The organism is Acinetobacter sp. WA-87 (genome assembly GCF_039938935.1).
Classification (GTDB): Bacteria; Pseudomonadota; Gammaproteobacteria; order Pseudomonadales; family Moraxellaceae; genus Acinetobacter; species Acinetobacter seifertii.
The window spans coordinates 1,382,222-1,493,688 of sequence record NZ_JBDUVF010000001.1; the positions used below are offsets into that span (position 1 = coordinate 1,382,222).

Sequence of the window (111,467 nt, forward strand, 5' to 3'; positions counted from 1 at the left end):
GCCAACATCGTGTTGATAGAGGAATTCTTGTTCACGTGCATTTGGCGCAAGGTTTTCTAAAATAATTCGGTCTTGTTCCAATACGTCCCAATGCAACTGCTCTAAATGATTGCGATACAAGAAGCGCCATACATTACGTTGCCAGCCACTCACCTTACGGCAGCGCCAGAAAAATACGCGGGTATTGTTAGCATCAATTGGCGTTGCATAGCCCACGATCCAGAACTCACCACCTGGGCCAAATTGTTTGCGGTATGGAATTGACAGACGTAACCAGCTCGCACCTGTTGAACCATATTCAACCCAATCGAAGTTCACACCTAATTGACCTTCTTTTTCAAAAATAAAACCATTATCGGTCGTGCGATGTTTCATCTCTGCGGTACGATCACCATCTGCCATCGAGTGCGATGTCGCATGTAAATAACTACCATGCATTGGGTCCATCACGTTATCAATCGCGTATTGATGGTTCACTTTCCAGTCTGCTTGGCAAAGGAAGGCACTCCACTCTTCACTGGCAAGTTGTTCTGGGAACTCAAGCGGCGCTGGTTGTTCATTTGCATCAATACCAAACCAGATAAAGATTGCACCATGCTGCTCAATTACTGGATAGTTCTTTAAGCATTTAGTTCCAGTCATTGGACATTCATGAACTGCTGGCACATCGGCAACCACACCATCAGCACGAACTTCAACACCGTGATACCAACAAGCAACTCGGTCACCCAAGTTCCAACCAAGGGAAAGACGAGCGCCGCGATGCGGACAGCGATCTTCAAGTGCATGAACCTGCCCTTCGGCATCACGCCAAACCACAATGTTTTCGCCTAAACGGGTAATTCCGACAGGATTAGCAGCGACTTCCCAACTTGCCAAAACCGGATGCCATTGGTCACGTAAACCAAGTTCTAAATATTCTTCAGCACTTTGTGAAGTTGATACGATTGCGTTCATTTTATTCTTCCCTGAATCAATAACCTAAACGTTGCATTTCTTCTGTAAAGCTTGCAGAAGTCCATTCATCACCAGATTCGCAGCGGAAACCCTGTTGATTAAGTGCAGAAACAACATCATCTAGCGCTGTTGCACCCGCAGAAAATGCTTGAATCAAGTTCTTTACAAAATCTTGCTCGTAGAGAGTCGGTTCTTTATAACGTGTCTGCCAAACCAACAATTCAGATTGACCAGGAATTTGAATATTGTTGATACCTGCTTCGGTTGCTGGCGTTGCATGAATCCAGCTTGCTAACTTTTCATTAAATGTCTTCATTGTTCTGCTTCCTTGTACATGTGAGGACTAGAGTTGAATTTGAATATCCTGTCCTTCAACACGAACTGGGTACGTACATAGGTTTCTACACCCGGGCCCACTTTTTAGCTCACCTGTCTGAATGTCAAAAATTGCTTCGTGCAATGGACATTCAACAGTTTGATCTTCGATAAATCCTTCCGTTAATAAGGCATACGCATGAGGGCAAACATTTTCGATAGCGAAGTAATTTTCATCGACAAAAAATACGCCAATTTTTTTTCCTTCAACTTCGATAGCCTTCGGCTCATCTTCGCTAACGTCACCCTGCTGACAAACTGAGATCCAACTCATACTTTGCGTCCTCATTTTGTTTTATATACAAAACTTAATTTCATTTTCAAAACACAAGCAAAGAATAATACTCTTGGTTAATTTTTGTCAAAGTAAAAATAATGATAAAAATCATTCTATTAATTAATTTTAAATAATTTGTTACGTTTCAAAAAGAAAACTTTGTTTTAAATATAAAAAATGTTTTATGTGATCTTTATAATTACAATAGTTCTAAAATAAAGCATAATGCCCCAATTCGAACCCTTTTTTATTTATAGGAAAACAACATAAATGAGCCTAGAGATTGAAGAAGATTTGCAAGAATCAGAAACGACAAAAAATGATGATCGATATTTAGTACCAGGGCTTGTGCGTGGTTTAGCCATCTTGCAAGCATTTAATCAACAAGCACAAGAAATGACGATTACAGAAATTGCCGAAATTTTGGAAGTGAACCGTTCTAGTGCATTTCGTCTTATTTATACACTCGAAGCTTGTGGCTATTTAAGGAAAGCATCCCAAAAAACTTATGCGCTTGACTCAAAAGTTATGGAGCTTGGTTTTAACAGTTTATCGAAGCTTTCATTACTCGATTTATCCACTCCTTTAATGAAAGAACTACGTGATCAGACCAAACTGGCAGTACATCTGACTGTTTTGGAAGGTACACATATTGTTTTTGTAAATAACGTTCAATCAATGGGTACTTTTACCAGCAATATTAGTTTGGGTACTCGCTGGCCAGCTCATGCTACCGTTATTGGTCAAATGTTATTGTCGGATTTACCAGAGGCAGAAGTACGACAACGCTATCGTAATTTCAATGAGTGGGATAGTTTCTCAGAACTTACCCCAACTAACTTGAAAGCACTCTTACAAAAACTAAATTATGTAAAAACCCAAAAATCGATGGTGAGCTGGGGTCATTACAATCATGATATGGCTGCTTGTGGTGCTCCTATTTTCAAACAATCTAATGGAAAAATGGTGGCGGTCCTTTCGGTGAGCTGTCCAATTACCACTTATGATGAAAAAACCTTTAAAGAAGATATCGCCGCTCTGGTCATCGCAACGGCAGATAAAATTTCAAAATTTATCTATTAAAAAAAGCGACGTTAAGTCGCTTTTTTGTACTTTTATTTCATCAATTAAAAATTACGCTTAAAAATTTCACCATTCATATCCTGAAAACACAGTGTTGAATAATTTTCTTTAATATCAAATTTTAAATACTGCTGTTTAAACTGCACCACTGCATAAAACTCTTCGGCTCCATCATCTAAACCTGTCGCAGAGACCCGAGTGCCTTGTGGAAAATCTTTGAGCCATGCAGCCTTATAGAAATCTGACACTGAATTAAAATCTATATATTTTGTGTGTTCAGCCATAATTTTTTGGGCCACTGCATCAAACTGTTGTTGCTTATATATGACTAAATTCAGGATCATGGTTATTCTTAAAAGTTAATTACTAGCAGTCATCAATAGAGTGCCTATAGTAGTGCAATTTTCCATTACGGAAGTGAAAGTCTAGACTATCATTACTACCTTCCCAAGGTTGTAAAGAATAAACATGTTTTTTAGTCATATAGATCTGTTCACCAAAAAACTTTTTAAACTCATTCTCAGAAGTTAAATGATTAAATAATCGAGAACCATACTTTAGACCATTTTGCTGGCTTACATATACCTTATCTAAAGAACCTGTAGAGAGTACCACTCCATCGTCATATACCCATTGATCTGGGAAATAACCACCATTGCACTCATCAGCCTCACCTTTAATAACCTGCTTTGGCTTTTTCAAATTATTTAAAGGAATATCAAAACTGTTCAATACTTTACCATGCCATAAAGGTTTAATATTTACTTGCGCATAAGAGGTCGTTGCTACTAAAAAGCCAATACAAAATAAAAATATATGAGTTAAATTTTTCATAAAAGTCCAAAAATTAATGATTTAAAAGTTTTGTGCCTTAGTCTTATTAATAATCAAACCTTTTTGTTTGTCTTTCATAATGATTAAGGGAGATCCAACTTTTGCAGTTTTGGTATTATTCAAATATTTTTTCTTCTGTAAATAAATCTGTCTGTCTTTAATAAAGCTATCTATGGAAGTTTCATCATCCGTATAATAAGAAATATCTTGTGTATAAATATTTGACCAGTCCGCTACCCAAAAAATAATGAAATTTCCGCCACGCTCTTGATAGTTGTCTATTGCAAAGGTTTCAGAATCAATTTTATGTATAGTCTGACCAGCTATTGAGGATATATCCTGAGTTTTCGATTTAAAATAATAGGTTTTATTTTTATCTAAATGAATAGCAAATACATTATAGCCTAGCGCATCAGCTATATCAGGGTTAAAGCAAGAATAGCTTTGTATTTTTATCTGTGCCGTCTGTATAGCTAATTTATTATTTTCAGTAGCTTCATCTTTCTGACATGAATCCGGTAATTTACTAAGCTGCTTTAAAGGAACAGCGTTAATCTGAGCATTTGCATAACCAGAACAAAGAAATAAACAAAATAAAAGTTTTTTTAAAGTATGAGTCATCAAATAGTTTCCAAACAGGATTATTGTTTTAATATTTTCTCATACATTAAATAGTTTTTTTAAGATCTATATGATCAACCTGCTTTCTTTTAACCTTTTCCCATTGATACCAACCATAAGCTGCCATTAATACAAAGGCTGCATATAAGGCTGAAGTTAAAAATAGATCTTTATAAATAAACATACCCACATAAATAATGTCGACAAATACCCAAAGTATCCAAGTCGCAATATGTTTTCGACTCGTCCAATAAGTTGCAAGCAAACTAAATGCTGCAAGCTGTGAGTCGAGCATAGGCACTGCTGCATCGGTAAAGTTTTTAAGTATCAAACCAAATAGTAAGCCACCTATCGCAGCAATGATCATTTGGATAATCGCGGTTTGAACTGCGATAGGTTCAATTCGAATGTCGTGATCTTGCTGCTTTCCTTTGAGCCAATAGTAAAAACCATAAAAATTTACAGCCATAAAAAAGAACTGCAAAATCGTTTCACCATAAAGTTTAAATTCGTAAAACAAATAGGCGTATAGAACAAAGGCAAAGAAATTAAACAGCCAGCACCACATATTGCGAATTACAGTTAATCCGACTCCAATTAGACTAATTAAGACCGCAAAGATTTCTAGAGGTGACATAAGAGCAGCTGCTTATTGAGATCAATTTGACGAGGTATTATGAGAAAAATATGGGCCTAAGCAAACAACTAATTTAACGTATTCAACAAAATCTATATCCCACGCTTGAATCTAATTTGCACTTTTCTATTTATATGTTATAAAAATATCATCTATATTTTTAATATACTTATCATGTTTTTATCTAAATCCCATTATTGTCTAGCGCGTCAATTCCACGCCTCAGAGATGATGCTCTGTGTGGTCAATTGCCGACGTCCTTATTTCGGACAATTTGGCGCTTTGAATAAAAACATCAAGAAGTTACTTACATAATATTTTCTCTGATTTTTCTTAAAAAGCCGCCATAAAAAGCGGCTTTTTTTATGTCCGTTCCTCCTACAAAACATTACTTTATGGAGCTTTATATGAAGCCTTTATTTGAACAACAGAGTACGTCCAGCCCGCAGATTCAGCCGGCTGTAGCATTACCTTCATCTCCGACTCGACTCGCTACAGCCGGCCAATTTATTGCGGTCATTGTTATTTGGTCGCTTACACCACTTGCCGCCGTATGGACAGTACAAGAACTTCACTGGGCATGGGGATTATTCCTTCGCTTTAGCATCGCTATTCCGATTGCTTTACTATGTCTAAAGTTTTTCCGTTTAAAACTGATCTTTAGTAAAAAAGCGGTTTTAAGCTACTGTGCAGGAGCCATTGGTTTATTTGGTTCCATGGCTTTTTGCTACATGGGTGCAGATAAAGTTCCATCAGCCATTATTTCAATTATTTACGGCACCTCTCCGTTAGTATCTGGGCTTGTCAGTTCTTTTGTATTAGGGCGTGAGCGTTTTTCATCATGGCAGTGGCTTGGTCTCGGTATTGCGCTTGTCGGGATGAGTTTTACATTAGGGCTATCTTCATCAGGTTTTCAGCTCAACAGTATTGGTATTATGCTAGAGCTAATCGCTATGCTGTTTTATGTATTGTCGACTTTTGCCGTAAAATCTGTCGGAGCGCATATTCACCCCATTATACAAATGACGGGTTCTAGCCTTGTCTCGTGGGTAGGTTACGCATGCTTATTGCCTTTCTTCTGGTCACATCTTCCAACTGAACTTCCAAGTCTGAAAATTTCACTAGCGGTCTTCTATAGTGCTGTCTTTTCTTCTGTACTTGCCATGATTTTTTATTATCAACTCATTAAGGTACTCCAACCGACGACGGTACTACTTATTACAATTATCACCCCTGTTTTAGCCACCTTTTGGGGAACATGGTTCAACCATGAACAACTTAGCTCACATCTTGTTTTAGGTTTAATCCTGTTATGTCTAGGGCTATTAATGTATTCAAGGCGCTCTGCATAATCTTGCTCAACCTGATACATCTATACGTCAGGTTGACTTTTGACGAGTATTGACAGCATGCTTTTATTTTCACTTACCAAGTCATCAACAAATTGTATTTGATCGTTTTTAAATGATTGTTTAAAAGATAATGAAACACAAATAAAGAGCGCGACAATATGTCAAATCAAGAAGGAAAAGTCAGCCGTGAAACTCGAGGACATATTTTTTTAATTGGTTTAGATCGGGCAGCAAAACGCAATGCCTTTGATAGCCACCTCATTAAAGATTTATCTCTAGCGCTTACAGAATATGAAAATAATGATGCTCTGCGCTGTGCGATTATTTTTGCTCATGGCGACCATTTTACGGCGGGTTTAGATTTGGTTGAGTTACAACCTAAGCTTGCTACAGGCGTGTTCGATTTTAATGATGAAGAAATTAACCCATGGGGTACAGTTGGCCGAAAACTGAGTAAACCATTAATTGTAGCTGTACAGGGCTACTGTTATACCGCGGGTATCGAACTATTTCTTAATGCAGATCTTGCAATTGCAAGTGAAAATACTCAATTTGCGCAAATTGAAGTCCAACGTGGCATCTTACCTTTTGGCGGCGCGACTGCTCGCTTTACTCAAGCTGCTGGCTGGGCCAAAGCGATGCGATATTTACTAACAGGTGACCCTTTTGATGCAAAAGCAGCATTTGATATGAATCTGATTACAGAAATATGCCCTGAAGGGACGGAGCTTAACCGTGCGATAGAACTTGCGGAACATATTTCCCAAGCTGCGCCACTTGCTGTAAAAGCCACTCTTGCCTCTGCACGCGAAGCAATTAATGAAGGCTATGAGGTTGCTTTTAATCAATTGCAAACTCATTTACAGCCTTTGCTGACCACAGAAGATGTGCAAGAAGGTGTCTTTGCCATGCTACAAAAGCGTCCACCTGTTTTCAAAGGTAAATAAAGCCTACTTAGACATAGCTTTCAAGATTTAAAACTTATTACTCTCTAAAAACATATATGTAAAAAGAAAGCCCACATGATGTGGGCTTTCTTGAATTAATTTGGCTTATTCAACTCTAACAATTTTACCAAATTCATCGTGGTGAACTATCGTAATTTTTTGGCTACGTCCCTGCTCAATTTCTTGCTCAGGTAAATCAAAGTAGCGTGCATAATCATCTGTCTGCTTCATGTCAAGTTCATCACCACCCACACGGCGTTCAGGCAAAATATGACTCCATAGCAACAAACCAATTGCACAAGCAATGAGTGCTGTAAAGCCATGCTCAATTCCCACACCAAAGGCACTAAATAAACGGTGTACCAAATGTGTTTTTTGTAGTTCAACCAATAGCCATACAAACACGAACGGACGCCACAACAACAACCAACCGCCCCACATCATGGCTGTGCTTGTTGTAGAAACATAGCGCTTGTGCCACGGTAATTGACGACGTAAATCAATAATCAACGAATTTGTCTTCATTTCTCTTTTACCTAACGAAGTGCTGCGGTTTTCCCCAGACATCAATACAGCACGATCTTTAAAATCTCATGACTCTTGCATTTCATCTAACGAATGCCCCGATCCGGGCTCACCCAACGTGCTCGTTTCTCATCTCCACGTCGTAAGACTTTTGGAAATGCCACAATGGTTGCCGAAATGGTGATTAGCCAAAAGACCAATGGATACCAAATCATCCAGAAATAGTTTTTTCCTAGATTCGGTTCATAACGACTATCCATCCATTTGCTTAAAGCAAACTGAATTAGACAGGTTGCCCCCAATAAAATACCTGTACCATACGGTAAAAATGGGGAACTCACAACGGCTAATGCAGGGACTGGGAAAATAAAATGTACCAACCACAATAAAGCCATTGCCAGCATTAAATATGACCAGACTAAAGTTAAGCAAAGCTCAAACATTAAAGGCCATAAAAAATTCAATTTTGGTTTGGTGAACACATCAATATTTTTAATTAATACCTGTGCCCCACCCATTGCCCAACGTAAACGCTGTTTCCACAATCCGTTTAATGTTTCAGGCATTAAAATCCAGACCAAGGCATTCGGTTCAAAACGAATGTCCCAGCCTGCACGTTGCAATTTCCAAGTAATATCGATGTCTTCGGTCAACATATTTGGTGACCAATAATCGACTTGGTGAACAGCACTTTTACGGAAAGCCGTAATTACACCAGACACCGTAAACAAACGACCAAATGTACGCTGCGCACGTTTAATCATTCCCACAATCGAAGAAAACTCACCGACTTGAATACGTCCTAACAAAGTTGAACGCGTACGAATACGTGGGTTTCCAGTTACGGCTGCAACTGTTGGATTCTGAAGAAAATGACGAATCATCCATTTTGCTGCATGCGGGTCAAGCAAAGCATCCCCATCGATACCAATTAAAAACTCGGCATCGGTCATGAGGCTACCAGCCTGTAGGCCCATTGCTTTACCTTGGTTTTGTGCAAGGTGAACAACACGAAGTTTTTCGTATTGTTCAGCTAAACGATCTAGGACTTCACCCGTATTATCCGAACTACCATCATTAATCGCAATGACTTCAAAATTAGGATAATCCAGTTTTAAAGCGTGACTAATGGTTTCCTCTGCATTATCGCCTTCGTTAAAGCAAGGAATAAGTACAGCAACTTTCGGATAGCTTTCTAATGGAGCCGGTTGATCGTAAGGTGGAGCCTTACGTTCTTTCCAATAGAAAATGATCGCACCAATCATCCATAGATATGACATAAACAATGGATAATAAAAAACGAACTTTAGAGTCTGCGACCATATTGCAGCAAAGATTGTCATGTTTCAGCCTCGTCTACGGCACAAGACGAGATGACTTTTCAGCAAATGCTTTATGCATCACGTTCACGTCCGGATGATCTTTAATTGGGTCATCTGGGTAATATGCAACATGCATTGCACCTTGTTCATAGAGAGAGTGAATTGTCGCAGCCATTTCAGTTGAAGGTACCTTTTCGTTATTACGCCAGTTCGTTGCTTGTAGCTCAAAAACTGTTTTCTTAATGCCATTTGGATACTGTTTTACACGATCAACCATATCTTTATAGAATTGATCTTGGTTATTCACTTGCTCCATATAAGGCATCGCCATAATAGCAGTAAAATCATAACGGTTTAATGACTCTTCAAGTGACTGAGAGTACCAATTTTCCGCATATGGTTTTAAAGCCACTTGTGCATATAAATTACGTGCTGTAAGCAGGAATGGCTCATACTGACGAACCTCACCAACAAGCTCCATCGCAAAATCATCTAAATATCTTGTTTTATATGCAGTCCACTTCTGCAAATCTTCGTCATTTGCACGAATTTTTGCCAAGTCTGTTGGTAAACCTTGTTTCGCATAAGCTTTTAAGGCATCTGGGCTTGCATCTTCATAATCAGACAGAGTCACATCGTCATGGAATAAAATTCCATTGAAAGACGATGACTTCGCTAAATCTTCATATATTTCACGGATAGTTTGACGCGCTTCAGGTGAAAAAGGGCTTAAACGAATGTATCCCATATTGAGATGCTCACTCGTTTTATCCTGCTGGGTTACAACCAAATCTTTTGATACAGGATCAGTTTTTGGTAGTTCCCATGCCAATAAAGGCATCCACGCATAAATACGGCTTACAGGCGTACGTGTTTGAATTTGCCATGCAACACGGTTGAATAAATCAGCACGCATAGGAATATGTCGATTTGGGAAGTATACCATATCGGCAGAACCATTAGCATCTGCATCAGAGAAAGCTTGTAAATAAACCGTGTTTACGCCCATCGCATTAATACGGTCGAGTAGATTACCTAAATTACGCTCTTGTTGTTTCGGATCTGGATCATAAATATAGTCGAGATCAACATGCATAATTTTTTGCGGGCGATTATTATCCGTTAAGTTTAATTCACGGTTTTTAATCTCTTGAGCCAAATCATTGGTACTCATTCCGCCTTCTACCAAAATACGGCTCATATTCTGTAGAGATTGTTTAGCATGATCTGCCCCATCATCAAGTGTGATGGTAATTGGCATACCAAGCTTTTTAGCAATCTGGACCGTTTGCATATTGTAGCGACCGTATGGCCAAACCATAATACGTGGCGAACGTATACCATGTTGTTTGAGCAACTGATTATTCTTTTTTAAATCATTATAGATTCGAGCCTGATACTGGCTGTCGTTTTCATATGTTTTAGTTTTATCATCATAAAAACGTGTGGTTGCCGCAGGTTCAGAGTTTCCTTGTGGATTACCATTAATACCACGGTGTAAGTGATAGCTATGGCTTGCAATTTCAACAAAACCGCTATCTTGCATTTCTTTAAGTTCAGGCCAGCTTAAGATTTTATCACGTGGAATTTCTTCACCAGAAAAATCTACCTTCTGATTTTCTTTTGGCTCCAACCATGAACCAACAACAGCAAGTACTACTGGTATTTTCTTAGCCTTAATCACTGGATAAGCATTTTGATAAAAAGTCTGATAACCATCATCTACAGTCAATAAAACCGGTTTGCTTGGCAGTGCAACTTTACCCTGATGAGCGCGAATTAACTGATCTACAGTAATAAAATGGAAACCGTTTTTTTGCAGCCAATCGATATGCTCACTAAATTGTTTCGTAGTCACCGCATATTGAGGAATTAAGGCATTCTTAGTATCGGTAATTTCATGATAGCCAATAACAGTAAGTTCTGAAGCATCTATTTTAGGAGGAGCAGCTAATGCCATACCTGACAAGCCTGCTAAAGCCAAGCCAAGCGTTAGATTCAACAAAGGAGATGCAAAGCGGGTAATCATGAAATAGCGTCTCAATAGCAATATAGATTATTTATGTGAAATTTAAACTTAAGAACTAAAACCGACGTTTGTTTAGCCCTTAAGTTTAAACTGCCCAAAATGAACAGTTTTTCAGTTCACCTTTATAATCAAATAAACTGAAAATAATCTTAAATATTCAAAAAGCTAAAATATAAATAACGAATATATTCATATTTAAAGCTTATATAAAAAATCAAACGGTAAAATTTTGATTTCATTCATCGCGAGTTTTTACGTCAAATAACTCAATTTCAAAAATCAAATTTGAGTTCGCCGGAATAACTTTGCCCATTTTGCGTTCCCCATAAGCCAAATGCGCAGGAACAATAAGTTTACGTTTTCCGCCCACTTTCATTCCCATGATGCCTTGGTCCCAACCTTTAATCACACGGCCTGTACCAATGACACATTCGAAATAATTTCCGCGGTCAATTGAAGAGTCGAATTTGGTACCGTCCTCTAACCAACCTGTATAGTGAGTGGTAATTAAGGCACCTTTAACCGCTTCCTTACCTTCGCCTACTTTTAAATCGATAATTTCTAATTCAGTGATCATAACATTTCCGTTTCATTTAAATTCACAGCCCAGACTCAATCTTTAGTCTAGCAACTAGTTTTGTAAATTTTGTTGCGCTTTCCAATTTTACTGTAATTGAGTCCACACTACATTTGCTTGGCCATTTTCGCCTAGTAAAGTCCACTCAGAGTCCATAACGTTTAACTGTAACTGCATCGTACGTTCACAAAGCTGTTCTAACTCTGCTGTACTTTCAGGTGCAATTTGCCAAACTTGGACATTACTTAATGTTTTAATTTTACTGTTTCTCTTCCACCAGTCTTCGACCTGTGAACCATACGCAACAATTGCTACAGCTTTACAACGAGCACTGGCTTTTTTCACTTTATCTTCAGAAGGTAAACCGACCTCAATCCAATTTTCTAACTGACCTGTTAAGTCTTTTTGCCAAAGTGCAGGCTCATCGGTTTCAAAAAGGTCTTTAGTAAATTCAAGACTGTCACTTGCAAAACGTGCAAATGCCATAACTCGAACCATTAACCGTTCTAAAGTTTCTGAAGGATGCAATGCAAGCGTCAATTGATAATCGCCATAGATATGGTCATCCATATTGGCAATATTCAAGTCTGCCTTATAAATTGTTGCTTTAAGCGCCATGGTTAATATGTCCAAAAATTTGGCGCTAAGAATACTCGATTTCAATTAAAAAATTATAGAAAAAACGCAGTAACACAAAACTTCTTTCACTCTAAATTTGCATCTTCTTCCAAAACAACCAAGCGCTTTCCAAGTTGGCGGGCTTTTTGCTTTGAAGGGTTTGTATTCCTCTCTTTTGATTTGATGACTTATGTGGCAAAAACTTAAACGTAGTTTATTCCTACAAGTTCTCTGCGCTCTCTTCCTCGGTATTGCAGTAGGACTTGCTTTTCATGACTTCTCTCTAGCTTTAAAACCCCTTGGTGATGGTTTTATTTCACTGATTAAAATGTTGATTGCACCAATTGTATTTTGTGTCGTAGTACTGGGAATTTATGGTGCAAATGATATTAAAAAAATGGGCAAAGTCGGTGCAAAAACGATTCTCTATTTTGAAGTAGTCACAAGTATTGCTTTAATTTTGGGAATTATTGTTGCTTATGTCTTTAAACCGGGCGTCGGTATGAATATTGATATTAGCCATTTAGATGCTAAAGATTTAAGTACCTATACCGAACGTGCTCACGACATGCATACAGGTTCAGATTTTCTTCTTAATATTATTCCAAAAACATTTACTAGCGCTTTTGCCAACGGCGATATTTTACAAGTTTTACTCATCGCGATTTTATTTGGCGTATCGCTACTTTTAATTCCTAAACATTTAGCAGAGCTAGTACGTCAGGCACTTGAAGCTTTCTCTGAAGTCTTCTTTAGAATTATGGGGCTAATCATTCGCTTAGCTCCAATTGGAGTATTCGGTTCAGTTGCCTATACCACTGCAAAATTTGGATCAGACTCACTCCTGCAACTCGGTTATTTAGTTTTACTCTTTTATGCAACCTGCATTTTATTTGTTGTCATTGTTCTAGGTTTAATTCTAAAGCTTGCTGGCCTCAACATTTTCAAATTTGTAGGCTATTTTAAAGATGAACTTGCGATTGTTTTAGGTACTGCCTCTTCCGACTCGGTTCTTCCTCAAGTCATGAAGAAGCTTAAGAACCTAGGCATAAAAGACTCAACAGTCGGTCTAGTCATTCCAACCGGTTATTCTTTTAACTTAGATGGCTTTTCCATTTATTTAACATTAGGAGTGATTTTTATTGCGCAGGCCTGCAATATCGATCTCTCTATGCATGACTTATTAGCTATTTTACTGGTTTCACTGATTACCTCTAAAGGTGCGCATGGTATTCCGGGGTCAGCTTTAGTTATTCTTGCAGCTACACTTTCAGTTATTCCAAGCTTACCTGCAATTGGCCTAGTACTTTTACTGTCTGTAGATTGGTTTATTGGGATTATTCGTGCCTGTACCAACTTAATTGGTAACTGTGTTGCGACCGTAGTGATTGCCCATTGGGAAAAAGATATTGATCATGCCCAAGCCAAAGCTGTACTCGACATTAAAAAATAGATGAAGATTTTTGAGAACATTGAGCTATCTTTTCAATGTTCTCTATTCGTCAATTCTGCAAGTTAATAACTCAGTTTCAAATGCCAGCCAGTCATGTTCATGTTGGCTAATGATTTCAATACGGTTATCAATACCCTCTTCACCAGACTTATAATTAAACTGTTCAGGATTAAAGTTAAAGGTCTTCCACCCCTGATCTGTATGAAAAATTCCCTTAATACGCAGCCAGTCTTGCTGTGCGCAGAGTAAATCGAGCAAAGCATAAAATTCGAATTTCCAACGCTTAGGTAATTTCCAGCCTGCAACAGTATATCCCTGCGCTGACTCAACATAGTGATAAGGCAATTGACGAATTTCTTTTGCTACTTCAGCTTCACTCATCTGCTTTTGAAGCTTAAGTAAAGGTTGTATAGAGCGTGCGGTTAAACGAGCAGCGACATCAATTTGTGCTAGTTCGAGTTGACCATGCTCTGTCGTTAACCATTGTTGTTGATAAGGTTGATACTCTTCTTTCAATTGGTCTAGTGCTTGTTCATCTTCAAAAGACATCGTATCAGCATGAGAAACTACAACAATCTGGGCAGCTTTTAACTGATCTTCATAAAGATTTTGCTTAACCCAATTGGTGTCATGCAAATGGCTACCATCGACAACCGTGACTAATGCACGCATAGCCAAGCTGTTTTGCCAATGAGGTTCAGTTAACTGATCAAACAGTTGTGAAGGATGTCCAAGCCCTGTAGGTTCAATAAAGAGTCGGTCTGGTTTTTGTTCACTTAGCAAACGAGCCAAAGCAATATGCATGGGGAGTTGGCTACTACAACATAAACACCCACCTAATAATTCTTTTACGGCATAGCCTTGTTCTTGCGGTAAAAGTTGTTGATCTACCCCAATTTGACCAAACTCATTCATTAAGACCGCCCACACTTCATCTTTGGGTTTCTGACTTAATAAATGCTGTAATAATGTGGTTTTCCCTGCCCCTAAAAATCCTGAAATAATATGGGTAGGAACAGTTTTTTGGGGAATCAGTTTCACAAGCAACTCAAATCAACAAGGTTCAAAAAAACTAGGAAAGGTATATCACTGTTTAAGTGGCATGAAAATGATTTTTCTTTTGGCGTCATCTTTTTAAAAAGTGGGTAAAAATATTAAATATGAGAATAAAGTCTCATTACTTATCTAAATTTACTTTAAATTATTTATTGTCAAACGGAATATTCTATTTTAAGGAATTCATAATTCATACCAGAGTGTTTTGTTTACGTAACCAACCTGACTTTTTTTTATTCAACATGAAATATTTTTTCACATTTTAAACGTTCAACCAGCGTGGTAATTTTACAGTAGACGCACATAAACGGCCCGTATATTTCATATTGTTAAGATAGGCGTAATAGATTGTTAAGTTAATTGATGCAATCCAAAGCTCGGCTTAGCATGTGTCCTAGCTTAATCATTCAACCATACAGGTTTCATGTTGGTAAGAACGATTAGGTTTAATTTATTGTTTAATGAATTTTAAGGATGCCATAAAATGAAATTAGCTAAAACTTTACTTGCTACTACTCTAGCTTTAACTGCTGCTTCAACTTTCGCTGCTTCTAAACATGATAAGGTTCATGCTCCAGAAGACAAAGTTGTAGTTTCAACTCAAGAACAAGCCAACACTGCAAATGCTGCATCTGACGCTGTAGGTTCAGCTTCTGAAGCCGCTCCTGCTGCTCAATAATTATTATCTCTGTACTCTCCTCCAAGCTCAGAGATAATTTTGCTGAAATGAAACAGGACGTTAAATTTCAGTGATGAAAAAAAAGATCGAACCATGCTGCGGTTCGATCTTTTTTTAATTCGATCTGATTAAGACGTTTTCTTATACATGCTACAAGAAGGATTATGATTTTCTTGTAGGCGCAACACCTTACGATGCTCTGCCGCTTCAAATCGACAGCGTTTCCACTCGGTATCTAGCTTCAATTGAGGAACTTCGCGTGGTTTACCATGCTCATCAACAGAAACCATTGTGAAATAACAGCTATTGGTATGGCGAACGGTGCGCTTTTGAATATTTTGCGCTTCAACACGAATACCAACTTCCATTGAAGTACGGCCTACATGGTTCACACTTGCCAAGAAGGTAACTAACTCACCTACATAAATCGGTTCTTTAAAATTCACTTTATCTACAGACAAAGTCACCACATAGCTGCCCGAATAACGGCTTGCACAAGCATAGGCGACTTGGTCTAACAGCTTAAGAATTGTTCCACCATGAACATTACCTGAAAAATTTGCCATATCAGGAGTCATTAAAACTGACATGGTTAATTCTGACTGATCATCAGTTACGGTTGTCATTTCATCTAATGTAGGCATGACTCAACTCTGTCTCAAACAAGCTCAGAAACATTATGGTTGATAATTCACAAAAAAAACATGCTTAAATCCACCACATAGCATCGTATTTTTTAATATTGTTTATTCTTTTTTTGAACGAAGCTTTTTTAATCTATTATTTTTAATTATTTTTTAATTTTTCTTAAATAAAAATTGATTGAGAAATTAAAAATAATAAAAAAGTGCTATGCCATTTTTCAATATTAAATGGCATAGCACGATGTTGACCGATACTTGCTAAACTTTATTAATTACACCTGTCACACCATTGATAATCATATCAATAGCGATCGTACCGATTAATAACGCTGATAAACGCCCGACAATATCAAAATAGCGGTCGATATGTTTGGCATGTTTATAGCGTAAATGATCATGTGAAAATTTCATCAAAATCAAAATACTACAGGTTAAAAATAACGTAAAGGCAATCACTAGGGCTGCTTCACCAATTGACATTTCTATGCCTGTAACTACAGCGGCACTAATAGTACCTGGCCCAATCATAAATGGCATAGCGATGGTTCCAGCTAAATGCTCAGGAGCACCGCGCATTTCACCAATGGTATCGGCACCCTGAAACACATAACGATAGCCAATCACCAAAAAGATCAGGCCGCCAAAAATCTGAAAGGCTTCAAAACGTACATTCAGATATTTACTAAAAATTGTTTCACCGCCCCATGCAAACAGCATGAACACAATAAAAGCAATCAAACTTCCCTGAATCAGTGCTTTATTAAACACCTTAGCTTCTGAATGGCGGATTAGGCCAATCATATAAATGCTCATTAAAAATGGATTGAGCAATGAGAAAAATAAAGCAAAAGAATGTAGATAAGGAGAAGCCATGCATTTTCCTCTTAAGCTTGTGGATCTGGGAACAATGGTCGGTTTCCAGGGCTAATACGATTGATATGCAAGAAGGTCATATGTCTTTCATATTTATCTAAAATGTCATTAATGACCTGTTCTTTACTGTAACCAACAAGGTCGTTGTCTTGAGAACCTTCATAAAGATAAGTTTCGAGACGGTAATAGAACTGTTTGCCTCGTTTTACACGCTGACTAAAGTTAGGCGCGCTATAACGGACAGGCCAAATTTGATAAACAAAGTTTTGCTCTTCTTCCAAATGAATGGTGATATCGAGGTGATATAACGCCTCTTCGTCTTCAAGTGGTGTCTGCTGTACATCTACATTCACGCCTTGCTTAATAAGCTCATCGGCAACAGCTTGAACAGCAGGCTGACAAACTGTGTCGAGCATACGTCTGGTTTCAGTTGTTCCCGGATGGTGCATCACTCGGGTCAACCGCTTTTTCCAGTTAAGGATGTCGACGTTACCTACCACGGGTGCTGCATTCATACTTCGACTAGCATGCCTGTAGTCCTCAAGTCTGAGTGACTTATAAAGCCCTGCCATCACAAGGAACATTACGAAACTAAACGGTAGTCCCATAATAATGGTGGCATTTTGCAAAGCAGTAATCCCGTTGGTCATCAGCATAGCGAGCGTTAATAACCCAATGGCAATTGCCCAGAACACGCTTAACCAACGTGGTGCATCATTATCAATATGGGTGAGCTTGGTCGTGAAATTACCCAAAACCAATGCCCCTGAATCGGCAGAAGTCACATAAAATAAAAGACCAGTCACCGTCGCGATTGAAGCAATAAAAGTAAAACCCGGATACTGTGCTAACAGGTCATAGAAACCATGTGCCGGATTTGATAATACCGTTGCAGCCAAAGTCTGGTTGCCTTCAAAAATCACGCTGTGCAATGCGCTGTTACCAAAAATGGATAACCATGTTAAGGTAAATAACAAAGGAATAATTAAAGTCCCGCACACGAACTCACGGATAGTACGTCCTCTTGAGATACGTGCCAAAAAGAGTCCTACAAATGGAGACCAAGCAATCCACCATGCCCAGAAGAACAAGGTCCAACTGCTCATCCAATCTTTAGGCTGCTCAAAAGCAAAACTTTGAAGTGCCAAGGTCGGGAATCGAGTTAAATAGTCGCCAATATTTTGTACCAAAGCATTGAGTAAAAACTCGGTATTGCCCAAGAACAAAATAAATAGCAAAAGACCAATTGATACATAAATATTGATTTCAGACAAAATCCGAAGGCCTTTATTCACCCCAGATGTCACTGAAATAATACTAATACCGACTGCAATGGCAATCAGCGCAAACTGCATCCAGATATTCTCTGGCAGTCCTAATAAAACATGTAAACCATAGTTCAGCTGTACCACGCCAATCCCGCAGGTGGTCGCAATACCAAAAATTGTCCCGATGACTGCGGCAGTATCCACACTATGGCCAATTGCCCCATTAATTCTGTTCCCGAAAATTGGGTAAAGTGCAGAACGAATGGTCAGCGGTAAGTTATAGCGATAACTGAAATAACCGAGTGCCATACCAATCAAGGCATACATACACCATCCGGTCAAACCATAGTGAAACAGCGTCCACACCATACTTTGGCGTGCCGCTTCATAGGTCTGGCCTACGCCAACAGGTGGCTGCATATAATGAGATAATGGCTCGGCCACCGAGAAGAACATTAAATCGATACCAATACCTGCTGAAAACAGCATGGCAGACCAACTCAGTAGACTAAACTCAGGCTTTGAGTGTTTAGGGCCAAGTTTAATTTCACCATATCTGGAACAGGCAATGAAAATAACAAACACCATATACAGTGTTGCAGCCAGTAAGTAATACCAGCCGAAAGTTGACGTTACCCACGCAAGTACGGTGTTAATTGTTCGATTTGCAAAATCGTTAAACAAAAAAGTAACGAGAGAAAAGATTAAAATAATTAGAGCTGAAATATAAAAAACCACACGATTAAGCGGGTCTTTTTTAGATTTAGATAATGTTAAATCATCAACTGCTCTTGGATTATCTGTTGCCATACAATCCTCAAGGAATAGAAGAAAATAAAATATTCAATTTAGTCTTTTCACTATTTAACCATAATGAAAAGACTGCTTTGAACGCAAAAAATATAAATAAATGTGATGAACCAAGATTATGAAACCTCGGTTACTTTGTTCTGGTCACAATTCGATGGAATAGAAATGTCTTTTGAAATAGCTAACTGCTTTTTCACAACATTCGGGTCAAACTCATCTTGCTTTAAGGCTTTGGCTAAACCAAACATATAAAGCAAAATAATTACAGAAAATGGTAAACCACATAACACCACTGCACTTTGCATGGAGTTGAAACTACCGGCTAAGAGTAAACCGATACTGACAATGGTGATGACCACAGACCAAAAGATGCGTAACCAGATCGGTGAATCACTATCACTGGTGCCCCCTTTCGAGGACAAATTGGCGATCATTAGTGTACCAGAGCCAACAGGGGTCAAAAATAAAACGAAACAAATTACAACAACAATCCCCGCAATGTACGGATTAAACGGGAGATATTCGAGTAATTTAAATAATGACAACGCTGGATCACTTAAAACCATATCTCCTAAAACTTTATGTTTTTGATTGAGAATTAAGTAAATTGCAGTGTTTCCAAAAACTGAAATCCAAGCCAGTGTAAAGCCGAGTGGAATCAGACATACACCCAACACTACTTCACGAATGGTTCGACCTTTGGAAATTCGGGCAATAAACATTCCTACAAAAGGTGCCCAAGCAATCCACCATGCCCAATAAAACACAGTCCATGAACCCAACCAACCACTGGCTTTTTGATTGTATAAATACATATCAAAGCTTTTACCCATAAAATTATTAAGGTAATCGCCCGTATTTTGCACAAGGCCATTTAACAAATGGTTAGTCGGTCCTGTTAAAAATACAAATAAAAGTAAAGCATAGAGCAAACGTAAATTAATACGCGATAACCATGCCAAGCCTTTTTCAATGCCGACCACTGTTGTAATGGTCGCAACACTCATCATGATTAAAACTGCAGTAATTAAAGTTGCAGAGCTATGCGGTATTTCAGGAATTAAATAACAAATGCCTGAAACTAATACTAAAGCGCCTATACCTAAATTAGTCACGAGCGAAATGACGGTTGCTAAAATACCAAAGCCATCGACAAAATCACCCACCAAGCCATGAACTCGTTCTCCGAAAATTGGATAGAGTGCCGAGCGTAGCGCGAGTGGTAAATTTTGTCTAAAAGCAAAGTAACCTAATGTCACGCCGAGCAAGGCATAAAGCACCCAACCATGAATACCCCAGTGCAAAAAGCTATAGGTCATGGCATTTCGAGCAGCTTGAATTGTTCCTGCCTCACCTTCTGGTGGTCTTAGAAAATGGTCAACAGGTTCAGCAACACCATAATAAAGTAGCGCGATACCAATACCTGCCGAAAACAGCATTGAGGTCCAAGCCAAATAGCCAAACTCAGGTTTGTCGTGGTCTTTTCCTAAAGGAATCTGCCCTACTTTTGAAAAGGCAAGCCATGCCACAAAGCCTAAACACAGCACAATCACCAACATGTAATACCACCCGAAAAAGTGGTTTACTTGCTCTTGTACATAGGTCAGCCAAAACTGACTTTTTTGCGGAAACAGTACAAATAACAGGCCAAAAATACCGATACTGACTGCCGAACTCCAAAATACGAAACGATTTAACCGAATATGGTCTGAAGAATATTTATCACTTTTCAACACCATCTTATTGCTCCTTGCAATCGGTGTATTTTTCTAAAATAACGTGATAAGTACTGGACTTATGCGCATCATCCTATCCCTAAGAACTTTCGATTCTATCTCTTCTTCCCCGAAGTCAGATTCAAAAATTCATTGATTTTTACACATCATACTTGTTATTGATTGAACGTTCAATCAATAACAAGTATGATAAAAAAAGTGCTATGATGCTCTGCAAGTTAACATGCTGAATTTAAAGCACCCATAAAAGTGCTGATGTGGAAAATCATGACAAAACGCAGAGTAAAACCAGAGCATGTGCGCCGTGAAGAGATTATGAACGCTGCACTCGACGTAATTTATGAAGTGGGGTTATCCAATACCACCATTGCACAAATTGCAAAAAAAGCCGAGCTGTCGACCGGCATTGTTAGCCACTATTTTGGCGACAAACAAGGGTTAATAAATACTTGTATGCAAGAAATGCTAAATGTTTTGCGTCGGAAAACCGAACAATACAGAGCAGAAGCAGATTCGCATCCGGAAAGCCAAATTAAGGCAATTATTGACTCTAACTTTGACATTAGTCAGGTAAATGAAAAAGCAATGCGGGTCTGGTTAGACTTTTGGTCTGCAAGTATGCATGTACCAGACCTGAGCCGTTTGCAAAAGATTAATGATCAACGCCTGTACTCTAACTTGAAGTTTTATTTCCTCAAGTTAATAGATGAACAACAGGCCAGTGTTGCCGCAAGAGGGTTGGCAGCATTGATTGATGGATTATGGCTACGCGGCAGTTTAAGCCGTCATAACGAATTTGACAGCGAACTGGCCCGTTCTATTGCTTACGATTATGTAAAAACGCAATTGCAATTTGCGAACAAGCCTTTGCAGGAGAGACAAAATGAGTGATGTACAAGCTTATCAACTGTATATCCATGGACGCTACGTTGAAGCAACCAGTGGTAAAACATTTAATAGTATTAACCCTGCCAACGGCGAGACAATCGCGACTCTTCAACAGGCATCTGAACAAGATATTGAAGCTGCTGTAAAAAGTGCCCAACAAGGACAAAAAATCTGGGCTGCCATGACTGCCATGGAGCGTTCACGTATTTTACGTCGTGCTGTCGACATTCTCCGTGAACGTAATGATGAGCTTGCCCGTCTTGAAACACTCGACACAGGTAAAGCCTATAGCGAAACATCTACCGTCGATATTGTGACTGGTGCCGATGTACTCGAATATTACGCAGGACTTGCAACAGCCATTCAGGGTGAACAAGTTCCGCTTCGCGAATCAAGTTTCTTTTATACACGCCGTGAACCTTTAGGCGTGGTTGCCGGTATTGGTGCCTGGAACTATCCAATTCAAATTGCTTTATGGAAATCTGCCCCTGCTCTTGCTGCGGGTAATGCCATGATTTTCAAGCCAAGTGAAACAACCCCACTTACTGCATTTAAACTTGCAGAAATCTATACAGAAGCTGGCTTACCAGACGGTGTATTTAACGTGGTACAAGGTGCAGGTCGTGAAATTGGTCAATGGCTCACTGAACATCCTGTAATTGAAAAAATCTCATTCACTGGTGGTGTGGAAACCGGCAAAAAAGTCATGGCAAGCGCTGCTGGCTCTACACTGAAAGAAGTGACCATGGAGCTTGGTGGGAAGTCACCACTCATTATTTGTGAAGATGCTGACCTGAACCGTGCCGCAGATATCGCGGTTATGGCGAACTTCTTTAGCTCAGGTCAAGTATGTACCAACGGTACGCGCGTATTTGTTCCAAAATCACGTTTAGCCGACTTTGAAAAAGCGGTTGTAGAGCGTGTAAAACGCATTCGCATTGGCGACCCAATAGCTGAAGACACGAACTTTGGTCCGCTCACTAGCTTCCCTCATATGGAAAAAGTGTTGTCTTTCATTGAGTCAGGCAAACAACAAGGCGCTAAGGTGTTAATTGGTGGTGGTCGTGCGACCGAAGGCGAGCTTGCGAAAGGTGCTTATGTACTACCGACTGTATTTAGCGATTGCACTGACCAGATGGCCATTGTTCAAGAAGAAATTTTTGGACCTGTCATGAGCATTTTAAGCTATGAAACCGAAGAAGAAGTCATCCGCCGTGCTAACGACACGACCTTTGGTTTAGCTGCTGGCGTAGTCACTCAAGATATTAGCCGCGCTCATCGCATTATTCACCAAATTGAAGCCGGTATTTGCTGGATTAACACGTGGGGTGAATCACCTGCCGAGATGCCAGTTGGTGGCTACAAACAATCTGGCGTGGGCCGTGAAAATGGCTTGACCACACTTGGGCACTATACCCGTATCAAATCTATTCAAGTTGAACTTGGCGATTATCAAAGCATTTTTTAATGCCTGTATCGCTCTAAACACTTCAACCTAAATCACATATGCCGAGCAGTCTTTATAGATTGCTCAGGCAAACTGTTAGTAAAAAAAGGATAGTTATGAATATTAAAGAATATGATTACATTATTATTGGCGCAGGATCTGCCGGAAATGTACTCGCTGCGCGTCTTACCGAAGACAAAGATACCACCGTTTTACTCTTAGAAGCAGGTGGACCAGATTATCGCTTGGATTTCCGTACACAAATGCCGGCAGCTTTGGCCTACCCTCTTCAAGGTCGTCGCTACAACTGGGCTTATTTAACCGACCCAGAGCCACACATGAATAACCGCCGCATGGAATGTGGTCGTGGCAAAGGTTTAGGTGGCTCATCTTTAATTAATGGCATGTGTTATATCCGCGGTAACGCGATGGATTTAGAACAATGGGCAACTCATAAAGGCCTTGAAAACTGGACTTATGCCGATTGTTTGCCTTACTACAAAAAAGCCGAAACTCGTGACATTGGTGGCAATGACTACCATGGTGATAACGGCCCTGTATCCGTTGCTACCCCGAAAAATGGCAACAATGTGCTGTTCCATGCCATGGTTGAAGCAGGTGTACAAGCAGGTTACCCACGTACTGATGACTTAAATGGTTACCAGCAAGAAGGCTTTGGTCCAATGGACCGTACAGTTACGCCTAAAGGCCGCCGCTCAAGTACTGCACGTGGTTATTTAGATATGGCAAAAGGTCGTCCAAACCTGACTATTTTAACCCACGCCACAACCAATAAAATCTTATTTAATCAAAAACAAGCGATTGGTGTTGAATACATTATTGGTGCCGACCAAAACAACTTACAGCGTGCTTTGGTTAAACGCGAAGTATTACTTTGCGCAGGTGCAATTGCATCACCGCAAATTTTACAGCGCTCAGGCGTAGGTCAAAGTACCTTCTTAAAATCAATGGATATTGATGTGGTTCATGATTTGCCGGGCGTAGGTGAAAACCTGCAAGACCATTTGGAAATGTACTTGCAATATAAATGTAAGCAGCCCGTTTCTTTATACCCTGCTTTAAAATGGTATAACCAACCAGCCATTGGTGCTGAGTGGTTATTTAACGGTACAGGTATTGGCGCAAGTAACCAGTTTGAAGCGGGTGGATTTATCCGTAGTTCCGATGAGTTCAAGTGGCCAAACATTCAGTACCATTTCTTGCCAGTTGCGATTAACTACAACGGTAGTAATGCAGTAAAAGAACATGGTTTCCAAGCACACGTGGGTTCAATGCGTTCGCCTTCACGTGGTCGTATCAAACTTAAATCGAAAGATCCGTTTGCACATCCAAGTATTTTGTTTAACTACATGTCAACTGAGCAAGACTGGCGTGAGTTCCGCGATGCAATTCGTATTACACGTGAAATCATGCAGCAACCTGCGCTTGATCCATATCGTGGTGAAGAAATTAGTCCGGGTAAACATTTGCAAAGTGATGCAGAGCTTGATGACTTTGTTCGTAACCACGCAGAAACGGCTTACCACCCGTCTTGTAGCTGTAAGATGGGTGAAGATGAGATGGCTGTTGTAGATGGTCAAGGCCGTGTACACGGTATGAATGGTTTACGTGTAGTTGATGCCTCAATTATGCCATTGATTATTACTGGTAACTTAAATGCAACCACTATTATGATTGCCGAGAAAATTGCAGACCAAATTCGTGGACGTGAAGCATTACCACGTTCAACTGCACCGTTCTATGTCGCGTCATAAAACCGTTAAGGGCATATTTCTTATACAGAAATATGCCCTTAATTTAATAGGTACTGCACAAACATTAATAAGAACTATGTATGACAAAAAATAAGCGGCTATAAGCTAAACATTTACACAAATATGGCATGAAATAAAAATTAATCTATTTTTATATGCAAATTACCATCAAGTGATTTAATTTTAACCATAATTATTTAAATTAATAATTTTCATATATTTATATAAAAATATCAGCAAAAAATAATCTTATAAAAGCTTAGTTTGATTAAATATAAATCATATTTATGATTTTGATAGAACCCATTTATTATAAAAATTGTCTTGTCAATGCAAAATTAGTCTAAAATATAGAGTGTTTGCGATAATCCCAAGTAATTTTTCTTTTTTTAAAGTTCTCTGTTTTGGAGAATTTTACTTTCGCATTTATATCCGTTTTGTCTGGATACGCTGTCTAGGTTTCCTCACACCTTAAGTGACTCAAATAACTTATTTTAAGGTTCCCCTTGCATGAAAAAGTTTTTGAAATACCTTCTGGTATTAATCATTATTATTTTAATTGCAGGTATTGTTTTCTTGTTTAGACCGATTGCGTCAAAACAAGTGCAAACTGCAAAAGATGAGCCAGTTGTTGATGCCGTTCTTGTTGGCGGCGGCATCATGAGTGCCACTCTCGGTACTTACTTCACTGAGCTTGAACCGAATTGGCAAATTCGTATGTATGAGCGTCTTGACCAAGTTGCTCAAGAAAGTTCAAACGGCTTTAACAATGCCGGAACAGGCCACTCTGGCTTTATGGAAATGAACTATACCGAAGAGAAAAACGGTAAGATGGAAATTGCCAAAGCTGAAAAAGTTGCTTCTCAGTTTGAAGTAGCAAAACAGTTCTGGTCATATCAGGTAAAACAAGGCGTTTTAGCTGAACCAAAATCATTCATTAACCCTGTTCCACACATTGCTTTCGTTTGGGGCGATAACGTTCAGTTCTTAGAAAAACGTTATGCTGCCATGATTCAAAGCCCGTTGTTCAAAGGTATGAAATTTACTGAAGACCCAGCTGTAATTAAGCAATGGGCACCTTTAGTGATGAACGATCGTGACCCAACTCAAAAAGTTGCAGCGACGCGTATGGAAGTTGGTTCAGACGTTAACTACGGTTCAATCACGAATCAGTTAGTGAAACACTTAAGCCAAAACCCAAATTTCAAATTACAGACTTCAACTGAAGTTTCTGGCATCAGCCAAAATGATGACAAAACTTGGACTGTAACTTTCAAAGATTTGAAAACTGGTAAAACAGATCACGTTAAAACACGTTTCGTGTTTATCGGTGCAGGTGGTGCAGCGGTTAAATTATTGCAACTTACTGGTTTACCAGAAGCGAAACAATATGCTGGTTTCCCTGTAGGTGGTGAGTTCTTAATTACTGATAACCCAGCAATTACTGCTCAACATACCGCAAAAGTATATGGTCGTGCTGAACTTGGTGCGCCTCCAATGTCTGTACCACATATTGATACACGTTATATCGACGGTAAAAAATATGTATTGTTTGGACCATTTGCAACCTATTCAAACAAGTTCCTGAAAAATGGTTCACAGCTTGATTTGCTTGCATCAACCAACAAAAACAACATTTTACCAATGACGACTGTTGGCTTGGAAAACCTTGATCTTGTTAAATACTTGGTGAGCCAAGTGATGATGTCAGACCAAGACCGTCTAAATGAACTTCGTAAATACTACCCAGATGCGAAAGCTGAAGACTGGCGTTTAAGCCAAGGTGGTCAACGTGTTCAGATCATCAAGAAAGAACCGGGTAAACCTGCGACACTTCAATTCGGTACAGAAATCTTTGCTTCTAAAGACGGCGCTGTAACTGCATTGTTAGGTGCGTCTCCGGGTGCTTCGACTTCTCCATACATCATGCTTAACTTGCTTGAAAAAGCTTTCCCTCAGCAAACTGAAGGTAAGTGGAACCAAAAGCTTCATGAAATCGTGGTTTCTTATAAGCAAGACTTGAGCAAAGACCCAGTGTTACTCGACAAAGTTCGTCAGTACACAAGTTCTACGCTTGGCTTGAACTATACATCTCCATTCAAAGCTGCAAACGATGAAACTGCTGCTGCCCCTGTTGCAAAAGCAAACTAAGTTTGATGATGTATAACTAAAATATCAAAAGGATGAATTTCGATTTGTCCTTTTGTTTTTTAGACCACAGTTGAGATATTTAGACTAGCTATGACGCCTTTAAACTCATCACCTCGCTTCTTGTCATTTTGTTTTAAGCTCGTGCTTGTTTTGCTACTGGCTTATCTTTTGTTAAGCGGGTTTTATATATGGATGATTGGTGGTACAGCAATTTACGTCAGCTCAGCCGTATTATTTATTATCACTGCATATGCATTTAAGCTCGGCAAGTACCAGAAAATCTGTTCAGTTTTAAATGTGCTCATGAGCGCAGCCGCGTTATATTTCAGCACAGCTCATCTATTTTTCTCCTCTATTCAGTTCTTTATATTTTTACCTGCACTATTTTTTGTTCTACTGGCTTTTTCCCGCCTAAATAAACTTCGTAATGTATTTAAGGTTTTAATAGTGATCAGTTTATTGGTGTGGTCAGGTATACATTTTTCACAGCTTAAACAACTTCAAGCCTATTATAAAACACAGCATACAGGTGAAAACTGGCAACAATATGGCGCTTTGTAAGATCGTTTTCATTCTATGTTTGCCAACCAATACACGCTCATTTTCATGTGAAGTTCATCAGTAAAACTGAACAGCATTTACAGAATTCCTTTTAAGAAAAATTTTTCATAACCATCTCATTTTTTTTGAAATATATCGAGCATATTAGTGATTGAATAGAATTCACCTACACGTTAGATTAGCTGAATTATTTTTCTCCCTTTATGTTGTAATTTATGAAAATTTTAGATGGCGGTTTAGGCCGTGAATTGGCCCGTCGTGGCGCTCCATTCCGTCAACCAGAGTGGTCTGCTTTAGCACTTATTGAAGCACCTGAAACAGTAAAAGAAGTCCACCTTGACTTTATCAATGCTGGTGCAGAAGTCATCACGACTAACAACTACGCGGTTGTACCATTTCACATTGGTCAGGAACGCTTTGAAACTGACGGCGTACGTTTAATTAAAGTTGCCATCGAACAAGCGAAAAATGCAGTTAAAGAAAGCGGCAAAAATGTCAAAATCGCAGGTTGCTTACCACCGTTATTTGGTTCTTACCGTGCAGACTTGTTCCAACCAGAACAGGCTAAAAACCTAGCTGAGCCTATCATTAAAACATTGGCACCAGAAGTAGATTTCTGGCTCGCTGAAACCCAGTCTTGCTTAAAAGAAGTTGAAACAGTGCATGCCTTGTTACCACAAGATGGTAAGGACTATTGGGTGTCATTTACGCTGCAAGATGAAATTAAACAAGAACAAGCATTACTTCGTTCAGGCGAAAACATGCAGCAAGTGGCTGATTTCATCAAACAATCTAATGCCAAAGCAGTATTGTTTAACTGCTGCCAACCTGAAGTGATCTTGCAGGCGATTAATGAGATTAAAGAACTCATTCCTGAGTCTGTACAAATTGGCGCCTATGCCAACGCTTTCCCACCGCAAGATGATAGTGCTACAGCCAACGATGGTCTGGATGAAATTCGTAAAGACTTAGATGCTCCAGCTTATCTTGGTTTTGCTAAACAGTGGCAGCAAGCAGGTGCAAGTCTGGTTGGTGGTTGCTGTGGTATTGGACCAGAACACATTGCTGAACTTTCTCAATTTTTTAAAGAATAAATACCATGTCTGCTGCCAAAATCGGATTGTTGTCTCTTACAGCGCTGGTATTTAGCTCTATGGTGGGGTCTGGCGTATTTAGCCTTCCCCAAAATATGGCTCAAGTTGCCAACGGTTCTGCCCTTCTTGTTGCATGGCTCATTACTGGGGTCGGCATTATTTTCTTAGCCCTGTCATTGTTGCATTTAACCCGTCAACGACCAGATCTAGACGGCGGTATTTATAACTATGCGCGGGAAGGATTTGGAGACCTCATCGGGTTTTGCTCGGCGTGGGGTTATTGGTTATGTACCACCATTGGTATTGTCGGCTATGTGGTCATTGCCTTTTCAGGCGTTGGTATGTTTACCGACAGCAAAGACCATATTATTTTTGGTGAAGGTAACACGCTCTACTCTCTGATTGGTTCAAGCATTTTTGTATGGCTGGTGCACTGGTTAGTGAGTCGAGGCATTAAAGAAGCTGCTGTTGTAAATTTGCTAGCGACCATTGCCAAAATTATTCCAATGGTGGTTTTCATCTTCTTTACTTTTATTGCCTTTAAGTTTGATTTATTCAAACTCAACTTAAATGACTTCTCTTTAAAAGTTCCACTTTGGCAGCAAGTCAAAGACCTGATGCTCATTACCCTTTGGGTATTTACGGGTATTGAAGGTGCTGTGGTTTTATCATCGCGTGCAAAGAACCGTAATGACATTGGTAAAGCGACCATTTTAGGTGTGTTACTGGCCTTAAGTTTTTACGTCATGGTGACAGTACTGGCTTATGGTGTGGCAAGTCGTGAAGCCCTTGCAGGTATGCATAACCCATCTATGGCGACCATTTTGCAGCAATTGATCGGCTTACCGGGTACCATCATTATTACCATCGGTCTGATTATTTCAGTTTCATCTTCTTATTTAAGCTGGACGTTATTTGCGACCGAAATTCCATTTTTAGCCGCAAAAAATGGTGCATTCCCTAAATTATTTTTAAAGAATAATCAGAACAATGTACCCATTTCATCACTTTGGCTCACTACTATTGTGGTACAAGGCTCTCTGATTGCCGTGTATTTTTTCAATAAAAACTACACTCAGCTTTTACTGATTTCATCGGTGATGATTTTGTTGCCTTATTTTCTGGTGTCGGCTTTTTATCTTAAAGAATCGATTCGCCATAAACGCACGCCGCATATCGCTATTGCAAGTGTCGCTTCAATCTATGCACTTTGGTTGCTCTATGCAGCAGGCTTAGACTTGCTGCTGTTGTCTGGCGTGTTGTATTTGGTCGGCTTGGTTATTTTTTCAATCAGCTACTTTGAGCATAAAAAATCGCTCAAACAAAACCAGCTTAATTAATCACTTCAACCACTGTTGAGCCTGTCAGCAGTGGTTTTCTAAAAACAAAAACTCTATTTTGAAAGCTGCGACTGCTTTAAATGCAACCTTAAAATACGACGTAATTCTAAAATTGCCTCAGGGCTAGTTTGTATTGAATGCCCACCTTTAATAATCAACTCCGACTGCTCCCCACCTAAATGTGAACTTTGATACGGTACAATCCCATCACTCATTTTTGACTTATCTGTGGTGCCATTTATATTGCCCATAATCGAGTGATAGACCACGTTGGACGATGGCTGAATGGCTTGCGTAAGTTGCATAAAGCTAGAAGAGCGACTTAAATTACTCGCTCCGTTTTCAATTAAACCTTTTCTGAGTTTTGTATTTTTCTCATCTCTCATTTCAACCGCAATAAAAAAGTCAGCAGGCAAACGAATAACACGGCGAGCAATTTGGGTAAACCATCGATCAGCGTAGTCAGTACCATGATGCGGCGCCGAAACAAAAACTACCCGCTTAAAATAAGGCAAAGTCTTGAACTGAAAACGCTCTCGAATAACAGGATTTTCCTTTAAACGATTTAGCTGTGCTTCATTCATTTTTTGCATGGCTTGCTCTGAAACATCAGCATCGCTTACCAATAGGCGGCTAATCACTCCGCCCATACTATGCCCAACCAACACTGCATCATGTGCAGCATAGCTGTCTTTGGCAACATTTTGAAAAGCCTGATTCAGCAATGAATAAATCTGAAAACGACTTTCAAAAATCGGCATATTGGTTGAATAAAACACCTGCCAAACTTGGTAGTTTTGTCTTAATTCGGCATCTCCCATAATGTCATTGGTTAGGCTCACCCAAGCCTCTGGACTACTTGCTAAGCCATGAATAAACACAATGATTTTTTTATTCGGGTTAAAAGGCTCCAGCATATATAAATGCGGCATAATCAAATTGGTTTCTTTATTAATTAAAGACCAATAACCCGCTGCCCCTAAATTATATTTCGACAGCCACAGCCCATAAGGCGCCGAATAGTTTGCAGTAAGTGGATAATCCACACCTTCAACTTTTACACGGTCCTGCCGATAAGGGTCGAACATGGAAATTTCTAAATCTGCCCCAGCAATGATCTGATCTGCTGTGGCCTTTTGTTTTGGGTAGGCAATGGCCGTGACTGGAAAGAAACGTGGTAAATGTATGTTGGGATTGCTCTGGTGAGCGTAAAAAGCGTCGGGGTCTAAAATGAAACCATGATTTACATCATGCTCCTTACGTCCCACAATAAATTCGGCACCTAACCCATCCTTACGGTTGACGGTATTAAACCCTGAAAAGTTCATGTTATAGCTAGAGCGAAAGGTATCGACTTCAATGTTTTGTACATCTACGGCATGATCAAAGTTGACTTGGTACTCATGCCCATCTGCTTTTAGTAAAGGTGGAAAATGAAGCGTATTTAAATGATTAAAATACGTGGTTATGAGCTTTGACAAAGCCACGTTATAAAAAATACGCACCTGATTTTGCCGATGGTCAAATACCCGATCGAACGGCGACTCTTCAGAGTCAAACAAATAAACATAGCTATAACGCAAGCTTTTATCAAATAGTGCTAACTCTTGCTCGACACAGCTATTATTTTTACTGCCCACATTACACTGGCTACTACGCCCAACATCTAAAGCTTTTGCCAAGTAAATTTCACTGAGCGCAGCATAACGCTCTTCTCTGCTGCTATTTTCAGACAGCCCCTGAATTTTCTTTAAACAATCTTCAAAATTTTGCAGACAAGACTTTTCATTTTCTTTCACCAAATACAGTAAGTTTTGGGTTTGATGACTTAAAGTATTGTCAGTCAAAATGCTTTCATTTTTACTTTTCAAAGCGCTGCTTAAGTTACTTTCTTTTAAATGAATGACCTGACAACCGCTAAGCAGTCCCATTATTGCAAGCACTAAATAATGGCCGGATTTTGTCATTGTGCATTCCTTTATCGAATGTATTTCCCCACTCGTCATTATGCCTGTAAAGCTGTGAACGAACAATTTCAGCTCAGCTTCAATGGTGCTCTATTGAAAAAATAAAAGCCCGAATTTGTTTAAATTCAGGCTCTTTCAACAGCTCTGTTTAAGCTTGTTTAAACTTCTGCTGTGAAGCCAAATAAGAAAAATAAAGGATAGGTAAAATAAACGGCGCTACACTCCAAAAGTCAAAATAGACATAAAGCACAGCCCCCATAAAAGCACCAATCACAAAGCCAATGACAATACTGGCACTTTTAAGCAGACTGGCTCGATTGGCCTCATTATTGTTTTTTAGCAAGTTGGCAATATCAATCCCAAGCTGGGTAGTGTTGCCTGTCATCATGGTACTTGGGCTAATATTTTTAATGAGGGTTTTACTTGAAGTATTACGAATAGCTAAAGCAATTAAACCGAGTCCACCTGTGATAGCAACGGTAATCGCATCGGCATTTTTAAATGGCTCAAAATAAAGCCCTGCAACCATAAAGGCACACAGGAAAATAGCTTCAAACAAAAATAAATAAGACAGTGTTTTGTGTTTAACCTGACTACGGTCAATTAACAGTTTGGTAATCACCACCGTCAAAATAAACAATGGAATAGCTGCAAGCTTAATCCAGACTCCTGTACCGCCCTTCACCAAGGCTGCTCCTGCAAGCACCAAGTTGCCCGTCACATGCGCTGTAAAAAAACCAAATAACGCAATAAAGCCAATGGTATCAATTGCTCCACCAACCATAGTCAGTAAAACAGGATCGCGACATAGTGCCCATGTACTTTGTGTCTCTTGTTGAATTGAGGTCTCTGGCATAAACAGCATCCTGTTATTTTAAAGTCATTAAATTCACTAAAAAGATGTTTTAAATATTTAAAAACAAATCAAATCTAAAGCATTTATAAAAACAAAAAAGCATGTAAAAACATAGACTGTTTAATGTCGCAACACTGTCTTCAAAATGGCAACAATTATGATGCGCGCCATGCAACAGTATCAGTCATAAAGTTACGGTTTAATTAAAGCAAATCGGCCAAATTCCTAATTTCTTCCATCACCGCCTTACACGCAGGCGTTAAATAGCCGTGCTTAGAAATAGACAAAGAAATATAGCGCTTGAGCGCAGGGTTAATAATTTTTGCGGCTTGAATTGAGGTGTATTGGCTAGCTTTTTTTAAAGCTTGCGGCCCCAGCATGGTATACATGCGAGACTCGGAAACCAAATGGGTTTGCAAACTAATCGAGTCGGCTTCAAACACAATATTCAGCTCTACCCCATTTTCATAAGCCATATGGTCTAAAAAATTGCGCCAGTTACTTGGCCTGCAAAACGTGACCAGCGGTAACTCACTTACTGCTTTAAAGTCGACTTCATTGGCCTGAGTGAGCGTGTCTCCTTCGCAACCGACCAAATAGGTATCAACTTCGGTAAGGTACACATCGCCCTGTTTAGGTGTCGGGTTAAACCGATAGAGAATGGCTAAATCGACGCTACCATCTTCAAGCCATTTTTCTAAATGTACCCCTTGCCCTTCACGCACCGACAGTTTAATTAAGGGATATTTCTCTTGAAGGACTTTATAAAGCGTCGATAACAACGGATGTGCAGTAGATGGCAAACTGGCAATACGAACCGTACCAATTGGGGTATCGGTCGAGTGCAAAATTTCATTATTAAGTTGATCGGTCACGTTTAGCCATGAACGAATTTTAGGAAGTAAATGCTGGCCTAAATCGGTGAGTTCTACGCCGCGTCCAGTTCGGTTAAACAAACGACCACCACATTGCGTCTCAAGCTCGTTCATTTGCCGACTGATTTGCGGCTGATTGGTGTTATGCAACATCGCGACTTTGCTTAAGCTACCGAGTTCCACCGCATCTAAAAATATTTTCCATAATTCATAATTCATCGATTCTTCCTAAATCGTAAATAGGCAGCATTTTGAGCTATACATTTTCAGTATAACTGAAATTCAAGAATTGGTAATTCCTACATAGCTCACCTATTTCTATACTCCAATCATGTTCTCTACAACACGATTTAAGTCAGATTAAGAACCAGAGAATATTTAATTACACTGTATAGGAAGTACGATTATGAGTTTAGATTTACGTGGATTAACCCCAGCACCTGTGACTCCTTTTACCCGTGACGGACAAGTAGACCATAATGCAATTCAACGTTTAGGTTCATGGTTAGGCAGTATTGATGGTGTAAAAGGCTTGGTTGTTCTTGGGCATGCAGGTGAAGGAACATTCTTGTCGCAAAAAGAACAAATGCAGGTCATCGAAAGCTTTGTTAAATCGGTAGATGACAAAATTCCGGTAATCGCAGGGATTACACTCGAAGGTACTTCGGTTGCAGCAGAAGAAGCAAAACGTGCAGTCAGCGCTGGTGCTTCGGCAGGTTTGATTTACCCTTCACATGGCTGGTTGCGTTTTGGCTATCAAAAAGGCGCACCACAAGACCGTTATAAAGCAATTTATGAAGAAAGTGGTTTGCCATCTATTTTATTCCAATATCCAGATGCAACGAAGGCCACTTACGACCTAGAGACTCTACTCGATATTTCTGCACAGCCAGGCGTATTTGCCATGAAAAATGGTGTGCGTAACATGCGCCGCTGGGATGTCGAAATTCCGATTATTCGCCGTGAACGTCCAGACTTACAGGTGTTGACGTGCCACGATGAATATTTGCTTCACACCATGTTTGATGTAGACGGCGCTTTGGTTGGCTATGGCAACATTGCCCCTGAACTGTTAATTGAAATGATTAAAGCAGGTAAAGCTAAAGATTATGCTAAAGCACGTGCGATTCACGATCAATTATTACCAGTGACTCGCAATGTTTATCACCGCGGTTCACACATGGAAGGTACGGTCGCGCTTAAACATGCATTGGTTGCTCGCGGAATTTTGGACCATGCCACTGTGCGTTCGCCTCTGCTTCCACTCGCTGATGGTGCTGAGCAAGAAATTCATGATGCGATGCGTCAAGCTGGAATTGGCAAGGTCGATTTAACCCAAGCCGTTGCTTAAATTCTATTCGGGCTAGCATGTACGCTAGCCTTTTTTTCCTGTACGCTGCCTGAGGCCAAACATCGGGCATGTCTCTTAAAAACAATAATAAAAAGCATGCAAACTGTGGTGAACAGGTAGTGCGAAATAGAACAACAAAACTACGAGGAATGTAGTAATAAGGAGATAGAAGATGACAAATCTAGCGGATGTAGAACAAATTAGTCATCATCAAAAAAATGCGGAAATTATTGCAAGACTTGAACGGCTACCCGTCACTGGTCGATTGCAATTTATGCGTATTACCATTGGTATCGCGACCTTTTTTGACGCTTATACTGTTCTTGCGATTGCCTTTGCTTTACCCCAACTCATTACCGAATGGCACCTGACGCCTGCCTATGTTGGTGCGATCATTGCCGCGGGCTATGTCGGGCAACTGGTCGGTGCTATCTTTTTTGGTTCTCTTGCCGAAAAAGTCGGTCGTTTAAAAGTACTGTCTTTTACTATTTTACTGTTTGTGGCAATGGACATTTCTTGTTTGTTTGCTTGGAGCGGAATGTCACTGTTAATTTTCCGTTTCTTGCAAGGTGTTGGTACAGGTGGCGAAGTGCCTGTTGCGAGTGCCTATATTAATGAGTTTATTGGTGCAGAAAAGCGCGGTAAGTTTTTCTTGCTTTATGAAGTTTTATTCCCACTTGGTCTTATGTTTGCAGGCATGGCAGCATTTTTCCTGATGCCAATTTACGGCTGGAAAGTCATGTTTATTGTGGGCTTAGTTCCATCTTTACTGGTGATTCCTTTACGGTTTTTCTTGCCTGAGTCACCACGCTGGCTTGCTTCCAAAGGCCGTTTTAAAGAAGCCGATCAAGTGGTTAAAAGCTTTGAAGATGGTGCTATTAAAAGCGGTAAACCTTTGCCTGAACCTGTCGTTAAAGAAATTAATCCGCAAGGCATGGCAAAAACCGACTGGCGTGAGCTGTTCCGTGGCATTTACCGCAAACGGACCTTTACCCTGTGGGGCATGTGGTTTTGCGTATATATGGTGAACAATGCCATGGTGACTTGGCTGCCATCTCTCTACAAACAACACTTTGGCCTGTCACTTCAAACCAGTTTAGGTTATGGCTGGATTACTTCGGGTGTGGGTGTGATTGCCTCTATTATCTGTGCGTTAATGATTGATAAAGTCGGCCGTCGTCCTTGGTACAGTGCAGCGTTTTTCTTAGCGATTATTCCACTCATGAGCCTCTCGGTTTTAGGCGCTAAATCGGCCATGGAAGTTGTAATTTTCGCAACGATTAGCTATGCCATTTTGCAGACCATTTCATTCTCTTTATACCTTTACGCTGCCGAACTTTACCCTACTCGCCTACGTGCGATGGGCATTGGTTTTAGTACCGCTTGGTTACGTGCCGGCTCTGCAATTGGGCCTGTTATGGTCGGCCTCGTGGTTGGTGGCTATGGCATTCAATATGTGTTTAGTGTGCTGGCTGTTGTGGCGCTCATTGGTGGCCTTGTGACCTTCTTGTTTGCCATTGAAACCAAAGGCCAAGTGCTCGAAAAACTCTCTCCTTAATTCATCCATTTCATAAAAAGCTTGCCTAACCTCAGCGTTAGGCAAAGGGCTTATTCATGCTTAAAAAAGGAATTTAAAATGAATAAATATTTGCTATGGGGCTGTATTGGTTTAGGCAGTGTGAGCAATGCATATGCAGAGCTTCCTCAAGAATTTGGCAAGTTAGAATTAAAACTTAACACCCGTTACTGGAACGATGAAGGCACTGCCCACCCCACGCTTGCCAACCCTTCGCCTTCGTCGAGTGAATATGAACAAAGTGCCTTAGGGCTTGAGTTAAATTATCAGTCACCTTACCTTTGGGACTGGCTTGGGGTAGATGGCTCACTCTATGCAGTCACCAAGTTATTTGATTCTGGCAAGCCGAGCGCTCAGCTTTTAGAGGTCGAAAATAACGGCAAGCTTGATCAGAACTTTGCAACTTTAGGGCAACTCTACATCAAAGCAAAACTCGGTGATAAAGGCGAAATTAAATTAGGCCGCCAATTGCAAGACTCGCTTTTACTTAAAAGCACCAATAACCGCGCAGTACCCGATACTTTTTCGGGTGCGAGTGGTCAGTTTCAACTGAATGATCAGCTACAAACTTACATCGCTTACTATGACCGCTGGAAACCGCGCAGCACGGATAGTTTTGAAAAGTTTGTCACTGAGAATGACGAGCGAATTGATTATGTTGGTTTGCTTGGTGCCAAGTATCAGTACAAAAACTGGAGCGTGAATGCCGAATATTTAAATAGCAAAGATTATTTGAAAAAGTATGGGGCGATTGCTCAATATAAACTGCCCTTTCATGGCTTGGTGTGGACATTTAACACAGGGGCTTTTTTCTCGCGTGACGATGGCAAGCTGTTTAAATGCGGTGCCGAAACCGAGCTGGACTGTGTCAAAGGCCAAGACATTAACAACCGTGGGAATGGTTATTTTGTCGATGTAAATGTGGCCAAGAATAATCTAGAAGGTGGTATTGCCGTTTCAAAGTTTGATGGTTTTTGGATTGAAGATAACTTTGCTGTGCACTCCGACCGTAACTCGGTTTTAACGCAAGACCACGGCACCAACCCATTTCCGACCTCTGCGACCATTGGCCCTGACTTTACCAATAATGATGAAACCGCCGTTGCCCTTCGGCTGAAATATAACTGGAAAGACTATGTCAAAGGTTTAAAAACCGAAGCGAAGTATATTTATGGCTTTGGTGCTCACCAAAGTAACATCAGCAGTGATATTGAGGGTAAAGAGCGTTACTTTGACTTTACGGTGAGTTATGCCTTGCCGTGGGTGAAAAACTTACATGTGCGTTATTCATTTTTGCATTATGAGTCAAAGTTTGAAAATGCAAACCTAGGTGAAAAAATAAATGGTATGCCCCGTAAAGATTGGGACCAGCACCGTGTATTTATTAATTACCGTTATACATTTTAAGAGTTGGCTAACGACTTAAAGCATCAATACTCATCTAGATTGATTTATAAAACCCGAAAAATATCGGGCTTTTTTTGAAAATTATGTTCTCAATAAAGCGTAAAAGTGCCAGTCATGAAGTTTTAAACACCGTTATGTTGACACTTTTACGCTTCAGTTTGGTTATTTATCATCAAATCATTTAAGTATTTAAATTGGCTTTTAAATAACTTCTTAGAGCCATCGACATGTCTGGCTCTTGTAAAAATTGCTCTCTCAATTCTTGGACAAGCTGCGGACTCAACTCATTTAAATCTTTGGCTTCACTATATTGCTCATACGCTTTTTGTAGCGCGATATTCTTTGACCGATAAAGCAATTGATGTGCTTCAACTTCATACATTTCCTCGCGTCCCGATTGTGGAGGAGCTAAGCCAAACAGTAAGCGCCAGAACGGAAAAGAGACTTTATCTGGCCCTATTTTTTCAAATTTTGGATCGGTTACTTTTGCAACAATTTGATTGATATCCATACCGAGCATGGCATTTACATCTAAAGTACCCAAGCCTATTTGTTTTAAATTAAGATTTTTATTTGCAACACTACCAAACAAAGCAAAACGACAAGCTTCTACTTTTTGCCATCCTTCTAGTGCAGCAAGCGCAGCTTTATTTTTTTGGAGCCAAAGAGCGCAAGCGGCAGCAATTTGAGGTGTACTTGCCGATGTACCACCTCCATCTAAAGCCCATCCATTAGTACTTCCTAACTTCATCCAAGGGACATTTGGTGTAGAGGCAGCAATTGCTTTTACCATGACAGCATCAGGCCCCCAAGAGCCTTGCATGACACCAGCATCATTAGTGATATATGGTTTGTTGTCATAGGTCACACCTGTTGCCGTAATCACACGCCAAAATGCAGAAGGATAAACCGTAAAATGTGTTGCGATATCCATGACTACAGCATTAAAGCTGTCGCCCGATGCAGCAACTAAAACAATACCTTGGTCATATAATTGGTTTGTGACATCGGCCCAACTTGCTGTTGGCAGCCCTCCATGACTTAAAGTGACAACATTACATGGCGGGCAGTATTGACCGTTTGCCGTATTGTAAGTTCCCAAAGCATGCTTTAGACCTTGAGCGAGATTAGAGCTATAGATATGTGCAACCGAACCACCTACGCCACCAATACGAATAGGCACAACAGATGCTTCTGGCGCACCACCAATATAACCACTATAAGTTAAAGACGGATTATCCTTAATATTCAAGGTTATTTTATTACCAGCCAATATTGCTAATGTCGCGGTTCCATGGCCTGCATTTAAATGATTGCCCGGATCTACTGTATCGGCATTATTGTCATAATAGTTCCAGCCTTGTTCTGGTAATAGATTCAATGGTTTTGTTTGATGCTGATCTGAATAGCCTGTGTCAACATGGGCAATCCGTATTCCCTGCCCCAAATAACCTACTGCCCAAGCTTTATCAAAGTTATCTCTTTTAATATACCAATCTAAGCTACTTAAATTTGACATGGTGGGTGGATAGTGAGTATTTAATGGTTCTACCGGATAATTCTCTGTCGATTTTCCATCTACAGTTAATGATTTTCTTTGAGTATCATCATTTTCTTTAGTACTTATGAAATGTTCTAAATCTGGCTCAATATAGACCTGATCTGACAAATCGCCCGCTAACTTAGCATCTTGATATTGTTGATATATTTGATGAGCTTTATCCCATGGATGAATTGCAATTCTTTGTGTAGGTGAATGCAATAGCCAAGTGCTTTTTTTCGTAAAATCTAATGCGCCCTTAAGCATGGTATTGTTCGCTTCATCTGGGAACAGAGGCTCTGTAACTCCTGTTAAACCAGTCAAACCATCGGTAGGTTGCTTTAAATTTTCGGCGAAAATTGAATAACTAAACTGAACATTTTTGATTTCTTCGAAATGCTCGTTCGGTACGCGAATTAATAGTTTTCCGTTACTAGAAATAGTCATAGCTATCTCCCCATATTTTAATTATTGTTAAGATTATATTTAGATAATTTTAATAATTTAATTTTAAAAACTATCTTCACTTAATCTTAAATTACAAAACAAAATATCACAATATATAATTTATTAAGTTTTTTATAATAATTAAAACCATTTTAATCACCAAAATAAAAACAAATGAATTAAATCAATTATTATTTTTTAATAATTAAAATTTTTATAATATTTTATTTAAATTGAATTGACCGTTTAAAAACTTATGATTATTATTGTCTCGCTGGCCTACATTGCCAGTCGGTTTTGACAGACCGAGTATACAGCGTATCAGGTAAATACTCCCTGAGTATGAGACTTGTGCGCAACTTGCACCTCCCCCTTACCGTTGCGGTAGGACGGGAGGGGGACGCGCTTGCGCGTGCTGGTTTGTATACCCAGTCTGTCAACCCTCTTCCGTTCTACCACCATAATCAATTGACGGTGATCTTTGGTGGTAGAGCTCCATAAATTCTAAGGAGTTGACCATGCCACTATATAAACTTATCCCCTCTCCCTTATAAATTTTTTATTTATTTAAAACTTAGGTTTTCTATTATCTAAAGTTTTTAATTTATAAATTATTTTTATTTTAAAATTTTAATCATTTTATTTTCCTTATTTTACAGGCGGATTAACTACATCCTAAAAAATGATTTTAAAACTTAGAATATAGCAATTTATTTTTTTCTCATTGAGATATCCCCAAATCATCACGAGAATAATATGAAATTTTATAAAACTATTTTAGTTTTAGGCCTTGTTGTAAGTGATTACAGCGTTTCGGGTTGTGACATACACACTCAGCAGGAGTTTGAAAAAATTTGCCTGTCTGGTGGACATACCATAGCAAGTTGCGACTGTATTTACCAACGGCTTGAACAAGTGTATTCGCCTCAGCTCATGCAAGGTCTAGAACATGTCAGTTTGCAAAGTCCTGCTCTCCCACAGGACTTTGCCCCTACTTTTTTTAGTGTAATGCGGCGGTGCGATAAAGATGACATGGGCTAAGCGTTTGGCTTAGCTCCCTTATCTCTGTGTCGCAATGGTGGATAACTTTAAATCAGCGCAAAAAATTAAAGTTCTGTTGTGGCACGGGGGCCTTGGGGAATAGTTCTTAACTGAACAATAACAACATACAATACTAACCCCCTATTTGTTATGCTTTTAGCACTTCATAAAGATAAAAAGGGATAAATAAATTTTTAATTATGGTGCAATAAAAAAACCGCTAATTCTAGCGGTTCTATGTAGCTCAAAGTCGCTAGAAAAATTATCAACATCCAATACAACAAACTGGTTACTAAATGTCACATAATGAAAAACCACCCGAAGATGTTTTACATTTATTTGATACAACTCCATCTCATTTGTAGGGCTGTAAGATGTTCGTAAACACTTGGAGTCTTTATTTGTTTTTCTTTAATAATTTCACCAAAAAAAGTAAAGTTTGCATTAATAATTGACTTCATCATATTCCGCATAAGATTTTCATCTAAATCATTAAATCTGACACCAACAGCAACAAATTCTAAATAATTTAAAAGATAAAAAATTGCATTTTTATATTTTTGATCTAAACCATTGAAATCTGCAATTGTTAAATTATAGTTTTCTCCTTTAGACTTTTTGAAATTAACAAAAATTTCAGTGCATAACTCAACTTGACGGGTATAAGCATCTGAAAGTCTTGATTCCATAAGAGTCTGAATCGAATGATTTCTTGTAGAGGTTAGAGATTGACCACGTGCAGGAAACAACCACCCTAAAATAGCCGCGACAATCCCAAGTAAAACCAAAATAGTATTTGATGTATCCTTTGTTTCCGTATTTGTACTTAATGAGAAACCCATTAGTACATAGTTTCTAAGGGATAAATTCCAGTAAACAAGTTCGAGAAACACTATAACTAGACAAATCATCATTATATTTAATTGTATATGTGTCCGTGGTTTAAGGAAGAATTGATCTCTAACCTTATAGTAAAAATAAGCAAATATTAAAACATAAGGTAATAAAAGAATAATTGTTCTTAGTAAAAGTATATTGTCGATTTCCATTTATTTCACACAAAAATAAAGCACCCTTAATAGGATGCTTTATTTGTAATCTTTTGTAAACTAGCCGATGCCATAACCATCTGCTAAACGATAGTTTAATTTTTTAGTTTTCATGGCGTCTCCTCGAAAGCTTGCGCTTGATATATGTAGGGTACGTAAAAATCAGTAATACTATTTTCAATAGTAAACAATTTGTTTTAAAGGATAGTATCTACTAATGACTAAACTGTCAATTGTACTTTACATTCTCAAACCCACTTAAACCAAAATTTATTTTTAAATTTCAGCAACTTATTAATTTTCAACTTTTAAAAATTAGATATATATTTTTTTTAAAATCATGTTGAAAGTGCGGTATATTTTGTATTTTTTAAAATACCCCACACTCGATTTGTTTTAAGAAAAAATAACCTTAAACGTTTTAATTTCTCACCTTAAACTTCTTCTGAGACTCGTCTAAAAACATATTATCAATAGCAAAAATACAGTCAGTCCCTTTTCAATTAGCAATTCATAGTGCTTGTAATAAGCTGAGATAGCCAAATCTTGCCCATACCACCTTGAACGTGAAATAACGTTGTATGCAAGAGGATCGCATTCACAAATAATGGTGGTCAATTAATAAAGCCGCCTTTAGCAACTATCAAAGCGCATATAGTAGACTTCATTATCATTTCAACCCTCTATTATTTAGATGCTTGCTATAACTGATGCAACTTTGATGTTTAGAGGCTAATCCAGAAGTTTTGAAGGTACTTACACAAAAGATCAGTGTATAGTGATAAAGTTTTAGGGATTTAAAAAAAATTACTAAGTCATTAAAATTTAAAGTTTTCATGATTTTTATAGAATAGTGGGAGTTGAACCCGCGTCCACCAGCACTACACGTTTGGCTTAGCTCCCTTATCTATGTGTCGCAATGGTGGATAACTTTAAATCAGCGCAAAAAATTAAAGTTCTGTTGTGGCACGGGGGCCTTTGGGGAATTAAATATTTAGAGAATTTCTTTTAATTAACGAATTATATTTAATAGACGGTGAAGCGATTGAAAGATCAATTCTTCAAGAGCCGATATCTAAATAAAAAAGAGCTCATTAGAGCTCTTTGTACTTATTACTTTCTATAAATTTTAGAAAATTAATTAACGCTAATTTATCTTTAAAGTTAACTCCTATCCCATACCGTGTAGGATTCTTGGCACACTCAGACTCACTAGACTGTGGAAAACGAGCAAATGCTGTATTCATATTTCCTTTTTCTGCAAAACTAAACTCAACTTTCTCTAGCTTTGTTAAAACTTCTTTAAATTTCCGAAAAGATGGATGAATCATAAGCCTCGAAGGCTGTTTTTTTCTTTTTTGGTTATCTGTCAGTTGCTTAACATAAACATATTGACCATTTTTTAATTTAAATTCATGAGCATATTTACGAGTATTAGTTTGTGTATACCCTAGCTCTGTCATGAGCTCATCAATTTCTGTACAAGATAAAAAAGTCATTTCACTTAACCTAAATATTATTTTGAGGTATTTCTAACGAATCAAGAGACAAAATTCTAATGAAGAAATAGCAATACTATAAAAATAAAATTAGCTGCGATGGAAGGCTGCTCTACGTCGATATAAAAAATTAAGCTTCTGTTGTGTACGAGAACCTTATTTTTAGTAATTTATTTTTGCATCACACCAAAGCCATAATCATAAGACCAAGTAGGTATTTCGTCTCTATTGTAAGGTATTAAAGATATACGGCAGCCTTGCTCATTGGCAATTTGGTATTCATAACAGTAATCTTTCATTTGTTGTGGATTGAGAGCTAACCATGCTTGTGGTTTAGCAGGAATTTCTTCGAACTTCACTTGATCCCATACCAAACCGTATTTTGGATATTTTAAAGTTTTAGTCGCTTTTTCATCAAAACCATAAACTTGTTTTTTAACAATCAAGCTATCAGCCCACTCAAACATATAGGTTTCTTGATAGTTACGTTCACGTAAAGGCGTTAAATTATAAATATTCTCTGTCATGATACTTGCATCTACATCCGACCGAGAAAATAACTGCTCCCCTTGATCATTAAAATAATTTTGGCAAAAATTTCCTATTTGTTGATCATCATGTTTTGCAAATAAACAATTTACTTGATCAAAACGAAGTCTGGCATTAATAACTAATTGAGATTGATGATCCCATGGCAAAAGCTCGCTTAAATCTTGGTATGAATAAGTTGATGTTACAGATGAACCATACCCTTCATAGCCAGGGTATACAAATACAGGTCTGCGCTGTTTACTTTGTTGCTTAAGTTTTTCAATATCGCGTCGTTCACAATAACGATAATTCCACTGTGGAATCATAATATTGGGTTGCTGTACTTTTTCTAACCTATGACGATTAACACGACCCGCTGTTTGTACAATTGATTGTACACTTGATGCATCAATAATAGCCCAATCAAAATCATGATCTCGCCCGACTTCTTCCACTGGTGTTGCAATCACAATAAATGGAATATTTAAGGAGCTAGATTTCTGAATGAGGTTAATAATTTCATCATCTTGTTCGATCTGCTCATTACCAGTTTTTCTTTTTTTACCGTCTTTATGACGTGTTAAAAGCTGATCTAAACGTTGCTCTTTATAAAATCTTGAAATAAGCCAGTCATTCGCATGATAACAAGCTACTTTTGCCTCAGGTAAATGATCTGATAAAAATTGAGCAAGTCGAATTGCATGTTTAATATTGGCAACCCGTATAAGTCCCAAAGAAATTTTCTTTTCGGTCTTTTTAAAATTCCATGCATGCGCTTGATGAAGTTGCTTTACTCCTTCCAATACCGACTGTTTCCACGATAAAACTGTAGTTTCAGGTAATGAAAGCAACTGAGCCAGTCGATGAGTAGGCTTAGAGAGTAAGTGAACTTGTAAATTATCTAAATGCTTTTGGTAGTTGGTATTAAATTCTGATTTTTGATTTGATCGTTCTAACCAAACCTGCGGTTTAAGCTCATTATCAATAATCGCAATGATTGATTTTTTCTCATTTCCATACAGAGCCGCCCGCATCTGTATACCTGACTCAAATGCCCGATGAATTGTTTTAGCAACTGTAAGTGATAAGGTTGCTGACGAACAAATAACATTTCGACCATACATTGCAGCTAACTGGACTAAGCGCAAAACAGCGATCAATGCTTTAGGTTCATAGCCATCAACTTCATCTAAAATCAAGTCACTACTCATAATTCTGAGTAATGCTTTAACATGATGTCCTTGTCTATGTGGTTCCCCCCCTGCAATCAGATAATCAATGGTTGAAACTAATAATGGTGAAGCAAGGATGGTAGTTTCTTTTTGATCTAAAACTTTACGTCCATTTTTTTCAACCGTAAATAATGGATGTAACCACTCAGGTAAATCACAGTCCTCACCCCAAGCATCAAACATAGGCTCTGGATGATTTTCATCTTCATCAACGAACTCAATTTTCTCTTTACTTTGATCAAATAAAGTCTGAGTAACAGTATCTCCAATAATCACGGCGATTTCATCGTCCGATAGATTCATTGACGTTTTAAGTGCATGCCCAGTCTGCAAAGTTAGAGAACGCAAATTAAGCGCAATCACTATTCTTGGGTCATCTGGTCTTAAAGTACAAGCCGCCCGCAAATTCATACGGGTTTTACCACTTCCTGTCCCTGCAATATTAAATACGAGTGCCGGTGTTTCAGGATGCTTCTGTATATTTTTTTGCAATGCATTTGCTGCAATATTTTGCCATTGGAAACGCCGGTGAGTTGTTGGCTGACAGATGTACTCAACTGTTTGCTCAGATAGACCAGATAAGCTCAAATCAGTCATCATTTGAACTGCGATTCGTGAAGCCCGATCACCCACTTGGTGTAAGTGCCATTCTAGTGGCTGATCTTGTAATTTGGCTTTTTTGTCTTGGTCTATAGTTTTAAGCTTTGTATTTGCAAATAACGAAACATTTTCAGGTTTTTGCAAAGAATATTGCTGGGCCGAGACAATATGATCGGCATGAATCAGAGCTGCTCGTGAATGTAGTGCTAAGGCTTTCCAGTACAAAAGCTGGTCTGTTTTTTGTTTTGGTATTAATGCAGTTAAGCGCTGCATACGTTTTTGATGGCTTTTAAAAATAGAGTCTGGCAACTCACCTGCACAGCTCATTTGTTCACGGCTTGGAACCAATGTCCGAACATGATTTTCATAGTGAGGTAATGCGAGTGGATCATTTTTTAAAGCTTCTTCCACCCCTAATAATCCATGATGTGTAACAACTAAATAATCGACTGCTTCTAATTCATTTTGGATTCCCTGTTCAATTTCTTGTCGATCACCTAAAGTAAATTTCTCTAAACCTTTATCTAAATTCTTCCAAGCAAGCTGCCAGTCCCATCCATTTTTTCTGAGTTGTTGTAATAATTTTAAAGACAACCATTCATGTCGAATGCCATCTCTAATTTTTTGCCCTGCCATTTCTGGACTTAATTTGTTCTGAAAATGTTGGGATGCCTTACCGATATCATGCATGTCCCCTGCTGCACCTGCCAACAAGCTACTTACTTTGACCCATTCATCTAGCATCAGTAGTTTTTGTTGTTTTTTGGTCGATGCAACTGGATATGCACCGTCATGGGCAAATTTATGTTTTGCTCCTACAACCCATGCCAGCTTCATTCTTCGCACACCAAAATTAATGTAAGCGGCTACCGCAGTTTGTCGAGTGGCTACTTTTTTTAATGCACTACGAATTTCTTTTAAGCCATCCATTGTCATTGGTGCTTGCCAAGACGAATGTCCTGTACGAATAGCATAGCTATCCAAAATCGCTCTAGTTTTCTTTAAAGCTCTTTTTTCACAAGCCGAGATGAAAATGACATGCATAGTTTATTGTTAAAGTTTAAATATCATAAAAATATAATCTTTTGTTTTAAAAAGAGAAAGTTTTTATCAGCTTAACACAACCTTTTAACAACAAAATACGTCGTTTTAAATTTTGAAAGGGAAATTTTTAAATCATCTAGACGATGAATAATCGTCTGCGGCGTTGTGGAACTCCGAAATATTGTTTCTAAATCATCTGGGCGATGAACAACAGTGCCGGATTATCCGTTGGCTCATCTTTATCTTTCTAAATCATCTGGGTGATGAACAACAATATGTTAGCCAATATCTCGTTTGATGCTGCTTTCTAAATCATCTGGGCGATGAATAACCTCCCAACGCACTATACAGGGATGGCTTGTAATTTCTAAATCATCTATGCGATGAATAACTCAGACGAAGCCAAAAATATAGGTATAAAAATTTGCTAAATCATCTGGGCGATGAATAACGTAAAGACCAGAAAGGCAACATCATGGTACTATTGCTAAATCATCTGGACGATGAACAACCAATACGGAGCTTTCGAAGCTCTTTGCCAAAATTTTTAAATCATCTATACGATGAACAACCCAGGATGTTTTAGCGCAGGCGATACATTAGATTTCTAAATCATCTAGGCGATGAATAACATTTACAACATAGCCCTGCGCGAGATGCGATATTTCTAAATCATCTACACGATGAGCAACCGGTAGAACGGATTAAGGGATTTGGTAATCAATTTCTAAATCATCTATGCGATGAACAACCTAGTTTGCACATTCATTTAGTCAATATTTTCTTTCTAAATCATCTATGCGATGAGCAACTGATTTTGAAGGTAAACATGTCAGTGTAGATTTTTCTAAATCATCTATGCGATGAGCAACTAGCAGCTGAAACTGCTTCGGATAAATTGGTATTTCTAAATCATCTATGCGATGAGCAACGTGAAGCACCAACATATAAATCTGCTGTATTTTTTCTAAATCATCTATGCGATGGTTTAAAATATAGGGTAATTCTGATCTTAAGTATTTATGTTAGCCATCATATAATGGATTTAGAAAGCCCTATTTTTCCTTTAAAAGTAATTTTGAAAGGTGTTCATCGTACAGATGGTTTAGAAATTAGCTGACGTTGAGCATAACATCGGTATAAAGTTATTCATTGCCTAGATGATTTAGAAACCGCCTCAGTATATTGATTCGTGGTCTTTAATCTTCGTCATCGCCCAGATGATTTAGAAAGGCTTATAAACGCCTTGCCCAACTCCCCAAGTGTTATTCATCGTCCAGATGATTTAGCAATAAAGTGTTAGAGCCATAAACGCCATCAACCTGTTGTTCATCGCCCAGATGATTTAGAAGTTCAATTTTTTCAGTGATATTTTTGATATTCCGTTGCTCATCGCATAGATGATTTAGAAATTTATCGGCGCGCTTAATATTGGGATCCCGTAGTTCGTCATCGCCCAGATGATTTAGGAACGTCTTCTAATGATGGACTCTAGTCCAATATAGTGGTCATCGCTCAGATGATTTAGAAAATCGTGTCAGCAAGAACTTGAGCTGTACGGGTGTTACTCATCGCCCAGATGATTTAATTATTTAAATCTTAAAAAGAAAAACCCCGAAACTTTCGTTTCAGTGCTTTTCACGAATTTTGGTGGAGATGGCGTCAATTGAACTCAAATTCTAAGATATTGATTTAGTTAACAATAAAGTCAATAACTTTTTACCTGTATCCACTTTTCACCCAAATAAGATTTAGTACATTGAATCACAAAATAGATTGTCAGAATTATCCTATTTGTAAGCTTTCTAACATTGTCTGCAACCCAAACTAACTTTTAAAATCATCCACCACACGTACGATACAATTTGGATAATGTTCAAAGAATATTTTACTTAAGGTACGACCCAACTTCCAAGACGATATTAAGCTGATTTTCTTGAATTGCATCTAAACAAGCATCCTAGTCAATCTCATGACTCAGACGTTTATATTCCAAATAAAGGATGAGTTGATGGTTTTTTATGTATTCTCAATCACATTAAAGACCATAATATAAATATGAAGTCTATAATATACTTCTAAACTCCCCATCAATAATCATTGCCTCTTTTCTCCAAGAGGCAAAAGACTTAGTCTTTGATTCATGATCTGTATGCATCAATTTTATCTCTTCAACTTTATCTTTGAGCTCTTTGTAAATAGGGAAGAATTGTTCAATAAATGCATCACTATCAATTAGCCCTAAGATCTCTCTTTGCTGGTTTTGTAAATTCGTTATTAAGCTATTTCTTGCTAGCTGAAATTCTTCTTGTTTCTTCGCTTGATTCCAAGTATCCCAAGCTTCTACTGCAATACCAATAAGAGGTAATGCAGTGTTAATATTGCTCGCTAGATTAACCGCTCCCCATGGTTGGAACTTTAATGCTTCTTTTAAATTCAGTCCAATGAGTTGCCCACCGGCAACAAGACCATCCCTTGCAGCTAAAATAGTTGTATTATCCAGCTTAATATTTTTCGCTAAATGATTAAGGCCTTTTTTAGTCAATGATCCCACGGCTGTGTCAATATTATCAATTTCCGCATTAAAGTTAACTGCTTGCGTATTTAATGCAATATTGATTTGATTTGTTTCATTTTGGAAATACTCATTAATATTACTTGAGATAACTGCCCCTTTATCTCCAATCTCTCTCGCTAAAAACTCGCCAATAGTCTCTAGACTAGTACCTTTAACCTGCATTACCAAATCTAGGAAATACCCATTAAAACTAGATTTTAAATTTGATCTTGCATGGGCAATTTTTTTTGAAATTACATTCAATGCACCAGTTTCTATTTCATAAATTTGATTAAGTTTCTCCATTTCCTTTGATAATTGGGATTGCCGCTCTTCAATTTCTGGTATTTTCTTAATCAAAATATCACTAATAATGGACTTTCTCGTTTCATCAATTAAACCAGTATAACCACCATTTTTTTTAACAATTTGACTAGTCGCATTTTGCAACAATTTGATATGCGACAATTGTTCAAATTCATCTAGATTTTTCATCCAATAATTAACACCTTCATCAAATGGATTTGCTGAAACTGCGACTATTTGTAAGTTATTGGTTTCATGAATAGAAAGAGATAAGATTGAAATTAATCTTTCTTTGACATTGTGCTCTTTAATTTTAAATTTATCTTGGTAATCTATTTCATCTTCTACATCTGCAACTTCGTCAAAACGACTCAGTACAAAGACTGTTCTTGGAAGTAAATTCAAATCTTTAAACAACCATTTCAAGTCCTCAATATGACTTTCTTTAATCGGATTTTTAGAGTTCATTACATAAAGAACAATATGTGCTTCACTCACATATTTTTTTGTAATATCTTTATATTTTTCAACATTTTGATCATCATTTTTCACTTTCTCTTTATAACCATATAACCCTGGTGTATCAATGAGTTGATACTCTTCATCAATGTTATAAATGTTAACGGCATTTGATGACTCAGAAGCACTAATATTCATAGTTGCTGGATCAATTTTACCTAACCATGCAGCAGCAATTGAAGTTTTACCTTCCGAAAATCCACCTATAAGTGCAATTTTAAGTTTATCACCCTTTAAAGTATTTAATGAGTTCTTTAATTTAGCTTTAATATCTATTGATACATCTAAACCAAATTCTTGACCTTGTATAATAAAGCCCTCTAATTTACTTAATAAATTTATTACTTTAGCTTGATTATCTTGATGATTTTTTAAAGTTTCAGACATTTATTTTACCTTGTAAGCACTGCTAATATTATTTGATAAAGTTTTAAACATTTTGATTGATTGCTGTATATCGTATACAAGCCCTGTAATTTGATCACTTGGTTCATTTAGCTTTTTCTTTAAATCCAATAATGAAGGCTCAATTTTCCCTTCGACCTCACTCAAATTTTCTCTAGCAACTTTTTTAAGTTCTTTCACAATATTTGATAAATTTTTATCAACATTTTTCTTTTGCTCTGACTTTTTAAAATCCGAATCAAAAAAGCTCCAAATCGCTTTTGCAAAACTAAATAATAATCCGGCAGCAGTTAAAGCGATCGCTGTCCACCCCGCTGGATTCCACCACATTACAGCACCTACACCAATACCAACACCAAGCAACCCCATTTTGTTAATGCCATTATTGATATCAAATTTCAATGGAACTTTGTTATTCAGACCTGTTACACCATCAGCTTTAAAGTTATTTTGAATACTAGCCAACCGTGAAGAGAGTTTCTGTAATTTTTGCTTTAAATTTTCATCAAAATTTGCAGTCTCAGTTTTAAAACCAACAACAAAGTCTTTACTCACTAATTCAAGATTGTTATCAATTTGTCTCTTCAAGATACCTTTAAACTCCTCATTACTAATATCACTTTCAATCCGCTTGTAAACTTCTTGACGAGTCTTGCGCTCAAAGTTTTGAATGATTTTTTTAATCATCGTTTTAAGACTTTGCATTAGATCCAAGTATTCACTATTGATTTCTTGTTTAGTAACCTCTACTTGGTTATCAATATTCAGTTTTAATGTACCAAATTCTTCATGAATATGATTTAACCTCTCTACTGTTTGCTTCAGGACATAGTTCACTTTATTGAAGTTACTTGCTTTAATTTTATAAGACACATCTCCAATAACTCTTTGAGTTAAATGCTCTTGAAACTTGCTAAGCCCTGATTTTTCCTTTAATTCATCACGATTCGAATTATTCAAAAATTTTATTTGATTACGATGTTTTTCACCGAATGGAACCAAACAATTAGCTACTGCGTAAAATGCTGCTAGCCCAGCTACTACAGTATAATCTTTGTAATTTTTATCTAATGTGCCTTTCATTAATATATTCAGATCATTTAAGGCACATCTTTCATCATCATTACTAATCAGTCCATTTTTTAATGATCTAGGTGATGTAACAGGCTTATTGTAAACTGTCCAAACCTCTGTCTGATCTGCCAAGTGAGTTTTTATCTTTTGAAGCGTACCTTCATTTGGCGCAGCATCTTTACTTGTAACATAGAAAACAGAATGTGCTTTTTTAACGGCTTTAGAAACTTCATTCTCAACTAATTTTTCATCGCCCTCAATTCCTGGCACATCAATTAATTTTACCTGTATGCCTTTAATATCAAATAAAAACTCTTTACTCTCTCGAGTAAAATCACTCCGGCCATCCCCCATAATTTGTCCATCTTCAAATGCTCTTAGCTTTTCTAAATTTTTTTCAAATTGATGTAACTTCTGTTCAAGTATTTTCTTTTCATTTTCTAATTGTAAAACAATTGAGCTTATTGTTTTTTTGGTTGCATCATATTCATCTTGTAGCGTTGCAAGATACACTTGTTTTGAAGCATATTCTTTTTCGTTCTTTTGCTTCAATAATTTCAATTCAGTATCTAATTGAGCTTTCTGTTTGATTAACTCTAGTTCAATTAAACCAATTTTTTTTTCTTCTTCGAATCGTTTAAAAATATAAACAATCTTTAACCACCATGGCATATTTTTCTTTTTATATTGAATAGAGTCTTTTAAAAAAAAGATCTGGCTATTAAAAGTTTCAAGTTTCTGTTCATTTAGTAAGGATTGATCAGATATCTGCTCTTCATGTTCGTGTTTAATAGCATTTAGCGTTTTCTGATAATCTTCTAATTTTTGATTATAGGTTTGCTCTATCTCTTTTAATTTTTGATTATTTTCCAAACTCTTCTGATCGATTTCATTTTTAGTTTTTTTTAACTTCTCATGTTCATTTTCATCTAATGAAAACTCTCTTTTAATATCATTAAATTTAGCTTGAATTTCGCTTTTTGTTTTTTCAGAAAATAAAAGACGTAATACCTCTATAAGCGTTGATTTACCAGCATTTGTTTCACCAAAAAATGCAATCGTAAAATAATCCCATTCAGAATTACTTTTAAGCTCATCCATCTTTTTTTCAATTTCTTTTTGTTGTAAATTCAAGATTTCCTTAGATTCATTGAACTTCTCACCCACCAATTGAGTATCTAAAACACCTTCATTCTTTATAATTTTTTCAATCAAATCTGATATTTTATCTTTCAAATCATCATAAATATTCTCAGGACGATTTAAATTAATATGACTACTCACTGTTTAACCCCTAACCAAATAATTTTAAATATATTTTCAAATTACATCCAAATATTCTTTTAAACTTATTTCCAAATCTTCATGCAAATTCTCAGAATTGATAATTTTTATATGTGGAATCCAAAATCCTATTAACCTAGATAAATGAGAGCATGTATATTTCCTGTACTGGCAAGTTATTTATAGCGATAGAAGGTATCTCTTGATACTTCCATCACTTTAACAGCTTTGGATGTATTCTGGAGTACTTCTGCTAAATTCAGCAGACCGACTTTGTGTTTGATGATTTGATTGTTAGTATGCCACATGAGAAGTTACCTTTATTGATTGAGATTCATACCTTTAATCGATAAAGGTAACTTCTTCATTTTCAAGCTCTGTTTCGGATTAAGTCTGAACTAATACAATTTAATACCCCTAAAAAGGTATAATACATTATAAAAACATGCCACTAAGAACATATTGTTCCATTTAAATCTTCTATTAGTAACTTTACCATTTCACACTGATGTTTTTCTATATTCTCGGTATTCCACTCAGATCCATTCTTCTCGACAACCTGCATCATCAATTCTAACTTCAAGCTAGTTGGTACTTTTGTATATTTCCTTAACCAATTAGCTTTTTGAATCGGCATGTCATTAGTTAAAGTAGAATTTTCACTCTGATTGACCAACCCTAAATTACCAAAACTATGTAACACTGATTCCTCAGATAAAGGTTTACCTACTTTTGGATTTTGCGGATAAAAGTGCTCAATCGAATCCTTGTAGCTAAAATAAAACTTAGCATGACTACCTTTTTCCTTCTTTAACAAAAGATAATCTAAATAGTTCAAACAGAAGTAAGGGATCTTCCCATAAGTAAACTGCGTTTTTATGTCTTCTGCAGTGACCTCAGTATTACGATCAAATTCGCAGCCATACATGAAACTTTCATAGTCTTGCTTTGTACCTAAGTACCGCTTCTTGATTAAAGTACGTGCCATATTTTCCACAAATTCAAAATAGGCAGTTAAACCAATTCCTTTGTCACTATGATCCATGAGCCAATATAAAATGCTCAACAACCAATTCTTACGTGCATGTGTCGGGTAGGAAACATGAAATGCAGATAGAAGCATCACAAGGTTTCTTTGACCACCTTCTAATGCTAATTCATTTTCCCCTTCCTGTTCAGATTGTGAAAAGGTATTTACGTAGCTCACATTACCAGAACTATAGTATTTAGGCTTCTTGAGTGACCAACCTTTGTACTGGGGACTATTCTCACGTTTGAGGACATACAGATCAAATAGATATCGTATTTTCAAAAGTAGGTAGATGAAGTCTTTTGCATGACTTGCATCTACAATCGTTTGTTTAAAGCTTTCTAATAAAGTTTTGTCATCAAGTGCAATCTTGCTAGCATCGCCATCTTTCAACTGCGATTTGACATATATTTTCAAAACCTGCATCAGGAAGTTGGGATAATCAATGATACTTGTAAAACGTGCACTCGACTCTTCATCTGTCTTCTCACTAACAGGAATAAGATTAAGCTTTAGAATTCCTTCCAAAGTGAGCTTATCTCCATATATGCTTGTGTCTTCAGAACTAACATCTTTCAATGGTATTTCGATAGGTAGGCATGACTTAAGGTGTTCATAGTCTTTGACACACCATTCATGATATGACCCGCCAAATATCTGCTTTCTCTGATCTGGACTAAAACCATAGGCAACATATTTGTACATATCCTGACATGCTGACCATACTTGATGAACAACATGACGATCTTTATTCTCAGCACTTAACAAACTCAGAAAATGAGCCTTAATAACTTCATGCGCTTCTAACTGTTCCCCACGGTTATTGAGTGCATCAAAATAATGCGTCACATCCGCAAGTTCTGGAATCATTGTACGTAAAATCACCACGTGATCCAGTAGATAGCCTGCAAACTTTTCAAGCTCATCTTCTTCTTGGACAATCTTGAGGCATTCTTCCTGAATAATGCGATAACCTCTGAGAATAGCGTGATCCCCATATTGTGCATTTAATCTATCTATTTCTTGTTCAATAGATTGATCACTCACAAACTTCCATAATGACTTTAAAAGAATTTCTGACTTTTCACGGCTTTCAAATTTTAAGCGTATGCAATTGAATTGACCTAGTTTTGGATTTTTAAGTTTAGACTTTAAGAATAAAGCCATGAGATTTAAGGTTGTAAAGCGTTGCTGTCCATCCAACACTTCAAAGTAATGCTCTTTTTTTGCGACCACCAAACTACCGATATAATAGTTTTCAAAACACATCTGTGACTTTAGATAATAATCATAAACATCCTGTATCAACGCTCGGATCTGTGGTCGTCCCCAAGCATAGTTTCGTTGATAAACAGGAATTTGGTAGTCAATATCTTCGCTCAATAGTTGCAAGATAGTATATGGCTTTGATTGCTCTGTAGACATTATTCCTGCTCCGCCATGCATTTCATTTCTTTGAATAGTTTTTCAACACCTATAGCTTTGCTTGTCTGGCTAACTTCAATATAGATATTCAAGGAAAAATTAAAGAAATCTTTTGGTCGTAGTGATTGATCCAAACGGCTAAAAAGATTTTGCCCTATCACATGGTTCTCAATACTAGACTCATAGATGCTGGATTGTTTAAGGCGTAAACTGTATGCCCAAATAAAGCCTATTTCCAAAGCACTCGAAAACTCCGCTTCACCAAAGCGATCATAGTAAGCCAACAAAAAAGCATTGAGTACTTTACGGACATAGCCATCACCTGTTCTTGTCCTACCTGAATAAACATAATCTTTAGGATTTTCAGGCAAGGCATCGCCATTGATGACTGTCCAAATTTTTTTCGACATTGCTGTTGTTAATAATGGAGCGACCCAATCATCATGTCTTAGTGAGTCAAGCAAACCTAAAGCTTTACTTTCATAATGGCTAAACCATTCAAAAAAACGTCGCCCATTAATCATGGTTTGGGTGATTTGAAATGGATAAGCTAAATTTAGGTTATCTACTCTGCGGAAGCGATCATTGTTGTACTCATCGACCATACTGTGCAAGATGCGATATGACTGGCTCAGTGGAAACTGATCTTCCTGATGCAATGACAAACCTTTAAAACCCTCCACCTGCTCTTTACCAAAGTGGAATGCCTTTCCCCCTTTCGTCCATTGTCTGATGGGATACAGGAAATGAGAAAATATTCGATGGACTTCCTTTTCATTCCTTTGCTCCCATTGCTGAACGGCTTTTGTTTTTAACTCTGCTTCTGATGGATCAAATTCTCGCAGATGGTATGCCTTCAACAAATCATGCGGATGTAAATCTAATCCTCTTGAGTTCTGTGAATCAAAGAACTGGAATGCTTCAGACAGCTTGCTTAGCTCAACAATCACAAACTCGCATTTACTTAGAAGAATTTCAATATATTCTTCTAATGACTTTGAGCGTGGCTTATCGATCAGCTTTTCAACCACATCATAATTTCGGCGTAAGTTTTCTTGGCTAATGCGACAAGCAGGAATTTCTAAACTAAATTCAGGCAGATCCAACTTATTGAATTGATCTTTTCTAGCTTGCAAAGCATGCCAAATTAAATAGAAAGTTAATGTCCGTTGCTGACCATCTACGATATCGCTTTTTACTTCCGCAGAGCCTTGGTGAAGAACAATTGTCCCTAGACGATACTTGTAACGATCATCGTCACGGTTCTTTGCAGTAATCCCTGCTACAAAATAATCCAGATCATCAAACAGTGTCCTGACATGCTTCTCTGTCCATTTATAAGGACGTTGATAATCTGGAATACTCAAATGCTGTTGGTACAGTTCTTTTAATGAAATTACTCTCGGAGCTAGCGTTGCGGTGGTCATTATTGTTCAGTATTCACTTCAGATGTTCATCATAGCGTGACAAGCACAGCCTTCGCCTGAGTAACTCCTCGGCTGATTTGAGCTGTCCCCGCATTCATTCTTTCGCAATTGCACCTTACAACTTCAAACTGTATCGGCTTAACAATTCAGAGGTCTTGCTATGTAGCTCTGCGAAATAACGATTACGCTTCAGCAACGGTGGTTTTTGAATGGGTAGTTCTTTAATTTCGTGAGGCAATGGAAGACGTTCAGTGAAATTAAAGTTATCCGCAACTTTATCAAACTCAGGCTTTTTCAATTGTTCAACACGACAGAAACCTTCATAGGCTTGCGCTCTTTCTGCATCCCAAAATGTTGAGAATGCCTGCTTCACCGTTTGCCCTGTGATCATCTTTGGTAATTGTTCATTGATGAATTTTTCGATCAGGTCTTTTTTGTTGTACATCTTGGCATCATTACTCAGCATATCTATCAACTCTTTTCTACGTTGATCCTTCTGCGCTTGATTAGATGCAGTCACAATCAGCCCAAGCAGTGCCATAATGTAATCTTGATTCACTCGGTCGTTATGCACCAGTTCGAGCTGGAAGTCGATATCATCTAAGACAGAAGCTTTATCTTTGCCCTCAGATGGTTGTTTGATACGATTATATAAGTCTTTATATTTCCCCTTATAATCTTCTAAATCTTGAGGACTGATTGGCGCTTTGTTTTTATCATACTCAGTAAACATATTTAGTAAGTTATTCAGGCGTAGAACTTCCCTAAAGGTTTCTACAAACTTCAACTGTTCAGCTTCAAGTTTTAAATCATCTACGTCCTGACAATTTGGAGTCAGTGTTTTCAACTGTGCTACAGCAGTTTCATACTGCTCTAAGAACACACTCATTTCAGGTATGGTTACACTACTGAATGGTTTCTTATCAGAAAACAAACGTAATGCCTTATCCGTTGCTTGCTTTAAGTTGCGATAACAAACTACGTTTCCAAATGGCTTTGAAGGTTTATAAACACGATTGGTACGTGAGAATGCCTGAATCAAACCATGATATTTTAAGTTTTTGTCTACATAGATCGTATTCAATGATTTTGAATCAAATCCTGTCAGGAACATGTTCACAACAAGAAGTAAATCTATCTGCTCATCTTTCTCATACTTGATGTTAAAAAATTTCACTCGCTTACCAAGATTTTGATAGTACTCATAGAAGCTATCTGTTGTATTGTAACTTGAACCATAGGTTTCATTGTATTGAGCAATATACTTGTCGAGTTTTGCCTTTCTTGACTCATCTACAATATTTGGGGCATCCACTGGTTCTTCAGCAATCATACCTGCTTCTATTTCGTCTGCTGTATTTTGCTGATCCTGTTCTTCTACACCGAATGAGAAAATTGTTCGCACTGAAATTGGTTGGAAATAGGTCTTGTTTCTTTCTGCGTCCTCTACCATTTCAGCTTGGACTTTTTCAAACAGTTCGTAGTATTGGATAAGATTTTCAACCGAACTCACACAGAACATGGCACAAAACTCTCTGTTCCGAGTTTTTTTATCGTGGATACTCAATATATGACGAACAATTTTTTCCAAACGTTCAGGGTTGTCGTATAACTCTTTACTATCAATTTCCTCAACTTTTTCATTACTATCAGTTTCACCTGTGGCGCTATATTTCCCCCAATAGTCAATTTGAAAAGGTAGTACATTACGATCGGTAATGGCATCCACAATGAGATATTCATGCAAGCGTTTAGGAAATAAAAATTCAGTCGTAAATTTCTCTCCTGATTTCTTTAAACCATTTTCATCAAAAATTGGTGTACCAGTGAAACCAAACATTTGTGCATTTTTAAAGAAGCGTTTGATGTTCTGATGTGTTTCACCAAACTGACTACGGTGACATTCATCAAAAATAAAAATAACTTTTTCTTTTTGCAGATCAGCCATCTCCTTTTGATGGCGGTCTTTGGTAATCGCATTATTCAGCTTTTGAATGGTAGTTAAGACTAGACGATTATCTAAGGAGCGTAATTGCTTAATGAGGTTGGCAGTGTTGTTCGTACTATCCACCGAACCTTCTCTATACGCATTAAATTCAGTGTAGGTTTGCTCATCTAAATCTTTACGGTCAACGACAAAAATTACGCGACGAATCTCAGGATTCTTAATCAGTAACTGACTTGCCTTAAACGAGGTTAAGGTTTTCCCTGAGCCTGTGGTATGCCAAATATAAGCATTTTCCTTAGATATTTTTACATGCTCAACCATGCGTTCGATGGCATAAATTTGATACGGACGCAGGATCATTAAGAATTGATCTGAGTGATGTAACACAATGTACTGAGACAACATCTTAAATGCGTGTTTCGGATTCAAAAAGACATTAGTAAATTCAGTAAGATCGTTGATATTTTTATTATTTTCATCTGCCCATGGAAAAGTAAATTCTATGTTTTTGGTGCCATTGGCATAGTACAAACAGTTGACACCATTACTAATCACAAAAAACTGGATATAACCAAATAAACCGTCACCTGCTTTATAGGCTGATTTTGCATAATCAATAGTTTGCTTAAATGCTTGTTGAATTTCTACTCCACGTCGTTTTAACTCAACTTGTATAAGAGGAAATCCATTCACCAATAAAGTGACATCAAAACGACTCGTTTTACCATTCAAGGCAGAATGGTCAGATACGATTTGATTAGAAACTTGATAGGTATTATCGGTTGCGTTTTCACCAAAAAAAGATAGATGCTTGACCGTACCATCATCGAATTTTAGTGGGAAACGATCACGTAATAATTGTGCTTTACCAAAAATAGATGTTTCTTTTGTAAGGTAATGCCAAACCTGTTTCCACTCTTGTTCTGAGAAAGCATGATGGATTTGATTGAGTTTCTGGATTTGCAGTTTTAAGTTATCGACTAATGCTTTTTCTGTTCGTAATAACACTCTTTCATAGCCTAACCCTTCAAGCTGTTGAATAAAGTTATTTTCCAACTCAAGTTCTACTTGTGTACCCACGCTTCCATCTCTTCTTTGGTCTTTATAATGTAATGATTTACATCATTTTAAAGTGTTAAAATAGCACTAATACCACGCATTTCATATACAGCGAAAGGTCTATGGCAATTTTTGATGAAAAATTTAGTGATTCATTTTATTTTCTAACTTCTGATGGAGAAAAACTATTTCCTGTCATGCAAGAAAATAAAAAGACTAAAGAGTTATATTTTAGAATTGGAACTAGCGGTTCAGCTCGTATTTTAAATGATCCCGACCCCAAAAAGTGTGATTTGGAAGTAAGTGAGGTGGAGATGTTTGAAGCTGTTATAAATCAAGGTTTCTTTACACGAATAAAACTCGTAAAAGGTAAGTAAAAGCCTCAGTACAATTATCGCTATAAAAAAAGTTGAGATGTAAAAGAGCTAGTGATTCACCCCGACTGGTTACATCTAAAAAGGTAAATTAAAATTTCACTACATGCGATAATCATGCAGTGATAAGCTATTCAAACTTTACTAGAAAATACAGGTATCTCTTCATCAATAATACTTAACGCATTTCCTTTGGAAATAATATAATCATATTGATCTTTCATTAGCTTACGATTAAGTAAAGGATGCTTTTCATCATCTAACTGATTAATTAATCCTTTTTCAGCTTGAGCTAAAGCTCTTGCTAAATCTGAACGACTTTTGACTTCAGCAAAGATTAACTTTTTTTGGCCTTTTGGTGTCTCTACTAATCTATCTATTAATTTCATACTGTCAAAATGAGCTTTCATACGAGTACGAATATTTTCTGACTTTCCAACATAAAGAGCCTCTTGATAATTGCCATATTCTCTATAAAAAATATAGACTCCTGAGATTTCAGGAAGTAATGAAAAATCAAAGTTCTTAACATTGTCTTTTAATGTACTTGAACTACCTAGCTCTATTGGTTCATACCAATCTAATTCAATTTTCATTTTACTTTCCCCCTTTTTATATTTAACAATCAAATTTTAAAAGGATAACGAATACTTAACTCATCGCAATACTTTCTAATATCTAAATCAATCTGCTCTAGCGTTTCATCAATCTGCTCTAACTTTAATGCAGTATCATCGATATCAACTTCAGGTTCAGGTTCAAACAAGTCGATATAGCGTGGAATATTCAGATTGTAGCCATGCTCTACAATTTTTGAGCGCTCCACATATTCCGAAATTTTAGGTCTGGTTACTTTTGTTTTATAAATTTCTGTAATTTCTGCAATTTGTTCTGGCGAAATAATATTGAATGCTTTCTGCTTTTCATAAAAGTCTTTGGCATTAATAAAGAGGACTTTATCATCCGCTTGTCTATTTTTCTTTAAGACTAACATGGCGACTTCTGTATCTATCACAGGGGATAGATCTTTCGCCAAGCCAATCACTGCATCAATACAATTCAGGCGTTCAAGCAAAAATTTACGAATAGTCCTTTCAGAATCACCTCTAAATAGAACCCCATGAGGAATCAGCACAACTGCTATTCCCTCATCCTCTAAGGAATAAACGATGTGTTGTATGAAAGCAAAGTCTGCTTTTGACTTAGGTGCAAGTTTTCCATAATTTGAAAATCTTGGATCACTCTTTTTAGCATCATTATTATTCCAACTTTGAGAAAACTTTGGATTACAAATTATGACGTCAAATTTTATATCAAGATGTTTTGGCTTTTCTAAAGTATTGTCACTTTCTAATTTTAATTTTGAATAGTGATAGCCATTGATCAGAAAATTCATTCGAGCAGTTTTAAAGTTGCCATCGATCAGATCTTGCCCGTAGATTTGATCGACAAACTCTAGTGTCTGATCCGTCTTAATCAGTAATGAGCCTGAGCCAAATGTAGGATCGTAGAGTGTACGAACTCGGCTTTTTTCAGTATGAATAATACTTGCCATCAAAGCTGATACATGAGCTGGTGTATAGAAATCACCTTTCTTTTTCCCCAAACTCATTGCCATAAATTCAATTAAACTAAAGAAAGCCCCCCCTAAAATTTTAGGTTCATCTTTAGAGTAGAGTTTAATTGCATTCAATTCTACCAACATGGAACCTAATGTCTGATTTCTAGCACTAGCTGAACTACCAAGTAATACACTTGTAGTATCAATGTCACCTAACAGCCCATCAAAGACACCTTGCGACTGATCTATTAGGTTTTGTTGAAAATGGAGAATTGCTTTATCAAACTCTTCCAAAAAGTAATATTTATTATTGATGCTAAAAGCCTGAGCAAATGAACCAATCAAGTGTTTGGGTGCAATAAAATACCCTAAAGAGTCTTGTCCTTCTTCCTTTATAGCAGTCATCAGGTCATCATGCTGATGCTCATCTAAAGCCCAGTACTCGATTTCACCCTCTAAGTTTTCATTTGCAAATTGCTCAAATTTATCTGATAAAAATTTGTAAAAAATCAGACTTAAAGCCAAATTTTTATACTGAGTAATATCTTTGCTGCCAAAGTGCTTCTGAAGCCAATCCAACAAATTTTGGCTTAAATCCTTAGTTTTTTGTTCTATATTATTCATAATGATATCACAATAAAAAAGCAGTATTGAGTGAATTCAATACTGCTTTTAACTTATACAAACATCTGCTGTAACAAACCTTTTTTCCACTGTTTTGTTTCTTCTATCTGCTGTGCAACCTTTCTTATTTTTTGATCGATGACTGATAAGAAATTAGCAATTTTGGTTTGTTCTTCTAGACAAGGAACAGGCACCTCTAGCTTCGAGTATTCAGAAATCCATCGACGCTTATGCTCATCACCTAATGAAAGAAATAACGTTGAAAATGTAGAGTAAAGATAAAAAATATTATTTTTACGTGGATCAGTTTTAAGGATCTTCATTGCAGAGGATTTGACTTTGAAATTGAAATTCACGAACTTATAGGCTGTTGTAAAATCATCAAAAATAATTACATTTTGACTTTCAGCATTAAAAATACCGTGCTCTTCATTTGTGTATCCCAAAATGAAAGTTTTTCCTGCTGTTAGTACAGGTATTGGAAAAGAATTATCATAATTCGTAGACGAAACAATATATTTTGTCGGCTGTTCATAATCTAACAACAAGTCTAATTCTTTATATTCCCACTCCCCAAACTCACTTCCATCATCTGTTTTAAAACGAATCTGCTGACTAAACAGCTTTTGCATCATGCCCTGTTTATATTGGCTAAGAAGCTCATGCTTTTGCGTAAGTTGAGTAATCTTTTTATCGACTACCGATAAAAAAGAAGCGATTTTGGTTTGTTCTTCTTTGAAAGGTAAATAAGCAGAAACTTTATTTAAAGAATCTTGACCAATATTAAAGCGAGTACTTCCCCCACTTAATTGAGTAATCTGATCTCGTAAAGAATCTGTTTTTAATAACCCATTCATAAATACAGGATTGTATTCTTTTTGAGCCGCCCCCCTAATAACAAATCCACCAAAGACAACAGGCTCATCACTTAAATAAACATTAGACTGCCCAACTTCTTCACGAGTTTCAGAACTTCTTTGAAATAATACATCACCGTATTGAACTAAATTTTTATCAATTTCCTTTGATGTAATATTTACAGACCCAATAATTGAATCGTAAGTAATGCCATTCGGGTTGTTGATAATATCTAGAACATTGATGAATTTAATCCCAGAACCATACTGCTCTTTTGTTGCATTCACTCCATTTTTAAAAGTGAATAATTCCTGAAAAGAAGTTAAAGACCAATCACCATTAAATTCTTTAAACCTTAACTTAGGCCTAGCCATTATTTCACCTCCACAAATGGCGAATCAATCCCAAGTTCTTTACAAAAGTCCGTAATCACAGCCTCAGTCTTATGACTTTCTACTTCTAAGGCTTGAAGTTGTTTCGCAATCGCATTTAAATTAATCTCAGCTTCTGCTTCAAAGGTATCCACATAACGTGGAATATTTAGGTTGTAATCGTTGTCTCGAATCTCTTGAATTGAAGCAACCTTGGCATATTTCTCAATATCCTGACGGTTTTCAAATGCACCCAAAATATTGTCTAAATGCTCAGGCAATAACTTGTTTTGATTCTTCTGTTTTTCAAACTCATTGCTCGCATCAATAAATAAGATATTGTCTTTATGCTCACGGTTTTTCTTCAGCACCAATATACAAGTTGGGATGGTTGTACCGTAGAAAATATTGGCAGGTAAACCAATAATCGCATCCACCACATTCATCTTTTCAATCAAATGTTGACGGATATGCCCTTCACTCGAACCACGGAACAACACCCCATGCGGTAAAACAATCGCAAGTGTGCCTTCGTCATCAAGGTGATAAAGCATGTGCTGAACGAATGCCATATCTGCTTTTGAACTTGGTGCGAGCTTACCAAAAGACTTAAAACGCTCATCACTTAAAAATAACGGATCGGCAGACCATTTTGCAGAAAACGGCGGGTTAGCCACAATCGCATCGAACTTCATCTCCATATGCTGTGGTTTTTTTAAAGTATCTTCCTGCTTAATGTCAAACTTAGAAAAATGAACATCATGCAGAATCATGTTCATTCGCGCCAAGTTATACGTGGTACGGTTCATTTCCTGACCGTAGATGGCATCGACGTTATTTCCAACTTCACGCTTAACACGCAATAACAAAGAGCCCGAACCACAAGTCGGATCATATACGCTACGCAAACGGTCTTTGCCTAGCGTCACAATACGTGCAAGTAAAGTCGATACCGTTTGTGGTGTATAGAACTCACCTGCCTTCTTACCTGCTCCTGATGCAAATTGACCAATCAAGTACTCGTACGCATCACCCAGTACATCAGCTTCAGTATTCGAGATATCAAAATCAATCGCATCTAAATGTATTAACACTTTAGAAATCAATTCATTTCGATCAGTCGCATTGTTGCCTAGCTTAGTCGAAGTTAAATCCATATCCTCAAACAAATGTGCAAAATCTTCTGATGACTCAGCATCTAGCGTGCTTTGTTCGATCGCTTTTAAAGTCTGAATCAGTTCATCCAAAATAAACTCATTATTTCTAACACGGTCTGCGAGCGTATGGAACAACTGAGTTGGCTCTAAGAAGAAACCCATGTTTTCAAGACTTTCCTGTTTGAGTGCTTCCAAAAATTCTTGATGCTCTTCATTCTCAGCATCTAGATCACTAAACTGTAAGCCTTCTTCTTTTAGCTCTTGGTTGGCACTGTTTAGTACTTTTTCAGATAGATATTTATAGAAGATTAAACCCAAAATATAGTCACGAAATTCATCTGCACCCATCTTACCGCGAAGGTCATTAGCGATGTTCCATAGTCGTTTTTGCAGTTCTTGGAGCTGTACTTGATTCATGTTAAAAAGCAACCAAAATCATCATTTTAGAATGGAGCTTACTTTGGCATATTTATTCTTTTTTTTTAAGTAGAATTTTATCAGAACACTACAATAACGACATAAATTGACGTTTCAAATCTTTTTAAAACTTAATAAAATCAAAACCTGTCAATAAAAAAGCCACTTATGATAAGTGGCTTAATTATATAGAGAATTTTGGTGGAGATGGCGGGAGTTGAACCCGCGTCCGCCAGCATTACGCTCGAGAATACTACATGCTTAGATATCGTCTATTGTTTTAACACCAAGTGACCCGACGAACAGGGTACAAGTTGCGATCCTCTAAGTTTGGTATAAAGCCCCGAGGCCTGACTCTATACGGACTTGTGTGCGTGCGCTACGGTCGGGTTCCTAAACCACAAGTATTCTAGGAAGCGGACAAACTGCCCTTAGGCAGCTAGAGCGTAAGTTTCGTCGTTTGCGACTAAAATATGCAAATTTGATTTACGAGAGAAAATGCACTCTCGGCATGCATCTATGAGTTTCATCACCAGCGTCGAAGCCAATAACATCCCCATGAATGTCTGAACATCATAGCACAACTAAAATAAAATGCTGTGCAATTTATCAACAGTCTGCTACTGATGAACATATTTATATAATTGAGTGTCTTTTGTTTTTTTCAAAGGCCACATAAAAAAGCTGCCAAAAATGACAGTTTTTTTAAAGTTTGGACTACAGGCTTATAAAGCACCATTGCCTAAAACAATTCCTTCACGGCGTGGGTCTACCCCACCTGCGTATTTGCTTTGATTATTTATATTTACTTTCATAATCGTTGAAATACCACTGGTTTGCGCCGAGTTCGATATGCCATGCCCTTTTGCTTTTAAACCTTCAATCAGGTCAACTAAGGAAAGCTGTACATTCGAGCTATCCACATTGGTGTTTTTGCTATTAGTCGCACCAAAATTCACAAGTGAAGTCGCCTGCTGTGCATTTAAGTTCCAGTCCAACGCACCCACCAAAGTTTTAACCACATATTGAATGATGGTACCGCCACCTGGTGAACCTGTTGCCATATAAAACTCATCTGGCGTGGTGCCTTTAAACACTAAAGTTGGCGCCATAGTACTGCGTGGGCGTTTGCCACCTTCCACACGGTTGGCAACCAGTGCTCCCGTGCTATCTAGCGGGTTCGCACTAAAGTCAGTTAACTGGTTCGACAGCAAGAAACCATCCACCATGTGGAATGAACCCATGCTCGATTCAACAGTCGATGTCATTGAAACCACATTGCCATAGGCATCTACAATGGTGAACTGAGTCGTGCCATGTTCAACTGTGGTGTCGACACCCGAAGCTGGATTGAAATTACCCGCTGGTGCAACGCCCATACTTTGGTTCGGGTTAATTAGTGCTGCACGTTGCTTCAAGTAATTTTTATCAATAAAGCTTGCAATACCCTGTGCTGGTAAAGCAACAAAGTCGGTATCTGCCACATATTTATCACGGTCGGCGTAGGCTAAACGTTCTGCCTCAGACACTAAATGCACGCCCATTACATCTGGCACACCACCTTCATTTTCAGGGTTTTTAGGTGGGTAAAGCGACATATCAAAGTTTTCTAAAATACCTAGCGTTTGCGCAACTGCAATCCCTCCCGAAGATGGAGGCGGCATGGTACACACATAGTAACGGTCACGATATGTCGTACAAATCGGGTCGCGTTTTTTAACCTGATAGTTCGACAAATCCTGCAAGGTCATTAAGCTTGGGGTAATTGGAGTTCTTGCTGGGTCATCCCCTACGGTTTGCCCTGCTTTCGCCACAATGGCTTGCGCAATCGGGCCAGTGTGCAGTGCATTTGCCCCTTGCGTGGCGAGAGCTTCAAGCGTTTTTGCATAGGCTTTATTAGTCATGGTTTCACCCACTTTACGAGGTGAACCATCTGGGTAGAAATAGGTCGCCATTGCATTTGCATCAAGCGCTAAGCTGCTAGCATTACTTGTAATCGCATCTGCTAAACGCCCCGGAATACGGAAACCGTTGTCAGCCAATCCAATCGCTTCATCAAAAAGCTGGTTCCACTTAAGTTTGCCATGTTCCTGTTGCGCTTGTTCGAGCAAACGCATCACGCCCGGCACACCAATCGAGCGACCACTACGGCGCGCATTTGGTACAGGTGCAGGTGAATTTGGGTCATCCATATTTTGGCGGATTAAATAAAATTCGTTGGCTGCGGCTGGCGCGGTTTCACGGCCATCATAAGCCGTAACCTGTTTGGTTTTAGCGTCGTAATACATCATAAAACCACTGCCAGCAATGGTGCTCGACTGTGGTTCGACCAAACCAAGTACTGCTTGTACCGCTACGGCTGCATCAACTGCACTACCACCTGCTCTTAAAACATCACAACCTGCTTTTACCGCGAGTGGTGTATTTGCCACCACCATATATTTATCTGCGTATTTAACAGTGTTACCGAGTCTATAACCCGACGCACCCTCTGGCGCGGCTGGGTCACCATTTTGGTTTGAACCGACCACCACGCTTGAACCATCTTGTGCCAGTTTGCTACAACTGGTTGGGTCATTATCTACAATTAAATTGGGTGGGGTTGTATGTGAATCATCCTTAGGCTGATCTGACGAGGAGTCATCTCCACATCCTTGTAATAAACCGACTGCTAATAAACTACTGAACAAAAATGAATATCTTTTATTCACGTGATAACTCCAATATATACGCCTGCCTATCCATGCAATTGCCATGCAAGCTTCTTTGTTTTCAGGTATTAAGTTTTTTTAATCTTTGATAAAAATAAGATTTTAATAATATTAAATGATTAAGGCTATTTACGCTGTGCCCTGTGTTGTGCCTCCTTGCTTGATATCACATTCTTTTATAACTGATTTGCCCAATTCTGGCATGTTTTATTTCTTTAAATGTAGACGCAATCTGCTATTTATAAATTCACTCATTTTTTAGTAAGCCTAAAAAAAGCACCTCCGAAGAGATGCTTTTTTATGTTTAATGAGAAGGCATGCCGCTGACCTGTTTGGGTTTTGGACACAGCCAAATCACTAATCCCGCAAAGACAAACACGATCGCAAACAGCAAAAATACATGGTTTGCCGACATGGTAATGGCTTCTTTATCGACAAGGTTAGAAATAATTCCTAAGGTCGAATCAGTCGTAAAACCATTTTGCAAAAGGTTGTTTTGTACTTCAGTTGGGTTCAGGTTTGATACCATTTCACTACGGGCCACTTTAGCGTGGTCGTCCCAGACTGTCACTGCAATTGAAGCACCAATCGCCCCTGCCATGGTTCTTAAGAAGTTCATGAGACCCGCAGCAGATGCAATTTCTTGCTGCAACACTGAACCCAGTGCAATGTTGGACAGTGGAATAAAGAAGAACGGTACAGCAAAACCTTGCAGGATTTGTGGCCAAGCCAGTGACATAAAGTCGGCATCTGTGGTCCAGAATGCTCGCATTAAGGTCACTATACCGAGCAAAATTAAACCGAAACTTGCAAGTGCACGTGGGTCATGTTTGGTCGAAAGCTTTGCCACAATTGGTGACATGGTCAAACTACCAAAGCCCATGGTTGCGGTTAAATAACCGGCCCACGTCGCAGTATAGGAAAGGTTCATTTGCAGCCACTGCGGTATCAATACAATACTGCCAAAGAACGCACCAAAGCCGAGTGACAAGGCCAGTACCGATATGGCAAAGCCCCTATGCCTAAAGACTTTGACATCCACCACGGGGTGCTTGTCGGTGAGTTCCCATATCAGGAACACCACAAAGCCAATGGCGGCAGTTAAGCCTAACACCACAATGCTGGTACTATTAAACCAGTCGCGTTCGTGCCCCAAGTCGAGCATGAGTTGTAGCGCACCAATCCAAAGTACCAACAGTCCTAAACCAACCGTATCAATTTTTAAAGAAATGGTTTCTGTTTCGGCTACTCTTAACAAGCGCATTGCTGCTAATACACAGACAATACCGACAGGTAAGTTAATAAAGAAGATCCAATGCCAAGACAAGTTGTCACTAATCAGACCGCCTAAAATTGGTCCTAAAATTGGCCCCACGACGGTAGTCATTGCCCATAGCCCCATGGCCTGTGCATGTTTTTCCTGAGGAAAAATACGCATAAGCAAGGTTTGACTGAGTGGCATAAGTGGACCGCCGCACAGACCTTGTCCAATACGGAAAAATACCAACATCTCTAGCGATGTTGCCAAACCGCACAGGAAAGAAAAGACTGTAAAGCCAATTAAACCAAATATAAAGACCCGTACCGTTCCAAAGCGGCCTGCAAGCCAGCCTGTTAAAGGTACACAAATCGCTTCTGCAACTGCATAGGACGTAACAACCCATGTCCCTTGTGTACTTGAAACAGCAAGATTACCGGTAATATGTGGTACAGAGACGTTGGCAATAGTCGTATCAAGTACGACCATAAAGTTCGACAAGGCAATAACAAACGCTGCCAGTAGTAAACGGCCACCGCTTAACTCGGCAAAAGGTGTTTGCGTTTTCATAAGCGTTTACTTCGCAGATAAGTCGACTTTTGCTTCCATCGACAAGCCAACACGCAATGGGTGTTCAGCAAGTTCTTTCGGGTCAAGTGCAATACGAACCGGTAAGCGTTGAACCACTTTAATCCAGTTACCTGTTGCGTTTTGAGCCGGAATTAAGGCAAAGGCAGAGCCTGTACCACCAGAGAAGCCTACCACTTTGCCGTGATATTCAACGTCATCACCGTATAAATCTGAAGTCAGTGTCACTGGTTGACCCGGACGGACTTTTTTCAACTGACTTTCTTTAAAGTTCGCATCTACATATAACTCGTTCAGCGGCACAATCATCATCATGCTCGTACCCGGTGCAACACGTTGACCAACTTGAATATTGCGGCGCGTAATAACACCATCAACTGGCGCACGAATCACGGTACGCTCCAAATCAAGCTGTGCTTGTTCAACATGGGCCTGTGCAACTTGTACATCCGGAGTCGATGTTTCGCTTACACCCTGAATTAAGGCTTCGTTAGCAGCTAAAGTACTTTCAGCAGCTTTACGGCTCGAAGACGCTTGCGCTAAACCAGCTTTAGCAAGCTCTAGCCCTGCTTTAGCTGTTTCCACTGCACTTTGTGCCTTGGTGAGTTCTTCTTTAGATACCGCACCAGAGGCAGCAAGCTGCGTACGGCGGTTGAGTTCTAAAGCAGCTTTGTCGTAGTCGGCCTGTGCTTGTGCAACTTGTGCTTTGGCACTGTTAATTTCGTCGGCACGAACCACAACTTGGGAGTTTAAAGAGCTACTGTTTGCCGCAGTCTGTTTGTATTGGCGTTTTGCTTTAGCAAGTTCTGCCTCAGCTTGAGCCAATGCAATTTTGGCATCACGTTCATCAATACGAACCAGCACATCACCCCGATGAACTGTTTGAGTATCATTTACCAAAACCTGAGCGACCTGACCGCTCACCATTGAGGTAATTTGCGCGGTTTCTGCACCGACATAGGCATTATCTGTACTTACAGAGTGATTTAAAAATAATGCCCAAATTGCATACAAAATAGCGGCGATCAATAAAATGAGCGCAAAAAAACCAAGAAATTTTTTGCGCTTGTTTTGGTTGTTGTCATCCGAGGCAGATGTTGTTGGCACTGTTTCTTGTACATTGCTTTGTGCATCAGTCATGGTATGTTCCTAAAGATGAGTTGGCTTTGCCATCAATCTCGCACTACACCTTGTTATAGAGTTTTTATTTTTCTATAAACAAGACATATCGCATTGTCAAAGCAGTCAATTTTAACGCTAAAACCTCACAATATGAGAATAAAAAAATATAACTCATGCGTTCGTTCTAATTAAATTAATGTTTATCTCAAAGTTTTTATGAAAATTCCAGCTTTTTAAGCACTAAAAAAAGCGCACATGGCGCTTTAAAATGGTTCAATTCATCGCCTACTAATAGGCATATGAAGCAATCCCTGCTGCGATGGCTTTATCTTCATCATTGACCATCGTCATGCGCATAGTGCAGCCCTTACGACCTAAACGTAACACTTCCGCACGTGCAATAAAATACTTACCGCGTCCCGGAGCCAAATAATCTACACGCATATCGACAGTTGCCAAACGCGACACTTGCTTAATAGTTTCGGTTAAAGTTTCTGGAGTCGAACAGCGATAGAGGTGTTCCATTGCCACAATTCCACCAATACTATCGAGCAAAGTTGCAGCAACGCCGCCATGCAAAATCTGAAATGCCAGATTACCAATCAGGTTGGGTTGCATCTCGATATAGCCTTCAATGTGGCCATCTACCACACGCATAATCATTCCACTATGCTTAAAAAAAGGAGAGCTATTAAACGCCTTACATAATTGGTTGAGCACCACAGTTAGGTCAGTTTTGGCACCTAAATGGATGTTCCCAGTCCAATTTTTCTTTTCATCACTCATACATTGCCTAAATTTAAAAGCATGATAAACACCCATAATTTTGTACAAATCCAACATTATGGGGCTACAATACAGCAGTCGGTTGACAGTAATGGAATATCCGCCAACCTATCCTAGTGTAATACCGAACATCGAGATTGTTATGACTTATACGTTCAATCGTCCTGCATTTCCAGCCACTCGCATGCGCCGTATCCGTAAAAATGACCAGTTGCGTGCGATGGTCAGCGAAACACAGCTCACTACCAATCACTTGATTTATCCAGTATTTGTATTACCGGGACAAAATCAGACCCAAGATATTCCAAGTATGCCAAACATTCAGCGTTTGTCGGCAGATTTGTTACTGAAAAAAGCTGAAAGACTTCTGGAATTGGGCGTATCAAAACTGGCTCTTTTTCCAGTTACCCCTCAAGAAGATAAAAGCCTTACCGCAGAAGCTGCTTGGCGTGAAGATGGTTTAGTACAAACTACGTGCCGTTTGCTTAAAAAAGAATTGCCAGAAATGGTTTTAATTACCGATGGTGCGCTCGACCCATATACGACTCATGGTCAAGACGGCATTATTGATGAAACAGGCTATGTGCTGAATGACGAGACTGTAGAGTGCTTGATTAAACAAGCCTTAAGTCACGCTGAAGCCGGTGCCGAAGTGATTGCTCCAAGTGACATGATGGATGGCCGTATTGGTGCAATTCGTCAGGCTTTAGAAGCTAATGGTCACATCTATACCAACATCATGGCTTACTCTGCGAAATATGCATCTAGCTTCTATGGTCCATTCCGTGATGCTGTTGGCTCTGCATCCAACCTAAAAGGTGGTAATAAATATAACTACCAGATGGACTTTGCCAACCGTGCCGAAGCTTTACATGAAATCGCGCTTGATATTCAAGAAGGCGCCGACATGGTAATTGTAAAACCGGGCATGCCATATCTGGATGTGGTCCGTGAAGTGAAAGATACCTTTGGTATTCCTACATTCATTTATCAAGTGAGTGGTGAATATGCAATGTTAGCTGGCGCAATTCAAAATGGCTGGTTATCAGATTCAGTGATTTTAGAATCACTCATGTGCTGCCGCCGCGCTGGTGCAGACGGAATCTGGACTTACTTTGCAGAAACCGCTGCTGAAAAACTCAAGGAAATGAACTAAGTTCGCAGAGAAAGGATAACACTGCATGCATATTGCAATCATTGGCGCGGGCATAAGTGGATTAATGTCTGCGCTGGAGTTGGTTGAACAAGGCTGTAAAGTCAGCATTTTTGATCAACAACAAGCGGGACAAGCAGCCTCTTGGGCTGGCGGAGGCATTCTCTCTCCGATGTACCCGTGGCGCTATGTGTATGCAGTGAACCAACTTGCTCAATTTGGCAAAGCCTCTTATCAAGCATGGAACCAAAAGCTCTACCCTATTACAGGGATTGATTTTGAAATACATGACACAGGCATGCTGATTTTTGATGAAGAAGATTTTGACGTTGGACTATCCTATGCCGAGCAACATCAAGAACCGATGCAGCGCTGTGAATATTTACAGCGAGATGCGCTAGAACAAGTTAATCCGCATATTTCCGTTCAGTTTCAAGAAGCCATTTATTTCCCTGAACTATCTAATATTCGTAACCCTCGCGTATTACAGTCTCTCATTAGTTATTTAAAACAACATCCAAATGTTGAGTTTTTTGAACACGCTGCTGTCAAAAAACTAATTCAACAAGGTGATGTGATACAGGCGCTACAAACCGAAGATGGCCGCAAACATACAGCAGATCATTTTGTAATAACTTCGGGTGCTTGGAGTCATTACTGGAACTCTCAATTGCAACTCGACATTCCAGTCGAACCTGTTCAAGGTCAAATGCTGCTATTTAAAACCACTGCTCACTGGCTACCGACCATGTGTATGAATCGAGTGATGTATTTGATTCCACGTATGGACGGGCATATTGTGTGCGGGTCTAGCATGGCACATCGTGGTTTTGACACTTCAACTGATGAAATGACTCAGCACAATATTTTAGAAGCGTGTTTAGAAATGGTGCCTAAACTGGCCGATTTTCCGATTATACAGCGCTGGGCAGGTCTAAGACCAAGTTCACCAAATGGCGTTCCGTACATTGGCAAAATGCCTGAAATGGATAACCTCTGGGCAAACTTTGGTCATTTTAGAAACGGTCTCTGTATGGGCGCAGGCTCTGCACAATTGCTCCGTCAACTTATGCTAGGTCAACCGACATTAGTTGATGCCAAAGCATATTCACCAGAGCGTTTGCAAAATAAAATCTTAGCCTGACGCGAGTATATTCTCTAAAGCCATTTTCAATTGAGGATAAGTAAACTCAAATCCTTCTGCTTGTAAGGCTGTGGGTTTAACGTATTGACCATTTAAAATCAATTGCGACTGTTCCCCTAACAAACAACGGAAAACCGTGCTCGGCGCTGACAATATTGGTTTCTTATTTAAAACCTCTGCTGCTTGTTCAACAAATACCTTTTGAGTCACGTTTTCTGGTGCCACCACATTATGAATTTGAGCAGATTGAGGATGTTTAAATATAAACTCGATGGCGTTTAATACATCTTCAATGTGTACCCAAACCACAGGCTGACGACCATGACCAATCTGACCGACTAAATTGAGTCGAATCGGAAATAACATTTTAGGCAAAATGCCACCGCCCTGCCCAAACACTACGCCTAAACGAATAATTTTAGTATTTTGCTGAGCGTCTGCTAAAGCTGCTCGTTCCCATTCTTGGCAAAGTAGAGACATAAAAATAGGCTGTGGCGAGCTTTGTTCGGTGCACACCTCTGCCCACTTTTCTTGAACATCAATCCCGTAATAACCAATGGCCGAACCAGAAACAATCACTTCTGGAAAAATTTCAGATTGCTTGAGCCATACATATAACTTTCGGGTCGTGTTTACTCGGCTTTCAATGAGTTGTTTTTTACGTGACTCGGTCCAGCGTTTTTCGCCAATATTCGCACCTGCCAAATTCACCACATAGTCAATTTGTCGTGTCGTAATATCTTCGAATTTTTGCACCCACTGTAAGGCAGGATGGTCAGATTTCTTTCCAGCCTGCCGCGTCACAGCAATCACGTTATAATTTTTTTGCAGCAGAAACTTAATTAAATGCGTTCCGATAAAACCACTGGCACCCGTGATTAATACATTCTTATTCATATTTCCTCCTAAGCCGAGGACACAAGTTTTATTTCATTATATAAGACTCATTTATATTTAATCGTAGCTGTTTATGTAGTGATCTATTGCACATTAAACATTTTGTCTGCCATTCGCTGTGCCTGTTTGCCATAAAACCAGTAGGTAATTAAATAAAGCGGAATAGCTAACATTAAAAGCATAATCACCATAATGCTCAAGAACTGAGGTTGTTTGAGGTAAAGCATAAAGTTCTGCAAAATCTCAGGGTCTTTTCTGGCAAATAAAAACAGACCAAATAAAACACCACATAAGTTATAGCCCCAAAAAATCAGGGTAAAACCTAAAGTAAATTTCTTTTTTTCTGGTACAGTCGGTGCACGGCGTTCTTTCTTTAAAAATTTAAATAAGACAAAAATCATTGCGCCTAAATATGGAACGGCTGTTAAAATACCGCCTACACTCGCTGGTAATAGTGCTGCAACCACACCTACAATTAAGGTAAGTACGATGCATAAAGCAAAAAACCAGAGAAAGTAAGAACGTAATTTGGTCATATTTTTGCCTAATTTATGGGTTCAAAAAATAATTATAAATTTTTTTCGATTTTTTTTCATTTTTCTGTCAACCAATTCGAATCTCTTGACGTTATATAGGGTAATAAGGTCGCAGCAACCGAATACTTCCTTTGCACGGCATCCGCAAAATTGTTTCGGTGACCTTTCATTACGACTCTTTCCTTCCTTCGGATTAGGTTTTGTTAGCAGCCGAAACCCTTGATGAAGTTTTTGACCGACGATTCTCTCATCACTCGAATCGTCGGTTTTTATTTTCTAGCACTTTCATTTATTTTACGCTCAACATACACAATAGTCCTTTCGTGGCTATAAAGGCTATGCGTATACTTTTTGCACCATAAAAATATGTTTTAAATAATATGAACAATATTGCCTATTTTGAAATCCAGTCTTCAAACCCTGCCCGCGATGCGCAGTTTTATCAAGCTGTGTTTGGCTGGCAATTTAAACTCGATGAAAACTTACCGATTGAATATTATCGTATCGAAACGCCTTCAATTATGGGTGGTCTATTAAAACGCCCAGCCCAAACGCCGCCAATGGAATATGGCACCAATGCATTTACCTGCTCGGTTCAGGTCGAAAACTTCGATGAAGTAGCTGCAAAAATTTTAGCGCAAGGTGGTATTGTCGCGATGGATAAATTCGCCATTCCCGGTCGTGCTTGGCATGGTTACTTTGTCGATTTAGACCACAACGTTTTTGGTATTTTCCAAGTCGATGAAAATGCAGCTTAAAGATCTTATTTAACGACTCTATTTATTTTTTAATGTATAGCCACCGCCTTTTATCGGTGGCTATTTCATATTAATTATTCAGCAAAGCTAAAGCTAGCCTCACATGTAATTGGAAAATTCACCGAATTGGCAATCATGCATTCGTGATGTGCTTCTTCATGTAATTTTGCAGCAAGTTCTTGGTCAGCACCTTTTTCTAAAACAACTTCTGGTCTTAAAGTAATTTGAGTAAAATGGCCTCGTTTAACTGGATCTGCATCCTCCATAAAGCCAAGTGCATGGTCGACATAACTCAGCACATGAATATGATTGACTGCACATAGGTGTAAATACCAAAGCTTATGACAAGCTGAAGCTGATGCAACCAATAAATCTTCTGGGTTCCATCTGGTCACATCACCTAAATAGGCTGGGTCTGATGAACCTTGAATCGTGGCCTTTTGCGGATGATGAATACTAAAGTCTCTTTTATATGAACGATAAGAAGAAGTGCCAGTTCCTGTATTGCCTTCCCACTGTATTTTTACTTCGTATTCATGAATGGTCATTTTGTTCTCAAAGTTCATGGTTTAAGTCGATAGTAACAAAGCAAAGTTTAAAGTGAAAAATTAATTTAAGTTTCAACCTAGGCTTAAATAACGAGCACTTTAAAATGTCTTGATAAAATCTCCTGCCAATTTATGCTAACGTATCTGTGTTTATTTTGGCTTGATGTCTGTTTCTATGTCCGTACATTTTTTACATACTTCTGACTGGCATTTGGGGCAGTTTTTTTATAATCATTCACGACACTACGAACACCAACAATTTTTAAGCTGGTTACTCACTCAAATTCAAGAAAAACAACCGCATGCCCTGCTCATTGCCGGTGATATTTTTGATGTGATTAACCCCGGTTCTCAAGCACAAAAACAACTCTATCAATTTTTAGCAGATGCACATCGCCTTGCGCCGCACATGCAAACGCTCATGATTGCGGGTAACCACGACTCAGGCTACCGTATTGAACAAGTCGAACCGCTTTTAGAAAAATACAATGCAAAAACCGTGGGCGTGGTTCGCTGGAAGGAAGATAAAACTCTAGATCTCGATCGACTACTTTTACCGATTTATAATCAAAATCAAGAGATTGTGGCGTGGTGCCTTGCCCTACCTTTTTTACGTTCAGCCGAAATTACGGGCTTTAATGAACATACTACTAACAGCAAAAATGCGATTGCCTATTTGCACCAGCAACTGATTGCAGAGGCCAAACGTCGTAAAACACCAGACCAAGCTCTGATTTTGATGTCGCATGCGCATATGCAAGGTGGGGAAACATCTGACTCTGAACGTCCAATCATTATTGGTAATGAAGAGGCACTTTCAACAACTTTGTTTGAAGATGCAGTCGACTATGTTGCTTTAGGACACTTACATAAACCACAAAAAGTAGGCCAGCCGCACATTCGTTATAGTGGCTCGCCAATTCCGCTTTCTTTTAGTGAAATTAACTATAAACACCAAGTGGTTGAAGTCAAAATTGACCCAGCTCAAGAGACAGACAACCGTTTGCAATTTGAAGCTGTAGAAATTCCACGTTGTATACAGTTGCACCGTATTCGTGGTGAGTTAAACGAAGTATTGCAACAACTCAAAGCGTTGCCTCATGGCGTGATTGAAAATATTGACCACCGTGAATATGTCGATATTGAATATTATAGTTTAACGCCGCCACAGCCGAATTTACGTCAGCAGTTTGAAGCGGCTCTACCGCCTGACCGCTACCGTTTAGTGCGTATTTCACGTCAATATGTGAATAAAGACACTACCGATTCAAATACTACTCAGCAAATCGCTCTTGAACCGCCAACCCCAGAAAAACTCTTTCAGAATATTTGGGAAAAACAAGGTTACAGCGCCGATGATGCGGTTTTAAAAGATTTTCTAAGTCTGGTACAAGAAGCACAAAAACATCTTGAAAATGATGCAACCCCTTAAGGATATGTCATGAAAATTTTATCCATTCGTATAAAAAATCTGGCATCTCTTTCTGATGAACACTTTATTGATTTTGAAAGCGCACCTCTGGCCCATGCGGGTCTCATTGCGATTGTGGGAAAAACGGGGGCTGGTAAGTCAACCATTTTAGATGCGATGTGTCTGGCTTTGTTTAATCGGGTTCCGCGCCTTAAAGACAGCGATGGCAAATTAAAAGATGTTGATGGTTCAGAGTTACTCACTAACTCACCTTTAACTGTCTTACGCCGTGGTACAGGACATGGGTTTGCTGAGCTTTGCTTTATCGCACAAGATCAAAAACGCTATTTGGCACGTTGGGAAATTAAACGTGCGCGTGAAAACCCAAATGGTAAATTACAAAGCGTGCAACGCCACTTAAAATGCCTGACCGATGGCGTGGTACTTGCCGACAAAGCTAAAGCGGTTGATGAAAAAGTTAAACAAATTACCCAGCTTTCATTTGAACAGTTTACGCGTGCTGTATTACTTGCACAGTCAGAAGTGACCGCATTTTTAAAAGCACGAGACAGCGAACGCGGTGAGTTACTCGAGTACCTGACCAATTCCAGCATTTTCGCCAAAATTGGTGAGCTGGCTTTTCGTAAAACAGCAGATATTGCAAAGCAACGTAAACAGCTTGAAGAGTTCTTAGGCCATATTGAAATTTTGTCTGATGAAGAGATTGCTGCATTTACCGAGCAATATCAGCAAGCCGAGCAAAACCATCAACAGTTAGAACAACAAAAACATGTCTTAGACAAACAGCAACAATGGTTTGAGCGCAAAGCGAAACTTGAGCAAGAAGTTCAAGCTAAACAACAACAGTTTCAAACTCAACAAAATCATCATCAACAATTGGCTGGTGAGCGTGAGCAATTAAAACGACTCGAAGTTTTCTCTGAAATACGCCAACAGGTTTTTCAGCAAGCTCAAAATTTACAAACGCTACAACAGCTTGAACCGCAAATTCAGCAAGCTCAAACCAAGTTTAATGAGTTGGTGCAAGTTTTTGAAACGGGACAAAAGCAGTATCAACTTGCAGAACAAGAACTCAAACAGACGCTCGATTTTGAGCAGCAGCATCAACAAGCTTTAAATCAAGTTCGACAGTCCATTCAAGAACGCGCCTTTATTGCCGATGAATATAAAAAGTGCAAAGAAAAAAGATATGTACTTGAGCAAAAACTCAGTCCACTGCACCAGCAGCAAAATACTGTGCAACAGCACATTGCACAGCTTGAGCAGAACCAAATTCATCTTCAACAGCAACTTACTCAGACTCAGCAATATGCTGTATTAGACAAAGGACTTTCAGCACATTTAAATCAACTTGGGCAATTTATTCAAAATTATGAAGCGATTGAACAGCAGCTCGGAAACCCTACCCTTGCTCGCCAAAAGCTGTCGGAAGCTAAAAGCGAACTTGAACAACTGACAGCTTCACTCGGCACAGTTGAACAGATTGAGTTAAAACTTGAGCAACATCGTAAAGATAAAGATCAGAAACTTGCCCAAATCATGCAGTTAGATCTAATTCAGCAAAAAATAAAAATCTATCATGAGCTCTATGCTGAGCTTCAGCAATTCACCGAAAAACAAACTCAAGCCTCAGCCCAAGAGCAGCAGCTTAAAACCGTTTGCCAGTTAGCTGAACAAGACTACCAAACAGCAAAAACTGAACGTGAAAAGTTACAACACATCTTGCAACAGCAGCGTTTATTACACACCGAAAATATTGAGCAGTTACGGGCCAATCTTAAAGACGGCGAAGCTTGCTTAGTGTGTGGAAGCACACATCACCCTTATCGTATTGATGACAGTGCAGTTTCCAAGGCCTTGTTCGATTTACAGCAACAACAAGAGCAACAGGCAGTAGCGCTAGAACAAACTAAATTTAATGCATGGCAAAACCAACAACATGCGCTTACCCAGTGTCTTGCTGAGCTTGAGCAAGTTCAGAAATACTTAACTCAACTTAAAGCCAAACAATCAAGCTTGCAGCAAGAACTTGAGCAGCAGTTTAGCCTCAATCAGTTACACATTGAGCTTAATCAAACTCCTGAACAAATCTTGCAAACGTTTAACGAACTCAGACAAGCGGCACAAACTGCTATCAGTTCATTTGATTCAGAAAACGTGTGTTTAACCCAAGCGATTAAACAACACAATCAACTGGTTCAATCTATTCAACGTAATGAAAGTTTGCTTAATACGGCACAGCAATGGCAACAACAAGTTCAACATATTGTTGAGTGTTTATCTGAAGCTGAACAACATTCATGGCAGCAGTCGAGTAGCCAAACGGCTAAGCAGACTTGGGCGATTCTCGACACACGTGCTAAGCAGCTTGAACAACAAGAACAGCTTGCACAGCGTTTTGAACAGCAGCAACAAGAACTTAAAATGTTAGCTGCCAACCTTGAACAAATGACCAAGCAAATTGATGAGATCGATCAAAATCTCAAAGAAATTACGCTTAAAGGCCAACAAAATAATGAAAGAGCGGTGTCGCTCATTCAACAAATGACTGGCCGCGCTGACATTAAACCGCACGAATGGTTAATTGAGCACGACGCTAAACGTCAGCAGCAACAAACGACGTATCATGAGGCTAAACAACGTTTCGAACAAACCAGACAGCACTTTGAGCAGCAGAAACAATCGCTCGATCAGCTCAAGCATCAACATCAACACACTGCACAACATCAGCAGCAGGTTGATGAGCAAATTCAAAACTGGTTAAAAGCTCACGCTGATTTTCAAGCATCTGACCTTACAGCGCTCATGCAGATTAATTCAGCCCAAGAGCAAGACATTCGTAACCGACTTAATCATGCTGAGCGTTTATTAAGTGAAGCTTCTTCTGCCCTTAAGACCATGCAAGAGCAATTAAGCGAGCACTTACAAACTCAACCAGATATTGAACATGAAAAGCTTGTTAGCCTCATTCAAGACAATATTGCAGAGCTTAAAGCACAACTTGAAATACGTGATCGGCTTAAGCTTAAACTTGAAGTACACCAGCAAAACCTTGCGAAGCAGCAACAATATGCAGAGCAAATTCAAAATATTCAGCAAGAAGAACATCGCTGGAGCAAAATTTCAGGTCTCATTGGCGATGCTAAAGGTAAAGAGTTCCGTGACTATGCTCAGCAATATCACCTAGATATTTTAGTGGAACATGCCAATCAGCAACTGGCGATGCTTTCTCAACGTTACACGTTAAAACGTCTAGATCAGTCTTTAAGCCTTGCGATTATTGACCATGATATGGATGGAGAAACCCGCTCTGTTGCCTCTTTATCTGGCGGTGAATCATTCTTAACTGCCCTTGCCTTGTCGTTAGCAATTGCCAATATGGCCTCGGGTTCAATGAAAATTGAATCTCTGTTTATTGATGAAGGCTTTGGTACTTTGGATGCTTCTTCTTTGCACATGGTCATGAATGCTTTAGATCAATTGCAAAATCAGGGACGTCAGGTCATTCTCATTTCGCACATTCAAGAAATGCATGAGCGTATTCCTGTACAAATTCAGGTGAAACCACTGGGTGCTGGTGCGAGTACCATTGAAGTCGTGGGTTAATTATTAGGATTTCATATCTTAAATTTGATTGAATCTTATAGAACAAAGGGGCGTATTATTTACGCCCCTTTTTCTTGTATGGTCTTTTGCTAATTTTTTTTATTTTAAAACATCAAAAAATTAATTCACGCAGAGTACGACAATTGCGAAACCAATACAGTACAGGCCAAACAAATGCCAACGGCCATGTTCTAACCATGAAGACAACCATTTTAGCGCCAAAAGACCAGCACCAAAGCTAAAGCACATACCCAACAAGCTTGGAACCATCGAATGAAACACTTGTCCATGAGCTACAGTTTGTAAGCCTTGGGCATGAACTAAACGATATAATTCTTTTAAAATTACTGCTGGTGTTAATACCACAGCCAACGCAAAACTGAACTCTTCAGCCTTTTGGCGAGATACACCTAAAAATAGCCCTGTAGAAATGGTTGCACCAGAACGTGAAAAGCCACGGAAAGGTAAACATAACGCCTGCACTGCCCCAATAATAGAAGCACTACGCAAACTAATTTCACCTTGCTGGCCGCGATCTAAACGCGAAGATAAAATAATAAGTACACCTGCCGAAATCAGTGCAGCTGCCATGAGTTTTGAGTTACTAAACAAATGCTCAATTTCGAAACTGCTCGCGCCACCGAAAAACACATGCTTAATCATAGATTGGAGCGCTAAACCGAGTACGCCTGTAATTAAGGTTGCCAAAATAATATAGAACGCTTGTTTTTTAAAACTTTCCCAAGAAGAAAAATAGGTTTTTTTCCAAGATTTCCAAAAGTAGACGATCACTGCAAACATCGTACCTGTATGTAACATTACAAGTAAGAAAGTCATGTCAGGTGCAGATGGATCATACCCCATTAACTTTTCAGCTAAAATAACGTGTGCGGAACTAGAAACTGGCAATAATTCAGCAAAGCCCTGAATAATTGCCAGAATGAAAACATGCAACAAATCCATACATTACACACTCAAATATAAAATATTTGGGTTATAAGCGAGGAAAATTAAATTTAAATTAATTGATTACAGTTCCACCACAAAATATTTAGCTAAACCGTAAAAGTTATTTTTTCTCAATCGGCTCACGCTTACCAAACAATGCCGTTCCTACACGGACCATGGTTGAACCTGCTGCAATTGCAGCATCTAAATCGCCTGACATTCCCATGCTTAATGTATCCCAGTCCTGCACATGAGCATGTTGCCCTTTCACCTCATCAAATAGCTTTTTAGCATCTGCGAAAGCAGCGGTATTGTCTGGTGCTGGAATGACCATTAAGCCACGTAGTTTAATTTTCGGCAGTTGGCTAATTTGAGCAACCAATTCAGCAACTTCTTCTGGTGCACAGCCATCTTTACTGTCTTGTCCATCAATATTCACTTGCAAACAAATATTAAGTGCAGCTTGGTCATCACCACGTTGGTTAGATAATCGCTCTGCAATAATCAAACGGTCTACACCATGTACCCAATCAAACTTTTCAGCCAAATGCTTAGTTTTGTTGCGTTGAACATGTCCAATAAAATGCCATTCAATGTCTAAGTCATGCAGAGCTTCAATTTTGTCCAAAGCTTCTTGTAAATAGTTTTCACCGAATGCCCTTTGCCCTGCTGCATACATTTCACGCAATCTTTCACTTGGATGTGTTTTTGATACGGCTAAAAGTTGCACAGTTTCAGTCGCACGCTGAGCATGCTCACAAGCAGTTTTAATTTGCTGTAATACGTGCTGTCGCGCATCTTGCAGGTAATTCATTGACAAGGTTCTCATTTTCAAAAAACTTTTTTGCTTTTCACCTAAAGCGAAGTGTTGGTAAGCCTCAGTGAAAGCCGTATATTATTCTACAAAATAATGACATATTTTGATTTACTTGGGGAAATTATGGATATTACAGAGCTACTCGCCTTCTCTGTGAAAAATGGCGCTTCCGATTTGCATTTATCTGCTGGCATGCCACCAATGATTCGTGTCGATGGTGAAGTTCGCCGTATTAACTTACCAGCCTTAGAGCATAAAGATGTCCACCGCCTTGTGTACGACATCATGAACGATAAACAGCGCCGTGACTATGAAGAAAAACTCGAAACAGACTTTTCTTTTGAAGTACCAAATGTTGCACGTTTCCGTGTGAACGCATTTAACCAAAACCGTGGTGCTGGCGCAGTATTTCGTACCATTCCATCTAAAGTACTCACCATGGAAGATTTAGGCTTAGGTCAAATCTTTAAAGACATTTGCGACTATCCTCGCGGGATTGTCCTAGTTACAGGTCCAACAGGTTCAGGTAAATCAACGACGCTTGCGGCAATGATGGACTATATTAATGAAAACCGTTATGACCATATTTTAACGGTTGAAGACCCAATCGAATTTGTACACCAGTCAAAAAAATGCCTCATTAACCAGCGTGAAGTCCATCGTGATACACATGGCTTTAATGAAGCACTTCGCTCAGCACTGCGTGAAGACCCTGATATTATTTTGGTCGGTGAGATGCGTGACCTTGAAACAATTCGTTTGGCCCTTACAGCTGCCGAAACAGGTCACTTAGTATTTGGTACGCTTCATACCACATCTGCCGCTAAAACCATTGACCGTGTCATTGACGTATTCCCTGCCGAAGAAAAAGACATGGTACGTGCCATGCTGTCTGAATCTTTGCAAGCTGTTATTTCGCAAACCCTGCTTAAAAAGAACGGCGGCGGTCGTGTGGCAGCACATGAAATCATGATTGGTATTCCTGCCATTCGTAACTTAATCCGTGAAAACAAAGTCGCACAAATGTATTCAGCCATTCAAACTGGTGCTAACTATGGCATGACAACGCTTGACCAAAGCTTAAAAGGTTTAGTGTCACGTGGTGTAATTAGCCCACAAACTGCACGTACTGCGGCAAAACAGCCTGAATCATTCCTATAAAAATAACAAAATAGCGAGAATACAATTATGGATTTTAATGACTTGCTCAACCTGATGGTTGAAAAAAAATCATCGGATCTTTTTATTACAGATGGCGTTGCACCATCTATGAAAATTAATGGTCAAATTGTTCCCATTTCAAAGAATAGCCTTTCTGGCGAAGTGATTGGACAGCTCTTACATTCGATTATGAGTGAGAAGCAGCGTAAAGAATTTGCGGATACTCGTGAATGTAACTTTGCCATTATGAATCGTGACAAAACGGCACGTTTTCGTGTGAGTGCTTTTCAGCAACGCGACATGCCGGGCATGGTTCTACGTCGAATTGAAACGAAAATTCCTTCGATTGATGACTTACAGTTACCTTCTGTGCTTAAAGATTTATCAATGACCAAACGCGGCATTATTATTTTTGTAGGCGCAACAGGTACAGGTAAATCGACTTCGTTGGCTTCAATGATCAGCCATCGTAACCATAACTCTAAAGGTCATATCATTACTATTGAAGACCCGATTGAGTTTATTCACGAACATGCGGGCTGTATTATTACTCAGCGTGAGGTCGGTATTGATACTGACTCGTTCGAAATTGCTTTGAAAAATACTTTACGACAAGCACCCGATGTCATCTTAATTGGTGAGATCCGCTCTCGTGAAGTAATGGACTACGCGATTGGCTTTGCTGAAACAGGTCACCTTGTATTAGCTACCATGCACGCCAACAACGCTAACCAAGCACTCGACCGTATTATTCACTTCTTTGAAAGTGACCGCCACAGTCAGCTCTATATGGACTTATCTCTCAACTTAAAGGCCATGATTGCTCAGCAACTTATTCCAACGCCAGATGGAAATTCACGCCGTGCAGCGATTGAGATTTTAATTAACTCACCATTAATTTCAGACTACATCCGTAAAGGTGAAATTCATGAAATTAAGGACTTAATGAAACGCTCACGTGAACTCGGTATGCAAACCTTTGACCAGGCTTTATTTGACTTATATAAAACAGGTCAAATTACTTATAAAGATGCGCTTAAACATGCCGACTCACCAAACGATTTACGTTTGACGATTAAGCTTGCAAATGAAGGCCCAGATCAAATTGCAGAAGAAAAACAGCATTTGACTTTTGACCGCCAGTAATTTCTTCATAAAAAAAGGAAGGTTAAACGTAACCTTCCTTTTTTATTTGTTTTCTTTATGTGAAAACGATTATTTCTTGCGCAATGCATCCTGACATTCAGGTTCATTACAGTAACCATAGAGATTTAATGAGTGACCTGTTAAGGTAAACCCATGTTGGTCTGCTACAGCATGCTGTTCTTTCTCGATAACATCATTAGTAAATTCAATAACTTTGTTACAGTTTTGGCAAACTAAGTGATCGTGGTGATCTTCTTGCATAATTTCGAAAACAGAATGGTTATTTTCAAAATGATGACGTTGAATAATGCCCGCAGCTTCAAATTGTGTTAACACACGGTAAACTGTCGCAAGGCCGACATCTTCCCCTTGCTCTAACAAAGTCTTGTAAATATCTTCAGCGCTAAGATGATGTTGTTTTGAATTTTCTAATAATTCCAAAATCTTAATTCGTGGAAGGGTAACTTTAAGTCCAGCTTTGCGCAAATCTTGATTGGAAATAGGCATGAAAAAAGGTCTCTCAACAAATCTCAAGTTGGAATAGGCAATAGAATTTAGATGAAGTATGATCTATCCTTTGATCAAATGCATCATAATTTATTGGGATAGTGTAGCAAAATGCAAAAACTCGTGCTGACGTTATTCGTCACTTCACTCCTAGCTGGTTGTTCAATCTTTGGTGTGTATAAGGTTGATATTCCTCAAGGGACTCCATTGACTAAAGCTCAAGCCTCTCAAGTACAAGTCGGCATGAATTTCCAGCAAGTGCGCTTTTTGCTTGGTAGCCCAACAGTGACTGATCCGCTCAATCCACAACGTTGGGACTATATCTACAACTATATCCCGGGAACATATGCTAAAAAAGCGAAAATCCCCGCAGCACATGGTCAGCATTTAAAAATTTACTTTGATAGTACTGGAACTGTAACTAAAATTGAAGGTTTAGAGACTATTCCAGAATCGCAACCAGGTTTACCAGCTTCGAAAGAAGCGATTTTAACTGCCCCGCCACTATAATCGTTTTTTCTAATAAAAAGAAACCCCTCAAGTGAAAAAACTTGAGGGGTTTTGCTTATTGAGCTGATTGCTTAAAGCGATTACTTTTAATGTAGCGGCCTACAGGATTCTTCGCAGCACGATTACGGCGAATGTCTTTTGGATTAATTGTTAAAGGTCTATAAACCTCAACTCGATCACCCGCATGTAATGCTGTATCCGCTTCTACTTTTACTCCAAAAACACCGAGCTGAAGAGGTTCTGACAATTCAACTTGATTTAACAAACCACTTGCTTGTACTGCCTGCAAAGCACTCATACCCTCTACAAATGGAATAGAAATGAGAAACTGTTGTTCTGGTGCGGCAAAAGCCACCCAAACTTGTTGAATACGTTCCATTAAATACTTTGTCCAATTACGGCAATCATTGCCAGAACAATTGAAAGTGGCAAAACAATTCGTACAGCAATGCGCCATAAATTATAGAAAAGCTCGTTGCTGAAATTCATTGATTTACGCAAATGGCTAATTTTCATAATCCAGCCAGCAAAAATGGCATAGATCAAACTAATGAGTAAGCCCCAAAGCATAAGAATTAGCGTAAATAAGTGATGAAGTTCAGGCACCGCCCAAACTGCAATGGCAACAACAAGAATTACCCACTGTAAAACAATCATGAGCTGACGCTGAGCTAATTGTTCTCGCGCCAATTGCACAAATAGCGCAGATGTCATCACACCTGTAAATATCCACGTCAAAACAGGTAATTGAGCTTGAAGCGAAAAGAAGCCAAAAGCAATTACAGCAATGAGCTGGGCCAACCAAATTGGCAGCACAGTTTTAGTTGCACCGTCTTCTGCTTTAACTGTACCCACTGTATTTTGCCAGTAAAGTCCTAAACCCAAACCGCTCGCTACAAGAGCAAGTACAGTTGCATTACCCCACTCTTTGAACTCAACATTGGTCCAATGCCAAGGTTGTAAAGTCGTTCCCATCATGTTTGCCAACACAATAGAAGCAATTACTCCAACAGTCATTAATAAAATAAGAATTTGACGTGGAATAAAAGATAGTACTAAGGCAGCAACAGCAAGGCCTGCAAAAATAATTTGCCCAGAAATACTTGGAGCAAATTGTGCAACTAATATATTGCTTGCAGTGCTCAAAACATTACCAGCTAAGAAAGGAATAAAAACAACAGCAAGCCAGCCAACCACACGCCATTTAGATGAACTATCTGCTTCACGAGTTAGACTCGATAGCGCATTTAAAGCTGTCGTTTTAGATCGTTTTGCTAAAGCAATTTCCAAATAACAAACTGGTAATGCCAATAACAACATTGTACCAAACCACAATAACCAGAAATCGAGCTGACGATCAATCTGGATGCCCATAGTTGGGGCCAAAGTAGCCATGATGACAAAAGATAAGCAAAACGCCATAAGAGGCGATAACCAACGTGACATAGGTATGTCCTGCATTATGCATTCCTTGAAAAAGTCTATAGATATTTTGCCCGTCTCATGCATGAAAATCAAAGTTTGCGCCATAAAAAAAGCAAACCACCGAAACGATAGTTTGCCGCGCTAACGATAATTTAGAGTTTTTCTAGTTAAAGTTATGAGAAAAAACGAGCGAACCAGTTTTTTCCTTTCTTCTTTTCCTTTTCTCTAATGATTCCCATCATATTTTCTTTTACTGCTCCTACATAATCGGCATCATCATGTTGAATATGATTAATGAGCCATTTAGCCAAAATTTCTTGTAATTCGGCTTCAATGGTATGACCCATTTCAAAACGTTCACGATATAGCTCAATTTTTTTAATAAATAAGTCATGTACACGTTTATGAGGTACTCTATATTTATAATCGGCTTCTTCTTGTAAACTTTCTTCAAAAGTAAAATGTGACTGCGTATAATCGATAATATTATCTAAAACATCTTTAATACGACGTCTATCTTCATCATCTTTTACATCATCAATCTGATTAATATAATCAAGTATCCGTTTATGTTGCTCATCAATAACTTCAATACCGGTATTATATTCTAAAGCCCATTTCATTTTCATACACCACCCCCAATGATGTTCAATGACTGTTGCATAAATCGCATTTTATAGTTAAAGGGGATAAATAAAAACAAACCTATTTTGTCGGCTTTATATAATAAAAATAAATTAAAACCCAAAGTATTGATTTACATAAAATTAATTAATATTAACCAACTAAAACGATAAAGTATTTTTTAAACAAAATACTTTATCGCTAAGTAAATAAAAATATATGTTTTTAAAAGAATTATATTTATTTTAGTTAAAATTAATATTGATCTGCACGAGTAATACGCTTAAGTTCCGGATTTTTCTCTTCACGTATTAATCTTTCAACATGTGTTATTGCTTTTTTTATAGGCATTCCATTTTGGAATAAAATCATTTCACCCGGTTGATAAGCTGTCCAGTTTTCATTATGGGTTAAAGGCTCAGTGGTAATAACTGCCACTCGGTCTTCTGGAGTAGTCACTTGACTAAAATCAACTTCAACATCTAAATCAATTAAATGTGCATTGTTAAATGGATATTCTCGGACTAACCAATGCAATTTAGTAATTGCATAACTAAATAAAGCTTTACCATTAGATAAACAGAAATTAAAGGTGCCATATTCTGCAATTTGCGGAGAAATCTTTTCTAATACTTCAAATATTTGCTCAAGACTTGGCTCTTCATAACCAAATACTTCTACCAGTTGGTCTAATAAATAACAAAATGCTCTTTCGCTATCTGTATTACCTACAGGTGTAAAACGTCCGCTCAAAGGTGGATCAAAATCATGTAAATCGCCATTATGAGCAAAAATCCAATGACGTCCCCATAATTCCCGAATAAATGGATGCGAGTTTTCCAGTGTAATTTTACCTTGGGTCGCCTTACGAATATGCGCAATCACATTACGCGATTTGATAGGATAATTACGAATAAGGTCGGCAATTGGCGATTCAACCGCAGACTGGTTATCTACAAATAAGCGGCATGCCTTGTCTTCAAAAAAAGCAATACCAAAGCCATCACTATGGTCAGAGGTAATTCCTGCGCGCTGTGAAAAACCACGGAAAGAAAAAGTGATATCCGTTGGTGTTGCACAATTCATTCCTAATAGCTGGCACATATTGTTCTAAACTTTTCGCTTCATTACCCCATACGCACTATTGTGCATGAGAGTAAAATAGCTTGTAAATCCCAATATGCGCTCGCTATTACAAAATATAAGATATCTTTATCGTTGAGCCATTTTGTTCATTACAAATGAAGTAGCAATTTTATTCACTTCTAAGAATACAAAGTAATCCAGACAATTAAATTTATCATCGAAAAAAGCTTCTTTAGACAGTTTAGATTGCATACTCAAATACATTTGGAACAGTTTCGGCATACGCTCATCTTGAGGAAAACTAAACTCTGGATATTCAGGTTCATAAATCTTTTTAGAACGAATATCGATGGTTTTAGCGTCTGGTAATTGCTGAATCTGACGATGCGTATAATACGCTCTAGCCAAATTATCCTGAAGGTGAATACTCACACAACCCATCAAGTATTTAGCACGCATTGACCACAACACTTTAGGTGCAAGGTTCATCCAAAGCGTAGAAAGTGCCTTACCATTACGAAAGCGCGGATGCACACAGGTACGCCCTATTTCCAATAGGTTTGGCAAGTGTGATAACTGAGGGACAATATCAAACTCATGGGCACTATAGCTTTGTCCAATTTCATGGCCTTGGAAGAGTTTAAGTCGTGTATAAGCCACAATCTCTCCCGTCCATTTCTCACGTAATACTGCATGCTCACAGCTAAAATCGTAAATATCTTGATCTAAATTATCTTCAAAATGAATGCCAAATTGTTTACTAAACTGTTGTGCACGGAACCGTTGTACATCTTGTAATTCTTTTAAATTATCAACCCATTCAAAGCGAAACTGTGTTTGATTACTAGTCTTATGGCGATTTAGAGGTAAAGTCCAGGTTTGGCGATATTGATTAAATTTTTCCAGCATAATGAACGCTCCTAGTGACACCCCTTACACTAGTCAAAGCTCATGACAAAAAAATGACCAAAATTAAATGACATAAAAAAGACCACTTAGCGTGATCTTTTCATAAAAATACTCACTTTAGTGAGAAGCATTTGTACGATTAGAAATAAGCGTACCCACACCGTGATCTGTAAAAATCTCAAGTAATGTCGCATGTGGTACACGGCCATCTACAATATGAGCACTGACAACACCACCTTTCACTGCATCAAGCGCACAACCGACTTTAGGAATCATTCCACCATAAATCACGCCGGTTTCAATTAAACGGTCAACTTCTTGGGTGCTTAAACCTGTTAACAGATTTTTGTTTTCATCAAGCACACCAGTAATATTAGTCAGCAGAATTAATTTTTCCGCCCCTAATGCCTCCGCAACTTTACCAGCAACTAGGTCAGCATTAATGTTGTAGGTATTGCCTTTTTCATCAACACCTAATGGTGCGATAACAGGAATAAAATCACTTTGAGTAAACATCTCTAATACATCTGTTTTTACCCCAGTAACTTCACCCACCATACCTAAGTCAATATGTCTGATCGAACCGTCTTCTTCTTGTTTTTCCATTAATAATTTACGGGCACGTAATAGATTGCCATCTTGACCCGTTAAGCCAATCGCACGTCCGCCATGCTTATTAATTAAATTAACAATCGACTTGTTTACGCTACCGCCTAATACCATTTCAACCACTTCCATAGTGGCTTCATCGGTCACACGCATACCGTCAATACGATCAGACTCACGACCTAATTGTTTTAGGAAAGAGTCAACTTGTGGGCCACCACCATGCACAACAATCGGGTTTAAACCCACTGTTTTAAGTAAAACGATATCTCGGGCAAATGAACTTTCCAACTCTGGATCAGTCATCGCATTACCACCGTATTTCACCACCAGCGTCTTACCGGAAAAACGTTGAATATATGGCAAAGCTTCAATTAAGATTTTTGCTTTGTCGACGCCAAGGTGCTGATGTTGTGGCATTGCGCCTCTCCTTACTTAGGCTTCAGAAAGTTCTTGTGCAATTTGCGGGTAACGCTCTTGCAACATATCAATAAATTTTTGCTGGATTTCCTTTAAACGTAAAGGACTATCAGCATCAAATCTTACGGTAAAATACTCACCTGTATTTGATGCTCGAATAATGCCAAAACCATCCTCAAAATCAAGACGTACACCATCAATTTTACTAATATGTGCGCCTAGACGATGGCTCAAAATTTCAATATCTTGTAGTACATGCTTAGGGTCTGAATGGTGAGTACTGATATAGGTATCTTCGGTACAGCATCTTTCAGGATAAATAGAAAATAACTCAGAAATAGTTTTTGCTTTAGATTGAGTAAAATATTCCATTACACGCAGTGCAGCATATATTCCATCGTCATATCCAAAACCGCGTCCGTCATTAAACACATAATGACCCGCGTATTCACCACCAAAAATGGCTTGCCCTTTAGACTTGGATAAATATGAACGAAGGAAGCTACTTCCAGTACGAATCATTTTCGGTTTACCGCGTAGTTGCTCTACAGTTCTTTGAACCATAAGCGAACATTTCACATCAAATACAATTTCTTTATCTGGTTGCTGTTCTAGGCACATTTGTGCAAAGAGTGATAAAAGACGATCCGCTGTTAGAATATTTGCTTTTTCATCGAGTAATACGACACGATCGCCATCACCATCAAGCGCAATACCAATATCTGCCTGTAGCTCCACTACTGCTTTACGTAAATTCGTTAAATGTGCTGCGTAGGATGGATCAGGAGCATGATCTGGGAATTCACCATTTGGGGTAGTACGTAAAGCAATGACTTCACATCCCATTTTCTCAAGTACCAGCTTTGAGCAATGCCCTGCCGAACCATGTAAACCATCAAGCACTACTTTTAATGGGCGTCTGAGTTGAATATCGTTAAAAAGAGCTTGTTGGTATTTTTTGCAAAATTCTGATTTAAATTGAGCGGTTGATAATTCTAATAATGATATTGGATGAACAGGAACATAAGTTTGCGCAAACTCACCGACTTGCTGAATCATTTCTGGGGATGGAGGTTCCCCTTTTAAGATCCATTTAATACCATTATCTGATTTAGGATTATGGCTAGCGGTTACCATAATGCCGTTGCCGCCAAACTCACGTGCAATGTAATACATCATCGGGGTTGAACAACAACCAATATTTGTAACTGTTAAACCCTGCTCTATTAACATCTCTTCAATTAAATGAGCGTAAGATGGGCTTGTGAGACGGGCATCATAGCCAATCACTAATTGAGTTTGTGCTGCTTGTTTATATTGTTGTGCCAATCCATAGGCAATTGAACGGACGACGTCTGTAGTTAAATAAGAAAGTTTGCCTCTGATATCGTAAGCACGGAAAATATTTTTTGGAAATGAGTGTCTTACATTCATAACGTATCTTCTATTTAAAGATCAATCTGATCTATCGCAAAAACATAGAGTATTCAAAATTTGAAAGGGTATTTGCTAAAAAAGTTAAAAGAGTATGAGTAAAGCGTTTTGTAATATAATTCATTGTAACATTCAAGACATAAAAAGAAACACCTGTAAAACAGGCGTTTCTTTCAATCATTTTTTATAAGCTAATTATTGTTTACCCGTGTGACCAAAGCCACCCGCACCGCGTAAAGTTTCTTCAAATTCCTCTACTTGTTCAAACTCAGCCTGAACCACCGGAACTAAAACATACTGTGCTAAACGCTCACCCGGTTCTAAACGGAAAGTCGTTTGACCACGGTTCCAAACTGAAACCATCAATTCACCTTGATAATCCGAGTCAATTAATCCAACCAAGTTACCAAGAACAATACCGTGTTTATGGCCTAAACCTGAACGCGGTAAAATTAAACCAGCAAAATTCACATCATGAATATAAATTGCCATACCTGTTTTAACTAATACGGTTTGACCTGGTTCAATTTCAATTGCTTCATCTAAACAGGCACGTAAATCTAGACCTGCTGACCCTGCTGTTGCATATGAAGGTAAAGGCCATTCTTTACCTAAACGCGGATCGAGCAATTTAACTTGAACTTTCATGGGATTTCCTAAAAATTAAAAAAAATTAACGCTTTAATAAAGCTTTTAAATTTGCCAAATATTGTTGAGCCTGTTCTTTAGGGTCAACATTTGCTGCAATTTTCTTTTTACGCCCTAACCATTCGAGCTCGTCTTGCGGAAGCTCATCAAGGAAACGGCTTGGGGTCATCTGTTTCATTTGACCGCCATTTTTACGCTGTTCTGCCAAAGTTAAAGTTAAGCCTTGACGTGCACGGGTAATTCCCACGTACATAAGACGGCGTTCTTCTTCAATGGTTTCAGCTGCAATCGAGTTTTTATGCGGTAAAAGCTCTTCTTCAAGTCCCATAATGTACACATATGGGAACTCCAAACCTTTTGCTGCATGCAAAGTAAGTAGGTTTACTTTGTCAGTGTCCTCTTCTTCTTGCTGCTGTTCTAACAAATCGAGCAAGACCAGTTTTCGAATAACGCTTTCAATGTTCTTTTCATCTACATCTTCTGCACGATTAATCAGATTTTGAATACTGGTAAATAAATTCTCGATGTTATCGAGTTTACTTTTCTCTTGAGCAGGTGTTGCTGACTGTTCACGGATATAGTCGATATAACCCGCTTCATTCATCATTTGACGAACTTTAGGCACAGGCTCATCATCTTCTAGCAACTCACGCGTAAATGTCGCAATAAAGTCGGCAAACTCATGCAATTGAGTTTCTGCTTTTTTAGGAAGAACCATGCTTAAGCGTTGATCAGAAGAAGCGCCAAGTAAAGACAAATTATTTTCTTGCGCAAATAAACCTAGCTTCTCAAGAGTAACTGGCCCAATCGCACGTTTAGGCGTATTAATAATACGCAAGAAAGCACTGTCATCTTCAGGGTTAATAATAAGACGTAAGTAGCTCATCACGTCTTTAATTTCTGCACGAGCGAAGAACGAGGTACCGCCAGAGAGTTTATAAGGAATTTGCATTTGGCGAAGCTGGGTTTCTAATACACGCGCCTGAAAGTTACCACGGTACAATACAGCGTAATCTTTCCAGTTCTTACCGTTCATCAGCTTATGAGTCAGTAAATCTTTGACTACGCGTTCAGCTTCATCGTCATCATTACGGCAAGTAATAATTCTGATGACCTCACCATGGCCTTTATCACTCCACAATTTCTTATCAAAAATATGCGGGTTATTCTGAATAACGCAGTTCGCAGCTTTCAAAATACGGCTAGTCGAACGGTAGTTCTGCTCAAGCTTAATAATATGTAAATTTGGAAAATCCTGTTTAAGCAAAGCCATGTTTTCAGGCTTCGCTCCACGCCATGCGTAAATCGATTGGTCGTCATCACCTACCGCGGTGAACTGCCCCATTACACCAACCAACAGTTTCACTAAAATATATTGCGCGGTGTTGGTATCTTGATATTCATCGACCAATAAATAACGAACGCGGTTTTGCCACTTGTCACGTACTTCTGCATTTTCTTGCAGTAAGCGGGTTGGCATAACAATCAGGTCATCAAAATCGACAGCATTGTAGGCACGTAAATTACGTTCATAAAGTTGATAAAGATGCGCAAACTGCACATCTTCAGGAGTTTCACACGTCGAATGTGCTTGTTCTGGCAAAATCAGATCATTTTTCCAATCTGAAATTTTCTTCATTGCCTTGGCAATTAATTCTTTGCTTTCTGCACCCGACAAATTATCGCGATGCATCAAATCCATCAAAATACGTTTACAGTCATCCGCATCCAAAATCGAAAAATTAGCTTTTAAAGGTAAATTTTTAAGTTCTAAACGTAAAAGATTTAAGCCAAACGTATGGAAAGTCGAGACTGATAAACCTTTTGCTTCTTCGCGTGATAAAAGCTTGGTTACACGCTCTTTCATTTCACGTGCGGCTTTATTGGTAAAGGTCATCGCTGTTATACGATGCGCAGGAATACGACAATGCTGCACCAAATAGGCAATTTTACGGGTAATTACCGATGTTTTACCTGAACCAGCACCAGCAAGCACCAATAAAGGGCCTTGAGTATATTTCATGGCTTCTTCTTGCTTGTCGTTCAATTGACTGGCAGCTGACATCGTGTATTACCTCTTAATTTTTCGAGCATGATTATAGTCATCTCTTTTTTAGAATCCCAATAATAAATCTGCGGATATGTATAAATGATGTCTAATAATGCAATTTATGCGCCGTAGAATGTCGTGATTATTTCTTGTACTGCACCCATAAAAAAACCACCCGAAGGTGGTTTTCGAAACAATAAATTAACTCTTATTGTTTAGCATAAATGCTGATTTCTACGCGACGGTTTTGTTCACGACCAGAAGCAGTTGAGTTGTCTGCGATTGGGTTAGAAGAACCATAACCTTGTGCATCAATACGAGTAGAAGATACACCTTTACCAGCTAAATAGATTTTAACTGATTGAGCACGTGCTTGAGATAATGGAATGTTGATAGAGTCATTACCAGTGTTATCTGTATAACCAGTAACTAAAATCGCACTCTTGTTATCTTCAGCTAATGTTTGAGCTACTTTATCCAAAGTTGCATAGAAGTTTGGTTTGATGTTTGATTTGTTTGTATCAAAAGTAATGCTACCTGGCATAATCAATTGAACAGAACCATCTGGGTTACGGCCTACTTCTACGCCAGTACCCGCCATTTGCTCACGTAATTTTTTCTCTTTGTTATCAAGATATAAACCACCAGCTGCACCAAGAACTGCACCGATTGCCGCAGCACGGTTGTTTTGACGGCTAGAGTTTGCACTTGATTTAGAAATACCATAACCTGCTGCTGCGCCAATTAAAGTACCTAATGCGGCTTTATCGTATTCAATTCCACCTAGGTTGTTACCTGTTGTCTGACAACCAGATAATACTACTGCTGCCCCTACGACTGTTGAAATAACTAGTGCACGCATTGCATGCCTCCTCACTTTGTGTGTTTTGTTGTCTGGATGAATAATGAAACAAAAAGGAAGTATAAAACATTGATATTTTGTTAATAATAAACAGTTTAGTTATTTTTTTGTAATATTTTGATGCACTTTAAGATGCGCACTCATCACAATTTCTTCATTGTTATCTAAGATATCGTTGTATTTCATTTCACGATAGTTATAGTTGAACAACTTTCCATGGATTTTAGATATTCGGGGTCATTTATATGTCAACTGCACCCAATAAGCAATCTGCGCTAAAAAAAATTACACGTGGACTCACTGTAGGTACAGTCATCACAGGTAGTACTTTTTTTCATGGGCCACCTGTATTGGCTTTAGGTTTGACTAAGCTGTTAAAAAAATCTTCTAAAGTTGATGAAACCAATATTCAAATTACAAATAGCTGGCTTGGTGTAAATAACTGGCTCATTGATCATGTTTTACCAAATTTAAAATGGGATATTACGATCGATGAAGGTCTTGATTTGAGTATGCAAGGCCGTTATGTAATGACCTGTAACCATCAAAGTTGGGTTGATACGACAGTAAATCAATATTTTGGTTTAACACGTATGCCCCTTACCCGTTTTTTTACCAAATGGGAACTCATCTTTATTCCGTTCGTTGGTCAAGCCTTTAAAATTTTAGGCTTCCCAATGATGAAGCGTCATACTAAAGAGCAAATTGCGAAAAACCCTGAGCTCAAAGACCGCGATATGATGGAAGCACGTAAAGCATGCGAACAGCTCTTAAGCCAACCTTTTACATTATTAAACTATTTGGAAGGTACACGTTTTACTCAGGAAAAACATGATCAACAAAATTCGCCATATAAACATTTGTTAAAACCTAAAGCAGGTGGTTTGGCGTTGGCTCTAAATATTTTGGGCGACAAAATTGATGCTTTGGTTGATATGACGATTGTCTACCCTGACGGTGTACCGGGCTATGGCGACTTCTGGTTAGGTGATGTTTCAAAAATTGCGGTAAATCTTCGTAAAATTGAAATACCAGCTTGGGTACTCGGTGGTAACTATGAAGATGACCCAGTTTATCGTGAACGTTTTCAACAATGGGTACACGAGCTTTGGACTGAAAAAGATCAACTTATCGAACAAATGAAAGCTCGATATACTACTTCAACTCATTAAAAGCATTTATAGCTATGCAAAACAGTTCCAGAAAACAAGCAAAATATTACCATATGGATCCAAACAGCATTTCATTTAAGCTGTTTTTGGTTTATGACATCTTTATGGTGTTTATTATTATTTTCAATCTGTTCTGTCTTGCAGCAAATTTCTTTTTAATGAGCAGTATTGGGGCATGGTTTTTTGAACATATCCACTTGCCCCAAGTACTCACCTTTTATAAAACCTATTTACATCCATGGGTAATTACAACAGAAGCTTGGTTTATTGGTTTTTTAATTACTGAATTTCTTGTCCGTTGGGGCATCTCTATTTTTTATAAACACCATAAACGTTGGTTCTTCTTCCCATTTATTCACTGGTATGAAATTTTAGCCATCATTCCTCAATTGCGTTTTTTACGTTTGTTTCGTGCTGGCATTATTGCCTATCGTTTATATGAATTAGGCTATCCTATTATTCCTGAAGGCTGGAGAAAAAACGGGCTATTTTATTATCGCGTCGTCATGGAAGAACTATCTGACCGTGTTGTTATTACAGTTATTGATGGCATTCGAAATGAGCTACAGACCAGCTCAACACATAAACAAATTATTCACGACTTGGTTAATCATCATCGTGAACAATTTACAATTACCCTGACCTCTATATTGCAAGAATCATTAGCGACTGCTTTAAAAGAACAAAAGCCAGCAATCACAAAAGGCGTTGGGCAGATTGTTGATCAGGCAATAGAGGATACGCCTGAGTTAACTCAATTATTACGCTTAATTCCTTTAGTGGGTGGTCGTATCGAACAGCAAATCCAAAGTATTGGACAACGGCTCGGTGAAAATATCAGTGCAGGTTTAATTGAACCATTGGTTGAAGGATCAAAAGAGCACCCAAATGCAACTTATCAATTAATTTCAGAAAAAATAAGTAACGTGAATATTAATAACCGTGAGCTTGAGCAACTTGTAGAGTCTGTGGTGTTTGAAAGCCTAGAAGCAATTCGCAAACAAGTTAAGGTCAAACAGTGGCAACAAACCCTTGCGGAGCGTGATCGAATCAAAGAATAAGCATTTACTTAATTTTTTATGAAACACGCTAGAGAATTGGCACGATTTGTTCTAGCATTTGCTCTATTTACAATAAACTTAACGATATTACAGCTCGTTTTAACGCCTTGAAGGAAGACTTATGGCTGATATCCGGATTACCGGCAGAATGGTTAACTTTAGCAGGATAACCTTCGATACGAATGATCATGATGTGATCCGCCAGCAATTATCAAACATATTAAATGAAGGGTCCTATCAGGGAACTCTCGTTATTATAGATAGTACTGTTGAACAAGAGTTGATTGCTTTAATTCAGCTGTTAGTCAGCTTAGGTTTGCAACCAATGGCAGTTATTGATGGTATTTTGGGTGATGAAGCACGCGCTATTCAGTTCCCTGTATTACCAGCAGATCAGCCATTACAACGTATTAAAGCAACTGCCGAGCAAATCGCAATTGTAGAGAAACCGGCACCTGCACAAGCTTCAGCAGAAACAAAAAAACCACTAAATAATAATGCAGTTGCCCATATTACCTCTTATCATGATGAAATTTTGCGTACAGGCCAATCTCTTGTACAAGACCAAGGCGATATTATTTTAAAAGCTGGCATGAATAGTGGATCTGAAGTGATTGCTTCAGGAAATATACATATTTATGGCACAGTTCGTGGTAGAGTCATTGCTGGTGCGGGTGGGCACGCTGCTGCACGTATTTTTTGCCAATCTTTAGAGGCTGAACTCGTTTCCATTGCCGGAACATATTGTGTCGCAGATGATATCCCTAAACATGTGGTAAAAAAGCCAGTACATATTTATTTAAATGAAAAGCAAGAGCTTGAATTTGAAGCTCTAGAACTTTAGTTTATTAAGCAAATCACCAAAAAACAGCCCTTTTAAGGGTGTATGTATGACCATAATAGGAGTGGATTCGGTGGCCAAAATTGTTGTCGTAACATCAGGCAAAGGTGGTGTAGGTAAAACTACAACGAGTGCATCTTTTGCAACAGGTTTAGCCCTTCGTGGTCATAAAACTGTTGTGATTGACTTTGATGTAGGCTTACGTAACCTTGATTTAATTATGGGGTGTGAGCGTCGTGTTGTTTATGATTTTGTCAATGTAATTAACAATGAAGCACGTCTGCAACAAGCCCTTATTCGCGATAAAGATATCGAAAACCTTTACATTTTACCGGCTTCACAAACCCGTGATAAAGATGCTTTGAGCGACGAAGGTGTTGCTCGTGTGATTGACGAACTTGCTCAAGAATTTGATTACATTATTTGTGACTCACCTGCTGGAATTGAGCGTGGTGCAATTTTAGCAATGTACCATGCAGATGAAGCAATCATTGTGACAAACCCTGAAATTTCTTCAGTACGTGACTCTGACCGCATCATCGGAATGTTAGACAGTAAAACTAAAAAAGTTGAACACAACGAAGGACGTATACGTAAGCATTTATGTATTACACGTTTTAACCCTGAACGTGCTGACCGTCAGGAAATGCTGACGATTGATGATATTTCTAAAGATATTTTACGCGTACCGACATTAGGTGTTATTCCTGAATGTCCAAGCGTATTACAAGCATCAAACGAAGGTAAGCCAGTTATTCTGTATTCAGAAACTAAAGCTGGCCAAGCGTATGATGACTTGGTTGCTCGCTTTCTTGGCGAAGAACGCCCTTATCGACACATCACAGCTCAACCTAAAGGCTGGTTAGCACGACTATTTGGAGCGTAGATATGGCAGGATTCTGGAGTAAATTATTTAGCAGTGACGAAAAGCCATCAAGTGCTCAAACTGCTAAAGATCGTTTAAAAGTTATTGTTGCATCAGAACAAGGTTTAGGCCGTCGCTTAAGCCAAGACAAGATTGACCAAATGAAGAAAGAAATCATGCAGGTGGTGAGTCGTTATGTCAGCGGTGTAGGCGAACAGCATATCCAAATGCAAGTTCGTTCTGAAGCAAATATCGAAATGTTAGAAATGAATATCAATTTACCTGAAGAACGATAATTCTATTTCTGACTATTCAACACATCAGAATCAAGGCAAAATAACGCAAGTTATTTTGCCTTTTTTAAAATGAGGAGATTGTCATGGCATTATCACAGCCAGCAACTTTCAATGAAGAATGGTCCGATGAGCGTGTTTTTGCCTACCTCAACCAACTTCCTCCAAATGGTGTGAACGCAGATTTTCATGTGCTCTACCATGCTTTCAAACATATGCGTCCAAATGACTATGAACGTCTTTTGACTAAATTTGTTGCAGATGGACGAGATATCAATGCAACAGATCCTGAAGGTGAACGCATCCATGACGTGATTGCTAAGTTTCCTCGTCAATCAGCGCCGTTTTTAGAAGTTTTAGCAAAATTTGCTTAAGCTTAAAAATAAAAAAAGCCTCTTTAAGAGGCTTTTTTATTGTCTGGATTTAGCGATTTCCAATGAGGAAAATACCAAATACAGTGAAAATACCACCTGAAATACCATCAATCCATTTTGAAAAATTACGGTAAGCCACTCTGAAACTCGGTAACGAGAAAATAAACGTCACAAAGCAGAACCATAAAATCGTTTCAACCGACACAATAATAAAAAGCAACCAATGAACTTGATCAAGCTGAGGGTTAGCTAAAAATAAAGAGAACACACTACCGAAATAAATCACAGCTTTCGGATTCGATAAATTGGTCAGCAATCCTTTCATAAAAAATAAGTAAGGTGCTTTAGGTAACTCAACCTCCGTAACCTCTTCCTGCTGATTTTTTGAAAATGCCGAACGTAACATTTGATAGCCTAACCAACATAGGTATAAACCACCAGCTATAAGCAAACCTTGCTTTAACCAAGCCATTTTCTCGAAAATAATATTTAAGCCCATCAGTGCTAAAGATGCCCAAAACATAACGCCTGCTGTTATTCCTGCCACAACCAGCATTGCTTCTTTCCGAGATCGGCTTACCGCGGTCTGCGATACTAGAAAGAAATCAGGCCCTGGAGTAATAAGCGCACAAAAATGAATAAAAGCTAACGTAATTAACGCGACTAGCATGTTGTCCTCCTGATTTGTTTCATTGTTTTTTATTTAGAAGCACACATTAGCATTTTTTACTATTTGATAAAATCTTAACCTTTCAGTTCAGGGCTATTATTTTTAACCATAAAAAAAGCCTCCGAAGAGGCTTAATTTCAAGTGAAGATATTAAACTAAAATATCTCGCTTACCATTGGCACCCATAGCACTCACAATACCGTTCTCTTCCATTTGGTCGATAATACGGGCAGCACGGTTATAACCTAAGCTAAACTTACGCTGTAATGATGATGTAGATGCCTTTCGAGTTTCTAGAACAAACGATACGCATTGGTCATAAAGTGCATCACGGTCTGAAGCACCATCACCCTCTTCAAAGCCACGAGAAGTAGGCTCTTCATCAAATGGCGTCAAGATCTCATCTACATAGTCAGGTTCACCGCGTTCACGCCATGCATCACAGATACGGTTCACTTCATCATCACTAATAAATGCGCCATGTACACGTTCTGGCTCAATCTTACCTGGCCCTAAGAACAGCATATCACCATGACCTAACAAGTCTTCTGCACCACCTGCATCCAAAATAGTACGTGAGTCGATTTTACTGTTTACACGTAAAGCTACACGCGTTGGAATATTGGCTTTAATCAAACCCGTAATAACATCTACTGATGGACGCTGAGTTGCAAGTAAAAGGTGAATACCAGCAGCACGAGATTTTTGCGCCAAACGCGTAATCATTTCTTCCGCTTTCTTACCTACTTGCATGATCATATCGGCAAACTCATCTGCCACAATTACAATTGATGGTAGCGGCGTTAAACGAGGTGCACGTTCTTGTGTCGCTGAATCGCTCGGTTTCCATGTTGGATCAATCAAATCTTCCCCATTTGCAATCGCTTCTTCAACTTTTCGGTTGTAGTCACTTAACTTACGAATTTTAAGGAATGACATAAGCTTATAACGGCGTTCCATTTCATTTACACACCAGTTTAATGCACTGACTGCATCTTTCATGTCAGTGACTACAGGCGTTAATAAATGCGGAATATCATTATAATTTGCAAGTTCAAGCTGTTTTGGATCGATTAAAATTAAACGTAGCTGGTCTGGCGTATATTTAAGTAACATCGATAAAATCATCGAGTTAACCGCAACAGATTTACCAGAACCTGTTGTACCAGCAACTAACATATGCGGTGCTTTTGCTAAATCTGTTAATACTGGATTACCAGAAATATCTTTCCCCATTGCCATACTAATGAGGGCACTTGGGTCACGATATGTTGGTGTTTCCAATAACTCGATCAAACGTACCATTTCACGGGCACTATTAGGTACTTCAATACCAATATACGGTTTACCCGGAATAACTTCTACAACACGTACAGAAGCCATAGACATTGAACGCGCCAAATCGCGGGAAATATTAGTCACTTTAGATGCTTTAACACCCGGTGCTAAATCTAATTCAAAACGCGTAACAACTGGACCTGGCTGAGCTTCAACCACCTGAGCCTTAACATTAAACTCTTGTAATTTAATCTCTAACAATTCAGACAAACGTGAAAGCTGCTCTTCGGTAAAGTTAACTTTCTTATTTGGGTCAACCTTATCAAGCAGTTCAAAGCCCGGTAAGGTTGGTAAATCTAAACGCTTCTTAGCTACCTGCATTGCACGAGACATTGGTCGACCAGATGCATCAGTTAATGGCGCATCAAAATCGAACTCATCTTCAAAATCATCCTCAGGCTTTCCAGCAGTTTCTTGCCAAGCTTCAATAAACTCTTCTTTTGAAAGCTTCTCTGTACCAATCGCAGTTTGAATTGGTGCTTGTACAAATGCTGAAGATTGAGCATAACTACTTGCTTTGACCGGTTGAGTTGCTGGAGCAATATCTTCATCGATTAACAAGTCATCAAAATCATCAAACACCTGTTCATTTGATAAATTTTTAGGTGGCTGATTTAAATTCGATGGAGCTACAGATGTTTCAACTGATGCATGAGATGCTTGCGGCGTTACAACTGGTTCAACATGATGGTCTTGAATGAACGGTGTATGCACATCAGTGGCAGTTTTACTATTTGGAACTGCGGCAAGTAACTCATCAAAAATCTCATCATCGTTCCAATCTAAACCTTGATGAGTATTCGAGACTTGAGGCTGAGTTTGTTTAGCCTGATAAGCTACCTCTTGGAACTGCTCATGATTTGGATGTTCATTTGAATCATCAGCTGCTCTTAATAAGGCGTCAATTTCTTGCTTATGACTTGCATCATCACGTTGCAAAGCGCGCCAAACTTCACCTGTAGCAACCAGACGTTCACTATCTTTTTTAAGCTGATGAGCTTGTTCAAGTGTATGTTCAAAGTTTTCTGGTTGAGGATTTTGCTTTTCTTCCACAGCTTCAGGCTGACTTTGCTCTTTTGCTAAAACATCGGCAAATAAACGCTCTGCCATTTCATCGTGTCGTGTAGAGCTAACTTTTGTTTGTGTTTTTTCTGATTGAATATTTAACTCTGCCTCATCAGCAACTTCGGCCTTAGGCATCTCTGCAACTTTTACCTTTGCTGTTTTATTTGCTGGCTGTGTAGTTAAATCATAAGCAGATTCATTTGGCGATACGTTCTTATAGAATAAGTCTTGTAAATAACTTGGCATCGCTTTGAGCGTAACCCAAGTTTTGCTCCACTGCACTCCAAATGCCAAAGTGAACAAAACCACCCCAAAAACCAATAAAAAGAGTGTCGCACCATAAATTGTTAATAGTTGAGATAAGCTCTGCCCCAATTCATAACCAATAATCCCACCTGCGGCATTATCCAAAGTATCTGCCGGTACATTCCAGTGTAAATAGAGTAAACTCGACACAACAAGAATTAAAAAGAATTGAGCAGCATAACGAAATGGGCGGTTTAGAAAACTATGCGGCCACCAGACTTGAATGGCTTCAACAAACAAGAAAATTGGAATAAGCAAACTTGCCCAGCCTAAAAAGCCAAACAGCAAATCTGCAATCCATGCACCAGCAATACCACTTGCATTAGATACTTGCTGAGTATCACTTGAAATATGCATCCAGCCCGGATCAAATGGCGTATACGTTACTGTCGCCAGAAACATATAAATACCAAAAGAGACCAAGAATAATGTCATCAATAAGCGCTGTGCATAAACACTTGACACCGCAGTCATATACTGTCCTGTAACCCATTTAATTATTGGTTTAGAGATGTGAAGACCAACATTTCAGATCTTCAACGAATGAACTTTATATTATGCACCTGTTCTTACAAAAAAGGTGCATGATTCTTTACAGTTGTTGTTAACATAAGGCTCTTCTATATTGTTATATAACTTAATTCGATTGACCTGATCAATATTATCCACATCGATTTCACGCTATTGGTCGGCAATTTCACGTATAATTTTCAAAATTCTCGAAATAAATAAGGATACCCTCAATGAGTGCTCGTCATTCTCGGTTAATTATTCTCGGTTCAGGCCCTGCAGGTTATAGTGCAGCTGTGTATGCAGCTCGTGCAAATCTCAAACCAACACTTATTGCTGGTTTACAGCTTGGTGGCCAACTTACAACAACAACCGAAGTTGATAACTGGCCGGGCGATCCTGAAGGTTTGACTGGTCCTGCTTTAATGGAACGTATGCAAGCGCATGCTGAACGCTTCGGTACCGAACTTGTCTATGACCATATTAACGAAGTGGACTTAAATGTACGTCCTTTCGTTCTTAAAGGTGATATGGAAGAGTACACTTGTGATGCATTAATTATTGCGACAGGTGCAACAGCTCAATACCTTGGTTTAGAGTCTGAACAAAAATTTATGGGCCAAGGCGTGAGTGCTTGTGCAACATGTGACGGTTTCTTCTATAAAAACCAAAAAGTAATGGTTGTTGGTGGTGGTAACACTGCTGTTGAAGAAGCACTTTATCTATCAAATATTGCTTCACATGTAACTCTAGTACACCGTCGTGATTCTTTACGCTCTGAGAAGATTTTACAAGATCACTTATTTGCTAAAGAAAAAGAAGGCAAAATCAGCATCGTTTGGAATCATGAAGTTGAAGAAGTCTTGGGTGATAATACTGGCGTAACAAGTGTTCGCCTTAAATCAACCAAAGATGACACTAAGCAAGATGTAGAAGTTCATGGTCTATTCGTAGCAATTGGCCACAAACCAAATACAGGAATGTTTGATGGTCAATTAAACTTACGTGATGGCTACATCCAAGTACAAAGTGGTACTTCAGGTAATGCAACAGCAACTTCTGTAGCAGGCGTTTTCGCTGCGGGTGATGTTGCTGACAGTATCTACCGTCAAGCGATTACATCAGCTGGTTCAGGCTGTATGGCAGCACTAGATGCAGAGAAATATCTAGACAATCTTTAAGTTTAGATATTACAAACAGCCGTTTTATAACGGCTGTTTTTTTATCATTTATAATAATTACTGGCTGCCTCAAATTAATTTTTATAGCATAACCCTTAAGCACACATTATTTTAGTCTTATGAACACACTACCTCTATCTCAATATATTTTCCCAGATCCAGAGGAAGCCGATCCAGATGGTCATGGTCTAATTTGTATTGGTGCTGACCTCTCCCCTTCTACGCTCTATGAAGCATATACCCATGGACTTTTCCCTTGGTTTAATGAAGATGAGCCTATTTGTTGGTGGAGTCCGGAACCACGCTGTGTGATTTATCCTCAAAACTATAAACCAAGTAAATCGCTCATTCGGAATATGAAAAAGTATGATTACACCATTACGGTAAACCGTGCTTTTGAACAGGTCATACGCTCATGTTCACTACCTCGAAGTTATGCTAATGAAACTTGGATTAGCGAAGATATTATTCAGGGCTATTTAGCAATGTTTAATGCAGGTTATGGCTATAGCGTAGAAGTTTGGCAAGACGAACAGCTGGTAGGTGGTTTATATGGGGTAACGATCGGTAAGGGTTGCTTTGGCGAGTCTATGTTTAGTACCCAAACCGATGTTTCTAAAATGGCTTTTTATACTTTAATGTTAATTGGTAAAGAAAATCAGCTTCCTTGGGTTGACTGCCAACTTGTAAATAGTCACTTAATTAGTCTTGGGGCTTGTACACTTTCTCGGCAGGAATATCTTAAATCGTTACAAGATGTAATTATTCACCCCTCTATCAATTGGAAAAAGTATCAAGAACGTGTATTTTCAAGTAAAACAATAGCATTAAATGCAAAATTAATGGAATGATAACAGGAGGGACCAATCATGAAATCATATCACCCGAAGTCCCTTTTAAATGATCTGCAATATTATATTACCCCACCTCACGATTGCAGCTATTTAGAAAATAAGTCAGCACGTATGGTCTTTTTAGACCCGATTCACCGAATTGATGTGGTGACTCTTTCAGAGTTATCGCGATTAGGTTTTCGTCGTAGTGGTGACTTTGTATATCGTCCTGAATGTCATTTATGCAGACAGTGTTTGTCTTGTCGTGTTCCTGTAGCCGATTTCCAAATGAACAGCATGCAAAAAAAAGCGTGGAAACGAAATCAAGATCTTACTATGACTGTTCTACCAACACGGCAAGCTGCACAAATTCATTATGATTTATATGAACGTTATATTAATGAGCGCCATGCCGATGGCGATATGTTTCCGCCGAGTTTAGATCAGTTTGAAAAATTTCTAGTTCATAGCTGCACAGATAGTTTCTTCTTGGAATTATGGAAAGATAACCGTCTGATCAGTGTTTCTACATGTGATCTTATGGATGATGGTTTATCAGCGGTCTATACATTCTTTGACCCAGATGAGCACCGTAGATCTTTAGGTGTTTATTCGATTTTGAATCAAATCGAATATGTAAAATCACTTGGCTTAGAATATCTTTATTTAGGCTATTGGGTACCTCACTCTGCCAAAATGAACTACAAATCGCAATATACACCTTTAGAACTTTTACTAGATGGGCAATGGCGCCGTTTAAATAGATCATTGTCACCAGAAGAGATCCAACAGTTAGGCACGTCTCTTATGACAACCTTACCTTCCGAATGGAACAACTTAATTATTAAATAGTTTTAATCTATTCTTATCAAATGCAAAGAGATAAGTGATTAAAATAATGATGCGAAATCATCAGTACAGGTTTTTACCATAATCACCGCATTTTCACGCCCACCTTCTTGAGTAGGATAATAATTGCGACGCAGATCAATTTGGTGAAAGCCTGTTTTTTCATATAAACCAATAGCTGCTTTATTACTTTCACGCACTTCTAAAAAGATTTGTACTGGCTCATTTTTTAATTGATCAATTGAAGCACTTAATAATTCATATCCTAAACCCTGCCCTTGCATTTTAGGATCAACTGCCATGAGTAATAAATTTGCTTCATCTAAAACGGGTTGTAAAATACAAAATCCAACTACTTTGCTATTTAACTCAATCACTGTGCATTGATAAGAATTCAAAGATTCAATAAATTGCTGTCTTGACCATGGGTGTGTCTGAACAAGCTTTTCAATTTGAGCAACACTATCCACATCGGAGGCTTGCATAGTACGAATCATGAATTTCAACATATTTACAGATTTCTAGTTAAAAGTATTATAGAAACTTATATAGAAAAAACGAGCAAAAAAAAGAGCAATTAAATTGCTCTTTTTCTATGTGATTTATTAGAAACCTAACTTTTCACGCCAAGTTGCCAATAAAGCCGTGGTATCCGAATCATTTGGATGAAATTTTGGTCTTAAAAAGTCCAGCAATTCTGGAATTTGACGTGTCATAAAACCTTTACGACCATACATAAACTTAAGCATGTATTTGGTATCTTTCCAAGTTAACTTTTCATCAGTCTTGAGTAACTTAGCAGTAAAGTATGATTGAGTTGCGAAGATTAAAGCCATGGAAATAATTAAAGCAGTTGAACGCATAAAATAAGCTTTCGGACCTTGCCCATACATACTTGTATAAACATCAAAAGCTACCGCTTTATGTTCATTTTCTTCAACTGCATGCCACATCCACAAATGATACATGGTGTTATCTTGGAACATCGCCTGAATTTCAGGATTTTGTAGAAGTTCAGCGGCAATAGTCGAAGTAAAATGTTCTAGAGCACATGTTCCCGTCAAATCAATCATTTCTTTGGTGTAGCCAAAAGGTTTCATTAATTTGGTTACAACAGCCGTACCCATCTTAATGACTTTTCCAGTTTGCTTTTCCATATGACGAACATCATAACCATAAGCCTGCGCTGAAGCATTAAATGCTAAGTGCTCTTTCGAATGCATTGCTTCCTGACCAATAAAAGCGCTAATTTCCTTTTGAAGAGCTGGGTCAGCAAGTTTTGCATCATTTCGAACAGCACGCGTGCTATTTACAAAGAATTGTTCACCTTCAGGAAAAAGAGCCGATAATGCTGTCATAAAGTGAGTTAATCCTGCATCGTAATTTGCCCAATAGCGTGGAACTTGATCAAATTCAAAGTCCATACGACGTACAGGGAAGCTTGCTCCAGCACGATTAGAAATATTTACTTTAGCATTCATGTTAGACTCCTTTAAGTGAACCAAAAATTCACTTATATCCTTATTTATTTTCTTAATATTTATAATAATACACTTTTAAAAGCGCTATTTAAGTGCAGATGAGGACAGCGAATTATCAGATGAGGTCATTAAAAGCCCCTTTCTGAATCAAAATAAAACTCTATAATTTTAAAAATGAGTAGCACTTTTAAGGCAATAAAAAAGGGCTATTCACAGCCCTTTTCACTTTATTTTTTGGTTAAAGTCCAAGTTTAGCTTTCCATGTTTTTAACAAGCTAACTGTATCTAAATCATTGGGATGAAAACCTGGTTTAAAATAAGCAAGCATTTCTTTCGCCATACCTGCAATAATACCTTTCGATGGGCTATAACCATATTTATAAATTACAGACAGCTCAGCTAAGTTTAATTTATTATCTTGTTTTAAAAGACGAAGTACAAACGATGACTGAATCAAAAAGATTAAAGTCATAGCAAATACTAAAGAGCTCGTGCGTAAAGCATAAGCCTTTACACCTTTACCAAATACACCCTCGTATACATCAAAAGCTACAGCTTTATGCTCATTTTCTTCAACTGCATGCCAATACCACATAGTTGACATGGTCTCATCAGTCATCAGTTCTTGAATGTTCTTATTTACTAATAATTGTGAGGCGATAGTAGCTGTAAAATGCTCAAGTGCAGTAGTAGCAGTCAAATCCACCATTTCTTTTGTCATGCCAAAAGGTTTGACAATTTTTACAAAAGTTTTAATGGCTGTTTGAATCGCTGTATCAGTAAATTTCTCTAACGTTTCTACATCATGACCAAACTTTTGAGCAGAAGCATTAAAATTTACATGCTCTTGAGTGTGCATTGCTTCTTGCCCAATGAAAGCACTAATCTCTTTTTGTAGCAGTTCATCATCTTTAATAGCTGGATGATAACGTACGGCACGTACACTATCGATGAAGAATTTCTCACCAGCAGGAAACAATGCTGATAATGCAGTCATAAAATGTGTGAGTCCAGCAGAACCATTCATCCAATATTCTGGTACATCATTAAAGTCAAAATTCATCCGACGTACTGGAAAGCTCGCTCCTGCACGATTCGTAATATTCACTTTAGCATTCATATCGAAAGCTCCTTACCAGTAACCTAAGTTACATAAACTTTATTGTTCATTTTCTTGATTCTTATCATACAAATTTAATAAAAAGGCTTAAGTGCAAATAAGGACATTGAAGTATCAGTTAAGGCCAGCTTTAAATTGAATTGTCAAACAACAAGCATAAAAAAAGCGCTCCAAAAGGAGCGCTTTTTTCACTGAAAAGTGATTATGCAGTTACTTTCGCAACAACACCAGCACCTACAGTACGACCACCTTCACGGATCGCAAAACGTAGACCTGGGTCCATTGCGATTGGGTGGATTAATTCTACTGACATTTCAACGTTGTCACCTGGCATAACCATTTCAACGCCTTCTTTCAACTGGATTGCACCAGTTACGTCAGTTGTACGGAAGTAGAACTGTGGACGGTAACCATTTAAGAATGGAGTGTGACGACCACCTTCTTCTTTAGAAAGTACGTATACTTCTGCGTCGAAT

At 38.6% G+C, this 111,467-nt stretch carries 92 protein-coding genes, 1 other RNA gene, 2 pseudogenes and 1 CRISPR repeat array (1 of these 96 cut by a window edge); of the genes and pseudogenes, 34 read left to right on the forward strand and 61 right to left on the reverse strand.

Features of this window, described 5'->3' with window-relative positions; genetic code table 11:
• The 3 genes in view from ABFY81_RS06475 to ABFY81_RS06485 are tightly spaced (at most 27 nt apart) and all read right to left on the reverse strand, a layout consistent with a single transcriptional unit that may run on beyond the window.
• Positions 1 to 957: the 5' portion of an aromatic ring-hydroxylating dioxygenase subunit alpha gene (locus ABFY81_RS06475; protein ID WP_004703167.1), read on the reverse strand. It extends 111 nt beyond the left edge of the window; only the first 957 of its 1,068 coding nucleotides appear in the window; its start codon is at positions 955 to 957; its stop codon lies beyond the left edge, outside the window.
• Positions 958 to 973: 16 nt separating this feature from the next.
• Positions 974 to 1,273, reverse strand: coding sequence for a recombinase-like helix-turn-helix domain-containing protein (locus ABFY81_RS06480; protein WP_019456951.1), 300 nt, complete (start codon positions 1,271 to 1,273; stop codon positions 974 to 976).
• A 27-nt stretch (positions 1,274 to 1,300) separates the two neighbouring features.
• Positions 1,301 to 1,606, reverse strand: coding sequence for a non-heme iron oxygenase ferredoxin subunit (locus tag ABFY81_RS06485; RefSeq protein WP_000118513.1), 306 nt, complete (start codon positions 1,604 to 1,606; stop codon positions 1,301 to 1,303).
• A 273-nt stretch (positions 1,607 to 1,879) separates the two neighbouring features.
• Between ABFY81_RS06485 and ABFY81_RS06490 the strand changes: the two genes are divergently transcribed.
• Positions 1,880 to 2,692: an IclR family transcriptional regulator gene (locus ABFY81_RS06490; protein ID WP_004703172.1), complete on the forward strand. Its 813-nt coding sequence runs from the start codon at positions 1,880 to 1,882 to the stop codon at positions 2,690 to 2,692.
• A gap of 44 nt (positions 2,693 to 2,736) precedes the next feature.
• Here the strand turns inward: ABFY81_RS06490 and ABFY81_RS06495 are convergent, their stop codons facing one another.
• Genes ABFY81_RS06495 through pnuC form a run of 4 tightly spaced genes read right to left on the reverse strand, consistent with a single transcriptional unit; the run spans position 2,737 to position 4,784 of the window.
• Complete coding sequence (locus tag ABFY81_RS06495) at positions 2,737 to 3,036, reverse strand: hypothetical protein (RefSeq protein WP_347913360.1); 300 nt, start codon at positions 3,034 to 3,036, stop codon at positions 2,737 to 2,739.
• 22 nt (positions 3,037 to 3,058) lie between these two features.
• Positions 3,059 to 3,526, reverse strand: coding sequence for a hypothetical protein (locus ABFY81_RS06500; protein WP_347913361.1), 468 nt, complete (start codon positions 3,524 to 3,526; stop codon positions 3,059 to 3,061).
• Positions 3,527 to 3,547: 21 nt separating this feature from the next.
• The gene (locus ABFY81_RS06505) at positions 3,548 to 4,147 is read right to left on the reverse strand and encodes a hypothetical protein (protein ID WP_347913362.1); all 600 of its coding nucleotides are present in this window, start codon (positions 4,145 to 4,147) and stop codon (positions 3,548 to 3,550) included.
• Positions 4,148 to 4,193: 46 nt separating this feature from the next.
• Complete coding sequence (gene pnuC, locus ABFY81_RS06510) at positions 4,194 to 4,784, reverse strand: nicotinamide riboside transporter PnuC (RefSeq protein WP_134262887.1); 591 nt, start codon at positions 4,782 to 4,784, stop codon at positions 4,194 to 4,196.
• A 407-nt stretch (positions 4,785 to 5,191) separates the two neighbouring features.
• Here pnuC and ABFY81_RS06515 point away from each other — a divergent pair, with 407 nt between their 5' ends.
• Both ABFY81_RS06515 and ABFY81_RS06520 read left to right on the forward strand, forming a co-directional pair.
• A complete protein-coding gene (locus ABFY81_RS06515) occupies positions 5,192 to 6,136 on the forward strand; it encodes a DMT family transporter (protein WP_347913363.1) in 945 nt (314 codons plus the stop codon).
• A 158-nt stretch (positions 6,137 to 6,294) separates the two neighbouring features.
• Positions 6,295 to 7,083: a crotonase/enoyl-CoA hydratase family protein gene (locus tag ABFY81_RS06520; protein WP_347913364.1), complete on the forward strand. Its 789-nt coding sequence runs from the start codon at positions 6,295 to 6,297 to the stop codon at positions 7,081 to 7,083.
• 105 nt (positions 7,084 to 7,188) lie between these two features.
• Here ABFY81_RS06520 and pgaD read toward each other — a convergent pair whose 3' ends face one another.
• The 5 genes from pgaD to ABFY81_RS06545 form a co-directional block, all read right to left on the reverse strand.
• Complete coding sequence (gene pgaD / locus ABFY81_RS06525) at positions 7,189 to 7,608, reverse strand: poly-beta-1,6-N-acetyl-D-glucosamine biosynthesis protein PgaD (RefSeq protein WP_004703183.1); 420 nt, start codon at positions 7,606 to 7,608, stop codon at positions 7,189 to 7,191.
• An 86-nt stretch (positions 7,609 to 7,694) separates the two neighbouring features.
• Positions 7,695 to 8,951, reverse strand: a complete 1,257-nt coding sequence (pgaC, locus tag ABFY81_RS06530) for a poly-beta-1,6-N-acetyl-D-glucosamine synthase (RefSeq protein ID WP_068936624.1) — start codon at positions 8,949 to 8,951, stop codon at positions 7,695 to 7,697.
• A 13-nt stretch (positions 8,952 to 8,964) separates the two neighbouring features.
• Entirely contained in the window at positions 8,965 to 10,959 is a 1,995-nt protein-coding gene (pgaB, locus tag ABFY81_RS06535; RefSeq protein ID WP_068936626.1) for a poly-beta-1,6-N-acetyl-D-glucosamine N-deacetylase PgaB, read from the reverse strand.
• Between the two features lie 235 nt (positions 10,960 to 11,194).
• On the reverse strand, positions 11,195 to 11,536 hold the full coding sequence (locus tag ABFY81_RS06540) for an FKBP-type peptidyl-prolyl cis-trans isomerase (RefSeq protein ID WP_004703189.1): 342 nt from the start codon (positions 11,534 to 11,536) through the stop codon (positions 11,195 to 11,197).
• A gap of 87 nt (positions 11,537 to 11,623) precedes the next feature.
• Positions 11,624 to 12,154, reverse strand: coding sequence for a YaeQ family protein (locus ABFY81_RS06545; protein ID WP_039254128.1), 531 nt, complete (start codon positions 12,152 to 12,154; stop codon positions 11,624 to 11,626).
• A 190-nt stretch (positions 12,155 to 12,344) separates the two neighbouring features.
• Between ABFY81_RS06545 and dctA the strand changes: the two genes are divergently transcribed.
• A complete protein-coding gene (gene dctA, locus ABFY81_RS06550; RefSeq protein ID WP_191012755.1) occupies positions 12,345 to 13,607 on the forward strand; it encodes a C4-dicarboxylate transporter DctA in 1,263 nt (420 codons plus the stop codon).
• Between the two features lie 42 nt (positions 13,608 to 13,649).
• On the opposite strand, the gene ABFY81_RS06555 is transcribed toward dctA, so the two are convergent.
• Positions 13,650 to 14,648 (reverse strand): GTP-binding protein, encoded by a 999-nt coding sequence (locus ABFY81_RS06555; RefSeq protein WP_191012754.1) that lies wholly within the window; start codon positions 14,646 to 14,648, stop codon positions 13,650 to 13,652.
• Positions 14,649 to 15,147: 499 nt separating this feature from the next.
• Here ABFY81_RS06555 and ABFY81_RS06560 point away from each other — a divergent pair, with 499 nt between their 5' ends.
• Positions 15,148 to 15,342 (forward strand): hypothetical protein, encoded by a 195-nt coding sequence (locus tag ABFY81_RS06560; protein ID WP_004703197.1) that lies wholly within the window; start codon positions 15,148 to 15,150, stop codon positions 15,340 to 15,342.
• Positions 15,343 to 15,470: 128 nt separating this feature from the next.
• Here the strand turns inward: ABFY81_RS06560 and ABFY81_RS06565 are convergent, their stop codons facing one another.
• The 4 genes from ABFY81_RS06565 to ABFY81_RS06580 all read right to left on the reverse strand — a co-directional run bounded on the left by ABFY81_RS06565 (position 15,471) and on the right by ABFY81_RS06580 (position 20,676).
• Complete coding sequence (locus tag ABFY81_RS06565) at positions 15,471 to 15,986, reverse strand: acyl-CoA thioesterase (protein WP_004703199.1); 516 nt, start codon at positions 15,984 to 15,986, stop codon at positions 15,471 to 15,473.
• 258 nt (positions 15,987 to 16,244) lie between these two features.
• On the reverse strand, positions 16,245 to 16,859 hold the full coding sequence (locus tag ABFY81_RS06570) for a MarC family protein (protein WP_004703201.1): 615 nt from the start codon (positions 16,857 to 16,859) through the stop codon (positions 16,245 to 16,247).
• Positions 16,860 to 16,870: 11 nt separating this feature from the next.
• A complete protein-coding gene (locus tag ABFY81_RS06575; protein ID WP_004703202.1) occupies positions 16,871 to 18,937 on the reverse strand; it encodes a choline transporter in 2,067 nt (688 codons plus the stop codon).
• 116 nt (positions 18,938 to 19,053) lie between these two features.
• Positions 19,054 to 20,676, reverse strand: coding sequence for a BCCT family transporter (locus tag ABFY81_RS06580; protein ID WP_347913365.1), 1,623 nt, complete (start codon positions 20,674 to 20,676; stop codon positions 19,054 to 19,056).
• 264 nt (positions 20,677 to 20,940) lie between these two features.
• On the opposite strand from ABFY81_RS06580, the gene betI reads away from it, so the two are divergent.
• From betI to ABFY81_RS06615, 7 genes are all read left to right on the forward strand, one after another.
• A complete protein-coding gene (gene betI / locus ABFY81_RS06585; RefSeq protein ID WP_004703204.1) occupies positions 20,941 to 21,564 on the forward strand; it encodes a transcriptional regulator BetI in 624 nt (207 codons plus the stop codon).
• Positions 21,557 to 23,029, forward strand: coding sequence for a betaine-aldehyde dehydrogenase (gene betB / locus ABFY81_RS06590; RefSeq protein WP_347913366.1), 1,473 nt, complete (start codon positions 21,557 to 21,559; stop codon positions 23,027 to 23,029). Before betI ends, betB begins: the two co-directional genes overlap by 8 nt.
• 95 nt (positions 23,030 to 23,124) lie before the next feature.
• Positions 23,125 to 24,783 (forward strand): choline dehydrogenase, encoded by a 1,659-nt coding sequence (gene betA, locus ABFY81_RS06595; RefSeq protein ID WP_151761537.1) that lies wholly within the window; start codon positions 23,125 to 23,127, stop codon positions 24,781 to 24,783.
• Between the two features lie 510 nt (positions 24,784 to 25,293).
• Positions 25,294 to 26,934: a malate dehydrogenase (quinone) gene (gene mqo, locus ABFY81_RS06600; RefSeq protein ID WP_200002245.1), complete on the forward strand. Its 1,641-nt coding sequence runs from the start codon at positions 25,294 to 25,296 to the stop codon at positions 26,932 to 26,934.
• A gap of 90 nt (positions 26,935 to 27,024) precedes the next feature.
• A complete protein-coding gene (locus tag ABFY81_RS06605; protein ID WP_347913367.1) occupies positions 27,025 to 27,495 on the forward strand; it encodes a hypothetical protein in 471 nt (156 codons plus the stop codon).
• A gap of 215 nt (positions 27,496 to 27,710) precedes the next feature.
• On the forward strand, positions 27,711 to 28,589 hold the full coding sequence (locus ABFY81_RS06610; RefSeq protein ID WP_191000584.1) for a homocysteine S-methyltransferase family protein: 879 nt from the start codon (positions 27,711 to 27,713) through the stop codon (positions 28,587 to 28,589).
• A gap of 5 nt (positions 28,590 to 28,594) precedes the next feature.
• A complete protein-coding gene (locus ABFY81_RS06615) occupies positions 28,595 to 29,929 on the forward strand; it encodes a basic amino acid/polyamine antiporter (RefSeq protein WP_019456936.1) in 1,335 nt (444 codons plus the stop codon).
• Positions 29,930 to 29,982: 53 nt separating this feature from the next.
• Here the strand turns inward: ABFY81_RS06615 and ABFY81_RS06620 are convergent, their stop codons facing one another.
• The 3 genes from ABFY81_RS06620 to ABFY81_RS06630 form a co-directional block, all read right to left on the reverse strand.
• On the reverse strand, positions 29,983 to 31,896 hold the full coding sequence (locus ABFY81_RS06620; protein WP_347913368.1) for an alpha/beta fold hydrolase: 1,914 nt from the start codon (positions 31,894 to 31,896) through the stop codon (positions 29,983 to 29,985).
• Positions 31,897 to 32,044: 148 nt separating this feature from the next.
• Positions 32,045 to 32,752, reverse strand: coding sequence for a YoaK family protein (locus ABFY81_RS06625; protein ID WP_042075425.1), 708 nt, complete (start codon positions 32,750 to 32,752; stop codon positions 32,045 to 32,047).
• Positions 32,753 to 32,955: 203 nt separating this feature from the next.
• Positions 32,956 to 33,846 (reverse strand): LysR family transcriptional regulator, encoded by an 891-nt coding sequence (locus ABFY81_RS06630; protein ID WP_347913369.1) that lies wholly within the window; start codon positions 33,844 to 33,846, stop codon positions 32,956 to 32,958.
• A gap of 187 nt (positions 33,847 to 34,033) precedes the next feature.
• On the opposite strand from ABFY81_RS06630, the gene ABFY81_RS06635 reads away from it, so the two are divergent.
• The 3 genes from ABFY81_RS06635 (at position 34,034) to ABFY81_RS06645 (ending at position 37,961) form a co-directional block, all read left to right on the forward strand.
• Complete coding sequence (locus ABFY81_RS06635; RefSeq protein ID WP_000050879.1) at positions 34,034 to 34,978, forward strand: dihydrodipicolinate synthase family protein; 945 nt, start codon at positions 34,034 to 34,036, stop codon at positions 34,976 to 34,978.
• Positions 34,979 to 35,150: 172 nt separating this feature from the next.
• Positions 35,151 to 36,536 carry an MFS transporter gene (locus tag ABFY81_RS06640; protein ID WP_347913370.1) on the forward strand — a complete coding sequence of 462 codons (1,386 nt, stop codon included), beginning with the start codon at positions 35,151 to 35,153 and terminating at the stop codon, positions 36,534 to 36,536.
• A gap of 78 nt (positions 36,537 to 36,614) precedes the next feature.
• On the forward strand, positions 36,615 to 37,961 hold the full coding sequence (locus tag ABFY81_RS06645; RefSeq protein ID WP_347913371.1) for an OprD family outer membrane porin: 1,347 nt from the start codon (positions 36,615 to 36,617) through the stop codon (positions 37,959 to 37,961).
• A gap of 181 nt (positions 37,962 to 38,142) precedes the next feature.
• Here ABFY81_RS06645 and ABFY81_RS06650 read toward each other — a convergent pair whose 3' ends face one another.
• The gene (locus tag ABFY81_RS06650; RefSeq protein ID WP_347913372.1) at positions 38,143 to 39,948 is read right to left on the reverse strand and encodes a S8/S53 family peptidase; all 1,806 of its coding nucleotides are present in this window, start codon (positions 39,946 to 39,948) and stop codon (positions 38,143 to 38,145) included.
• A 756-nt stretch (positions 39,949 to 40,704) separates the two neighbouring features.
• Here ABFY81_RS06650 and ABFY81_RS06655 point away from each other — a divergent pair.
• Positions 40,705 to 40,989, forward strand: coding sequence for a hypothetical protein (locus ABFY81_RS06655; protein WP_068936491.1), 285 nt, complete (start codon positions 40,705 to 40,707; stop codon positions 40,987 to 40,989).
• Positions 40,990 to 41,324: 335 nt separating this feature from the next.
• On the opposite strand, the gene ABFY81_RS06660 is transcribed toward ABFY81_RS06655, so the two are convergent.
• The 9 genes and pseudogenes from ABFY81_RS06660 to ABFY81_RS06700 form a co-directional block, all read right to left on the reverse strand.
• Positions 41,325 to 41,831 (reverse strand): DUF4760 domain-containing protein, encoded by a 507-nt coding sequence (locus tag ABFY81_RS06660; protein ID WP_347913373.1) that lies wholly within the window; start codon positions 41,829 to 41,831, stop codon positions 41,325 to 41,327.
• 1,301 nt (positions 41,832 to 43,132) lie between these two features.
• Positions 43,133 to 43,537, reverse strand: a complete 405-nt coding sequence (locus tag ABFY81_RS06665; protein ID WP_347913374.1) for a hypothetical protein — start codon at positions 43,535 to 43,537, stop codon at positions 43,133 to 43,135.
• Positions 43,538 to 43,707: 170 nt separating this feature from the next.
• Positions 43,708 to 46,944, reverse strand: a complete 3,237-nt coding sequence (gene cas3f / locus ABFY81_RS06670) for a type I-F CRISPR-associated helicase Cas3f (protein WP_347913375.1) — start codon at positions 46,942 to 46,944, stop codon at positions 43,708 to 43,710.
• A gap of 127 nt (positions 46,945 to 47,071) precedes the next feature.
• Positions 47,072 to 47,931: direct repeats of the CRISPR family, unit length 28 nt; unit sequence TTTCTAAATCATCTATGCGATGAGCAAC.
• A gap of 1,078 nt (positions 47,932 to 49,009) precedes the next feature.
• Positions 49,010 to 50,713: a LeoA/HP0731 family dynamin-like GTPase gene (locus tag ABFY81_RS06675; protein WP_347913376.1), complete on the reverse strand. Its 1,704-nt coding sequence runs from the start codon at positions 50,711 to 50,713 to the stop codon at positions 49,010 to 49,012.
• A complete protein-coding gene (locus ABFY81_RS06680) occupies positions 50,714 to 53,089 on the reverse strand; it encodes a GTPase (protein ID WP_347913377.1) in 2,376 nt (791 codons plus the stop codon).
• Between the two features lie 179 nt (positions 53,090 to 53,268).
• Positions 53,269 to 53,397: pseudogene (locus ABFY81_RS06685) on the reverse strand (helix-turn-helix domain-containing protein); the annotation flags it as partial.
• Between the two features lie 143 nt (positions 53,398 to 53,540).
• Positions 53,541 to 55,544 carry a DUF262 domain-containing HNH endonuclease family protein gene (locus ABFY81_RS06690; protein ID WP_347913378.1) on the reverse strand — a complete coding sequence of 668 codons (2,004 nt, stop codon included), beginning with the start codon at positions 55,542 to 55,544 and terminating at the stop codon, positions 53,541 to 53,543.
• Positions 55,544 to 56,971: a DUF262 domain-containing protein gene (locus ABFY81_RS06695; protein ID WP_130118758.1), complete on the reverse strand. Its 1,428-nt coding sequence runs from the start codon at positions 56,969 to 56,971 to the stop codon at positions 55,544 to 55,546. The genes ABFY81_RS06690 and ABFY81_RS06695 overlap by 1 nt, the downstream gene beginning before the upstream one ends.
• Before the next feature lie 115 nt (positions 56,972 to 57,086).
• The gene (locus ABFY81_RS06700) at positions 57,087 to 59,999 is read right to left on the reverse strand and encodes a type I restriction endonuclease subunit R (RefSeq protein WP_347913379.1); all 2,913 of its coding nucleotides are present in this window, start codon (positions 59,997 to 59,999) and stop codon (positions 57,087 to 57,089) included.
• A 101-nt stretch (positions 60,000 to 60,100) separates the two neighbouring features.
• On the opposite strand from ABFY81_RS06700, the gene ABFY81_RS06705 reads away from it, so the two are divergent.
• A complete protein-coding gene (locus ABFY81_RS06705) occupies positions 60,101 to 60,355 on the forward strand; it encodes a hypothetical protein (RefSeq protein WP_347913380.1) in 255 nt (84 codons plus the stop codon).
• 131 nt (positions 60,356 to 60,486) lie between these two features.
• Here ABFY81_RS06705 and ABFY81_RS06710 read toward each other — a convergent pair whose 3' ends face one another.
• The 9 genes from ABFY81_RS06710 to ABFY81_RS06750 form a co-directional block, all read right to left on the reverse strand.
• Complete coding sequence (locus ABFY81_RS06710) at positions 60,487 to 60,948, reverse strand: GIY-YIG nuclease family protein (protein ID WP_347913381.1); 462 nt, start codon at positions 60,946 to 60,948, stop codon at positions 60,487 to 60,489.
• 29 nt (positions 60,949 to 60,977) lie between these two features.
• Positions 60,978 to 62,537: a type I restriction-modification system subunit M gene (locus ABFY81_RS06715; protein WP_347913382.1), complete on the reverse strand. Its 1,560-nt coding sequence runs from the start codon at positions 62,535 to 62,537 to the stop codon at positions 60,978 to 60,980.
• Positions 62,538 to 62,590: 53 nt separating this feature from the next.
• Positions 62,591 to 63,769 (reverse strand): restriction endonuclease subunit S, encoded by a 1,179-nt coding sequence (locus ABFY81_RS06720; RefSeq protein WP_347913383.1) that lies wholly within the window; start codon positions 63,767 to 63,769, stop codon positions 62,591 to 62,593.
• Positions 63,769 to 65,340, reverse strand: a complete 1,572-nt coding sequence (locus ABFY81_RS06725) for a type I restriction-modification system subunit M (RefSeq protein WP_347913384.1) — start codon at positions 65,338 to 65,340, stop codon at positions 63,769 to 63,771. The genes ABFY81_RS06720 and ABFY81_RS06725 overlap by 1 nt, the downstream gene beginning before the upstream one ends.
• 199 nt (positions 65,341 to 65,539) lie before the next feature.
• Positions 65,540 to 65,898: a transfer-messenger RNA gene (gene ssrA / locus ABFY81_RS06730) on the reverse strand.
• A gap of 167 nt (positions 65,899 to 66,065) precedes the next feature.
• Positions 66,066 to 68,051, reverse strand: a complete 1,986-nt coding sequence (gene ggt, locus ABFY81_RS06735; RefSeq protein WP_347913385.1) for a gamma-glutamyltransferase — start codon at positions 68,049 to 68,051, stop codon at positions 66,066 to 66,068.
• A 304-nt stretch (positions 68,052 to 68,355) separates the two neighbouring features.
• Positions 68,356 to 69,879 carry a DHA2 family efflux MFS transporter permease subunit gene (locus tag ABFY81_RS06740; RefSeq protein ID WP_004703256.1) on the reverse strand — a complete coding sequence of 508 codons (1,524 nt, stop codon included), beginning with the start codon at positions 69,877 to 69,879 and terminating at the stop codon, positions 68,356 to 68,358.
• Positions 69,880 to 69,885: 6 nt separating this feature from the next.
• Complete coding sequence (locus ABFY81_RS06745) at positions 69,886 to 71,037, reverse strand: EmrA/EmrK family multidrug efflux transporter periplasmic adaptor subunit (protein WP_019456813.1); 1,152 nt, start codon at positions 71,035 to 71,037, stop codon at positions 69,886 to 69,888.
• Positions 71,038 to 71,307: 270 nt separating this feature from the next.
• Entirely contained in the window at positions 71,308 to 71,805 is a 498-nt protein-coding gene (locus ABFY81_RS06750) for a thioesterase family protein (RefSeq protein ID WP_347913386.1), read from the reverse strand.
• 142 nt (positions 71,806 to 71,947) lie between these two features.
• Here ABFY81_RS06750 and hemB point away from each other — a divergent pair, with 142 nt between their 5' ends.
• Positions 71,948 to 72,961 carry a porphobilinogen synthase gene (gene hemB / locus ABFY81_RS06755; RefSeq protein WP_000222569.1) on the forward strand — a complete coding sequence of 338 codons (1,014 nt, stop codon included), beginning with the start codon at positions 71,948 to 71,950 and terminating at the stop codon, positions 72,959 to 72,961.
• A gap of 25 nt (positions 72,962 to 72,986) precedes the next feature.
• On the forward strand, positions 72,987 to 74,102 hold the full coding sequence (locus ABFY81_RS06760; protein WP_347913387.1) for an FAD-dependent oxidoreductase: 1,116 nt from the start codon (positions 72,987 to 72,989) through the stop codon (positions 74,100 to 74,102).
• Here ABFY81_RS06760 and ABFY81_RS06765 read toward each other — a convergent pair.
• Entirely contained in the window at positions 74,094 to 74,999 is a 906-nt protein-coding gene (locus tag ABFY81_RS06765; RefSeq protein WP_347913388.1) for a TIGR01777 family oxidoreductase, read from the reverse strand. The genes ABFY81_RS06760 and ABFY81_RS06765 overlap by 9 nt on opposite strands.
• Before the next feature lie 83 nt (positions 75,000 to 75,082).
• Positions 75,083 to 75,535, reverse strand: coding sequence for an ABZJ_00895 family protein (locus ABFY81_RS06770; RefSeq protein ID WP_032004218.1), 453 nt, complete (start codon positions 75,533 to 75,535; stop codon positions 75,083 to 75,085).
• 380 nt (positions 75,536 to 75,915) lie between these two features.
• Here ABFY81_RS06770 and ABFY81_RS06775 point away from each other — a divergent pair, with 380 nt between their 5' ends.
• Positions 75,916 to 76,293, forward strand: coding sequence for a VOC family protein (locus ABFY81_RS06775; RefSeq protein WP_005303175.1), 378 nt, complete (start codon positions 75,916 to 75,918; stop codon positions 76,291 to 76,293).
• Between the two features lie 74 nt (positions 76,294 to 76,367).
• Here ABFY81_RS06775 and ABFY81_RS06780 read toward each other — a convergent pair whose 3' ends face one another.
• Positions 76,368 to 76,841, reverse strand: coding sequence for an OsmC family protein (locus tag ABFY81_RS06780; protein WP_347913389.1), 474 nt, complete (start codon positions 76,839 to 76,841; stop codon positions 76,368 to 76,370).
• Positions 76,842 to 77,004: 163 nt separating this feature from the next.
• Between ABFY81_RS06780 and ABFY81_RS06785 the strand changes: the two genes are divergently transcribed.
• Both ABFY81_RS06785 and ABFY81_RS06790 read left to right on the forward strand, forming a co-directional pair.
• Positions 77,005 to 78,273 carry an exonuclease SbcCD subunit D C-terminal domain-containing protein gene (locus ABFY81_RS06785; RefSeq protein ID WP_347913390.1) on the forward strand — a complete coding sequence of 423 codons (1,269 nt, stop codon included), beginning with the start codon at positions 77,005 to 77,007 and terminating at the stop codon, positions 78,271 to 78,273.
• Between the two features lie 9 nt (positions 78,274 to 78,282).
• Complete coding sequence (locus tag ABFY81_RS06790; RefSeq protein ID WP_347913391.1) at positions 78,283 to 81,879, forward strand: AAA family ATPase; 3,597 nt, start codon at positions 78,283 to 78,285, stop codon at positions 81,877 to 81,879.
• Between the two features lie 120 nt (positions 81,880 to 81,999).
• On the opposite strand, the gene ABFY81_RS06795 is transcribed toward ABFY81_RS06790, so the two are convergent.
• Both ABFY81_RS06795 and ABFY81_RS06800 read right to left on the reverse strand, forming a co-directional pair.
• On the reverse strand, positions 82,000 to 82,842 hold the full coding sequence (locus ABFY81_RS06795; protein WP_068933939.1) for an undecaprenyl-diphosphate phosphatase: 843 nt from the start codon (positions 82,840 to 82,842) through the stop codon (positions 82,000 to 82,002).
• A 106-nt stretch (positions 82,843 to 82,948) separates the two neighbouring features.
• Positions 82,949 to 83,641 carry a YggS family pyridoxal phosphate-dependent enzyme gene (locus tag ABFY81_RS06800; RefSeq protein ID WP_288101817.1) on the reverse strand — a complete coding sequence of 231 codons (693 nt, stop codon included), beginning with the start codon at positions 83,639 to 83,641 and terminating at the stop codon, positions 82,949 to 82,951.
• A 126-nt stretch (positions 83,642 to 83,767) separates the two neighbouring features.
• On the opposite strand from ABFY81_RS06800, the gene ABFY81_RS06805 reads away from it, so the two are divergent.
• Both ABFY81_RS06805 and ABFY81_RS06810 read left to right on the forward strand, forming a co-directional pair.
• Positions 83,768 to 84,805, forward strand: coding sequence for a type IV pilus twitching motility protein PilT (locus ABFY81_RS06805; RefSeq protein WP_019456823.1), 1,038 nt, complete (start codon positions 83,768 to 83,770; stop codon positions 84,803 to 84,805).
• A gap of 27 nt (positions 84,806 to 84,832) precedes the next feature.
• On the forward strand, positions 84,833 to 85,951 hold the full coding sequence (locus ABFY81_RS06810; protein ID WP_004703285.1) for a PilT/PilU family type 4a pilus ATPase: 1,119 nt from the start codon (positions 84,833 to 84,835) through the stop codon (positions 85,949 to 85,951).
• 69 nt (positions 85,952 to 86,020) lie between these two features.
• Here ABFY81_RS06810 and fur read toward each other — a convergent pair whose 3' ends face one another.
• Positions 86,021 to 86,458 (reverse strand): ferric iron uptake transcriptional regulator, encoded by a 438-nt coding sequence (fur, locus tag ABFY81_RS06815; RefSeq protein ID WP_004703287.1) that lies wholly within the window; start codon positions 86,456 to 86,458, stop codon positions 86,021 to 86,023.
• 111 nt (positions 86,459 to 86,569) lie between these two features.
• Here fur and bamE point away from each other — a divergent pair, with 111 nt between their 5' ends.
• Positions 86,570 to 86,968: an outer membrane protein assembly factor BamE gene (gene bamE / locus ABFY81_RS06820; protein WP_004703289.1), complete on the forward strand. Its 399-nt coding sequence runs from the start codon at positions 86,570 to 86,572 to the stop codon at positions 86,966 to 86,968.
• 55 nt (positions 86,969 to 87,023) lie between these two features.
• On the opposite strand, the gene ABFY81_RS06825 is transcribed toward bamE, so the two are convergent.
• The 10 genes from ABFY81_RS06825 to ABFY81_RS06870 all read right to left on the reverse strand — a co-directional run bounded on the left by ABFY81_RS06825 (position 87,024) and on the right by ABFY81_RS06870 (position 97,032).
• Entirely contained in the window at positions 87,024 to 87,347 is a 324-nt protein-coding gene (locus ABFY81_RS06825; protein WP_347913392.1) for an RnfH family protein, read from the reverse strand.
• Complete coding sequence (locus ABFY81_RS06830) at positions 87,347 to 88,414, reverse strand: hypothetical protein (protein ID WP_347913393.1); 1,068 nt, start codon at positions 88,412 to 88,414, stop codon at positions 87,347 to 87,349. The genes ABFY81_RS06825 and ABFY81_RS06830 overlap by 1 nt, the downstream gene beginning before the upstream one ends.
• Positions 88,415 to 88,566: 152 nt before the next feature.
• Positions 88,567 to 89,022, reverse strand: coding sequence for a bacteriohemerythrin (locus ABFY81_RS06835; RefSeq protein ID WP_004703295.1), 456 nt, complete (start codon positions 89,020 to 89,022; stop codon positions 88,567 to 88,569).
• 250 nt (positions 89,023 to 89,272) lie between these two features.
• Positions 89,273 to 90,121, reverse strand: coding sequence for a class II glutamine amidotransferase (locus tag ABFY81_RS06840; protein ID WP_019456827.1), 849 nt, complete (start codon positions 90,119 to 90,121; stop codon positions 89,273 to 89,275).
• Positions 90,122 to 90,229: 108 nt separating this feature from the next.
• On the reverse strand, positions 90,230 to 91,012 hold the full coding sequence (locus ABFY81_RS06845) for a GNAT family N-acyltransferase (protein WP_347913394.1): 783 nt from the start codon (positions 91,010 to 91,012) through the stop codon (positions 90,230 to 90,232).
• Between the two features lie 117 nt (positions 91,013 to 91,129).
• Complete coding sequence (gene argB / locus ABFY81_RS06850; protein WP_004703301.1) at positions 91,130 to 92,038, reverse strand: acetylglutamate kinase; 909 nt, start codon at positions 92,036 to 92,038, stop codon at positions 91,130 to 91,132.
• Positions 92,039 to 92,053: 15 nt separating this feature from the next.
• On the reverse strand, positions 92,054 to 93,472 hold the full coding sequence (locus ABFY81_RS06855; protein ID WP_107972269.1) for a phosphomannomutase/phosphoglucomutase: 1,419 nt from the start codon (positions 93,470 to 93,472) through the stop codon (positions 92,054 to 92,056).
• A gap of 195 nt (positions 93,473 to 93,667) precedes the next feature.
• Positions 93,668 to 94,120 carry a dUTP diphosphatase gene (gene dut / locus ABFY81_RS06860; RefSeq protein WP_000868152.1) on the reverse strand — a complete coding sequence of 151 codons (453 nt, stop codon included), beginning with the start codon at positions 94,118 to 94,120 and terminating at the stop codon, positions 93,668 to 93,670.
• Between the two features lie 25 nt (positions 94,121 to 94,145).
• On the reverse strand, positions 94,146 to 96,185 hold the full coding sequence (rep, locus tag ABFY81_RS06865) for a DNA helicase Rep (protein ID WP_004703308.1): 2,040 nt from the start codon (positions 96,183 to 96,185) through the stop codon (positions 94,146 to 94,148).
• Positions 96,186 to 96,378: 193 nt separating this feature from the next.
• Positions 96,379 to 97,032: an OmpA family protein gene (locus ABFY81_RS06870; RefSeq protein WP_077170045.1), complete on the reverse strand. Its 654-nt coding sequence runs from the start codon at positions 97,030 to 97,032 to the stop codon at positions 96,379 to 96,381.
• Between the two features lie 245 nt (positions 97,033 to 97,277).
• On the opposite strand from ABFY81_RS06870, the gene ABFY81_RS06875 reads away from it, so the two are divergent.
• The 6 genes from ABFY81_RS06875 (at position 97,278) to ABFY81_RS06900 (ending at position 101,638) form a co-directional block, all read left to right on the forward strand.
• The gene (locus ABFY81_RS06875; RefSeq protein WP_019456831.1) at positions 97,278 to 98,204 is read left to right on the forward strand and encodes an acyltransferase; all 927 of its coding nucleotides are present in this window, start codon (positions 97,278 to 97,280) and stop codon (positions 98,202 to 98,204) included.
• Between the two features lie 14 nt (positions 98,205 to 98,218).
• Positions 98,219 to 99,265, forward strand: a complete 1,047-nt coding sequence (locus ABFY81_RS06880) for a preprotein translocase subunit SecA (RefSeq protein WP_151761679.1) — start codon at positions 98,219 to 98,221, stop codon at positions 99,263 to 99,265.
• A gap of 121 nt (positions 99,266 to 99,386) precedes the next feature.
• Positions 99,387 to 100,109 (forward strand): septum site-determining protein MinC, encoded by a 723-nt coding sequence (gene minC, locus ABFY81_RS06885; RefSeq protein ID WP_347913395.1) that lies wholly within the window; start codon positions 99,387 to 99,389, stop codon positions 100,107 to 100,109.
• Between the two features lie 70 nt (positions 100,110 to 100,179).
• Entirely contained in the window at positions 100,180 to 100,992 is an 813-nt protein-coding gene (gene minD, locus ABFY81_RS06890) for a septum site-determining protein MinD (protein WP_019456834.1), read from the forward strand.
• Positions 100,993 to 100,994: 2 nt separating this feature from the next.
• Positions 100,995 to 101,267: a cell division topological specificity factor MinE gene (gene minE / locus ABFY81_RS06895; RefSeq protein ID WP_003653273.1), complete on the forward strand. Its 273-nt coding sequence runs from the start codon at positions 100,995 to 100,997 to the stop codon at positions 101,265 to 101,267.
• 83 nt (positions 101,268 to 101,350) lie between these two features.
• A complete protein-coding gene (locus tag ABFY81_RS06900) occupies positions 101,351 to 101,638 on the forward strand; it encodes a PA4642 family protein (RefSeq protein ID WP_004703320.1) in 288 nt (95 codons plus the stop codon).
• A 49-nt stretch (positions 101,639 to 101,687) separates the two neighbouring features.
• On the opposite strand, the gene rhtC is transcribed toward ABFY81_RS06900, so the two are convergent.
• Both rhtC and ABFY81_RS06910 read right to left on the reverse strand, forming a co-directional pair.
• Positions 101,688 to 102,308, reverse strand: coding sequence for a threonine export protein RhtC (gene rhtC / locus ABFY81_RS06905; RefSeq protein WP_004703321.1), 621 nt, complete (start codon positions 102,306 to 102,308; stop codon positions 101,688 to 101,690).
• A 150-nt stretch (positions 102,309 to 102,458) separates the two neighbouring features.
• Entirely contained in the window at positions 102,459 to 105,491 is a 3,033-nt protein-coding gene (locus ABFY81_RS06910) for a DNA translocase FtsK (protein WP_191000612.1), read from the reverse strand.
• Between the two features lie 269 nt (positions 105,492 to 105,760).
• On the opposite strand from ABFY81_RS06910, the gene trxB reads away from it, so the two are divergent.
• The 3 genes from trxB (at position 105,761) to ABFY81_RS06925 (ending at position 108,393) form a co-directional block, all read left to right on the forward strand.
• Positions 105,761 to 106,708, forward strand: coding sequence for a thioredoxin-disulfide reductase (gene trxB, locus ABFY81_RS06915; protein ID WP_004703323.1), 948 nt, complete (start codon positions 105,761 to 105,763; stop codon positions 106,706 to 106,708).
• Positions 106,709 to 106,827: 119 nt separating this feature from the next.
• Positions 106,828 to 107,559, forward strand: a complete 732-nt coding sequence (gene aat / locus ABFY81_RS06920; protein ID WP_347913396.1) for a leucyl/phenylalanyl-tRNA--protein transferase — start codon at positions 106,828 to 106,830, stop codon at positions 107,557 to 107,559.
• A gap of 18 nt (positions 107,560 to 107,577) precedes the next feature.
• The gene (locus ABFY81_RS06925) at positions 107,578 to 108,393 is read left to right on the forward strand and encodes an arginyltransferase (protein ID WP_004703325.1); all 816 of its coding nucleotides are present in this window, start codon (positions 107,578 to 107,580) and stop codon (positions 108,391 to 108,393) included.
• Positions 108,394 to 108,431: 38 nt separating this feature from the next.
• On the opposite strand, the gene rimI is transcribed toward ABFY81_RS06925, so the two are convergent.
• The 4 genes and pseudogenes from rimI to ABFY81_RS06945 form a co-directional block, all read right to left on the reverse strand.
• On the reverse strand, positions 108,432 to 108,887 hold the full coding sequence (gene rimI, locus ABFY81_RS06930; protein ID WP_004703327.1) for a ribosomal protein S18-alanine N-acetyltransferase: 456 nt from the start codon (positions 108,885 to 108,887) through the stop codon (positions 108,432 to 108,434).
• Positions 108,888 to 108,995: 108 nt separating this feature from the next.
• Positions 108,996 to 109,871 (reverse strand): metal-dependent hydrolase, encoded by an 876-nt coding sequence (locus ABFY81_RS06935; RefSeq protein ID WP_347913397.1) that lies wholly within the window; start codon positions 109,869 to 109,871, stop codon positions 108,996 to 108,998.
• A 238-nt stretch (positions 109,872 to 110,109) separates the two neighbouring features.
• Positions 110,110 to 110,991 carry a metal-dependent hydrolase gene (locus ABFY81_RS06940; protein ID WP_191015580.1) on the reverse strand — a complete coding sequence of 294 codons (882 nt, stop codon included), beginning with the start codon at positions 110,989 to 110,991 and terminating at the stop codon, positions 110,110 to 110,112.
• A gap of 202 nt (positions 110,992 to 111,193) precedes the next feature.
• Positions 111,194 to 111,467: pseudogene (locus tag ABFY81_RS06945) on the reverse strand (elongation factor Tu); the annotation flags it as partial.

Coding starts and splice junctions, on each gene's coding strand:
- ABFY81_RS06515 (WP_347913363.1), top strand. CDS start 5,192: ATGAAGCCTTTATTTGAACAACAGAGTACGTCCAGCCCGCAGATTCAG.
- ABFY81_RS06675 (WP_347913376.1), bottom strand. CDS start 50,713: ATGTCTGAAACTTTAAAAAATCATCAAGATAATCAAGCTAAAGTAATA.
- ABFY81_RS06740 (WP_004703256.1), bottom strand. CDS start 69,879: ATGAAAACGCAAACACCTTTTGCCGAGTTAAGCGGTGGCCGTTTACTA.
- pnuC (WP_134262887.1), bottom strand. CDS start 4,784: ATGTCACCTCTAGAAATCTTTGCGGTCTTAATTAGTCTAATTGGAGTC.
- ABFY81_RS06635 (WP_000050879.1), top strand. CDS start 34,034: ATGAGTTTAGATTTACGTGGATTAACCCCAGCACCTGTGACTCCTTTT.
- ABFY81_RS06630 (WP_347913369.1), bottom strand. CDS start 33,846: ATGAATTATGAATTATGGAAAATATTTTTAGATGCGGTGGAACTCGGT.
- ABFY81_RS06610 (WP_191000584.1), top strand. CDS start 27,711: ATGAAAATTTTAGATGGCGGTTTAGGCCGTGAATTGGCCCGTCGTGGC.
- ABFY81_RS06870 (WP_077170045.1), bottom strand. CDS start 97,032: ATGCGTGCACTAGTTATTTCAACAGTCGTAGGGGCAGCAGTAGTATTA.
- ABFY81_RS06790 (WP_347913391.1), top strand. CDS start 78,283: ATGAAAATTTTATCCATTCGTATAAAAAATCTGGCATCTCTTTCTGAT.
- betI (WP_004703204.1), top strand. CDS start 20,941: ATGACAAAACGCAGAGTAAAACCAGAGCATGTGCGCCGTGAAGAGATT.
- ABFY81_RS06720 (WP_347913383.1), bottom strand. CDS start 63,769: ATGGCTAGGCCTAAGTTAAGGTTTAAAGAATTTAATGGTGATTGGTCT.
- ABFY81_RS06830 (WP_347913393.1), bottom strand. CDS start 88,414: ATGTCACGTTGGTTATCGCCTCTTATGGCGTTTTGCTTATCTTTTGTC.
- ABFY81_RS06760 (WP_347913387.1), top strand. CDS start 72,987: ATGCATATTGCAATCATTGGCGCGGGCATAAGTGGATTAATGTCTGCG.
- ABFY81_RS06910 (WP_191000612.1), bottom strand. CDS start 105,491: ATGACTGCGGTGTCAAGTGTTTATGCACAGCGCTTATTGATGACATTA.
- ABFY81_RS06780 (WP_347913389.1), bottom strand. CDS start 76,841: ATGACCATTCATGAATACGAAGTAAAAATACAGTGGGAAGGCAATACA.
- ABFY81_RS06495 (WP_347913360.1), bottom strand. CDS start 3,036: ATGATCCTGAATTTAGTCATATATAAGCAACAACAGTTTGATGCAGTG.
- mqo (WP_200002245.1), top strand. CDS start 25,294: ATGAAAAAGTTTTTGAAATACCTTCTGGTATTAATCATTATTATTTTA.
- ABFY81_RS06575 (WP_004703202.1), bottom strand. CDS start 18,937: ATGGCAACAGATAATCCAAGAGCAGTTGATGATTTAACATTATCTAAA.
- ABFY81_RS06580 (WP_347913365.1), bottom strand. CDS start 20,676: ATGGTGTTGAAAAGTGATAAATATTCTTCAGACCATATTCGGTTAAAT.
- ABFY81_RS06500 (WP_347913361.1), bottom strand. CDS start 3,526: ATGAAAAATTTAACTCATATATTTTTATTTTGTATTGGCTTTTTAGTA.
- ABFY81_RS06715 (WP_347913382.1), bottom strand. CDS start 62,537: ATGAATAATATAGAACAAAAAACTAAGGATTTAAGCCAAAATTTGTTG.
- ABFY81_RS06925 (WP_004703325.1), top strand. CDS start 107,578: ATGAAATCATATCACCCGAAGTCCCTTTTAAATGATCTGCAATATTAT.
- ABFY81_RS06750 (WP_347913386.1), bottom strand. CDS start 71,805: ATGAGTGATGAAAAGAAAAATTGGACTGGGAACATCCATTTAGGTGCC.
- ABFY81_RS06935 (WP_347913397.1), bottom strand. CDS start 109,871: ATGAATGCTAAAGTAAATATTTCTAATCGTGCTGGAGCAAGCTTCCCT.
- ABFY81_RS06520 (WP_347913364.1), top strand. CDS start 6,295: ATGTCAAATCAAGAAGGAAAAGTCAGCCGTGAAACTCGAGGACATATT.
- rimI (WP_004703327.1), bottom strand. CDS start 108,887: ATGATTCGTACTATGCAAGCCTCCGATGTGGATAGTGTTGCTCAAATT.
- betB (WP_347913366.1), top strand. CDS start 21,557: ATGAGTGATGTACAAGCTTATCAACTGTATATCCATGGACGCTACGTT.
- aat (WP_347913396.1), top strand. CDS start 106,828: ATGAACACACTACCTCTATCTCAATATATTTTCCCAGATCCAGAGGAA.
- pgaD (WP_004703183.1), bottom strand. CDS start 7,608: ATGAAGACAAATTCGTTGATTATTGATTTACGTCGTCAATTACCGTGG.
- ABFY81_RS06620 (WP_347913368.1), bottom strand. CDS start 31,896: ATGACAAAATCCGGCCATTATTTAGTGCTTGCAATAATGGGACTGCTT.
- ABFY81_RS06855 (WP_107972269.1), bottom strand. CDS start 93,472: ATGAATGTAAGACACTCATTTCCAAAAAATATTTTCCGTGCTTACGAT.
- ABFY81_RS06545 (WP_039254128.1), bottom strand. CDS start 12,154: ATGGCGCTTAAAGCAACAATTTATAAGGCAGACTTGAATATTGCCAAT.
- cas3f (WP_347913375.1), bottom strand. CDS start 46,944: ATGCATGTCATTTTCATCTCGGCTTGTGAAAAAAGAGCTTTAAAGAAA.
- argB (WP_004703301.1), bottom strand. CDS start 92,038: ATGCCACAACATCAGCACCTTGGCGTCGACAAAGCAAAAATCTTAATT.
- ABFY81_RS06765 (WP_347913388.1), bottom strand. CDS start 74,999: ATGAATAAGAATGTATTAATCACGGGTGCCAGTGGTTTTATCGGAACG.
- ABFY81_RS06810 (WP_004703285.1), top strand. CDS start 84,833: ATGGATTTTAATGACTTGCTCAACCTGATGGTTGAAAAAAAATCATCG.
- bamE (WP_004703289.1), top strand. CDS start 86,570: ATGCAAAAACTCGTGCTGACGTTATTCGTCACTTCACTCCTAGCTGGT.
- pgaB (WP_068936626.1), bottom strand. CDS start 10,959: ATGATTACCCGCTTTGCATCTCCTTTGTTGAATCTAACGCTTGGCTTG.
- ABFY81_RS06570 (WP_004703201.1), bottom strand. CDS start 16,859: ATGGCTTCTCCTTATCTACATTCTTTTGCTTTATTTTTCTCATTGCTC.
- pgaC (WP_068936624.1), bottom strand. CDS start 8,951: ATGACAATCTTTGCTGCAATATGGTCGCAGACTCTAAAGTTCGTTTTT.
- rhtC (WP_004703321.1), bottom strand. CDS start 102,308: ATGCTAGTCGCGTTAATTACGTTAGCTTTTATTCATTTTTGTGCGCTT.
- ABFY81_RS06825 (WP_347913392.1), bottom strand. CDS start 87,347: ATGGAACGTATTCAACAAGTTTGGGTGGCTTTTGCCGCACCAGAACAA.
- ABFY81_RS06805 (WP_019456823.1), top strand. CDS start 83,768: ATGGATATTACAGAGCTACTCGCCTTCTCTGTGAAAAATGGCGCTTCC.
- ABFY81_RS06695 (WP_130118758.1), bottom strand. CDS start 56,971: ATGACCACCGCAACGCTAGCTCCGAGAGTAATTTCATTAAAAGAACTG.
- ABFY81_RS06665 (WP_347913374.1), bottom strand. CDS start 43,537: ATGACTTTTTTATCTTGTACAGAAATTGATGAGCTCATGACAGAGCTA.
- ABFY81_RS06840 (WP_019456827.1), bottom strand. CDS start 90,121: ATGTGCCAGCTATTAGGAATGAATTGTGCAACACCAACGGATATCACT.
- betA (WP_151761537.1), top strand. CDS start 23,125: ATGAATATTAAAGAATATGATTACATTATTATTGGCGCAGGATCTGCC.
- ABFY81_RS06615 (WP_019456936.1), top strand. CDS start 28,595: ATGTCTGCTGCCAAAATCGGATTGTTGTCTCTTACAGCGCTGGTATTT.
- ABFY81_RS06880 (WP_151761679.1), top strand. CDS start 98,219: ATGCAAAACAGTTCCAGAAAACAAGCAAAATATTACCATATGGATCCA.
- ABFY81_RS06690 (WP_347913378.1), bottom strand. CDS start 55,544: ATGTCTACAGAGCAATCAAAGCCATATACTATCTTGCAACTATTGAGC.
- ABFY81_RS06800 (WP_288101817.1), bottom strand. CDS start 83,641: ATGAATTACCTGCAAGATGCGCGACAGCACGTATTACAGCAAATTAAA.
- ABFY81_RS06655 (WP_068936491.1), top strand. CDS start 40,705: ATGAAATTTTATAAAACTATTTTAGTTTTAGGCCTTGTTGTAAGTGAT.
- ABFY81_RS06505 (WP_347913362.1), bottom strand. CDS start 4,147: ATGACTCATACTTTAAAAAAACTTTTATTTTGTTTATTTCTTTGTTCT.
- ABFY81_RS06835 (WP_004703295.1), bottom strand. CDS start 89,022: ATGAAAATGAAATGGGCTTTAGAATATAATACCGGTATTGAAGTTATT.
- hemB (WP_000222569.1), top strand. CDS start 71,948: ATGACTTATACGTTCAATCGTCCTGCATTTCCAGCCACTCGCATGCGC.
- ABFY81_RS06540 (WP_004703189.1), bottom strand. CDS start 11,536: ATGATCACTGAATTAGAAATTATCGATTTAAAAGTAGGCGAAGGTAAG.
- ABFY81_RS06625 (WP_042075425.1), bottom strand. CDS start 32,752: ATGCCAGAGACCTCAATTCAACAAGAGACACAAAGTACATGGGCACTA.
- ABFY81_RS06645 (WP_347913371.1), top strand. CDS start 36,615: ATGAATAAATATTTGCTATGGGGCTGTATTGGTTTAGGCAGTGTGAGC.
- ABFY81_RS06845 (WP_347913394.1), bottom strand. CDS start 91,012: ATGCTGGAAAAATTTAATCAATATCGCCAAACCTGGACTTTACCTCTA.
- ABFY81_RS06490 (WP_004703172.1), top strand. CDS start 1,880: ATGAGCCTAGAGATTGAAGAAGATTTGCAAGAATCAGAAACGACAAAA.
- ABFY81_RS06940 (WP_191015580.1), bottom strand. CDS start 110,991: ATGAATGCTAAAGTGAATATTACGAATCGTGCAGGAGCGAGCTTTCCA.
- ABFY81_RS06710 (WP_347913381.1), bottom strand. CDS start 60,948: ATGAAAATTGAATTAGATTGGTATGAACCAATAGAGCTAGGTAGTTCA.
- trxB (WP_004703323.1), top strand. CDS start 105,761: ATGAGTGCTCGTCATTCTCGGTTAATTATTCTCGGTTCAGGCCCTGCA.
- ABFY81_RS06770 (WP_032004218.1), bottom strand. CDS start 75,535: ATGACCAAATTACGTTCTTACTTTCTCTGGTTTTTTGCTTTATGCATC.
- fur (WP_004703287.1), bottom strand. CDS start 86,458: ATGCCTATTTCCAATCAAGATTTGCGCAAAGCTGGACTTAAAGTTACC.
- ABFY81_RS06725 (WP_347913384.1), bottom strand. CDS start 65,340: ATGAATCAAGTACAGCTCCAAGAACTGCAAAAACGACTATGGAACATC.
- ABFY81_RS06775 (WP_005303175.1), top strand. CDS start 75,916: ATGAACAATATTGCCTATTTTGAAATCCAGTCTTCAAACCCTGCCCGC.
- ABFY81_RS06875 (WP_019456831.1), top strand. CDS start 97,278: ATGTCAACTGCACCCAATAAGCAATCTGCGCTAAAAAAAATTACACGT.
- ABFY81_RS06785 (WP_347913390.1), top strand. CDS start 77,005: ATGTCTGTTTCTATGTCCGTACATTTTTTACATACTTCTGACTGGCAT.
- rep (WP_004703308.1), bottom strand. CDS start 96,185: ATGTCAGCTGCCAGTCAATTGAACGACAAGCAAGAAGAAGCCATGAAA.
- ABFY81_RS06480 (WP_019456951.1), bottom strand. CDS start 1,273: ATGAAGACATTTAATGAAAAGTTAGCAAGCTGGATTCATGCAACGCCA.
- minC (WP_347913395.1), top strand. CDS start 99,387: ATGGCTGATATCCGGATTACCGGCAGAATGGTTAACTTTAGCAGGATA.
- dut (WP_000868152.1), bottom strand. CDS start 94,120: ATGAAAGTTCAAGTTAAATTGCTCGATCCGCGTTTAGGTAAAGAATGG.
- ABFY81_RS06745 (WP_019456813.1), bottom strand. CDS start 71,037: ATGACTGATGCACAAAGCAATGTACAAGAAACAGTGCCAACAACATCT.
- ABFY81_RS06640 (WP_347913370.1), top strand. CDS start 35,151: ATGACAAATCTAGCGGATGTAGAACAAATTAGTCATCATCAAAAAAAT.
- ABFY81_RS06605 (WP_347913367.1), top strand. CDS start 27,025: ATGACGCCTTTAAACTCATCACCTCGCTTCTTGTCATTTTGTTTTAAG.
- ABFY81_RS06900 (WP_004703320.1), top strand. CDS start 101,351: ATGGCATTATCACAGCCAGCAACTTTCAATGAAGAATGGTCCGATGAG.
- ABFY81_RS06660 (WP_347913373.1), bottom strand. CDS start 41,831: ATGGGTTTCTCATTAAGTACAAATACGGAAACAAAGGATACATCAAAT.
- ABFY81_RS06560 (WP_004703197.1), top strand. CDS start 15,148: ATGAAATTAGCTAAAACTTTACTTGCTACTACTCTAGCTTTAACTGCT.
- ABFY81_RS06650 (WP_347913372.1), bottom strand. CDS start 39,948: ATGACTATTTCTAGTAACGGAAAACTATTAATTCGCGTACCGAACGAG.
- ABFY81_RS06565 (WP_004703199.1), bottom strand. CDS start 15,986: ATGCCTACATTAGATGAAATGACAACCGTAACTGATGATCAGTCAGAA.
- dctA (WP_191012755.1), top strand. CDS start 12,345: ATGTGGCAAAAACTTAAACGTAGTTTATTCCTACAAGTTCTCTGCGCT.
- ABFY81_RS06795 (WP_068933939.1), bottom strand. CDS start 82,842: ATGGATTTGTTGCATGTTTTCATTCTGGCAATTATTCAGGGCTTTGCT.
- minE (WP_003653273.1), top strand. CDS start 100,995: ATGGCAGGATTCTGGAGTAAATTATTTAGCAGTGACGAAAAGCCATCA.
- ABFY81_RS06485 (WP_000118513.1), bottom strand. CDS start 1,606: ATGAGTTGGATCTCAGTTTGTCAGCAGGGTGACGTTAGCGAAGATGAG.
- ABFY81_RS06705 (WP_347913380.1), top strand. CDS start 60,101: ATGGCAATTTTTGATGAAAAATTTAGTGATTCATTTTATTTTCTAACT.